Below are 115,343 nucleotides of genomic sequence, written 5' to 3' on the forward strand. Positions count from 1 at the left end.
CCGCCCGAAAGGGCCATGACCCGGTGAAGATGAAGCAGGCCGCAGCCGGCGGAATGGATGAATAGCGGAATGATCATCGGTTTTGTGCAGACAAAAGGGGGCACCGGCAAAAGTACGCTGGCTGTGAACACGGCATTTTCCCGGACCATGCACCGGGTGTTTGAAAGTATCGCCCTGGTGGAGCTCGATTCCCAGGGAACGCTTAAAAACTGGTGGGATGAGCGCCAGGAGTCGGGGTATAATTCCGGGCATGTATCCTTTCACCATATTTCGAGCAGCCAGAAGGAGGTGTTCCAGCAGGGGATTAAGGCGATTTCCGCCCACAATGACCTGATGATCATGGATATTCCGGGCGAGGGCACGGGCAAACTCCATACCCGGTTTGCCTGCGCATTCTGTGACCTGGTGATTATTCCGCTCCGGACCTCGACCAACGATGAGACCGCATTTATGAATAATCTGTATCCGATTGTTCAGCAGATTATCAAGGCGGTGCCCGAGAAGCGGGCGCATTTTTATGTGCTGCCGGTATTTGTGCATCCCCGGGTAAGCCCCCAAAAATGTTTTGAGTATTTTGATGAGATCCTGCCCATGTACATATCCTGCCTGGATGCGGTGTATCCCAGCCGGGCGGTGTATGAGAATTTTAACCGGCAGGGCCTGAATTTACACGAATATTCAAAACTTGTGGAAAACAACAAAAAAAACCGCCAGCAGGTGGAAAACGCCATCGCGGATATTGAAAATATCGCTCAGACAATTGTTAAAACAGGGAGAAAGATACATGGGTGACGCCAGCCAGAATGAAGAAAAGGTGGATCGCGCATTTGAGGTGGTTGAAGGCATGGAAAACAAGGGCGGGGAAGAAAATCCCGGCAACGGCAAGGCAAAATCCGCAAAATCCGGCCCTTCGCCTCAAAAAGGGCCGCGCCGATCCGGGGTTCGGGTGCATTTTTCCATGGATGCCCTGGTGTCTGAATCCGATACCCAGGCCAGCAGCGACAGCAAGCTGCGGCCCGGGGCGGCCAAACTTTTAAATATTGATTTTACGCTGCCCTATATCTGGCGGATTCCCGTTTTCGGCAAAACCGCCTTAAAGATGGTCCGGCGCCTCCAGCGGGATGAGTACCCGGATTCGATAAAAGATATCCTGCGGTCGCTGCGGAAGTGAATTAAGGGTTCACGGTTCGTAAAGGGGGATTTAGGGGGATTTTTTATCACTCTTTTTTGAACTTAAACACGATCTCATCCTCGCCGACCAGGGACAATTCCTGGCGGATGATGTATTCCAGGTAGGCGGGGTCGTTTTTCAGGCGGTTGACGCGGCGGTAAAGGGCGCGGTTCTCTTTTTCAATAACCCGGTTTTCCGCCTGAATCTTTTCCAGCCGTGCTTTTTTCCGGTTGAGCGCAATCAGGCCGTTATCCCCGAACAGGATCGCCCCCAGATACGCCGCGAGAATTAGAATTGCGGCGGCCAGTCCGATCTTTAGCTGCCATGGCTTAAATGTCATGCCAGGGGCTCCTTTTTTATCATTCGGGTGATATCTTTTAGTTCCGGGCATCGCAGGGCATATGCGCAAATCCCGTAAATGCTTATGCCCAGGATGACGCCCAGGGCTGTCCCCCCGAGCAGTTGATATAGGGATGCGCCCGGGGGCAGGGGGAACAGATAGAGTAAATAGCCCAATGCCCCGCCCATCACTAACGCACATATCACGGATTTTGCGACGGATTCAATTATTGTTTTCCCGTTTAGTTCCCCCAGCCGGCGGCGAAGCACCCATACCAGCAGACAGAAGTTTAGCATGGAGGCAAGAGACGTGGCCAGGGCCAGCCCCCCGTGGCTTAACGGCCCCATTAACAAGAGGCTCAGCAGGATATTGGCGATAATCGAGATGGAGGCCATTTTGACGGGTGTTACCGTATCCTGCAGCGAATAAAAGGTGGATACCACAACCCGCACGGCAGAAAACGCCCAGAGCCCGGCGCTGTAAAAGATCAGCGCATAGGCGGTGAGCCGGGTGCTGTCCGCGCCGAACTCCCCGCGCTGGAAAAGAAGCGCCACAATCGGCTCGCGCAAAACAATCAAGCCGATCATGGCCGGCAGGGTGATGAAAAAGATCAGGCGGATCGCATAGCTGAAAGTGTCGGCAAGGGCGGTAAAATCATTTGCCGCGGCCTGGCGTGAGAGGCTCGGCAGCACGGCCACGGACATGGAAATGGCAAAGATCCCCAGGGGAAACTGCACCAGCCGGTCCGCATAGTAGAGGTAGGAGACGCTGCCTTCGGGCAGGAGCGAGGCGAGCAGCGTGCCGATCAGGATGTTGATCTGATAGACTGCGGCGCCGAAGACCGCCGGCCCCATGAGTCTGCCGATACGCTTGACTCCGGGGTGATAGATCGGGGCCTTCTGCCAGAACCGGAAGCCTTTTTTGATTAAAAACGGGACCTGCAAAAGTATCTGCAAAAAACCGCCGATCAATACGCCGATCGCAAGGCCCGCAACCGGGGTCTCCATGTGCGGGGCGATAAACAGGACCGAGCCGATGATAGCCACATTCAAAAATACCGGGGCAAGGGCCGGGGCGGCAAAATGGCCGAGCGCATTTAGAATGCCCATGGAAAGGGCCACCAGGCAGATAAAAAAGATATAGGGAAACATGATCCGCGTAAGGTTTACGGTGAGACTGAATTTGTCGCCGCTAAATCCCGGGGCCACCCCCCGGACGATCCAGGGGGCGGCCAGGATGCCGGCAATGGTCAGCAGCACCAGCAGGATGGAGAGGACCCGAAGGGTGGACCGGGCCATTTTAAAGGCCTCCGCCCGGCCGTCCCGGTTCAGGTATTCGGTGAAGACCGGGACGAAGGCAATGGAGAGCGAGCCTTCCGCTAACAGCCGCCGCAGGAGGTTTGGAATCCGGAAGGCCACAAAAAATGCGTCAGATAAAAGACCGGCCCCGAAAAACCAGGCTATGACCATGTCCCGGATAAACCCCATGATCCGGCTCAAGAGCGTGGCAATGCCGATCACGCCTGCGGCTTTGGTGAGTTTTTTCTTTTCGGAGCTCATAGAAGATTCAGATCAAGAATGCCGTAGGTTAATGTTCCAATGAATCCGGTTTGGGCTGACAGGCGCTGCACCATGGTCAATTTGTTCTATCTGTTTTTCAGGCGGGCACGGTGGCCCCGCTCTATTTTTAAGGCGGGCACGGTGGCCCCGCCCTACGAATTGCTCTGTTTTTCAGGCGGGCACGGTGGCCCCGCCTACTACGAATTGTGTAGGGTCGGCCACCGTGCCGACCTTACATGCGATGAACCCCATAGTTATGGGGTTTATCGCCAGAACAAATTTACCGTGGGCGCTACACAATTTTTACAATTTTTATTGACATGATCCATGGAATCGGGTATCTGTCCAATTTATCTCTATCGAAAAAAATCAAAAAGGAGTGATACTATTGGCACATCATAAGTCAGCGATCAAGCGGATTCGGCAGAATGAAAACCGTCGGCTGCAGAACCGGGCGGTCAAAACCCGGATGAAAACCGCTACCAAAAAACTCGCGAGCGCGGAAAAAAGCGGGGACATCGAGGCCCTGGCCAATGAATTGAACCGCACGAAATCCGTGATTGATAAGGCCGCGAAAAAAGGGGTCATTCATAAGAAAACCGCCGCCCGCAGAAAATCCCGGCTGGCCCGGCGCATTAATCAGCTCTCCGCCGCTTAAAACCGATCCGTTAACCGGTAATAAATCCGCTCTGCCACACGTTCGGAAAGAACGGCAATAGCGGATTTTTTATTTTGTTCGGTCCGCCATTTCTCGGGGGCGACTTCATAGGCGTCGCTGGCGGAAATATCGTTGGCGGACCAGATTTTTTTGCCCCCGGGATCCCGCAGCTCCACATCCAGAAACAGCGTGATGCGCCGCTCCGCCGCCTGCGTGGGGCTTTTATGGGCAATGGTGCGGATTCTGGCATTTTTGATGGTGCCGGTTAAAAGCGCTTCCGCCTCGCTTCTGTCAACAATCCGGATATTTTTAAACCGGGTGAACTGGTTGACCAGGTCATTGGTCAACAGGGTTTCAATGCCCGTCTCCCCGCTTCTGTTCTCGAATATACCGATGCTTACCGTCTTTATGCCTTCCGGCAGATCCCCCCCGCCGGAAAAGTGATAGCCGCAGGCGGCTGTCAGCAGTAAAGCTGAAGAAAGGGCAATAAGTATTATTCGGGGCAGCATAAATGTTATAAGCTTATTTTATTCGGGTTGTTTTGGTAACCAGTTTAATAGTTTTTGCTCTATATCTGATCATCGCGTTGATTTCATCTTTCCGCTATGTCATTCGAGGCGCGGCACAAGTTTTCCGCTATGTCATTCCGAGGCGCGTGAGCGCCGAGGAATCTTGAAAAAAAGATTTCTCGCTGTCGCTCGAAATGACAGAGCGTTTAGTTATTGGCGGAGATAAAAAGTGATAAACGGCCGGCAATAATGATTCCCCGTAATTCATTGCCGTAGTATAGGGCATTGTGTATTGCCATTCCATAAGCCGTCAGGCTGCCGCTTTGTAATTTCCTATGCCTCAATCTTTCCGCCCTGTCATTCCAAGGCGTGGCATAAGTTTTCCCTATGTCATTATCGAGGCGTGGCACAAGTTTCCCGCTATGTCATTCCAAGACGTGGCATAAGTTTTCCCTATGTCATTCCGAGGCGCGGCACAAGTTTTCCGCTATGTCATTCCGAGGCGCGTGAGCGCCGAGGAATCTTCTATAATTCAAAGCTCAAATCCTTCCATTCCGGATTCGTTTGGCTCACCAGTTGATCCTTTTTGCTTCTTCGCCACCCCTTTATTTCCTTTTCCCTGGCAATCGCAGATCTTACCTCTTTTACCGTTTCAAAATAGACCAGTTTGAAAACATTATATTTTTGGGTAAAGCCATCGGCTGATTTGTTTTGGTGCTGATAAATGCGTTTTTTCAAATCGCTGGTTATGCCTGTGTACATGACCCTATTGTTCCAGTTGGTGAGTATGTAAACATAAAACTGTTTTTCGTTCAAAAGATTTCTCGCTGTCGCTCGAAATGACAGAGCGTTTAGTTATTGGCGGAGATAAAAAGTGATAAACAGCCGGCGATAATCATATCCGAGTACGAGTACGATTACGAGTACGAATCAGGGCGTTATGTCATGAAAAAGTGCCGCTGCGGCGGTCATACCACCACATTCACCAGCTTATCCTTAACCACGATAATCTTTTTGATGTCTTTGCCTTCGGTGAAGCGCCGGACGTTTTCATCGGCCAGGGCGTGCTCCTTGATAGCCTCCTCATCGGCATCCGCGGCGATTTCAAACCGGCCCCGGAGCTTGCCGTTTACCTGAACCACCATCTGCTTGGTGTCTGATACCAGGGCATCCTCGCGAAACTCCGGCCACCAGGCGGCAGACAGGGTGCCGGGCGCATAACCCATGGCCGCCCAGAGCTCTTCCGTGATATGCGGCACCACAGGCGCCAGCAAAAGCACCACCGTTTCCACCGCATGCCGCATGACGCCGGCGGCCTGTTCCTTCTTCAGATCCAGGTCAGCCGTGTACATGGCGTTTACCAGCTCCATCACCGCACTGATCGCGGTGTTGAAGTGAAACCGCTCCTCGATGTCCGTGGTGACCTTTTGAATGGTCTGGTGGGTTTTGGCGAAAAGTTTTTTGGATGCCTGATCCAAATCCGCCAAATCGCCGTCAAACGGCTTGACTGTTTCAATATCGGCCTGAAGATCCTTAATCAGCCGCCAGACCCGGTTTAAAAACCGGAATCCGCCTTCAACCCCCTGCTCGCTCCACTCAAGGCTCCGCTCCGGCGGGGCGGCAAACAGGCAGAAGAGCCGCACCGTGTCCGCGCCGTATTCTTCCAGCAGCACATTGGGGTCGATCACGTTTTTTTTGGATTTGGACATCTTCTCCACCCGGCCCACTTCGGCCAGGCTCCCGCACATCCGGCAATAGGGCTGATCATTCCGGAAATCGGTCTCCTCCGGATAGAGAAACCCGTGCTCCGGGCATTTTACGGTCTCCTTGCAGACCATGCCCTGGGTCAGAAGCCGGGTGAAGGGCTCCTTGAAATCCACCAGCCTCATGTCTTTTAACACCCGGGTAAAATAGCGGGAGTAGAGCAGGTGCATCACCGCATGCTCCACCCCGCCGATGTACTGATCCACCGGCATCCAGTAGCCCACCGCTTCAGGGTCGAACATGCCTGCGTCATGATGCGGGCTGCAGTAGCGCTCAAAATACCAGGAGGACTCCACAAACGTATCCATGGTATCGGTCTCGCGCCGGGCCGGCGCCCCGCACCTGGGGCAGGTGGTGTTGACAAAGGAATCCGTGGTGGCAAGGGGCGATCCGCCGCCTTCAAGCAGATCCACGTCTTCGGGAAGGACCACCGGCAGATCCGCCTCTGATACCGGCACCGCGCCACAGGCGTCGCAGTGGATGATCGGAATGGGCGCGCCCCAGTATCGCTGCCGGGAGATGCCCCAGTCCCGTATCCGATAGGAGATCGCTTTTTTTCCGATGCTATGCTTTTCAAAGTAGTCGGTAATGGCATCCTTGGCTGCACCGCTCTCCATACCGGTAAAGTCGCCGGAGTTGACCAGCAGGCCTTCGTCCGCATAGGCTTCGGTCTGCGCCACCTGTTCAACCGGCGTATCCCTGGGGCAGATAACCGGCACGATCTCTAAGTCGTATTTTTGGGCAAAATCAAAATCGCGCTGGTCATGGGCGGGAACAGACATAACCGCCCCTGTGCCGTATTCCATTAAGGCAAAGTTGGCGATATAGACGGGCATGCGCCGGCCGGTCATGGGGTTTTTGCACCAGGCGCCGATAAACAAGCCCTCCTTTTCATAGTTTTCAAGCAGCCGGTCAGAGCGGCTTTGAAGCGCCATGCGCTCGACAAACGAATCCACCTCTTCTTCTCGGCCGGTTCCCCGGGACAGGGGTTTGACCAGCGGATGCTCCGGGGCCAGGCACATGAACGTAGCACCGAAAATCGTGTCCGGCCGGGTGGTAAACACATCGATTGATTCATCTGAATCTTCGACCGCAAACCGGATTTCCGCACCGACACTTTTGCCGATCCAGTTTCTCTGCATGGTGGTCACTTTTTCCGGCCAGCCGGGCAGCTTGTCGCAGTATTGCAGCAGATCCTCGGCATAGTCGGTGATTTTAAAAAACCACTGGGTGAGCTTCTTCTGCCGCACGGGCTTGCCGCAGCGCCAGCATTCGCCGGCTTCCACCTGCTCATTGGCAAGTACGGTCTGGCAGGTTTCGCACCAGTTGACATGGGATTCGCCCTGATAGGCCATCCCATTTTCAAACATTTTGAGAAACAGCCACTGCTCCCATTTGTAATATTGCGGCGCACAGGTGGCGATCTCCCGGTCCCAGTCATAGCTGTATCCCAGGCGCTTTAACTGCTCGCGCATGGCGTCGATGTTGGCATAGGTCCATTTCGCCGGGTGGGTGTTGTTGGCGATGGCCGCGTTTTCCGCCGGCATGCCGAAGGCATCCCAGCCCATGGGGTGGAGCACGTTAAACCCGCGCATGCGCTTGTACCGGGCGATGACATCGCCGATGGTGTAGTTTCGGACGTGGCCCATATGGATTTTGCCGGAGGGGTAGGGAAACATCTCCAGCAGATAATATTTTTCCCGGGACGGGTCTTCGCGGGCCTTGAACTGTTTGTTATCATCCCAGACAGACTGCCATTTCGGCTCTATTTGTTTCGGATCGTATCGTGTTTCCATGGGTTGACTCTTGGTTAAAGGTTTAGGGTTTAGGGTTCAGGGTTTAAGGTTGACGGTTCAGTATCCCGATATTGCCGGCCTTGTCAAATTGCCTCAGCCCCCCTTTGAAAAAGGCGCCTGCCTCAGCCCCCCTTTGAAAAAGGGGGGATTGGGGGGATTTAAATTTGAAAAAGGTTGAAACTTCTTTTAAATCCCCCTAAATCCCCCTTTCAAAAGGGGGACTTAAAGGAATGGGCCATTTTTATATACATCAGCCAAGTCAGTTTTTATAAGGATTGGCCGTGTCAACTCTCTTAAAAGAATGCAAAAATTTTAAAAATTTGGAACACTCAATTTAGGTGCCATTTGGTTTCATGCCATAAAGCAATTGAAATATCAAGACGGATGGCTTTGCAGTCCATGGCTAATTTGTTCTAACCGCAAAGTCCATAACCACGGTCCTGTTAACGGACAGACAGTCGGCACGGTGGCCGACTCTACGACGCATGTCGCCGTAGGGCAGGCCACCGTGCCTGCCTAAAAAAAGACAGAACAAATTTACCGTGCTTTGCAGTCCAAAACAAGCCTGCAACCTGCTTAAATTAGAAATTATTTGACTTGTTTGGCCTTATTTCATATGAAGGTAAGCATTCAAACACAGGAGGTCATTATTTTATCCAATGAGTGCTAAAATACTTGTCAATGCGGTGGATCCGGAAGAATGCCGGATCGCCAAAGTAAAAAGTAACCGGCTGGAGGAGTTTCATATTGAAACCACCGCCCGCGAAATCACCCAGGGCAATATCTATAAGGGGGTGGTGGCCCGGGTGGAGCCGAGCCTGCAGGCCGTATTCGTGGATTACGGCGCAGAAAAGCACGGCTTCCTGCAGAAGCAGGAGATCCATCCGGACTATTATAAGGATGATCCATCCGGGAATCAGTCCCTTAAAAATATTGTCCAAAGCGGCCAGGAGATGCTGGTGCAGGTCACCAATGATCCGTTCATGCATAAAGGGGCCATGCTCACCACCTTTATTTCTCTGCCCGGCCGGCATACGGTTTTAATGCCGGGCACCAAAAACCGCGGGGTTTCAAGAAAAATCAGCGACGAGGCGGAGCGCAAGCGCTTAAAGGAAATAGTGGCCAAGCTGAAGATCCCGGACGAGTACGGCATTATTATCCGCACCGCCGGCCAGAACTGCACCAAGACGGCGATTGATAATGATTGCCGCTATCTCATGCGCCTTTGGAAAAACATCAACAAGCAGGCGGTGAATGCCGATCCGCCGGCGCTTCTCTACAAGGACCGGACCCTGGTACAGCGGGCCATCCGGGATTATTTTACCTCGGAAGTCACGGAAATTCTGGTGGATGATGAAACCGTATATAATGAAATCCGGGACTTCATCAACATGGTCTCACCGCAGCACAAGAAAATCGTCAAGCGCTACACCGCGGATAAGCCGATTTTTACCAAGCATCAGCTGGAAGACCAGATCACCTCGATTTTTGAAAACCGGGTCCGCTTAAAATCCGGCGGCACCATCGTGATTGAGCAGACCGAGGCCCTGGTCTCCATTGATGTCAATTCCGGCAAAGCCACCCAGAAGCGCTCCATTGAGGAGACCGCCCTGGCTACCAACATGGAGGCTGCGGAAGAGATCGCCCGGCAGCTGCGGCTTCGGGATTTTGGCGGTTTGATTGTTATTGACTTTATTGACATGCGGGAGCAGAAGAATAAGCAAAAAGTCGAGCAGCAGATGAAGGCCCAGCTTAAGGAGGACAAGGCGCGCAACAAGGTGGGCCGGATCACCCGCTTCGGCCTGATGGAGATGTCCCGGCAGCGAATCCGGCCCTCCATCCGGTTTATTAATTTTGAGCGCTGTCCGCATTGTCAGGGACGCGGCGTGATTCAGTCCGTGGAATCCCTGGGGCTCAGTTTTCTGCGCCGCCTTCGGCTGGAGACGCTTAAGACAGAGATCACCAATGCCAAAGGATATGTTCCCCCGGAAGTGGCCAACTACCTGCTCAACCGGAAAAAGAAAGAGATTCTGGACCTTGAAATGCGGCGGGATATTAACATCACCATAGGGGCGGATAAAACCATGGTCCCCGGCGACAGCCGGATTGAGTGGGAGTGATTGGGTGTTAATTGGGTGTTAGGTATTGGGTATTAGGTATTAGGAAAAACAGCAGGAAGGCTGAAGCCTTCCCCTACATTGATTTCGGGTTTGCATAAAACTTATTCGAGATTCTTTTGATGTTCTTTTAAAGAGCGGTTTATTGCGCCGAGACAGAGTTTCTGCAGAAAGCAACTAAAAAAGGTGCTCAAAATCTATCCATACTGTCATTTCGAGCGTTAGCGAGAAATCTTTAAATAAGATTCCTCGGCACTATCGTTCCTCGGAATGACAATGGCGAAATGATCGGGAATAACGAAATATATTATTGAGTTCCTTGGAATCTAAGGAGGAGAAATGTTTGATTTTGATTTCATAGGCCTGGCCCATGCCATGGGGCAGGGCGGTGCAGGTGCCGAAGGCGCTCAGGGCGGCGGTTTTGCCGCGCTGGTGCCGATCATCCTGATGTTCGTGATTTTTTATTTTCTTTTGATCCGGCCCCAGCAGAAAAAGGCCAAGGCGCATCAGGAAATGGTTAATAACCTGAAAAAGGGCGACCGGATAATTACCAGCGGCGGCGTCTACGGCCGGATCACCAACATTGATGATCAAAACGCAACGGTGGAGATCGCGGAGAAGGTCCGCATCAAGATCACCCGCGGCAGCGTGGCCTCGCTCGCCCAGGAAGCCCCACAGGCCAAAAAAGAGGAATAAGCAAGGCAAAAATTTGTTCCATATGATTTTTCGGCAGGCACAGTGGCCTGCCCTACGGCAATTATGCCGGAATTTTGTAGGGTCGGCCACCGGGCCGACCAACTGAACTTGATTTGTAAAATTTAACCTGCTAAAAGGCATTGAGATCTGAGGCACTGAGCATTGAGATAATATAATAAGGATTTATTTTTTGGACTCTTACATCTCAATATCATTAATATCAACTTGGCGCCCTGTCATTCCGAGGAGCGACAGCGACGAGGAATCTTGAAAGAAAGATTTCTCGCTGGCGCTCGAAATGACCAACAGGCCGATCTCTCGGGTTAATGGCATTGCCTTATAGTTGAAGCCTAATACCTAAAAACCTAACACCTAAAACCTTATTTTAATATTACAAGAGGAATCCGGTTTGAAAAATGTTTCCTGGCGATTGCTGATTGTTTTCGGGGTTCTGATAATCGCCGCCGTATTGGTGGCCCCCACATTCAAACCCGGCTGGTGGCCGCATAGACAGATTAACCTGGGCCTTGACCTAAAGGGCGGCATGCACCTGGTGCTTGAGGTTGAGACGGAAAAGGCGGTGGAAAGCACCGTGGACCGCATCCGTGAGGAGCTGCGCTCTTTGCTGCGCAAGGAGCGGATTCGGCACCAGGGCATCAAGCCGGCGGGCGAGACCGGGCTTTCGGTGACCATCATGGACCGGGATGAAATTGAGGGTATTCGCAAGATTTTAAGCAACGAGTATGCGGATGTTGAAGTAAAATCCACCTCTCCGGTGGAAGCCGGTCTTGAGGTTAAAATCGGGCTGACAGACGAATGGGTGCAGGAGATCAAGAAGCAGGCCACGGAGCAGGCCCTTGAAACCATCCGAAACCGCATTGACGAGTTCGGCGTCAGTGAGCCGGATATCCGAATCCAGGGCCAGCGCCGGATTCTGGTTCAGCTGCCGGGTATCAAGGATACCGCGCGGGCCAAGGAGTTGATCGGCAAGACCGCGCAGCTTGAGTTTAAGCTCCTGGATGAGGAACATGACCTGGGGGCCGCCTTAAACGGCAACGTGCCGCCGGGAAGCGAGATCCTCTACCAGGCGGAGACAGCCAGCCAGAGCCCAGTCGACGCCAAGCCGCAGCCGTATCTTGTAAAAGAACAGACCCTTTTGACCGGCGCCCATTTGACCGATGCCCGGGTTCAGATCGATCAGCAGTTCAACGAGCCCTTTGTCTCCATTGAATTCGATCGCAAGGGCGCCCGGACTTTTGAGCGTATCACCGGGGAGAACGTCAAGCGGCGGCTGGCCATTGTGCTCGATGATAAGGTCTATTCCGCACCGGTCATCCAGGAGCGGATACCGGGCGGCACGGCCCGGATCACCGGCAACTTTACCACCCAGGAGGCCCATGACCTGGCGATTGTGCTGCGGGCCGGCGCCCTTCCGGCGCCTGTAAAGATCATCGAGGAGCGCACCGTGGGGCCCAGCCTTGGGCATGACTCCATCCGCGCGGGCCTTCTCTCCATGATCGCGGGCGGCATCCTGGTTGTTCTTTTTATGGTGATCTATTACAAGGGAGCCGGCTTAATCGCCGATTTTGCCCTGATTTTAAATATCCTGCTGATTGCCGGCGGATTGGCCGCGTTCGGCGCCACCCTGACCCTTCCCGGTATCGCGGGGATTATTCTGACCATCGGTATGGCGGTGGATGCCAACGTGATCATATTCGAGCGCATCCGCGAGGAAATGCGGCTGGGCAAAACACCCGGCGCCTCCATTGCCGCCGGATTCGATCGGGCGGGCCTGACCGTGTTGGATGCTAATGTCACCACCCTGATTGCGGCACTCGTGCTCTTTCAGTTCGGCACCGGGCCGGTCAAGGGCTTTGCTGTTACCCTGAGCCTGGGGGTTTTGGCCAGCCTGTTTACCGCCCTGATTATTTCACGGCTGATTTTTGACTATATTTATACCACCAGGCGGGTTCGGAGCCTGAGTATTTAATTCGAAGGATTCATTCATGGAAATTATAAAGCCCGGCACAAAAATCGACTTCATCGGCAGGCGGCAGATGGCCTATGGGTTTTCCGCCATTCTGATTCTTTTAAGCCTTGTATCCTTGATTTATCATGGCGGCCCCAAGTACGGGATTGATTTTGCCGGCGGCACCATCGTACAGATTCAATGCACGGAGGAGACCCGGATATCGGATATCCGGGCCGGCCTGGATGCCGTGGGCATGGGCGATGCCACGGTGCAGCGATTCGGTGCGGAGGCCAAAGGCGAGTATCTGATCCGCACGGACCAGTCATTAATTACAGGCGAGGGGTTTTCCGAAGAAGTCCGCTCTGCTGTGGCTGATGCCACCGGCATGGATGTGGTGGTGGAACGGGTGGAAATGGTCGGCCCCCAGGTGGGCGCAGATCTTCGGGAAAAAGCCCTGCTGGCCTTATTTTATGCCCTGCTGTTTATCACCATTTATATATCCGGCCGATTTGAGCTTAAATGGGTGTTAAGCGGGGTGATGGCGGCGGCGCTTATCGGCGCGGTCTATTTGTTTTCCCTGTTCGGCGTAAGCATTCCGCTGTTGATTGTGGTGGCCCTGGCGGTGGCCTTAATCATGTTCTGGCAGCTGCGGCTTAAATTTGCCATGGGCGCGATTGTTGCGCTCATGCACGATGTGTTCATCACCATCGGGGTTTTTTCCGTGGCTGGCATTGAATTTTCGCTGCCCATCGTGGCGGCGTTGCTGACCATCATCGGCTATTCCTTGAATGACACCATTGTGGTCTTCGACCGCATCCGTGAAAATATCAATAAACACGCCAGAAAGCCCCTGGAGACCGTGATCAACCAGAGCATCAATGAGACCTTAAGCCGCACCATCATGACCTCTGTCACCACGCTGATCGTGCTGATCTGCCTGTTTCTGCTGGGCGGGGCGATTATCCATGATTTTGCCCTGGCCATGATCATCGGCGTGGTTGTGGGGACTTATTCCTCCATCTATGTCTCCAGTCCGACCCTGCTCGTGCTCCAGGAGGCACCGGGCAAAGGCGCGGCCGAGGCCATGGGGCAGGCATAAACCTTTCTCTTATGCAAAACCTCCGTCATTGGGTGGCATTAAAATATATCCCAGGTGTCGGGGACTATTTGTATAAAAACCTGCTGGACCGGTTTGAAACGCCCGGCCGGGTGTTTCAGGCGTCCAAACAGGAGCTTATGGCGGTGGACGGCGTATCCGGCCGCCTGGCAGGCGATATCCTCTCCGGCCCGCCCGCGGCAGCGGTCAGCCGGGAGCTCTCCCTTATCCAGAAGTCCGGCTGCCGGGTTATTACCTTTTCAGATGAGGAATACCCGCCGCTTCTCAAAGAGACCCCGGATCCCCCGCCATATCTCTATGTTAAGGGCCAGATGGGCAGCTGCACGCAGTGCATCGCCATGGTGGGCTCGCGCAAGGCCACCCGGTACGGCATATCAATGGCCAGAAAACTGTCTGCGGAGCTGGCAGAGGCCGGTTTTACCGTGGTCAGCGGCATGGCCCGCGGCATTGACACGGCCGCCCATGAAGGGGCGCTTTCCATTCATGGGGAGACCATTGCGGTGCTGGGCAGCGGCTTATCAGTTATCTATCCCCGGGAGAACCGTCAGCTCGCCGCCCGGATCAGCGAATCCGGGGCCGTTATCTCCGAATTTCCCCTTGATGAAGCGCCCAATGCCTATAATTTTCCCAAAAGAAACCGGATTATCGCCGGCATGAGCCTGGGCACCGTGGTGGTTGAGGCGGCCAGCCGGAGCGGCTCGCTGATAACAGCGAGGCTTTCCGGCGAGCAAAGCCGGGAGGTATTCGCCGTACCGGGCAATATAAATTCCAAAACCAGCACGGGCGCGCATAATCTGTTAAAGCAGGGGGCCAAGCTCGTGGAGACGGCCCAGGACATTATTGAAGAATTTCCCTTTCTTTTCTTGAAATCTGATATGAATCGCGGTAATGACCACACCGTTAAGCCGGTACAGAATTTAACCGAAGCGGAAAGCCGGGTCTATGAGCTGCTGGAGCCTTATCCCGTACATATTGATGAGCTCTCCCGGCGGCTTGAGATGGATGCCGGCCGGCTCTCCGGCATTCTGATGGCCCTTGAAATAAAAGGCCTGGTCTCCCAGACGCCGGGTAAGTATTTTGCAACAGTTTAGCGAAGCTATAATAATGATTCATTCCTTTTTCCTTCCCCCTTTGAAAAAGGGGGATCGAGGGGGATTTTTAATGGAGTACACATCGTGAGCAAACCGCTGGTTATCGTTGAATCGCCGACCAAGGAGCGGACCCTTAAAAAATACCTTGGCAATCAGTACAAGGTGGCCTCCACCGTGGGGCATATAAAGGACCTGCCGCAGAAGGAGTTCGGCATTGAGGTGGAAAACCGCTTTCAGCCCAAGTACGTGACCGTGCCGGGCAAGCAGAAAGTGATCAAGGCCTTAAAGACCGCGGCCGAAAACTCGGACGAGGTCTATCTCGCCCCTGACCCGGACCGCGAAGGCGAGGCCATTGCCTGGCACACGGCCAATATCTTAAAGCGAAAAAACGGCCCCACATTTCACCGGGTGCTGTTTCACGAGCTCACCAAAAAAGGGGTGCAGGAAGCCCTTTCCAAAACCGAATCCTTAAACGAGAACAAGTACAAAGCCCAGCAGACCCGCCGGATCCTGGACCGGCTGGTGGGGTATGAAATTTCGCCCATCCTCTGGAAAAAGGTCAAATACGGGCTTTCCGCCGGCCGGGTGCAGTCCGTGGCCGTGCGCATGATCTGCGAGCGCGAGCGCGAGATCCAGGTCTTTGAGCCGGTGGAATACTGGTCCATCACCGCGCACCTGGAAGGGGACAACCCCCCGCCGTTTGCCGCCAAGCTGTCAAAGAAAAGCGGCAAAAAAATTACCATCTCCAATGAGCAGGAATCCAACGCGGTTTTAGATGAAATCAAGCAGGCGGATTTTATTGTTGATAAGATTGTCAAAAAAACCGTCAAGCGAAACCCCTATCCGCCGTTTATCACCAGCAAACTCCAGCAGGATGCCATCCGCAGGCTCCGGTTTACCGCCAAAAAAACCATGACCGTGGCCCAGCAGCTCTATGAGGGCGTGGACCTGGGCCAGGGCGAATACGTGGGCCTGATCACCTATATGCGGACCGACTCCACCCGGATTTCCGCTGAAGCCGCAAACGAGGCCCTGGATCATATCCGGCAGACATTCGGCAGTGACTATGCCCTGGACAAGCCCCGGTTTTTTAGAAATAAAAACAAGGCCCAGGATGCGCATGAGGCGATCCGGCCGACATCGGTATACAACACCCCGGAAAAGGTGGCCCCGTATCTGTCCAAGGATCAACTCGCCCTCTACAAGCTGATCTGGAAGCGGTTTGTGGCCTCCCAGATGGCCCAGGCACTGATCGATCAGCAGACCATCAATATCAATGCGGGCAGCTACCTGTTTACCGCCAGCGGCTCAACTATTAAGTTTCCGGGGTTCCTGGCGCTTTACCAGTCTGCCGAAGATGAATCGGACGCCAAAGGCAGAAACGGCGAGAAAAACGAGCTGCCCGAGCTTGCCGAGGGCATGAAGCTTGCGGTCAAGCAGATTGAGCCCAAACAGCATTTTACCACCCCGCCGCCCCGCTACTCCGAGGCGTCGCTGGTCAAGGCCCTTGAGGAAAACGGCATCGGCCGGCCCAGCACCTATGCGGCGATTTTATCAAATATCCAGGACAAGGGCTATGTGGCGCTTGAAAAAGGCTACTTTCATCCCAGCGAACTGGGCTGCATTGTGAGCGACCTGTTGGTGGAGAATTTTCCGGATATTTTTAACGTGGATTTTACCGCCCAGATGGAAAACGACCTGGACCGGGTGGAGGCTGCCGAGGTGGAGGCCTTTGATGTGTTAAACCGGTTTTACCAGGTGTTTGAAAGCCGGGTCACCAAGGCGGCCGAGCAGATGCAGAGCGTTAAGGGCGTTGGCGTGCCCACGGATTTGAACTGCCCGGTCTGCGGCAAGCGCCTTTACATCAAGGTGGGCAAAAACGGTCCGTTTCTGGCGTGCGAAGGATATCCGGACTGCACCTATTCCCGGAACTATACCCGGGATGAAAAGGGCCACATCCATCCCATCGAGCCCGACCATGAGGCGGCCGAAGGCGAGGTCTGCGACAAGTGCGGCCGCCAGATGGTGGTAAAACAGGGCAAATACGGCGATTTTCTGGCGTGCAGCGGATACCCGGATTGCAAAAACACCCGCTCCATCAACGGCAGCGCCAAAAACGCCCCCTCCACCGGGGTTAAATGCCCCCAGGAAGGCTGCGACGGCGAACTGGTGGAGCGAAAATCCAAGCGCGGCAAAGTATTTTACGGCTGCAGCCGCTTCCCGGACTGCACCTATGCCCTCTGGGACAAGCCCATCCCCAAACCATGCCCCCGATGCGGCGCCCTGTTCTTAGTTGAAAAAACCACCAAAAAGGCAGGGACCGTGCTCAAATGTATTAATGAGGCGTGCGGGTATAAGGAATAAGGTGTAAGGTTTAGGGTGTAGGGTGTAAGGTGTTAGTTTATGTAAGGGAAGGCTTACCCTCTGTAGGGTGGATAAGCGCCAGCGCATCCGCCAATATGAGGCTGTATAATATTCCAGACTCCTTGACAAAAACATAGGGGTAGGGCACCTATAAAAATATGAACCCCCCACTTTTAAACAAAGATAAAGAAAATATTATCGCTGCCGTTAAGCAGGAAATGGCTGAAAATGATAATGTGGCCGCCGCATATATTTTCGGCTCAATACTGGAGCCGGGCATTTTTAATGATATTGATATCCTGATCCTTCCCGAGAAAAACGCATTAAATGACATCTTCCTGATATATGAGATTTCCGCCAATTTAGCTGAAAAGATCCACATATCATCAGATGATATAGATATGGTACTGCTGGATCTTGAAAAAACCGATCCCCTTATTCTTGGCGAGGCTTTAAAAAAGGGTCAGCTGATAAAAAATCAGAACCCCGATTATTTATCGGACAAGCTGGAAGAAGTCTCTTCCTTTTTTTTAATAAATGAAGCAGTTTTATATAGAAGGCAGGAATTGCTTCGGGAGCAATTAGAAGAATAAACGGTTATGGCCATCGATAAAGATAAGCTTTTGAAATATCTTAATGATATTGAGCGGCAAACGGCTGTTATCGAAACGGCTTTAAACAGGTCCAACCAAGATTTGCTTGCAGATACTTTAAAATTGAACGGCTTGAAATATGCGATTTTGACAAATGCTGAGGCAATCGGCAGCTGCCTTCAACATATCCTCGCCAAAAAATATTTTATAGCGATTACCGGCTATTCCGAGATAATAAAAAAGGCCGGTGAAAAAGAAATCATATCGCCGGATTTACTGAATAGATTGGTGCCCTTTATTCATTTCAGGAATATGCTTGTCCATCATTATTGGCGGGTGGAGGATGAAACCTTTTTGGAAAATCTCCGGCAGGGGGTAGATGATTTTCCCAGGTTTTGCCAAGAAATTAAGGAAATTGTAAAAAGCCTTTGATAGGGCCGGCCATTTCTTGGGATGACAACAGCCCTGAACCTTACCCTTACACCCTTGGCGGATGCGCTGTCGCTTATCCGCCCTACACCGTTATATGAGGCCGGCACGGTGGCCGGCCCTACGAGGCGAGGCGGCGGCACAGGCGGCGTAGGGCAGGCCACCGCGCCTGCCTAAAAGGCTCATGTTCAAGATTCCTCGTCGCTGCCGCTCCTCGGAATGACAATAGCCCTGAATCTTACACCTTATACCTTACACCCTTGGCGGATGCGCTGTCGCTTATCCGCCCTACACCGTTATATGAGGCCGGCACGGTGGCCGGCCCTACGAGGTGAGGGGCGGTACGGGCGGCGTAGGGCAGGCCACCGCGCCTGCCTTAAAGGCTCATATTCAAGATTCCTCGTCGCTGCCGCTCCTCGGAATGACAATAGCCCTGAATCTTACACCTTATACCTTACACCCTTGGCGGATGCGCTGTCGCTTATCCGCCCTACACCGTTATATGAGGCCGGCACGGTGGCCGGCCCTACGAGGTGAGGGGCGGTACGGGCGGCGTAGGGCAGGCCACCGCGCCTGCCTTAAAGGCTATCCAGATACGCCAGATCCTTATTCTGGGTCTTTTTGGTGCCGATGGCCAGCACCTCCACGCGGTTCTGGCTGGTTTTGCGGAAGTAAAGCCGGCCCCGGTAGGCGAAGATCACCTCAAATACCGTGGCTTTGCCTTTTTTGCTGAACACTTTGCGCTTAATATTGACAAGCGACGGATCATCATTTAGCTGGTGGATCAGCTCCTCGGCTTTCAAGCCTATATCCTCATCCAAATCCGAAAGCCCGTCCAAAGCCCGATCCGTAATATCAATGTTTTTATAAAGCACTTTAATGCGCCGGCCAAGCTTGTCAGCCACCTTCTCCTTCTGATGGTTCTGGGCCTGGCGGTCTTTTTCCAGTTCCTCGATTTTTTCTTTTAACTGGTTGATCTCCTCTACCTGTTCATTTTGCCTGGCCAGGTTTTCCTGCAGCCTTTCCTCCAGATTTTCAATTTCTTCAAAAAACTCTTCTTCCTCTTTTTCCGCTTTTTGCTTGGTCGATTCCAGGGATTTCTGGATCTCCTGATATTCGGATAAAAGCGCTTCCCGCTCATCCGCCAGCGACTGGGCGCGCTCCTTGTGGGAGTGCTCAAGATCCGCAAGCCGCTTAAGCTCCTCGGCTCGTTCGGCCTCCTCCCGTCTGTCGGATTTAAGGGCCCGGCGGTAATACGTATACAGCGTGGCCAGAAAAATCAGTATGTAGAAAAGCAGCAGGCTGACGGAAATAAGCGAATAGGGCGGGATTGATGCCGTGACCTCAAGGTTTAGGCCGTTGTTTAAAATCTCAAAGTTCTGCCCAGCCAGTTTAACCGGATCGGTGGGGAGGTTGTCAATGGTGGCGCTCTGATAGGCCGGGGGGTAAAGAATATTTCCCTGGTTGGTTCTTACCGTGACCTCAAGCCGGCCGCCAAGATCCGGAAAAACGCTTTCCTTTTTGTACTGATCAATGGATTCCTGGACAGCATCGGAGATCGGGGTGATGCCGTTTAAGACATCGTTTATTTCCGAGAGGTAAACATTTTTGATATCCCGTTCATACCATTGGCTCAAATACCCCTGCAAAAAGTGGCTTGAGAGCAGATAGAGCACCGGCGGCATCAGAATGCAGAAAAGGAGTATTTTAAATGACAGATATTTCATTAAATCGCCTTAAACCGGGAATTTTGCTATAGCGTAGAAAGAATCCGGCGCGCCTGCTCAGCTTCACCGAAGTCCGGGTCCATTTTGATGGCCGTTTTCAAGGCGTTTTCAGCTTGTCGGGTGTCCCCCTTTTTGTGATAGGCGACGCCTAAATGATAGTAAATTGTCGGATTGTCCGGCAGTTTTTCAATGCTTTGGGTCAACTCGCGGATTGCATTGTCATAGAGGCCCATTTTGACGTAGACCCAGCCCAGGGTGTCCTGGATGCGCGGATCGTCGGGCAGCTTTTGTTTGGCTTTTTCCGCCAGCCGCATGGCCTCATTGAGATTTTTCTCATTTTCCGCCAAAAGATAGGCCAGGTTGTTGGCGGCCGGCACAAATTCCGGGTTTTTTTCAAGCGCCTTGCGGTAATGGCGCTCCGCCATGTCGGTTTTATCCTGGGCCGCAAAAATGATCCCCAGCATCATGTGCGGTATATCATCGCGGCCGCCTTTTTCAACGGCTTGCTGATACTGCCTGATGGCTTCCTCGGTCCGGTTTTCGGATAAATAGAGCCGGGCCAGGGAATAGTAGGCCGGCAGATAATTCGGGTATTCGATAATTGCCGCTTTAAAGGCTTTTTCCGCCGGCCTGGTATTGTTTTTGGCCAGCTGGAGCTTGCCCTTCAGGTTATATATCACCGCCCGGTCCCGGGGGCTGTTTTCCATTTTTTTTAGGCGCAGGTCGCATTTTTGAATGGCGGTTTCAATCTGATCCGTTTTAAGGAGAATGGAGATCAGGTGAATGAATACATCGATATTATCCGGGTCCTTGGCCAGGGCGGTTTCAAAATTGGCTTTGGCGGCATCAAGGTTTTTTTCCTGCTGATGGATAAGGCCCAGCCGGTAATATGCCTCGGGTTTGTCCGGCGCCATATTCACCAGGGAGGTAAAATAGGATTTGGCCTGCTGGATTTGGTTTTCCCGCAGATAGATCTCGCCCATCATCCGGAGGGCGGTGTAGTGGTTCGGGGAGACGGAGAGCACGGCGTTTACGGCCTCTTTGGCGGGTTTTACGCTGTTTTCCCGCAGATAGAGCCGGGCCAGCAGAAGCTTGGCCTCATCATACTGGACATCATTTCGGCTCACCTTGCCAAATGAGACTTTGGCTTTTTCCGTCTCCTCATTCTGCAGGTGGGCCAGGCCCTTGAGGTAATAAAGGTGCGAGACACCCGGATATTTTTCCATCAGCGATGTCAAATAGTCTTCTGCCCCATCCGCCTGGTTTTCGGCCAGAAGGAGGCGTGCTTTCAGGATTTTGGCATCAATAAAATCCGGGTGCTGGCTGATGATGCGGTTAATATATTCGCGGGCCTTGTCAAAATTGTTGTTATCCAGATGAAAGCGGGCGATCTGGAGCTGAATGCCCGCATTCTGCGGCTGGATTTCAAGGGCCTTGTGATACATGGCCAGGGCTTTGTTTCTCAGGTTCCGCGCGGAATAATAATTCGCGGATTCAATATAGGGCCTGGGGCTCTGCGGATTGGCCTGAACCGCCTGGAGAAAGGCATCCTCGGATTTCTCCCACTGGTTGGCCTGCGCATAGACCCGGCCAAGCAAAAGGTGGACCTCGGAGCTTTCCGGATTGTGCTGGATCGCCTGGTGCAGCATATCTTCGGCTTTTTTGAACTCCTGGTTATGCAGATAGAACCCGCACAAGGCGACAATAATTTTGATGGAATCCGGATGCTTTTCTGCCGCGGTTTTAAGATACTGTTCCGCCTGTTCCGGCTTGCCCTGCTTGATCAAAAGCCCGGCAAGCGAGAGATAGGCCTGGGCGGAGCGGGGGTTTTGCTCCAGCATCTGCTTGTAAATCTCCTCGGATTTCTGGAGATTGTTTTGCATCTGGTAGATCCGGGCCAGCATATACTTGGTTGAAAGATCGCCGTTTTTGTTTTTTAACGCGTTATTTAACAGGTGTTCCGCCCGTTCCACGTCCTTTTGCAGCATGGAAAGAAATGCAAGCTTTAGCTGCACCTGGGTGAGCTCCGGGGCGAGTTCCACGGCCTTTGAGAGCGCCTCAACCGCCTTTGACACCTCGCCGAGCTTTAAGTAAACCTCGCCCAGATTGGCGTATCCGCCGGCAAATTCGGGATCAATTTCAATGACTTTTTGCAGGGCTTCCTTGGCGGCCGTATAATTTTGTTCTTCATAGAGGGTTTTTGCCTGCTCATAGTATTTGAGCTTGTCCTCGGGCTGGGAGGAGCAGCCGATAAGCAAAACCAGGACGCAGCCGAAGGAGAGCAGGCTGAGCAGGTGTTTGGAATTTTTAAAAGGAAAAAGGGCACTCATTTAAAAAGGTCCTTAAAGAGTTTATTTATGCGGCATTTAACTTTTCAATAATCCATTGCCGTATTAAGTCGTATTTTTTCAGGCCTTTTTGGTGAGCCAATTTTTCTATGCATTCGAGTTCATTTTGATCCAGATGGATATGAATGTTTTGGCCTTGGATGAATACAAATTCGGTAACTTCTTCAAGCAAATCTTCAAAATCAGTTATGTCGTGTTTATCCCAAAAACGAGCCAGTTCACTTATGGAATCGGTTTTAGGTAATTCTTGCTTTTTCATTTGTTTCTCCATTTTTGGTCTCGAGGAGGCCGGGCGCATCCATACCCGGCTGTCATTCTGGGCGACAATTTGCCGCTGCTGTCATTCCGAGCGGCAGCGAGGAATCTTAAGATTCCTCGTCGCTGTCGCTCCTCGGAATGACAGTGGCAAAGGTTGTCGCTCCGCGGAATGACATGGCCGAAAGCGTTCGGGTTTCGGTCGGCGCGGTGGCCGACCCTACGATGGTTTGGCATCATGCACAGCCTGTGTAGGGCGGGCCACCGTGCCCGCCGTAAAAAGCTCCATGCACAGTCTGTGTAGGGCGGGCCACCGTGCCCGCCGTAAAAAGCTTGCAGGCCGGGTATCCATACCCGGCTGTCATCCTATAAAAAAGACCGCATCCTTTAAGTCCCCCTTTATTATTGCAAAGGGGGATTTAATTGACTTCCTCCCCATATTAAGATACAAATCCGCTTAAAACAAGGATAACTCTCAACAAACCAAAGGATCAAATCATGCCGTCAGCAGACCGTTACCGGATTATGGGCCATATCTATGACCTGCTGGCCAGCCTCTACAGCGGCTGGCAGATTCCCCGCTGCAAGGAGGCCATGCTGGACCGTCTGAAGCCTGAGGATGAGGTCCTGTTTGCCGGGGTGGGGCGCGGCCGCGAAGCCAGAAAGGCCGCGGAAAAAGGCGCCCGGGTGACCGTGGTGGACCTTTCCGAAACCATGATAGACAAATGCAAAAACACCCTTGACGCTTGCCGCTTCAGCCATCCGGTCCAATACCTCCATGATGATATATTCAATGTGTCGCCGGATCATAAACAATACGATTATGTATTTGCCAATTTTTTCCTCAATGTGTTCAAGCGGGAGCAGATGGATCAGGTGGTGGGGCATCTTTCAGGTCTGGCAAAGCCGGGCGGTTATGTGGTCGTTGGGGATTTCGCGTTTCCGGAGGGCAATGTGTTTGCCCGGGCATTTAAGCATTTGTACTGGTATATTGCGGTCACCCTGTTTTTTCTCATCACCCGAAACGCGTTTCATAACATCTACAATTATCCTGAATATCTCAAAAAGCATGGGCTGCAGATAGCTGAGATCAAGTATTTTAAGGTGCTGGGTTTGAAGCTTTACTGGTCGGTGCTGGCAAAGAAGCCGAGGTAAAGTTCACAGTTCACAGTTCACGGTTCACAGTCAATAGTTAAGAAATTTCAAATTTCAAATAATAAACAAATCTCAAATTCCAAGCACCAAATATCAAACAAATCTCAAATAACAAATTCCAAATATCAAACAAGACCCCCTCGGCCGCTGTCATTCCGAGCGGATAGCGAGGAATCTTGAGTGTTAGCGAGGGATTTTAAGATTCCTCGTCGCTGTCGCTCCTCGGAATGACAGTAGCAAAGGTTGTTGCTCCTCGGAATGACAGGGGCAAAACCCTGAAGGGTCGGCACGGTGGCCGACCTTCGGCCGCTGTCATTCCGAGCGGATAGCGAGGAATCTTAAGATTCCTCGTCGCTGTCGCTCCTCGGAATGACATTAGCAAAGGCTGTCGCTCCTCGGAATGGCAGGGGCAAAACCCTGAAGGGTCGGCACGGTGGCCGACCCTACGACTCTGAACTTTTTACCTTAGCCCGTTTATGAAACACCCGCTACTACTGCTGCTTCCGCTGCTCTGTCCGCCGTCGTCCTTTTTGTCCTCCAGTGCCGGGTTTAGGGCGATCAGGCCCGGCGGGCCGTCTGCCAGGAATAAAAACGCGGTGTCATCCACTGAATAGCCGCTGAAAATATCCGATGTATACCCGTTGGTGTCAAAACCCCATTCATCGATTTTAACTGGCTGGGCCGGATCGGATATATCCACTGTCGTCAGGCCCTTTTCCCCGCTTGCCACATAGGCCACGCTGGCGGTGATGGATATATTTTCCGCATACCCGCCGGTATTAAGCGTTGCGGCAATGTCCGGGGATCTCTTGTCGTCAATGTTGACCACAGTCAGCCCGGCCGGCCCGTCCGCCACATAGGCGAATTCATTTTTAATGCGCACGCCTTCGGCAGCCCCCGGCGTTTGTATAGCCCCTACCAGGCGCGGCGCCGCAGGCTCAGAAACATTGATGATCACCAGGCCGTTATCCCCGTCCGCCACATAGGCAAAATCACCGGATACAAACACACTGCCCGCATATCCGGCTGTATCAATAACGGCGATTTCTTGAGGTGCATCCGGATCACTCACGTCAATAATTGCCAGTCCTTCTTCGCCGGCTGCCACATAGACCCGGCCGCCATCTGCAAAAACCCCTTCAGCCCTGCCGGCTGTATCAATCTGTGCCCGAATTTCAGGCGCGGATTTATCAATGACAGATATCACCTGCACGCCGGAGTCCCCGTCCGCCACATAGGCGGTTTCCCCGAATACGGAAACATCCCGGGCCGACCCCGGGGTTTTAACAAATCCCGCCAGGCTAAATTGAATCACATTGTTGGTTACCGGCAGCTGAAATATCCGCAGGCCTTCGTTTTCCGGGGTGTCGCTCACCGTATCATCCACCACATACGCGTACTCCCCGGAAACATCCATGGCCGCGGCATCGGCCGGGGTGTCGTATGCAGCCAGCCGCGTCATATTTGCCGGGTCAGCCACGTCGATCTTCTGGAGCCCGATCTGATCATCGGTAATAAAGGCCGCATCCCCGTTGGCATTTAAAGCGATGCTTTTGGCGCCGGTGGCGGTATATTCCCATGCCGGCTCATGAACCGGCTCGCTAATATCACTGATATCCAGCACATGCAGACCCGCCTGATCAAAGCCCACATATGCGGTGTCTCCAAAAATCCGGGTTGCCCGGTTTGCCAGGCCCTGAACTTGATAGACGCTCTCTTCGGTCGGCTTGTTCGGATCCGATATGTTGACAATTTCAAGGCCCCCGGACTCCAGTGAAGCAAACAAAATATCACCCGTCACATAAACATCCCGGGCATTGGCCAGGGCCAGCAGTTTAAGGGGGTCCGGGTTTTCCGGATCAGACACATCGCTGATGTGCACCCCGTTAATCACATCCGCCACATAAAGCGAATCATTGAAAACAAATGTATCCACCGCATAGGTGAAGCCAAAGGCGCCGGGCAGGTCAATGCTGCTTAAAAATTTTGTATCCGCGGGATCTGAGACATCCACAATCGTGACCCCGGCAATGCCCGAGGCCATATAGGCAATTTTTTCGTCAACATGCACGCTGAACAGGTCAATGGTTCTTTCCGTATCCTTATAGGCGCCGGCTTTGAACGGGTTTTCCGGGTCAGTCACATCAATGATCCACAGGCCGTCAGATCGGCATGCCGCATAAATCAGATGGTCCGGTTTTGAATAAAAAAGGCCGCCGATCTGGCCGGTATCGGTTACTTTTAACCCGGTGATCCGGTTTAAATCTTCATCCAGCACCACCAGCTGTTCGCCCTCGCCAAGAAAGATCAGCCCCCGGTCATTGTCCACTGCCGTGGCCTTGGTGGAATGAAAGGGCCACTGCCCGGCCAGCTCAATGGTGCGGGTCTGATCCGGCGTTTCTTCCTCCTGGGCTGCTGCCGGCGACAAAATCAGAAAAGCGGCAAACAAGAGAATGAATATGGTATAAATTGAATTTTTCACAGGTCTTCCAAGTCCGACAAATCGGTTTCCAGTTTGACGTTTTCCGGGATTTCCACCTCGATCAACAGAAATTCCGGCCCGGGTTCGCGCATGCCGATGGTGTGAAACTTTCGGTCATCATCGAATACAATGGGTGTGTCTTTAAAAAACCCGCCGTATTGGGTGGGCAAAATATGTTCGTTGACAACCAGAAAGAATTCTTTTTTTTCGCCATGCGCTGCAATATAGGCGACATTATTGCTGTCCGGGCTGAAATACGGATCATCCATGATATTAAATTTTTCTTTTTTACAATACTCTTTTCCGTCCACCACCATGACATTCTGATCAAAATCAATCAGTGCATTATAGGCAAGGTGGTTTGAATCTTTGGAAAAATGGTATTTAGCGATTGCCGGATAAAAATTACCTTTTTTTTCCCCGTCAAATATGGTGGTCCAGCCTTTTATTTTCGGCGGCCGGGCCCGATACACAGTGTGTTTGGAGTCCGGGCTGAAATAAGGTTCCCCCACAGACAGAAAAGTTGGATGGGGCTCGCCGTCCACAACGATTTTCCCCCCGACTTCTTCCAGGGCCCCATAGGCATAACGGGAGGAGTCGAGACTGAACTTAAAGGCATCCACCCCTTTTTTATGGGCTTGTCCAAACTCGCCGTCAATAATGCAATGCCAATGGTCTTCTTTTTTTGCAATATAGGCGTACCGCGACGAATCCAGGCTGAAGTAAAATTTATAAATTTGCCGAAACGCCGGACTTTTATTTGAATTGACCACTATGTGAAAGTTTTTTCCGTCACGAAAGGCGTACGCCAGTTTTTTGGAATTTGGTGAAAACGTCGGCAAGCCATAAAATTCATGGGCGTCAAGCTCCTGGCCGTTTAACACCAGGACCATTTCTTCGTCTTCAGCCTTGACCGCCACATAGGCCAGGTGTTTGGAGTTGGGGCTGAATATCAGATCAAAAATATGATCATAGGCACGATGCTTTTTCCCGTTTACCACAACACTCCATTTTTCCCGCCCGCCTTTATTGCTAACCCTTCCTTTGTAGGCCAGGTTTTTGGAATTCGAACTGTAGGTGAGTTCCTTGATCCTTTGAAAACCATGCTCCTGGACCTTATTATCCCGTACCACCCGGCAGGCTTCGTCTTCAAAGGCCACATAGGCGATGTGCTGGGAGTTTGGGCTAAAAAGGATGTTGTCCTCGTCATTCATTGGGATGCCGGTAACCCATTTGTCCGGCTTGCCGTCAATAATCAGGGCTTGTTTCTCGCCCTCAGCCGCCCGGTAGGCATACCGTTTGCCATCCGGGCTGAACCGGAAGTTATCGGCATTGTCATACCGGCCGTCTGTTTCCCAGTCCACGACCACTGATGCCTTAGCATTTTTTCCTTTGTATGCGATATATGCGTGCCGCCCGCTGGCACTAAATCTGGGGAAACCCGGCCGAACAGCATGATAAACCGGGCTCGTTCGATTGTCCAGACGGATAATGTTATGGGTTTTCTGCTTGTAAGCCGCATATGTAATTTGCCTGAAATCCGTGCTGTATTTTACCGAATCTCCAATAATTGTAAAATCTTCAGGTACAGCCCCGAGGGAGGTAATGGTTTCCTTGAATTGGATGTCTTCTTCTTCAGCAAATGACTGGGCAGCGATAAGAAGGCTTAAACAAACGGCGAAGATGGTAGTAAGTTTTTTGGTTATCATAAATAATAGTTCACAGTTTAAGGTTCAGGGTTTAAGGTTCAGGGTTCACGGTTCACAGTTCACAGTTCACAGTTCACGGTTCACGGTTAAATTACAAATTTCAAACAATAACTAAATCTCAATGACCCAAATTTCAAGCGCATGTTCCCCATTGCCCTTGTTTGATATTTGGTGCTTGTAATTTGGTGCTTGGAATTTGAGATCTGTTTGTCATTTGGTGCTTGGAGTTTGGTGCTTGTTTGTCATTTGATGCTTGTAATTTGGGATTTGTTTGTTTTTTGGTGCTTGAAATTTGAGATTTAGCAATAACAAGGCTGTCATTTCGAGCGGCAGCGAGAAATCTTAAGATTCCTCGTCGCTGTCGCTCCTCGGAATGACAGGGGCAAAAAGCTATCGCACCCATCCCCCTTTTCCACTATTGCCAAATGGCACAATAATAAAAGAGGGACTTAAATGAGTTTGTCTGTTTCAAAGAGGGACTTAAAGGACTCTGTATTTATTAATTATTCCGTCTCTTCATGGTTTTCTTCATGATCATCTCCATGCTCCTCATGGCCCTCCTCATCATGGCCTGAAGAAAATGGATTCAACAACCCCACAATCTTGTGGATCACTTCATGCTGGTGATGCATCAGTTCCTTCTGCATTTCGATAAAATCGGCAAACGGCATGCGCATGGTGAGTGAGGCCATATATAACCCAAACTTCTGTTCCACGTCAAGCCCGGCATAGGGGTTATATACGGGCTTGAAAAAATCCGTGGAGTTTAAGTTATCCGAGGTATTGTTGGGGATTTTGTTTGACGGCTGATACAAAAACCCCAGCCCCACATCGATTTCATGCTTGTTCGGTAAAGTCAGCCCCACGCCGGCGCCGAAAAAATGAAGATCCGGGAACACATTGGCCATGACATCGCGCAGATGATCCTGCACTGATGTCGGCCGGTAGGAGTAGCCCCCGCGAAGCGCAAGCTTTTCAGTTAACTGGTATTCCATCCCGACACTTGCATGAATGCTATCCTCAAACTCGTTTCTGATCACCAGGTCCTGGTCGCCTTCGGTATAGCCGAGGAGCTTAACCGTTCGCAAAAGCTGTATGCGCTGGTCCATGTGGATGCGCTGCTCCTCCTGGACCGACCAGTCCGCCCAGTGAAGATCCAGCATTAAGCGCAGACGCTTGGTGGGTTTTAGCATAAATCCGGCCTGAAGGCGCTGGGGAAGGGTGAGGTCAACCGTGGCCGTACCGGTTTGAAAAGGCACTCCGGTTGTCGGCAGATCCAGCATCCCGGCAATCATCAGGGTCAAAGGGCTGGAGCCGTTCCAGGCCATAAATCGCTGCCAGATTTCGGAATAGTTAAATGTAAACCCGCCTGACATTTCGATTTCAATCGGGCTTTGATATGTTGCGCCAAAAGAAAACCATTCCTTTGGCTGCCACAGGAGCCCAAGGTTGTAGTTGGGTGAAAAATCATCCCGCACATTAAATTCAAACGAGGCAACCTGGTCATAAGGGCCGACCCCGCCGCCGAACCAGGGCGGGGGCAGGGTAAGATCAGATACAATGGGGATATAGAGTTTTTCCGTGGCATTGCCCAGCGTCCGGGTCAGCGCCACCAGTTCGTTCGGAGACCGCTGGGTCACCCGGGCGCCCATGGCGGTCTGCCCCATGCCCACGGTCATGCCGAGCGAAAGGGTCGGTGTGGCCTGAAAACTAACCGCCGGTGCGGCATAAATCAGGTGCTGCTGGTAAAGGGTCCGGCCGCCCCATCTGACCGGGCTGTCGCTTTTAAAGTTAAATCCGCCGCCAAACGGGACATAGTTGCCGATGGCAAAAGTCCACCTGGAACCCTCTGACCGCGAGGCCAGCCCGGCGGTTGGCCCCACAAGAAAATTGATGGTATCATCATATATGGGCAGGTACATAACCCCGCTGCTGTTGGTATCCTCCTCCCCGGCCACCGGGTCATGAATCTGGCCTTCCTGCGGCCCCCAGGTGTCAAAGAAACCCTCGAAATCCTCGTCCGCCTCGAATTTTATGGTATTTCGGATCCAGGGAATCACAAAGCCCTGCTCAAAGGTTTTGCCCTCAGGCAGTTCCGAGAGCCCGGCGGGGTTGTAGTGAACCGACATCAGGCCCGGGGGATAGGCGGTTACCGTATTGGCCAGGGAGATGGCCTTGGAGGTAATGGCGATCTGTTCGGTAAAAGTGGCATGGGAGGGTTTGGGCAGGCAGAGGAGGCATGATAAAACCGCTATAAATGCTATTATGCATAACCTTGAATATATATGGTGCCGCAAGCTGATTTCTCCCTGCATTATTCCTTTGCCTAAACTGACCCTGAACTCAATGTCATTAACTTTAGCCTTCCGCCACTGTCATTTCGAGGAACGACAGTGACGAGAAATCTTAAAAATGCATGCAATGAAAAGATTTCTCGCTGGCGCTCGAAATGACCAATGCGTTCATACGTAATTGGTTTGGAATTTTGGTCATTGAAATTTGGTGCTTGTTTGTAATTTGTAATTTGCGATTTGGTGCTTAATTGTGAACCGTCAACCGTGAACTGTGAACTGTGAACCGTGAACTCTGAACCCTACACCCACACCTTCCTACAATTCAAACTCGATGGGCGTGCTAAGAGAGAATGAAAAACTGCCGGTATTGGTAATAGGAATGCCGAAACTGAAATTCAGGTTCTGCGTGCGGCTCAGCCGGTAGCCCACGCCCAGGCTCATGCTGGCAGATGCGCTGGTACCCGATTCCGCAACAGCGGCATTTTTATATTTGTATTCGGTCTCAAAGCTGTAGGAATAGTTGATACTCATATTCAGGTTCAGCTTATAGGACAGGGCATAGCCCATGCCCGCGCCAATGCCAAAGCCCATGCCCGGATCCACCTCATCCAGAATTCCCTCGTTTCGTTTCTGGTTGATGTCTTCCACAGGAAACCTGTAAGTGGCGCTGAGGCTTGAGAACACCACCACCGGATCGGTTACCTGGCTGACTGAAACCCCGAGGTTGGAGGAGTACATCCCGCTGCTGGTGGAAAGCTCTACACCCGGATCAATTTCATAGGGGCTTCTGCCCACCGGCACATTAAACCCGCCGTTTACAATGATGGTGGGCAGGTCTCTGCTGCTTTTTACAGGCTGATATCGCCAGTTAATGGACAGATCTCCCAGGTCCGTTACCTCCTCTGAGTCCACTGTCCCCACCCGGTGATACCTGTAGACGAAGGGGATGCCGGTGCCTAAGGTAAAGTTGTCTTTCAGGCCGTATGAGACGTTAAAGGAGTTGCGTATGGTATGGTTGGCCACATCCTCTACGCGCACGGATTCTTTGATGGCATTATATTCGGAATAGGTATAGCCGAACCCGTATGAGAATCTGATATTTCCCTCTCCGGTCAGGGTGTATTCCCGGCCGGCGGCCTCAAGAATGTCTTCCTGTTCCTCCTTTGCCTCTTCCTCGGTCATCTGCAGGTCATCCCGGACTTTTTCGGCTTCTTTCAACTGATTTAATTCGGATTCGAGCCGGTCAATCCGCTCCAGCAGACCCTCCTCACCGCCGGCCGATCCATCGGTCCGGCCTTTCTTCCGCTCGGCTTCCAGTATTTTTTGCGTCTCTGATTTCTGCGCCATTTGAGCGGCTTCTTCTGCACGTTCTTTAGATTCGGCGATCTCCAGTGAATCATAGCGGGCAATCAGGCCGGGGGTGTCAACGGAATCTTTCAGTTCATCCAGTTTTTCCGCGGCGTTTTGGTAGGAACTGAACTCTCCGATGCGCACCGCATGGATGGTCTGGCCCTGGGCGTTTACCCCCTGGAAAATATAGGGGTCATATCCTTTGGTTTTAAGTTCAATGACCTGTTCATCTGCCGCGCCCTGGCTTTTAAACGTGCCGAACTGGATGGCAAACTGATTTTCCGGGGATACGTGGGCGGGTTGATCCGGCTGCTGGTCCTTTCCTTCTTCTTCAGAAGGTTCCTGCTGGTCTTTGGACTGGCTGTCCTCTGTCTCACTGTCTTCTATCGAGGAGCTTTTCAGTATATCTTCAATACTTTGACAAAACCCTGGGTTTATTGTCATGCCGGTAATGGAGCCAAAGCAGAACAGCATTATCACAAGCTTTCTCACAAGCCACTCCCCAATAGTTTCGGGTTTATCAAAAGTTTAGCCCATCAGCGGGAATAGTATTTCTGATATTCTTCAGGCAGGGTGAAGAAAAAATCCCGCTCATGCTGGGCCGGATAACCGATTTCCGGCCCGTAGTTCGTAATCAGGTCGTCAATCACGCTTTCATGGATGTATCTTAAATCATCATTGGTTAACTCAAGGGCGCTGTAGGTGTTCGCCCCTTCCGGATAGACCATGAAAACCACATTCTCATACCACATATCTTCAAACGCGGCAAGCGTGTAACTGGTATTGCCGCGGAAAGGGTCGGCCAGAAAAATGTGGCCCCCGTGAAACCCCTTGAAAACCGTAAAATGCCGGTATCCCATAAATTCTATTGGCACAATACAGGGGTGCTTCATCTCGGCGATATCATACATGTCCTCAATGGTGGCCTTGTAGCCCACACCCTTATACCCGAGTTTATTGACAAAGCGCTTCATATCCAGCAGGGAAAACGCCCGGCGCTTGGCTATTTTCTGGGCATCGCCGTACTCCATCAGCCCATAGATGACCTGGGCTTCGGTCAAGTTTTCCCCCAGAAAATGGTTTAACAGCGTGGCCAGGGCAGCGGAGCCGCAGCTGTAATCATACTCCTGCTTGACAAGGCTTTTGTTCTGGAGCTCCTCCAGCGGCCTGATTTGAAAATCGGCTGTTACCGGATACTGTCCACCCACATCTACGGTGAATTCATTTTTTGGGTTTTCCTTCATTGGATGAAACCCGGCGAACAGGCAAACGGAAATTATGAATGCGGCGACGATATGCATAAGAAAAGTTCAGAGTTCAGGGTTCAAAGTTCACAGTTCAGGGTTAATCCTTTAGTCTCCTTCTCCCCCTGGGAGAAGGTCGGGATGAGGGTAAAAACAGCTTAAATTCAACCAATCGCATCACCCTGAACATATGTTATTTCATGAAACAATATTTACTGTACTTATATGAAGTCAGGACTTTTGTCAAATTGAAATTTGATGGAAGGCGGGGCAGTCAATATTTTAAAATCAGGGGTTTACGTAAACGTCAATGACAGGCGGGCAGGATAAGGTAGCTGAAAGAGGCAAATTCCAAATAACAAGCATCAAATAACAAACAAGCACCAAATTATAAGCACCAAATGACAAACAAATCTCAAATTACAAATCCCAAATAACAAGCACCAAATAACAAACAAAACCCCTTCGGCCTTGGCTTGTCTTTGTTTGAGATTTTGGTCATTGTGATTTGGTTATTGTTTGAAATTTGTAATTTGGGATTTGGTGCTTGATCACTACGGAATCAAATACGCATCAAACCGATACGCCTTAATCCCGTCAATCGCGCCTGGGCCGAAATCCGTTCCGCCGAAGTGGGAATTTTCAAAACGGATGGAGCCTTCAAACGGAAGCCGCAGCCGGTAGGCGCCAAGCGGGTAGTCGCCGAAATCAAAATCGGCAAAATCAAAATCACTGACCCCGGCGTCGATTTGGGCGGGCCGGGAATGCTGGTCCTTGGGTTCCGAGCTGTCTATGTCGCCGAACATATCGCCGATCTGAAATTCGCCGATATCAGATGTCCAAGTCGTGGGGTCTGCCGGGTCATCGCCGGCTGTGCCAAAGCCGAAGCTCTGGCCGATGTGGATGTTTTCAAAAGCGACCCTCAACCAGTTATTGTTTGAATCCGTCCCATAGAAATAGGCTGCGGTGTCAATGTGCATTTCAAAATCATGCTCCATATCCACACCGCTTTCGCCATGGGGCGCCAAGAAGGTCTTCCATGAGGGCTGCCGGATTTGACCGATGCCCACGAAGCCCAGGTTGTAGGCGGTATTTCCGTCAGAAAAAAGCAATCCGTCAGACAGATAAGAAACTTCCTGGTCCCAGTTCGGCGCTGCCATGCCGATCATTCCCTTGTTGATAGAATCCGGCGTCGTCTTCTCATCCCAATCATCAAGCGAGGCCACGCTATTGACGCCGGTATCCAGGAAAATCAATCCGGTGGACATATCCGCGGTACCGAAGTTGTATTTCATGACGTCGGACTGCAGGTTGAGAAGCCCAAAGTAGCCGCTGTCTGATGCGTTATACCGGTATTGTTCGATGTTTTGAAATATCTGGACGTTCTTTACGGCGATCGTAATGCCTGCCTGCCCGGTTACATCCTCCATTTCCGCGTTGTTAAGCGGCTGGAGGGTAGCGGCGGCAGCCCAGGGGATTAGCAGGATGCAGGCAAGGGATGCTAGGAATATGGAGAAGTTTTTTGGCATAAATGGGTTCACGGTTCGAAGTTCACAGTTCACAGTTCAGGGTTCACGGTTCATGGTTCAAGGCTTAAAAAACTTTGTGCCTTAGGTGGTGAAAATTTCAAATTTCAAATTTCAAATCCCAAATAACAAACAAATCTCAAATTCCAAGCATCAAATATCAAACAAAACCATTTGTTGTTAAACTCTTTGGGCATTCCGAGGAGCGCAAGCGGCGTCCCCACCGTCATTCCGAGGAGCCAAGCGACGAGGAATCTTAAGATTTCTCGCTGTCGGCTCGAAATGACAGCAGCGGAAAAGAATCTCTTTTCCGCTGCTGTGTTATCTCAACAAAATCGAGATGTCATACGGTTAAGCGCAATTTTTCAGTGCGGTGCAATTTCGATCCAGCCGCTCAAGGTGGTAAAGGTGATGCCTGTCATTTCAATCGTACCAAAATCGGCACCGTTTTCCAACCCGATGATATCGTTGTTACCATCCTGATCATTTACTGCTTCGCCAGCCGCCAAGTTGTTACTGTTGTAGCCTTCAAGATTGTAAAAAGCCGGCGTGAGGTTCATCGAAGGAATGTATACTTCCATGGTCGGAATACCGATCAAAACACCGCCCATGTAAGCATCACCGCCATTCCCATTATTTTGAAGCTGTTCCGAAAGCACCGGAAGCTGGGAGGTGGCATCAATGGTCAGCGCGCTATACATATTATTAGTTGGCGCCGTGTAATTGTCCAGTCCTAATGTAGCCGTGGCCACGTTGCCTGAATAACTCCCGTCTATAGCGCAGGTATCAAGTGTGGAGGTCTGGCCGTAATCCCAGTTCAACTCCAGGTCACCGGTGGTAAGCGAACCAAAGTTCACATTATCGGTGCCGGAAGTGCCGTCCGGATTGGCCGAATTTGTAATCGCGTTGATTTCCAGAACGTCGAGCTGGAAGTTCTGAAGACCAACCGCGCCGCCGGGCCCCTCGGCAGTGCCGAAGCCTTCAAACGTACCAAAGCCATCACAATCGATCCAGGCAATGCGCTCGATGTTTAAGAATAGCTGGATGTCGTCGAACATGATGGACACACCGGCCTGACCGGTCATCTCGTCCATGCTGCCGTCGTTCATCAGGTCATACTGGATGCCGAATGCGGCGGCGGGTAATACCATTAACATGGCTAGAACTAATACAAGTTTTTTCATCCCTTACCTCCTTATTTCCGTTTGTGATTGTTTTCGGGGGGAATCCCCGGTTTACGCTTTTTAGGCTTTCAAAGTGAAAAGGGAGGGAGGATTTTAAACCCTTCCCTCCCTTTTTTTTAGAGTTTTAGCCCAATCGAGTCAAGCTAAATCAGCCCCTGTAATTATCAGTGGGGGGCAATTTCCACCCAGCCGCTCAGCACGCTGAAGGTAAGGCCCTGAATCTCCATGGTGCCAAAGTTGGCGCCGTCTAGCAGGTCTTCCGTAAGCGTTGTACCGTCAACATCGTTGATTGCTCCATTAGCGCCTGCATCAGCAAGGTTGTAGAATGCCGGAGTCATGGTCAGGCTGGGAATGTAGGCTTCCAGGGTCGGCAGGCCGATCATGACGCCGCCGATGTTAGAGTCACCCAGAGAAGACATGTTTGAGAAGGCTTCCGAGGCTGCGGGCAGCTGGGAAGTGGCATCAATGGTGATGGCCGAAAACTTAAAGCTTTCATTGGTGCCGTCAACGCCGGTGGCCGCAAGACTGTCATAATTGTCCAACCCCAGGGTTTGCGCACCGAAATTTCCATATGCCTGGTCAGCATCGCCGCCATCCCCATAAGCATCGGTGCTTGTGGTGGCAATTGAGGCGCCAGCGAATTGTGTGGTTTGACTGTAGTCCCAGTTCAGGTTCAGGTTGCCGTCCTCGGTGGAGCCGAGATTCAGGTTTACCGTAGTGTTATCTCCAATCCCTACGGTGGTGTTTGTAATGGCGTTAATCTCTAAGACATCGATCTGGAAGTTGCTGATGCCGACTGCACCGCCGCTACCTGAGGCCACGCCAAAGGGATTTCCAAGACCGGATTCGAAACCGTCGCTGTCGATCCATGCCATCCGCTCGATGTTCAGGAAGAGCTGGACGTCATCGGCGATGATTGACACACCGGCCTGACCGGTAACGTCATCCATGGCGCTGTCATTCATCATTTCCAGGCCGAAAGCCGCGCCCGGAATGATCATCAAAAAGGCTAATGCTAATGCTAGTTTTTTCATTTTTTCCTCCGTTAAAGAAGTTTGTGATTAATTGGTTTTAAGGTTTGCTTGAATAATTAAAATTAAGAGTTGCCTAACGGGTCCCAATCACCTCCTTTCGGATAAAAAAATTTTTCTGCATATACAGAAAAATATTCAAATTCAATTGGGTTTCAAATTCCTCAAGATCTTTTGCAGATCCTGATTTTAAGTTGGATGTGAGGTTGCTAAAGTGAACTCTGTTTATCCTTATGAATAAAACTTAGCATCAGAATATCCGATTAAAAATGATTGTCAAGGGAAAAATTTTGAAAAAATAAATCTCAAATCTCAAGCACCAAAAAACAAACAAATCACAAATTTCAAATCCCAAATATCAAACAAAACCCTTTCGGCCGAACTTGTCTTTGTTTTGGTCATTGTGATTTGGTTATTGTTTGTAATTTGAGTCTTGAGATTTGGTGCTTTTGCTAATATATGTTTGACATGACCAACATTATGACTTAGAATGTGGTTATGATAAACTTAAACATAAACGAAATAAAAACACATTTCTCGAGTTTCATTGCAAAAGTAAGCAGTGGAGAAACAGTGATAGTCTGTAAACGGAATGTGCCTATTGCTGAAATAAAACCGATTGCGGTCCTGCCAAATAAAAAAAGGCCAATTGGTCTGGCCGGAAAAGATTATCCTGACTTTAAGATTAGCGACGCTTTTTTTGAACCTCTCCCAGACGATATTGTCACTGCTTTTAACGGCGAGGACGCTTGAAGCTCTTACTCGATACCTGCACTTTTCTATGGTTGATAACTGGTAGTGAAAAACTGTCAACTATCGCAATTGATTCTTTTACCGAATCGAAAAATGAGGTCTATCTGAGTTCGGTCTCTGCGTGGGAAATCAATGTTAAATATCGTTTGGGCAAATTGTCTCTTCCGCTTTCACCTGATAAATTCATTCCTAAAGAGCGCAAAAGACACATGATCGCCCGCTTAGACTTATCGGAACAAGATACCTTTCACCTACTTAAGTTATCCTCTCCTCACAAAGATCCTTTTGACCGGATTCTTGTGTGTCAGGCTATCGAACATTCTCTAACAATTCTTACCCCCGACCCCCTTGTTACACAATACCCAATTCGTTCTCTCTGGTAACAAACAAATCACAAATTCCAAGCACCAAAAAACAAACAAAACCCTTTCGGCCGAACCTGTCTTTGTTTGGAATTTTGGCCATTGAGATTTGGTGCTTGTTTGTAATTTGTAATTTGTAATTTGGGATTTGGGATTTGGTGCTTAATCCCTTGGTGCTTGTTTGTAATTTGAGATTTGTGATTTGGAATTTAACCCTGAACTGTGAACCCTGAACCGTGAACCGTGAACCCTGATCCGACCTATTCCAAAGCCCGCAGTTTCTCCAAATTCTGCCTTGCACTCTTATACCCCGGCCGGAGCCGCAGGGCGGCCTTAAAATGGTTTTTCGCAGCCTGATAATCGCCTTTCTGGATCAATAAAACGCCTAAGTTGTTATGGGTTTCGGCAATATCCGGATGGATGGCAAGCGCCTTTTTAAAATGTTTGATGGCTTCATCAATGCGGTTCATGCGGGCAAGGGCAGCGCCGGCATTGACATGGGCCTCGGCATTGGGCCCGCGGGTGAGTACCTGATTTAAATGATCCAGGGCGGTTTCAAATTGGCCCTGCTGAATCAAAGCGCCGGCCAGGTTGATGCGGGCCTTGGTGTGCCGGGGGTTAATTTTAATCGCCCGGTTGTAATAGGTTATGGCCTGATTCATCCGGCCTTTGCGCTTAAAGGCGTTTCCCAGGTTGTTTAAGGTGTCCGCATGACCCGGCTTTAGGGCCAGGGCTTTTCTGTATTGATTGATGGCGTTATCAATTTGCCCGGCATCATAAAAGGCTGCGCCCAGATCATGGTGGGGCCGGAAATCATTGGGCGCTTTTTTGGCATTGTCCGCCCAGAAGGCAACGCGGCTCTGCCAGATCGTGTTCCGCTGATGCGCCCAAATGGAAAAGACCACGGTAATGATGCAGAGGCCGGCTAAAGCAGCTTTTGTCGGCCGGATACGGGTTAGCGCCAAGTGCACCCCGCCGGCGATCAAAAACATAAACGGCAGGTAGGTGCGGTGCTCATAGATGATTTCAATCCCGATGACCGAGGATTCGATCACCAGGTTGGCGAGAAACCACAACAGGCAGAAGGCGATCAGCCGGTGGCGCCGGGCCAGGTATAGGGTCAAACCGGCCAGGGTGATAAGCGCTACCAGGCAGATTAAGGTGGTCATCGGCTGGACCGGAGCGATGGACAGGGGGTAATCATGATCCAGGATCAGCCGGGTTGGATGGGGATAGAAAAAGAGCGTTATATAATAGATGACCACCCGCCACTCCGTCATCACCCGCTCGGCAAGGGTAAACTCGCGGCGGGTATAAGCCCTTAGGATCCGCTCCAGGGGATCTCCCCCCAAATAGAGCAGGGCAATGGCGATAAAAACCGCTGATACGCCGATAATCCAGTAAACCTGCTTTCTGGAAAGCGAGAGCCTTAAATCCTGAAAGAAAAACCATTCATAGGCCAGAATCATGACGGGAAGCATCCCGGCGTTCTGCTTGCTGATGACCGCGCAGATACCTGCCAGCCCGCAGCCAAAAAGGGCTGCCGCGGCTTTTGGCGTGAGCCTGCCGGTATCCTGCCACCGGCTTCTGCCCCAGGCGTATAAAAACAGGCTTAAGATATAAAAAAACACCATCAGGCTTGTCATGCGCTGCACAATATAGGTCACCGCCTGGGTGTTTACCGGCTGCACCAGCCAGATAAGGGCGGCAAAAAAGGCGATCGCCCCGGGCGCCGCCCAAGGGTTAGTGCCGATTGCCGGCGCGAACCGGGCAAGTGTCAGCCGGACCAGAAAAAACAGCACCAGCCCGCTGGCCAGGTGGATTATAATGTTGGTTAAATGATAGCTTAAAACATTATAGTGGCCCACATAGTAATTTATGGCAAAGCTGATATTGGGCAAAAGGCGGTTTTTGGGCCGGCCCTCCAGGGCAGCCTGCTTGATGTTTTCCCATGAAAGATCCGTCATGCGGATGGCCGGGTCTTCGGTGATATAGCCGGTATCGTCAAACACAAAGGGGGAGTTGAGGGTGTTTGAATAGATGAGGAAGACAACGGCAGTTAATATAAGGATGCCGGCGGCGGTGAGGAGATGGCGATGTGGAGAGGATTGGTTCATGCTCATGCTTTATGCTTTAAATCACAAATTCCAAGTACCAAATAACAAACAAATTTCAAATTTCAAGCATCAAATAACAAACAAATCACAAATTCCAAGCACCAAATATCAAACAAAACCCTTTCGGCCGAACTTGTTTGGAATTTGTGTCATTGATATTTGGTGCTTGTTTGTAATTTGAGATTTGTGATTTGGTGCTTAACTGTGAACTGTGAACCGTGAACTCAGAACTCAGCATTTTTTTCCATAAACGCCTTGACTTTCTTTATATTCTCCCTTGCGCTCTGATGCCCCGGCTCCATGGCCAGCGCCTTTTGATAATACTCAATCGCCTTTTTGAGGCGCCCCTTTCTGACCATGACATTTCCCAGGTTGGTATAGGTGTTTACAATAACGCGGCCGGTGGGGTTTAATTGAAGGGCCTTGTATAAGTGCTGAAGCGCCAGATCATATTTTCCCGAATGGGCCAGGTAAACGCCCATTTCCATGTTGGGCCGGGCTTTGTTGGGGGATTTAAGCAGGTGGTCCCGGGCAAAGCCGGCCCCGTCCTGCCAGGTGATATTGCGCTGATAGGTCCATACTGAAAAAATCAGGGCGATGATGCAGACTACGGCGGGGGCAAGAACTTTCGGCTGTATCAACCTGAATATCAGGCAGGCAAAAGCCAAAGGCAGCAGCATAAAGGGTAAATAGGTGCGGTGCTCGAATATGATTTCAAGGCTGATGACCGAAGATTCGATGATCAGATTCAGAATTAGCCATAGCAGGCAGAAGGCGATCAGCCGATGGCGCGGCGCCAGGTATATGGCCAGGATGACCAGCGCCGCAATCGCCCCCAGAGCCGGCAGGGTGGTTTGCGGCTGCATCAGCGAAACCGAGAGGGGGTAGTCATGATCCAGGTTGAGACGCCCGGGAAATGGATAGAAAAAAAGCGTTATATAATAGATGACCACCCGCCATTCCGTCATAACGCGTTCCGGCAATGTAAATTCGCGCCGCGTATAGCCGCTTAATATCCGTTCGAAAGGGTTGGCGCCCAGATACAGAAGCACTATGGCCGAAAAAACTGCCAGGCCGGCGATAATCCAGCCGAGCTGTTTTTTGGAAAGCGATATTGACAGATCCTGAAAGAAAAACCACTCATATAGGAGGATAAAAATCGGCAGCATCCCGGCGTTCTGCTTGCTGATGACCGCACAGATCCCGGCCAGAAGGCAGCCGGAAAATGCGATGCCGGAGTTTACGGTTATCCTGCCGTGCGCCCGCCAGCGGGCGCGCCCCCAGGCATACAGCAGAAGGGAGAGAATAAAAAAAAGCGCAGCCATGCTGGTCATGCGCTGTACAATATAGGTCACTGCCCGGGTGTTAACCGGGTTGACAATCCAGATAAGGGCGGCAGAAAAGGCCAGCACCTCAGGGCTTATCGTATATCCGGGCTTCTGCGGCAGCCCGTGGATCAGCAAGGTTTGCCGGACAAACAGAAACAAAAACAATCCAGCCATCAGATGCAGGCTGATGTTTACCATATGGTAGCCGGTCACATTCAGGCCGTGGAAATAATGATTCAGGGCAAAGCTGATATTAGGCAGGGGGCGGTATTCTGAATGCGCCTCCTGAACCGCTGTTTTGATATTTTCCCATGACAGTTCCGTCATATGCATGGCCGGAACCCGGGTAATATTTATCCTGTCGTCAAATACGAAGGGGACGGTGAAGGTGTTGGAATAAATAATACATACGATGACGGCCAAAAGGAGCAGTGATGCTGCAATCAAGCAGCGAGGGGATGTTTCGGCTGAATGGGAGATCGTCATGGGCTATGCTTTAAATTCCAAATTTCAAATTCCAAATAACAAACAAATTCCAAATTTCAAATCTCAAATATCAAACAAACCGAGCGGAGCGGGCGATTTGTTTTGATTGCCCTTACGTCCTGCTTAGCACCTTCGGAATTGGCGATTGTTGGTGACAACGTTTTAACAAAAAGTCGAACAGCTTTGGCAAATTGAAAAGTCCTTTCTTCAAAGTCATAAAGCGACTTATTGTTTGTAACCATCCCGCGCCTTAACCGGCTCATTTCGGCCACTCTGACAATGCGGAATCTGTCCAGTCCTGTGTTTCATCGTCTTCGTCATATACTTTTGTATATAAGTCCGCCGATTCAAGCAGGCGCTGCCGGGCCAGTTCTTCAGAAAAACGGTCAAGGGCGGCGCGCACGACCTCGCTATTATCCTTAAATCCATACTGCTTGCATTGTTTGATAAATTGAATGTGCGATTCTTTAAGACTGAATTTGGCCTGAATCATAAGACCTTCTTTTCCAGAGAAATTTTAAATACCAAAAAAACAAATTCCAAGCATTAAGCACCAAAAAACAAACAAGCACCAAATAACAAATCCCAAATATCAAACAAAACCGCCGGGCCGATTTATTGTGATTTGCTGAGTATGGCAGAGAATATTCTTATTAATTCATTGGCCTCAAGCATCAAATGCTGAGCCTCTTTATTTGTTCCTTCATGATTTGTTTCATAAATGAGCCTGAGCCAGTAGGCGCTTTCTTTTGCTTCTTTCCGGCTGATTTTTATCCTCATCAAAAAGTCTTTTTTACTCAATGATTCATTGGCTTCCCTGTAATTTGCTCCAACCGAGCCGGATGCCCTTACAACCTGTTTGGCGTCCTCGGAATTGGCAATTGTCTTCGGCAACGTTTTAACGAAAAGCCTGACAGCTTTGGCAAACTGAAAAGTCCTTTCTTCCAGGTCATACAGCGGTTTGTTGTTTGAAATTTTTGTCATTGAAATTTGGTTATTGTTTGTTATTTGTAATTTGAGATTTGGTGCTTAATTATTGGTGCTTAACAGATTAAATGGCAAACCGTTTTTAGTTCCGGTTTTGCCTGCTTTCCATGAACCTGATCACCTTCTCCATATTCTCCCTCGCCCCCTCATGCCCGGGATCAATGGCCAAAGCTTTTTTATAGTTTTTAATGGCTTCTTCGAGTTTGCCGGCGTGGGCCAGGGTGTTGGCCAGGTTGTTGTAGGCGCTGGCAGATTCCGGATTGTATTTTATGGCTTTTTGGAAGTTGTTGATAGCGGCATCCCGCTTCCCCTGCTGGGCCAGGATGTTGCCCAAACTGTTATAGGCTTTTGTATGATAAGGTTCTAACTCAAGGACCTTTTTAAAGTGCATACCGGCTTTCTTCAGATTATTTAGCTCAATATAGGTGTCGCCAAGGGTCATGTGGAGTTTTGCCTTATCCGGATGCTTTTTCAAATAACCTTTTAAATGATCGAGGGCGGCTTCGGCGCGATCCTGCTTTATAAGGGCCCTGGCGATATTAAGCACCGCATCCTCAAATCCAGGGCTGATTTTTAAAGCTTTTTTGTAATTTGCAATAGCTTCTTCCGGGTCATTTTGTCTCAGTAAAGCATCAGCCAGGGTGGTATAAGTCTTGGCCTTTTTTCCAACCGCCTGTGGTTTTTCCGGCTGGAGCCGGGTGGCTGTTTCCAGCTGAACAGCAGCCTCCTGGGCTTTACCCTGTTTCAGAAGCGCGCTTCCAAGATTGGCATGCGGGCGAAATTTATGCGGGGCCTTGACCGCGCCATCCTCCCAGAAAGTGACCAGGTTTTTCCAGTCCATATTACGCTGGTGGGTTTCAAGCCCAAGTAACAGAATGATGAGGGCCATGCCCCCGATATACAGCCATTGCCGTTTTTTAAGCAGCCGGCTCAAATAAACCGCGGCCAGCAGGCAGGGCATCATATAGGGGAGGTAGTTTCTATGTTCATAGATGATTTCAATGGGAATGAGGGTGGATTCAATCACCAGGTGGCCGAAAAACCAGATGATGGCGAAAGACAGGAGAATATGGCGTTTGGGCCGGTAAACAGCCAGGGCGATGCATGCCAGAATGGCGGCCAGGGCGAAAATGGTGGTGGCCGGCCCCGCCAATGACTGGGACAGGGGGTAGTCGTGGTCCAGGATCAGCCGGTCCGCATTTGGATAGAAAAACAGGCCGATATAGTAGATGACCACCCGGAATTCAGTCAACACCCGCTGGCCGGGGGTGAAATCCCTTCTGCCATAGCCGCTCAGGATCCGTTCCACCGGATCGCCGCCCAGGTAATACAGGCCGGCGGCCGCAAAAATGATAACGGCCAGAATCCCCAGGACTCGAAGCTGTTTTAAGTTAAAGGGTTTTAACTGCTGAAAGAAAACCCATTCGTATAGTAAAATAAAAATGGGCAGGGTGGCGGTGTTTTGCTTACTGAAAAGCGCACAGATGCCGGCGAGTGCGGCACCGAGAAAAAGGGCGGCGGTGCGGCCGGTGAATGCCCCGGCCGCCCGCTGAGACTTGCGGCCCTTTATATAAAGCATCAGGGAGAGTATATAAAACATCACCGCCAGACTGGTCATGCGCTGGACAATGTAGGTGACTGCCGAGGAGTTAACCGGGTGCGCCAGCCAGATAAGGGCGGCCAAAAACGCGATTAAAGCGGCAGGGGTGGTATGCTTATTGAAATTCACTCCGGGGCCGTCAGGTTCGCTTTTTCTAAAACCGGCATACAGCGCCAGCGTATCCCGGCAGAAGAAAAAAAGAAAAACGGCCGTCAGGATATGAATGCCGATATTGACCCAGTGGTAGCCCACCGGCGAGAGGCGGCCGAAATAGAAGTTTAGGGCAAAACTGATATTGGGAAGCGGCCGGTTCTTGGGCCGGCCCTCAAACGCCGCCTTTTTAATGGATTCCAGGTCAAAATCGACCATATACATGGCGGAATCCTCCACGATGTAGCCGTCATCGTCATATACAAAGGGAGCGTTGAGAGTGTTGGCGTATATCAGGACCGCGGCAGCGAGGAGGGCGAGGGCGGCTAATAGGCTGTAGAGGCTATTTTTGTTTGATAGTCCGGCTGTATGCATGCATTAATTTCCGAATAAATTCCAAATTTCAAATCCCAAATAACAAACAAATCACAAATTACAAATTTCAAATCTCAAATCTCAAATATCAAACAAATCTCAAATTCCAAGCACCAAAAAACAAACAAGCACCAAATAACAAGCAAGCACCAAATAACAAATCTCAAATATCAAACAAATTCCAAATAAAAAATTGCAAATATCAAATGGGGGTTCAGGGTTCACAGTTCAGAGTTCAGGGTTCACGGTTCACGGTTCACAGTTCCGCACTTGTCATTCCGAAGGAGCGTGAGCGACGAGGAATCTTAAAGATTTCTCGCTGCCGCTCGAAATGACAGTGGCGGAAAGCTGCCGTTCGAAATGACAATGGTGGAAAGCTGCCACACGATAAATGACAAGTTCTTTTATAAGGAGACTGTATGGAATTTTGGTCATTGATATTTGGTGCTTGTTTGTAATTTATAATTTGGTATTTGGTGCTTGTTTTTAGTGTTTGTTTGTCATTTGTTATTTGAAATTTGGGATTTTTTAGTTGCTATCAGTTCCTGATAATACTTACTTTGCCTCAAATTCGCCAGATCCGGATCGGTTTTAATTTTCTTCCAGCTATCATAGCCCTTTGCCAATGCTTTTTTAAGCCATTCAGCGCTCTTGGAAGGGTGGCCGTTTAAGGAATGCATGCAGGCAATATTATAGTATATGTTTGGATTGTTTGGCAGATAATTAAGCATCTCTCTAAATATTTGTATAGCTTTTTCATATTCTTTTTGGGCGGAGCAGGCAACTGCCAGGTTGAAGCGGGCAGAGGCATTCCGGGGATTTAGCCTTAAAGCCTTCTTATAGTATTTTACAGCTTCAGAGAGATTTTTTTTAGCGGCATATGTATTGCCAAGGTTGATAAGCAGTGCCTCATTTGCAGGCGCTATGGATAGTGCGGATTGGTAAAGGTCGATCGCCTTTTCCGGCTGCCCCGTTTTGACAAAACATCTTGCAAGCTTTGTCTTAATTTTAACGCTTTTGTCATCAATAGCATGGGCTTTTTGCAGATATCGGGCTGCCCTTTGAACCGTTCCCTGCTTTAAGTAAATATCGGCAAGCCCGGTTAAAGCCCTTATGGATTGCGGTTGGATCTCTAATGCTTTTTTATAATGGGTGATCGCTTTTTTATGTTGTTCAAGTTCCTCGTAGGCGGTGGCAAGGTTAACATGGCTGGGTGCAGATTCCGGATCGATTTTGATAGCGGTTTGTAATGTCTCGATCGCCCGGTCAAATTTTTTAATTTGAATGAGTGCGGCTCCCAGGTTTCTTAAAGGATCAAGCAGGGTGGTGCGTATGGTTTGGGCTGACGTTTTCAGTTGGATTGATTTTTGCAAATAAGGGATGGCCTGATCATAATGGCCGGCCTGCATAAGCGAAAAGCCCATATTGTTTAACACCCGGTGATCGTTAGGGGTTTTTTTGAGATTGTCCTCCCAGAAGGCAAGCGGCTCTTGCCAGGTGATGTTTCGCTGATATGTCCATGTGGCAGAGATCAGCAGAATGATGCTTAACAGGCATATGGCCAGCCAATGCGGCCGAGTCCGGCTGATGACAAGAAAACTTAAAAGCAATGCCGGCATCATCGAAGCAAGATACATTCGATGCTCATAAACAATCTCAATAGAAATTACAGAGGATTCAATTAAAAGAGTAACGAAAAACCATAAAATGCAGAAGGAGGCCAGCCGGGATTTTTTCCGGCCCAAATATACTGCGAGACTGATCAGGGCGACAATAGCGACAAGCGACAGGAGTGTGGTTGCAGGATGAAGGAGTCCGTTGGATAATGGATAATCATAATCGAGGGCCAGGCGGCCGGGATGGGTGAAGAAGAGCAGGGTGATATAATAAGGTATTACCCGCAATTGCGTCAAAATCCGCTGGGAAAAGGAATAATCCCGCAGGGCATAGCCCCGCAGAATACGCTCGACGGGGTTTTCCCCCAGGTAAATCAGCGCAAGGATGCCAAAAATCATCAATATTGAAAAAATCCAGAGGATTTGTTTTTTGGACCATTTAATTTTTAAATCCTGAAAAAAGAACCATTCGTATAAGAGGATGACAAACGGCAAAGTAGCCGCGTTTTGTTTGCTTGCAAGTGCCAATCCTCCTGAAATTATGCACCCGGCAAAGAATCCGCCGGCTTTTAGGCGGTGCTGGTTATTTTGCCAGCTCAGTCTGCCGAGTATATACAGGAGTAAAGAAAGAATATAGAACATGACGGCCATGCTGGTCATGCGCTGGACGATATAAGTGACCGCTTGCGTCTGCAAGGGGTGGACAAGCCAAAGGCAGCTTGCAAACAATGCGATACTGTTTACCGAATTTATAAACCCTTGTTCTGTATATATTTTTGAGCTTTTTTGGCGGATATCAATGCCAAGTGTTATCCGGATAAAGAAAAAAAGAAAGACACCGGTTAAAAAATGAAGAACAATATTTACCAAGTGGTAGCCAACGACATTATATCCACCAAAATAGTAGTTGACAGCAAAGCTCATGTTCGGCAGCAAACGGTGCCTTGGTTTGCCGTTTAAGGCCGCATGGCTTAGGTTTTCAGTGGTGAATTCGGCCATTCGAACGGCCGGGTCCTCAAGAATATATTGGTAATCATCAAAGATAAACCCGGCATTAAGCGTGTTGGAATAGAGGATAGCTGTCAGAAGCGCCATTAAAATCAGGGAAAAGACGGGATTGTTCAGGAGGGATTTTAAATATGAAAGTATGTTTTGGTATGCGGTCATAGCTGTTTAATATCGCATATTAAGAGAAACATAAAGTGTCTGGTGCTGTCATTTGGCTTAAGCAACCGTTTACCGCCTTCTCCCCGGGGGAGAAGGCTCAGTATCGTATATGACTTAATTTTGGCCAGTCTCTAATAACTGTTCAAAATACGGGGTCTGGCGAATATTCTCCAAATCTTTATCATTTTTAAGGTACTCCCAGTTGTTATACCCATGGTTAACAGCCTTTTTCAGCCAGGATACGGCTAGGTCCGGCTTGTTCTGGCGGGCATACATGCAGGCGATATTATAGTATATAACAGGATTGTCTGAATGGTATGCCAGCATTTGTTTAAAGACCTGCGCTGCCGTTTCATAGTCCTGCTGCACAATATGCGCCATGGCCAGGTTGAAGTGGGCCTCTTTTTTTGGGGCTCATATTTCAAAGCCCGGTGAAAATGATCTTTCGCCTTGTTATAATCGCTTTCTCTGGCATAAATATTGCCTAAATTGACGTGCGCATCGGTATAATCAGGCTCAATTTCAATTACCTTTTTATAGTGGTGCGCGGCTGATTCCATATTCCCTTTTTCAGTCAGAAGCTGTGCCAGGTTGAAATGGGCTTTGGCGTGCTTTGGGCCCAGGGCAATTGCCTTTCGATAATGGGATTCGGCCTTTTCCGGCTGCCCGGTTTTTGTATAGGCGGCGCCCAGATGGAAATGGGTTTTTGGCCCGTATCGGCGCTCCTGATTTTTGGTCCAGAGGCTTAACGCGGATTGGTAATAAGGAATCGCCTGCTTGTATTTATCCTGCTGCAGATATTCATGACCGGTATTGGCATAAAGCCTCCCGTCACGTGGCGATTTTTTTATACCATCCACCCAAAAGGCAATCGGTTCCTGCCATATGGTGTTGCGCTGGTAGGTCCAGACTGAAAATACCAGAATAACAATGCCCAGGACGGCTGCAGGAATTTTCGGGCGGCGGCTGATTTTGCCCGCTATAACCACGGCTGCCAGAGATAGCATCATAAACGGCAGGTAAGTGCGGTGCTCGTAGATGAGCTCAATGCCGATCACCGACGATTCAATGGCAAGGTTGATAAAAAACCAGAGCATGCAGAAGGCAATTATTCGGTGCCGGCGGGAGATAAAGACCGCAAGTATGATCAGGCTGATAATGGCAAAAAGAGACAGGCTGGTTACCAATGGATTGGCCAAATGATAGGAGAGAGGATAGTCGTAATCCAGGTTCAGCCGCCAGGGCACGGGCCAGAAGAACAGGCTGATATAGTATACAATAATCCGCCATTCCGTCATCACCCGCTCCGGAAGGGTGAATTCCCGGCGGTTGTAAGCAGAAAGAATGCGGTCTAGAGGGTTTTCCCCGAGATAGAACAAGGCGACCCCGGCAAAGAGGATCAGCCCGCCGGCAAGCCAAAGGGCCTTTCTGCGGCTGAGGCGGAGTTTCAGGTCCTGGAAAAAAAAGAATTCATAGAGTAGAATCAGAATCGGCAGGGTGGCGGTGTTCTGCTTTGTGGCAAAGGCGCACAGGCCGGCTATCAAACATCCGGTAAACAGGGTAATTGTGCGGCCGGAGAAACGATTGGCCTGAAACGAGAGCCGGGCCAGAACATAGAGCAGCATGCTCAGGATAAAAAACATCACCGCCAGGCTGGTCATGCGCTGGACGATATAGGTGACCGCGCCGGTGTTTATGGGAAAGGCAAGCCACAGGGCGGCGGTTAAAAAGGCAACTGCAGGAGCAGATAAACCGGGCGGCAGGGCGGCCCGGCCGGCGGGGGTGCGTGAGAGCGTGGTTTTAACAAACAAAAAAAGGAATATGCCGCAGCACAGGTGGATCAGGATATTGACCAGATGGTAGCCGAGGACCTCGTATTTACCAAAATAATAGTTGAAGGCAAAACTCAGGTTGGCCAGAAATCGTTTCTTGGGAACGCTCTCAAATGCAGCGGTCGAAATCTGCTCCCAGGACAGCTCCGTCATCCGGATGGCACTGTCATTTTGAATATAGCCGCCCGCGTCGAAAACAAACGGCGCGTCCAGGGTGTTTGAATAGATGGCGCCTGTCAGCAAGGCAAGTAAAAGGAGGGGCAGGACGATTTTAAGAAAGGCATTGCCAGACTTATCCGGCAGGCAGTTTGCTTTATCCATGAGTCAGACCAATTTGCTTTTTATTTGTGTCGATGCTCAATTACCATTTGCTGACAAATTCACGGTGGCCGATCAATTTGGTCGGCACGGTGGCCGACCCTACTGTTCTAAGGTCGGCACGGTGGCCGACCCTACAAAATGTCGGCATTGCCGCGTAGGGCGGGGCCACCGTGCCCGCCTGAAAAACAGATAGTAGGGCGGGGCCACCGTGCCCGCCTGAAAACAGATAGTACAAATTTACCGTGGCTGACAAATTGCTTTGCCTTGAATTAGCAAATCTTTGCTGCTAAAGTAAACACCTAAAATTCCAAACACCCAACTCAACCTCAGGCCCTGAACTCTGAACCCTGAACCATGAACCCCGAACTGTGAACCGTGAACTGTGAACCGTGAACTATGAAAACTGAATCCAAGAAAAATTTCCTCGTCATTTTAGTTCTTATTCTTCTCACAGCGGCGCTCTACAGCCAGGTGGCCACCTTTGATTTCGTCCGCTTTGATGATAATGAGTACATTGCCAAAAACAGCCAGGTCCAGAAGGGGTTGTCATGGGAAAACGTCAAGTGGGCGTTCGGCTTTTCCGAAGAGGCGCTCCTGTATTATTACCATCCTGTTACCTGGCTCTCCTTGATGCTGGATGCCCAGCTTTTCGGGGTGGATGCAGGTATGCATCATTTGGTTAATGTCGTTATTCATGCGGTGAACACGGTGCTCCTCTTTCTGGTGTTGCGGTTTATGACCGGTGCCCTGTGGCCGAGTGCATTTGTTGCCCTGCTGTTTGCCGTGCATCCCCTTAATGTGGAATCCGTTGCCTGGATAGCTGAGCGGAAAAATGTTTTAAGCACTTTTTTCTGGATGCTTTGCATGCTTTCCTATGTGGCGTATGCCGTGAAACCGGGGGTTAAGCGTTATCTCTTGATTTTCTTGCCATTTGCCCTTGGATTGTTGTCTAAGCCGATGCTGGTGACAATCCCCTGCGTCTTTTTGCTTTTGGACTTCTGGCCGCTCAGGCGCTTTAATTTAGAGGGAAATGTTGTCGAAAAAAACAGTTTTCACCAAACCCCAAAAATTTTTCAAGAGTATCCGTTAAAGCGGCTTGTCCTGGAAAAAATACCCCTGTTGGCGCTTTCCCTTATTTTTGTGGCTGTATCTATCTTTTCAGTACACCACACGGAACAGATCATTTCGGGCGAGGCCGCATCCATAGGGCTTCGCGTGGGTAACGCCATTGTTATTTATGTCAAATATATCATCAACCTGATTTGGCCGCATAATATGGCCTTTTTCTATCCTTTCCCGGAATCCATTCCCGCATGGCACGTTGCAGGGGCCGGCCTGGTTCTTGCCGCAATTACAGTCAGCGCGGTTCGTCTTTATAAAAAGGCCACATTTTTTATTGTCGGCTGGTTATGGTATCTCGGCACCATGTTTCCGGTTAGCGGCATTTCCCAGCATGGAAGGTGGCCGGAAATGGCCGACCGGTGGGTGTATGTGCCGGCAATCGGCCTGTTTATAATAGTTGCCTGGGGCGCACAGCGTATTATTAAAAATTTTCATTTGCCCCGCCCCGCAGTGGCCGGGGCGACTGCTGTGATGACGGCTGCCTTTATGTTGATATCATTTTTTCAGATCGCTACCTGGAAAAACAACGAGGCGCTTTTCGGTCACGCGATTAAAGCGACACCGGATAGTCCGATAGCGCATCTGAATTACGGCTGGGCCATTGAAGATACCAATAGAAAGGCGGCGATCAAACATTATAAAAAAGCCATCGCGCTCAGGCCGGATTATGCTAAGGCCCTGAATAATCTGGGCGCGGCCTATTTTGAAGAAGGCAGAATAAATGCCGCCATTGGGCAATACAAGAAGGCCCTGGCTATTGAGCCGTTTTATTTAAAGGCGCAGCAGAATTTGGCACTGGCTTATTATAAGGCGGGCAGAATGGATGCGGCCATTAAGCACTATAAAGAACTCCTTGAGATTAAGCCCCATTTTACCGATGCCATATGTACCCTGGGGAATGCCTATAAACGCAAGGGGCTGGTTGATAAAGCCGTTGAATGCTATTCCAGGGCTCTCGAGATAGATCCCGAACTTGTCGATATCCGAAACAACCTGGCCGCCGCCCTGATTGAACAGGAACGTTTTGATGAAGCCCTCGAGCACTTGGAAACGCTTTTAAAAATGAACCCCGGCGTGAACACCCATCTTAATGCCGGGGTCGTGCTTACAAGGCTCGATCGGGTTGATGAGGCTATTATGCATTATGAAAAGGCGTTATCCTTAAACCCCAACATTGCTGTCGCCCATAATCTTCTTGGCGAGCTTCAAATCCGGAAAAATAATTATCAAGCGGCAAAATCGCATTTCGAAACTGCCCTGGAGTTGCAGCCGGGGTATTACAGTGCAAAGCAAAATCTGAAAAATGTTCAGCAGCGGCTTGGTAAAATACAATAGCAGGTCGATGTCATTAACTTAGCGCCCCTCGCGCTTGTCATTTCGAGGAGCGCCAGCGACGAGAAATCTTTAAAACTCAAGCCATTAAAAGATTTCTCGCTATCGCTCGAAATGACACCCGATGCCATATGGAGCTTAAGTTAATGGGATTGATAAACAGTTTAGTCGAAATCGACGCTGCCTTTAGTCTGACCAGCCGTTTGTTTTTTGATGTATGAGAGGGCGTTTGCCGCTTTTTTATATTCAGGATTAATTTTAAGAGCTTTTTCTATCAGCTTAACAGCCTCGTCCACGCGATTCATTTGAAGCAAAACCACCCCTAAACTATAGTAAATTGTCTCATTATCGGGTGCAATTTGAAGTGCCGCCCGGTAATACCTTTCTGAACTTTCCAAGTCACCTTTTTGAAAAAAAATTTCAGCTGTTTTCAAATATGGCTGGAGATAATTCGAGTCATACTTTATTGCCGTTTTAAAATGGTTGAGCGCTTGACTTAATTTCCCCATCCGGGTTTTGGCAATGCCCAGGTTGTAGTGAAAGATCGGATTTTCCGGCTGGAGGTCTATCGCGGATTGATATTTTTTTGATGCCGCCGGGAGCCTGCCTTGCTCTAAAAGAAGGTTTCCCATTTCATTATGGGGTTTGGGGTTAAGAGGCGCCATCCGGATTGCCCGGGAATAATAATCCGCTGCTTTATCCCAGTTATTTAACTTCATGTGCAAATCCCCAAGCCCTCTGTAGGCTTTATTATCCTTTGGGTTGTGCATCAAAGCCTTATTAAAAAGACGCCGGGCTTTTTCATAATTGCCTTCCTTAGTCAGAAGAGTGGCATAATTTCTTATTGTTTCAAGGTGATGTTGGTTTATCTCAAGTGATTTTCTAAAGTGATAACTCGCTTTTTCCGGGTCTTCCTTAACCCTGTAATAATAAAGTCCCAGCCCATTATGAGCGATGTAATTGTTTTCCGTAACGCTTAAGGCGTGCTTGAAAACCGTGCCGTCATTTTTCCATTGCGTCAGTTGTGCTGCTGTTTGGTAGCTGAAAAAAAATAAAGGAATAAATGCGGCGGCTGTTAAAGCTATGGTTGGTTTTTTTAATTTTAATCGTTGAAATATTTCCGGCACCCCCCATGCGGCAATGATAAAAATGCCGACCAGCGGCACATAAGCCCATCGATCTGCAAGTGCGGGCCATAATCCATTTTGTACTAAGCCGGAAACCGGCACAAGGGTGCCAAGAAACCAAAGCCAGCCGGTCACAAGATATGGCGATTTTTTTGCCCGCCAGGCAATTGCTGCAGAAATCAGCAATAGAATAAATGCTGCAGAAACTGGCTTCCAAAGGGGAATGGTTTCCGGAAAGGGATAGAAAATGGCCAGGTCATTCGGCCATATGAGTTTTTTTAAGTAGACAAGACATGAAACAAGGGCATTGGAAATGCGCAATGGAAAGGGGGTTGAAGTCTCGTCGACCATTCTTTCCTGTATCTGGAGGGAAAAGACCGAAAAAGCAATCGCGGCAAGGGACAACGCCAGCAAAGGCAGTTTCTCGAGAATTAACCGGTGCACCGGGGCCTGTATAAATGGGACGGAATTAAAAGGCTTAGGATTACTATTTTGAAGCCGGCTGGATTGCAGGCCCGCCCACCTGAATCGTCTTAAAGGCCAGTAGTCCAGTAAAAGCAGAACACAGGGCAGCGTCACCAGCATCGATTTGGCCATTAAGCTGACGGCAAAAGGGATAACAATCAATGTGTAACGCAATAAAGACGGCCTTTTTGCATAACCCGCATAGCCGATCATGGCCATCAGGCCAAAGGCGGTTGATAGAAGATTTTTGCGCTCTGCAATCCAGGCCACCGAATCCACGTTAATCGGGTGCAGAGCGAATAATGCCGCTACAAAAAGGCTTTTCCACGGACTTTTTGTCATGTAATTAAGCAAAAAGAATAAGAGAAAGATATTTAACAGATGAAAACAGAGATTTGCCAGGTGATGCATATCCGCCCGGACGCCGAAAAGCTGGCAGTCCGCCATGTGGGAAAGCCAGGTGACCGGCTGCCAGTAACCGAACTCAGATGATTTTTCCGGGTGAAAAGCCCACTTCAGATTGTCCCAGGATAATCCTTGTTTTACATGGGGGTTTTCGGTCACATAGAGGTTGTCGTCAAAATTGATAAACCCGTGGTCTTTAACCGGCAGGTAGACGGCGGTGGTGGTGCAGATTAAGATAAGCAGGGTAAGGTATTTAAGTTTCTGCATGGTTGAGTCTGGCAGTCAAATAATGATAAATCCCAAATTACAAATTCCAAATTACAAACAAATCTCAAGTTCCAAATATCAGGCAAAATCCTTTTTACCCCTTCTCCCACTGGGAGAAGGCCGGGATGAGGGTGAAATTTGGTATTCTCAGACTTCGGCTTGAATTACCACGGCGCGGCTGCTATTGTAAACAGCTATTTAAACCGTGAACATTTATTGATACAGGAATCTCATGGCCTTAACCGCATCTGCTTATCAAAGGGATAGAAGAAAACACTGGGACCGCGTTTCCGCCCAGAAACAAGCCCCGAACCGGCCCGGCGCCTTTTATCAGACGCTGCTGCATCAATATTTCCGTCATATGGTGCCGGAAGGGAGGCGGGTGCTGGAAATCGGCTGCGGGCATGGCGATCTGCTGGCGGCTATGGCACCGGCATTTGGCGCGGGGGTTGATTTTTCGGAGAAAATGCTTGAGACCGCCCGGCAAAAATATCCCGATCTTTGTTTCATTCAGGCGGATGCCTATGAGCTGCCAATAAAAACCGTATTTGATGTGATCATTCTGTCAGATCTGGTCAATGATCTGTGGGATGTCCAGGCAGTGCTCGAGAGCCTGCGGCCGTTGTGTCATGCCGGCACGCGGATTATCGTCAATTTTTATAACAATATGTGGCGCATCCCTCTGGCTGCAGTAAACAAGCTGGGCCTGGGCGCGGACCTATTGGAGCAGAACTGGTTTGCCCCGCATGATGTGGAAAACCTGCTGCATCTGGCCGGGTTTGAGGTCATCAACCGGCGCAATAAGATTCTTTTCCCGGCGGATATCTGGCTGGTCAAGACGGTTTTCAATCGGTACCTGGTCAACATGCTGCCGTTTAAGTGGTTTGCCTTGACCAACATTGTTATGGCCCGGCCGGCGCCAGAGCTTTTCCCGGCGCCTAAAGTCGAAGAACCGCCAAAGGTTTCGGTTGTGGTGGCGGCCCGAAACGAGGCCGGTCATATTGATGAGATATTTCAGCGGGTGCCGCAGTTGGGTAGCGGAACAGAGCTTATTTTCGTGGAAGGCCATTCCACGGATAATACCTATGAAACCGTCCAGGAAACCATGGGCCGCTATCCGAACGTTCAATGCCGCCTGTTTCAGCAGACCGGCAGGGGCAAAGGGGATGCGGTGCGTCTTGGCTTTGAAAAGGCCAGCGGCGACATCCTGATGATCCTGGATGCGGATCTCACCGTGCCGCCCGAAGATCTTTACCGTTTCTATGAAGCATTGGCAGCGGGCAAAGGCGAATTCATAAACGGCGTGCGCCTGGTGTATCCCATGGAAGATGAGGCCATGCGGTTTTTCAACATTGTCGGCAACAAGTTTTTTTCCCTGGCATTTACGTGGCTTTTGGAGCAGCCGATCAAGGATACTTTATGCGGCACCAAGGTGATGTGGAAAGCCGACTATAATGTGCTGGCCGCCAATCGATCCTATTTCGGCGATTTTGATCCGTTCGGCGATTTTGATCTGCTGTTCGGGGCGGCCAAACTCAACCTGAAAATCGTTGAGGTCCCGGTGCGCTACCGCGCCCGCCGATACGGGGAAACCAACATTGACCGCTGGCGCCACGGTTGGATGCTTTTGAAAATGGTGGCGTTTGCAGCGAAGAGAATGAAGTTCATATAGCAGTGGTGTCAAACCTTGAATTGTGAATTATTCGCATAATCCACAATTCAAGGTTTGATAATCATATAAAAGGCACCTCCTTTATACCGGAACGATTTTGGTATAAGTTGGGTTGGAAAAAGAGAAAACAAACAACCCTAACAAAAAGGAGGTGCACAATGACATTGTACACAGGTTTTGATCTTCATTCAAACAACAATTACCTGGGCATCATCGACAACTATGGCAAGCGCATTTTCAAAAAAAAACTTCACAATCAACCGGAACAGATTCTTAACACCTTGAATCCTTATCAACATGACATTGCCGGTATTGTGGTCGAATCAACCTATAACTGGTATTGGCTAGTGGATCTGCTTATGGAAAATGGATATAAAGTGCATCTGGCAAATCCTTCAGCCATAACCACCTACAAAGGACTCAAGCACTGCGATGACAATCATGATGCTTTCTGGTTGGCTGAAATGCTGCGGCTGGGTATTTTGCCGGAAGGCTATATATACCCCAAAGAGCAGCGGCCATTCCGGGATCTGCTTCGAAAAAGAGGGCATCTCGTGAAGACCCGCAGTTCGCTAATTATCAGTCTGCAAAACATTATCTCAAGAAATTGCGGGCATCGGATCAATGTAAATGATGTCAAACGACTTAAACAAGATATGGTTCAACCCTTGCTGCAGGATAACGAAGATATAGCCCTCAGCGGCAAAGCCAGCAAGGAAACGATCGATTTTTTAACTAGAAAAATACGAGACATTGAGTCAGCGATTGAAAAGAAAGCAATGCTTACCAGCAACTATAGACACCTGCTTTCAATGCCAGGCGTGGGAAAAATACTGGGTCTGACAATCCAGCTGGAAAGCGGCCCCATAGAGCGTTTTCCAAAAGCGGGCAATTATGTCTCATACTGCCGAAAGGTCAACAGCAAATGGACCAGCAATGGCAAGCAAAAGGGCAAGGGGAACAAAAAAAATGGAAACAAATATCTTTGCTGGGCCTTTTCTGAAGCCGCCGAGCTGGCAAGGCGCTATGATGAATCTGCCCGCAGTTATTTTAACCGAAAGATGCATAGAACAAACCGGATGGTGGCCCATGGGGCTTTGTCGCACAAGCTGGCAAAAGCGGCGTATTACATCATGAAAGACGGAGTGCCATTCGATTCGGCTAAACTATTTTCATAAGGTCTGACCGGGGCGGTGAACCAAGGCTGGGGTTGGATGAAAAATCCACGAGGTTTGATTGGCAGCCGCCCCGCTCAGCATAAATCAGCTGCTTGTTTTTTTGCTGCCCATGCCGTGAGTCACAATGGGTTGGTAACCAAGCCACGCGGTTTGCAAATTGAACACGGTATGGAACCGAAGATTTTCTGGTCCGCTAAATGCGGAAAGGGCCTTCCGAACAGAGGCTGTCTTGCAGCTCTCAAAACCGGAGCGGCCTAAATCCTGATGGGTGACTGGTGCAGCACAGCTGACATAATACACCCGAGAAATAACGGGTGCGGTGAGGAAGCGATCAGCTAGAAATGGCGATTCAAAAAAAATGACAATTTTTTTTGAATGGGGGAGTTTTTTCTCTTGACCCCGGCCTTTTAATGGGTGACACCATCACGGGAAGAAAGACGTAATGATTACAATAATAGTTTCGGTTTATAACGAGGAAGAGGTCTTAAATTTTTTTTGGGAGGACCTCGAGAGACATTTAACAATTGGTGATTTTGATTATGAAGTTATTTTTGTCAATGACGGCAGCACTGATGATAGCTACAATGTCTTATTAAAATTATCGGAACAAAATAATAATATTAAAATAATAAATTTTTCAAAAAATTTTGGGCATGAAGCAGCAATGATCGCCGGAATGGCATACAGTTGTGGCGATATTGTAATTTGTATGGATGCTGACCTCCAACATCCGCCCGCCCTTTTAAATGAGATGATTGAGAAGTATAACAATGGTTGCGAAATAGTTACGATGACGCGTAAAAATAATTTATCACAAAATTTTATGCAATCAATATGTTCAAGAATATTTTATGTGTTATTAAACCTAATATCGCCTTTTCACTTTGAAATACATGCCTCTGATTTCTTTCTTGTTTCACGTCGGGCGGCCAATGTTCTTGTAAATGATTTTCCTGAAAGAACCCGTTTTTTGAGGGGGTTTATTCAAATTATAGGATTTGAAAAAACAAATTTGGAATATGTGGCACCTGAAAGATCTGCTGGTAAAAGCAAGTATTCCTTTATAAAGTTGTTTTCGAATGCATTGATCGCAGTTATTGCTTTTTCAAACTTACCTCTTCGACTCAGCGTTGCGGTCGGCGTTTTGACTGGAGCGGGAAGTTTAATTTTGGGAATTTATTCTATTGTTCGCAAGCTGATGGGGCATGTCGTCCCCGGATATACAACAATTGTTGTGTTGATCACCTTTTTATTTGCATTGCAGTTCTTTCTAATCGGGATCATTGGAGAGTATTTAGGGGTTGTGCTTGATGAAAATAAAAAAAGACCCATTTACATCGTAAAAGATACGATCAATATAAAACACGATGATGCTTAACAGAAATATTACAAATCATTTTAACTGGATATTAGATAATTTAATCCCACCAGTAATGAGAGACAATAAATTATTAGTGAGGCTTTGTTTTTGGCTGTTGTTTGGAGATAAAGCTAAATATTTTATGGAATTTAAAAATAAAGCGCCTCATCTGAGTCAAGAAGAATACAAATTTTATTATAATTTATTATCTGATAAACATATTAAAAGAAAAACCGATTTAAATCAGCAATGTATTGATAGAATATTATCAAATATAATCGGTGAAAGCACCTTGGATGTCGGTTGCGGCAAAGGTTTTTTATCAATGGCAATGGCAAATAGAATGAATATGCGGGTTGTCGGCATAGATCTTCATATTCCTGAACACTTAACTCAGCATTCTAACCCTTTGTTTATAGAAGATAATATTGAAGAACTGCCTTTAAAAGACAGCTCGTTCGACAATGTTGTATGCACGCATACAATTGAACATTTGCTGAACCCTGAAAAAACTATTAAAGAAATACGAAGGGTGGCAAAGAAGAAAATAATTATAATTGTGCCGAGGCAAAGAGAATATCGGTATACTTTTGACCTGCATATTCATTTTTTCCCTTATATTTTCAGCCTCCAAAAATTAATGAAAAATGAGTATGCTACCTGCGAAATTATCGGAAATGATATTTATTATGAAGAATGGGTTTAAATTTTATCGCTGGAGTATAGCGTTATAAGTAGGAGAGTATATATGGCATTTAGCAATAAACACTACGATGTAATCCTTGTTAATCCCCCCGCGGAATATGTCATCGAAGAATATGACCATCCCGATTATCCGAATATAAGTATAGCATATATTGGAAACTACTTAGAAAAAAACGGGGGGATTACCCCCGCGCTGATAGATGCAAGATTGGCTCGTCTTTCATTTGTGGAAACTGTCGATCAAATCGTTTCGCTTAACCCTTCAATTGTTGGAATAACATCATTTACCCATTCAATCCCCATGGCAGCAAGGATTGCACAGGAGCTGAAGCAAAAACTTAATGATATTGTAGTTGTTTTAGGCGGTTTTCATACGACATTTTTGCCTGAACGAACACTTCATGAATATCCTGTGTTTGATTATCTCGTTGCAGGTGAGGGGGAAGTCGCTTTTTTAAAATTGATTGAATCCATTCTGGCTGGCAATCCTTGCGAAACAATGAATGGGGTTTGGTATAATAAATTCGGAAAAATTGTTAATAATAACCCAAAAGCCGATATCCTAAGAGATATTGACGAGATTGGTGAGCCAGGTTGGCATCTTTTCGATCAAGATGTAATAAAAAAATTTTGCAGATATTTACCTGTTATTACGCAACGTGGATGTCCTTTTCAATGTAATTTCTGCAGCAGGCCATATGGGAACAAAGTCAGAAAACGAAACAATCTTCTGGTCGTTGATGAAATAGAAAGAAATGTAAACCAATATAATGTTAAACACATTGATTTTTATGATGAAACTTTTTCAGCCAATAAAAAAGCGACCAAGCAATTGTGCTCAGAAATAATTAACCGCGGTATAAATGTCTCGTGGTGTTGCACAACTCATGTAAACACCCTAGATAATGAAATCGTTCATTTAATGAAAAAAGCAGGCTGCGTTGAAGTCAGATTTGGTGTTGAGTCGGGGAATACAGAAATTATTAATCAAATGAAGAAAGGAATTACAAAGAAAAAGATACTAGAAGCCCATGAATTGTTCAAGGAGGCTAAAATCACAACAACTGCTTTTTTTATTCTCGGGCATCCCAATGAATCACTAAAATCATTATGGGATACGGTCAAATTTGCAATTCGAATAAATGCGGACAAAACTGCCATTGGTATCATGGTGCCTTATCCTGGCAGTGAGATCTGGAATATGGTGAATGAGGGAAGGGGGGGTATAAAAATCTCTCGCCAAAATGGAGCGATTATAATAAGCAATTAGGGAATGCGGTTGAACTCGAACATCTTAGCCGAAGACAAATGGAATTTTTCCAAATTATGGCATATTTACTTATTTACACAATGAATTTTCGGCTTTTTGATTTATTCAATATGTTTATAAAAAATAATCGACTTGTAACAAAAATATTCTCAAAATTTTTTTTCAAACAGACTGTTTATTGAAGATTTAGATGATAATTGCTTTCATCTTTCGATGAGGATTTAAAGTTGTGACCCTATCAAAACCGGACAACATATTCTGGATAAATCTGCTGCGAGTCGTTTCTATATTTGCCGTTGTCATGCTTCATAGTTCAGCAGATATTGTTATAAACATCACTGATAAATCTTCGATATCCTGGTGGGTGGGGAATTTTTTCGATTCCGCCACCCGCTGGTCAGTCCCCGTCTTTGTCATGATCAGCGGTGTTCTACTTTTAGATCCTCAAAAAAAAGAATCTTTTAGGCAGTTTTACGAAAAACGCGCTAATAGGATACTGCTGCCATTATTATTCTGGACGTTAGCCTATCTCCTTATTTTAAAGTTTTTTTACAATATAGAGTTAGATTTTTTGAAGGTATTGATTTCAGTTCTAAAAGGTAATACTTATCCACATCTCTGGTTTATATACATGCTTATTGGCCTATATGCCTTTACGCCATATCTGAGGCGATTTATTCAATCATCTTCAAACAAAGACAGATTTTTTCTAATTATTTTTATTTTTTGTTTTGCCTGCCTTCACACTTTCATGGATTATTTCTTTTTTAATAATACGAGCAGAAAGTTACAAACCATATTCTCTTTATTCATTCCCTATATAGGTTATTTCATTTTAGGATATCAGTTAAGTTTAATAGATAAGTGCAAGTTACCTTATAAGATTATAATTTCTCTTATCTTATTGCCTTTTCTCATAGTCTTTGTCTGTGCTGGTTTAACAACTCACGAATTTGGGCTTGCAAAAGGTTTATACTTTTATGACTATCTAAATCCTGCCGTTATTATTTTGTCTGCTGGTATATTCTTATTTGTTAATAAATTATTGGATTCCCCGGATACGCCTAACAAGCTTTTCTCCTCCTTTATTGAAAAAATAGCACCGTATTCATTGGGAATTTATTTGATGCATCCGATGATTTCTGAAATTTTTAGATTTTATTTTGAGATAACGCCTCGAAGTTTTAACTTTTTGATTGGCATACCAGTGCATTCTATAGCTAATTTTATGATTTGCATATTTGCGATATCAATAATAATAAGGATTCCATATTTAAGGAGGGTGGTAAGCTGATCACAACTTTTGTTGATGTTGCTTGCCCTCCAAATGTCGAAATTACATTATCACTCCTCTGGCAGCCAAAATATCTCATAAGGATAAGGGCATTAAATTGTATCGGTTCTATCAATCTGCTGCGAAACAAACCAAACATGAACAAAAAAAACAAACCTGGATTCTTGATGCGTTTCCAAAAACAAGAGGGCCCCTTTGCCCCGCAGGAAACCTGCATTTTATCGATTCATCTGCTGTGAAAAGCCAGACAAAAAAAAAGCAAAAGATTATTTGCTTGCGACCGATATAAAAGGACCGCCAATAATCAATAGTGCCTCAAATTATAGTGCAAACTGACTAGCGAACATTAGTTTTCCGGGAAAAAGACCTCAAATTTTCAAAGCTCTATATGAATATGACAACCCAAAATCATAGGCTTCATAAAGATTTAATTTGGATTGCGCTAATAATAACCATATCTATAGTTATTTTTTTCAGTAAGCTAATTTTTAGTAAACATGACGGCTTTATTCACGGTGACAACCTAAGATATTTTTTTTGGAATGCACAATTTATAAAAGATACATTCCTTTCGGGCGAGATTCCGCTTTGGAATCCTCATTATTATAGTGGCCACCCTTTTCAGGCAAATCCTGCAACTTTTATATTCTACCCTTCAACATTGTTTTATATCCTCCTGCCATTAACTTGGGCTTTTACGATAGATATATTACTCCATATTTTTATCGCTGCATTCGGCATGTATTTCTTGGTAAAACTTATCACGAATTCCCGTTATGCGGCAGTGGCCTCGTTTATCGTATACTGCTTTAATGGGAGCTTCGTTTTAAGAGCCTTAGGGCAACTCACTCTGCTTCATGCATCTGCACTCATACCATGGGTGTTCTATTTTATTGAAAAGGCCTATAAAACAAAACAGAGAAAATATTACTATCTCACAGGGTTAATTGTCGGGCTGCAAATTTTGAGTGGTGATCCACAAACTAATCTATACACAGTCTTGTTTTTAAGTTTATTTTACCTTATCAGGGTGGTTATTGATATAAAGGAGCTTACGAGAGATTCTTTTTTTAAGATATCCGGATACTACCTTTTTATACCCCTGCTTGCATTTGGAGTAAGCGCTATTCAGTTATTCCCAAGCTTAGAATTTCAATCTCTCAGCTTGAGGGCAAACAATACTTATGAGTTTGCTACAAACGTCTCATTTTCCCCGCTTTCAATGCTGTTGTTTTATTTCGTTCCCCAACCAAGTAATTTTAATTATTGGGAATTCAGTTGTTATCTTGGAATATTGAGTGTTATTATAGTTTTAATAGGAGGGGTCTTATCAGATTATAAAAAATATTCTATAAGTTTTTTTATCATGTTGCTTGTCGCGGTCACCATTATGCTTGGAGACTCTACACCTGTTTACAGGTTCTATTATAAATTTATTCCCCTGATCTCAACTTTTCGAGGGCCGGCTAGATGCGCCATAATATTTAATTTTATTGCAGCCGTATTAGCTGGCTTTGGTGTCCATTATCTTTTAGCAAAAGGCCTGAGAATCAAGGCTTATATAGCTGCTATGATCGGGTTGGTTATAATTTTATCAAGTATAATTTATTTATCTGGTTTTTATTCTATTCAATTGACGTCAAGAGAAATGATACTTGCGATTTCTCTTACAATTACCAGTATGGTCCTTATAAGTCTGGTACTAATTATAAAAAACAAACACGTGCTTGCGTGGATGATACTAACTGCAATATTCGTGGACCTTTTCCTGGTATCCATGCCGATGATAAACCGCATGTGTGAATTAGATGACATGGAGAATTTTATAAATAAGAAACCTTATGAACATATCTTTGAACAAGACTCTGGTTTTTATCGTGTAAATATACCTGGGTATGGATTTTCACTTTATGGTGACCCTGCAAGGGGCATGGCATTTAACTATTATTGTGCAAATGGCAATACGCCAATTATATTAAAAGACTATTTTCATTTTATCTATTCAATGGCGGATTTGCCTGAACCCCAAAAATTCCGACATACATTTTCGCGAGAAATCTTCTACGATTATAAATCTGCATTCAGCTCAAGAATCTTACGTATTAAATACGCTCTAGTAAAAGAGAGAAACAAATACAGATTGATGCGGTCAAAGCATCTCCAGCCTGAAGCCAAGCTTCTAAATAAGATAATATTTACACCTAACTATGAGGATCATATTAAATACTTAAAAGAATCTTCTTTTAACCCTAAAAAAACGGTACTTATGTTAGAAGAGGATCGAAATTATGTCGTGTCAAATTTTATTAAAAATGGATCGCCTGAAAAGGATAGCGTTAATGTTTATGATCGCTCGCCTAATCATTTGAAACTAAGATCAAAATCGAGGGGGACGACTATACTTCTTCTCAGTGAATTATACTGCCCTGGCTGGAAAGCTTACGTTGATGGGAAGAGGGTTCCGATTCTAAGAGCCGACTACCTATTGAGGGCCATTAAGCTGGAGCCTGGAAAGCATAACATAACTTTTATTTATCGGCCTTCAAGTTTTTACATTGGGGCAATTATTACAATATCTACTTTATTGGTCCTTGTGCCTATATTTTTCAGAATGTTGAGGCCTCGTTTTGAGCATGGCCAGCATTTGCTGCCGCAACGGCCCAACAATAAAATAGTCAAACAATAATGACATCAAACCATACCGGCGCTGGAGGAAGGTTAATTTAATTCAATTCCCCCTAATTGTTTCTATTTGTTATTTGATTTTAAATTCCCAAAGCGCGGATCAACAAAACATCGCACGGCATGTTCATTCTCCCTTGAAATGTAAAATTGTTCTGCCAGCACCATATGATTTTTTATGTAAGTACTGATCGGATCCTTTGACCATTTGAAGATAAATTGTTTGGTTGGGGTTTCGAAAGTCCCCTTCTCCAATGAAACCGGCCATATCGCAGGCATGCGTTGAAAGACAAATGCAATGGCCGGATGCCTATTCTTCTCTTTCATCAACTCAACAGATCGTTCATAGACAGTATTTTCTCTTGACGAGAAATCAGTGAATGTATCGTTTAAAGCGGGTCTTCGTTTGGCGATCATATAAGTCATGGGCGAAATCACGTAAGAGATCATAAAGTCGTCTTTATCGCTGTATTTGTCTGCCGCTTTTTCGATCCATTGATAGATTTCATTATAAGTTTGGTTGGTTCGTATATCCTTGCCAAACCCTTTTTTAATGACAGCGTCCGCCTGCTGGGGAGTGACGTCAAAATATGTAAATTTCCAGTCCGCCCAGGCCGTGGTATAATAAAAAGGTGCCAATACCAAGAGAAGAACTGTAAGTTTGGTTAACAGTGATTTGTTTCTGTCATCCATGTTGTGCATCAGCAAAATTCCAAGAGCGGCTGTAGCTGGAATGGCGCTGTGCAAAACGGTCAACGCTTTTAAGCCCGAGAAAAAAACAGTGCATATGGATTTGATGGTGACGGTTATCAGCAATACAAAGGCAAATTCTTCAATTTCGGCATAGCGCTTTTTGCGGAATGCTTTTTGCGCCATATGACCCCAGAAAAAGAGCAGGAAAGCAATAATTAGCGCCGAGAACCACATGGGCCGGCCGAACCATCCATTGTAATAGGGGCTGATCAAACCAAAAAACGATGATTCAATAATAAAGTATGCTAAAATTGCTACCCCGCCAACTGCTACCACCCAAAATAGCCCTTTCAACTGTTTTGAAAAAAAATAATACAACAAAAAGATTATTGCACCGATTCCGATATAACCGGCAGTTCCGGCCAAAGACGATAAAAGGCTATCTTTTGAGTACCCCTTTGTGACCAGTACATAAGACACAGAATCAAAAATGGCAGGGATGAAAGACTGTTCAAAAATGCCAATATATAATAGCCAACAGGCAATAAACGGCATTAAAACAAGCAGTAAATCCTTAAATGGAAATGATAAAGAACGGATGGGCAGAATCCGGCAGGCGACATATAAAAGGATGGGAGAAAGAACAACAGGAGCCAGATAAAGCAAACTGAAGCTGATTGCCCACATGAAAAAACCTGACAAAATGAAACATATTTTTTTGCCCCAAGGCTGTTTGTAATATAGACCGAAGATAAAAAATGAAAGATAGAGGGTTAGAAAAAAATGGGGGTATGTATAATAATTTAAATTCGAAATCATTCCGGTTGGATCCAGCCCGGTAAACGCAAAAACAGAAAAGATATAGGGAAGATACCAATAGGTTTTGGTGGCGGCATACAGGCAGCAGCTGAAAATGACCAGAGAACAGAGCGCAAGCATATATTGTATTTTTCGAAAGTCCAGAAGTGTTATATCGAGATTCATTTTAAAAATAAAACTGTTTAGAAGCGTGTAGGGCATTAAGGGGCCAATTTCCTTATTATCCAGCACCTTGTCCCCTTGAGTCAAGCGCCAGCTCTCCGTCATGTGGTAGCCTTCATCAATAAAATTAAACCCATAATGAAGTTTGACCCATCCGAACCAGGCAATGAGGATGAAGATTATAATGCCGACGACAAACAAAACCTTTTGAAGATTATCTGAGTTCATAGAGACCTTATTAAAATTTTGACTTGTTTGCAAAAATTCTGAATTTGATGCCTCTCGGTAATCAGATATAGCTGCAGGGATGCCGAAAATTTGTAGTTGTCATTCTTTTATGTTTTTATGCAAGGGGTGACACGCAGAGGACATCATTTTATGAAGGCTGCTCGCGGGAAATCGAAAGCCCCTGCATGTTAAAAACCCAGTATTTTTGCGTCATGAAAAGTATTAGAGCGAGTACACAAATAGCAACAGCCTGCACAATCAGATGAGAATAGCCAAGATATTCATAAAAAAGCTTCAGAGCTCCGACGTTCAAAATATAACAGCCTAGATATGCAATGAGATATTTGACCACTGATTTTGAAATATCACCCTTGTGGCGAAAAGACCAATTCTTATTGAAATAAAATGCTAGTATGAGGAAAAAAGGGTAAAAAATACTAACCGTCAGTACAGGGCTAAGATTAAGCACGGTTGTAAAAAAAACAAAAATTAAGTAGCCGGAAACATTGGTGGTGGTGCCGACTATTCCATAACGGATCAATTCTTTAGGCAGCTTCATTTTGGATTTCCCTTTCAGCATTAGCAATTGAGCACCCCATAAAATTTGAATTCCCTTCTACAGATTGCTCTGTGCTAAGTGTAAGGCGGGGATGGTATTTAGTCTAATAATTGAATTTCTCAGGTCATCATTAAAGATTTGTTTGGATTCACTTGGTGTCATTGCCTGCTCCATTGAACAATCCCATTGAATTTATCAGAATTCATTAACAACTTTATTACAATTTTGATTTGTCCACAAAGCAGCGAACAATATTTTTGGAATAGGTAAATATTTGGACCAGCTTCATATGTTCTCTTATATAGTTTGCTAAAGGTTCATGCGAATTTTTTATATCATACCAAGGCCCAAAAAAACTATAGCTTTCGCCTTTTAAATCATGTTTAAAGGTATTAAATGGTCCTTTACGGCCTATATTTAAAGCCGGTGAGTTTTCAAATACAAAAATTATTGCCGGCTGACGATTTTTTTCAATCATTTTAAAAATCCATTGTCGATAATATTTTTGATTACAATCAGTAGGTGGCGAGAGAAAGGAGTCATCAAGGGAAGGTCTTCTTTTGGCGATCATGTGGACCATAGGGGTTAGAATATAGGATATTATAAAATCATTATCGGATGAATACTTATTTGTATTTATTTTTATCCAGTCATAGAGTTGTTTATAAACTTTATTCGTATGTATTCCTTTACAAAAGCCCTGGGAAATTTTTATATTTGCATCTTTCGGTTTGACGTCGCAGTAGGTAAAATTCCAGTCCGACCACGCTGTTGTCGAATAATACGGCAAGAGAATCATTGCTAAAATAATTGTTTTGGTAAGGTAAGTTCGTGATACGACGTTCTTGCTATAAATTATCATAATTGCGATGGCGGCAATTGACGGTATAGCGCAATGGAGGGCTCGAAGAGCCCCGAAACCCGAAAATAATGACATGGCAATTAGTAGGATAGTAGATGGCGTCATTATTATGAGTGTGATCTTATCTCTTTTTTGAATTTTTTGCTTAATAGTTAATAATTTCAAAAATATATAGGGCCAATAGATAAGATGGAATAAGATGATCATGGCAGCAAACCACATCTGTCGGCTATACCAATCATTCCAGTATGGTTGAATGAGATGCAAAAAAGATGTGTCAATTAAGTAAAAATTTAATATTGAAATTGCGGTAAAGGCTGGCACAAGTAATTTTAGTTTAAGAAATCGAAAATTAAGCAAAGCAGCGATTGCGACAAGCCAAAATGTACTGATAACAGCATATAATAATACTGACGTTCTAAATGAGACAAGATCTTTTGAGGAATATGCTGAAATCGATGAAATATAATCAAGTCCTCTCGTCACAGCTTTTATAAATGAAATATTATAATAAGCGAGAAATATGAACCAACAAAGAATAAATGGCGAAAGGATAAAGCCGATATCCTTTATCGATAATTCCAGTTCTTTTATTTGCGCCCAACGTAATAAAAAAAAGAGGATAAAAGGAGAAATTGCAATAATACTTAGATGTAGCATGCTGAAGCTGATTCCCCAAAGACACAGGCCGGCGATTATAAAGAGGCTTCTTCTAATATAAATGTCTTGTTGGTAAAGGCCTAACAGAAAAAAAGCGATGTGCAATGTAACAAAGAAATGAGGATAAGTATAATAATTAAGATTTGATGTTGCACCTATCGGGTCAAGTCCAGTAAAAGCAAATATTGAAAAAATGACCGGCAAGTACCAGTAATTTTTTTCAGCTTTATATATAGCAAAACTCATGAGACCAAGTGAGACGATTGTTAAAATAAATTGTACATGCCTGAAGCCTAGTAAAGTAATATCTGGAAAAACATGAAATATTAGCGAATTGATAACAAAATAAAGTTGTAATGCCCCATAAACAGTATTATCAAGGAAATGGTCGCCCGCTGCTACTCTCCAGCTTTGGGTCATATGGTAACCTTCATCCATGAATGTAAACCCATATTGGAGCTTTATCCATCCAAACACTGCAGCAATAATAAAAATTATCAAACCCAAGCTGAAAAAAAACAGCTGATTGTTAAATATTTTTTTTATTTCCACGGGTTAAAACTTTTAATGTCTTGATAAATATTTGTTAAATTTTAGTGTTCATTTTCGTTTTATTTCACTGAGCGGGCGGGCGGGGACCCCTCCGGCGACGGTATATGCAGGAACATCATCTGTCACCACAGACCCCGCGGCAATTACTGAATGCTCGCCCACGGAGACACCCCCCAAGACCGTAGAATTAGCGCCTATCCACACATTATCATTAATATATATGGGTTTGCCGTAATAGTTTTGCTCTGTAGTTGGCACATCCGTCCGCTTAAAATCATGATTGCCGGTGACAATAGCTGCATTGGGGCCGATCAGGACATTGTTGCCGATAAATATCCCCCCCTGGCCGGATGCGAGTACAGCGTTGATTCCAATCCAGCAATCCGAACCTGTTATAATACCTTCGCCGATTCTGGCGTTGGAAACGTATGAACATAAATAAGCGCCTTTCATGATCCTGTTGTTTTTACCCAACTCAATGCTGGCAGCGGATGCGTGAATTCTACAGAATTTATCAATATAAACACCTTTTTCATATTTAATTGCGTCCATATAAAAAAGGTCTGTTGATGACTCGAGAAAAGCCGTATTTGAGTGTCTTTGGAAAAACGGCTTATATGCAACAGCACGAAGCACAATTCCCAATGGCCCGGGAATTCTTGAAAAAATCAGATGGATGCCCCGCTCAAGGAAATAGCGGTGCAGACTCGAGGCGCGGGTATGAATGTATGTCCACCCCAGCCCCATAGAGGGGGCTTCCATGTAGTTTTTCAGACGGTCATTATCGATCATACTTTTACTAAAATTGCCAGGAGATATTCCAGGCAGTAATTGGTGAAAAGATATTTTTTATCCACATTAAAGCACTGTTTGAACAGCGACTCATACTCCCATGAATAGCGCACAAAATTGCCCTGGTCCAGTTTCCTGCCCAAGGCACCGAAAATATTATACCAGTGCTGCGGCCAAATCGCTTCTATGACAATAATTTTGCCATCGGCCGATAATACCCGGTTAAACTCTGCGAGAATATTATATGCCGTCTGATCATTTACATGATGAAAAAGCCCTGAAGCCAGTATCATATCAAAAGAATTCTCTTTAAAAGCCAGTTTTGCGGCATCGGAGGAGGTAAAATCAACTGTTTTATATTGATTTCTGGCTTCTATCACTCTTTTGGTGTCTATATCTATACCCACATACCAGGCAGGGCTGCAGCAGGGTTTTAAAATACCGGTGCCGCAGGCGGCATCAAGCAACCTATGGCCTTTCATCGGATTTATCGCTTGTTGAATACGGTTCAAAAATTTTTCATTATAAAAAATTTTTGCGACGAGGTCGAATGTTTGAGCGGAAAGCGGTTTCATGATGCCTGGCTTTCCCATTTGCGGCAGACGTCTATAATTTTTTCCACATGTGCATCTGACATGCCTGGCAAACATGGCAAACTGACCACCTGTTGGCAGGCATTTTCAGCAGCTGAAAATTGTTCGGCAATGCTGTGTTTTTTGATGTAACTGTGATTGGGCAGTGCGATCGGATAATGGACACCTGTTTGAATTTGATTATCCAGGAGAAATTTCCTGAAACTTTCCCTGTCAGAAGGCCTTACCACATAAAGGTGTGGTATTCGCCCATTTAGTGCAGGAACCGGATTTAAAAAAGGCAGGGCTTGGTCAAAGGTTTTCATTATTTTGACCCTTTGATTATTCTGCCTTTCAATAATCTTCAGCCTTTCGGATAAAAGGGCCGCCTGGATTTCATCCAAACGTGAATTAATGCCCTGCCGAACGCATTGCCCGCTTGCGTCCTGCCCGTAAAAACGCATTAATTTTAAATCTTCGAAAATGCTGGTGTCATTCGTCATAACAGCCCCGCCATCACCATATGCGCCGAGATTTTTGGTCGGGTAAAAACTGAATGCCGCAGCAATAGAATAACTGCCGCAATGGGCGCCGTTTATGGTTGTGCCAAATGACTGGGCACAGTCTTCTATTACAGCCAGATTATATTTTTCTGCAATTTCGGTAATCACGTCCATAGGGCATGGATTGCCATAAAGGTGAACGGGAATGATGGCTTTAGCCCCTTGTGTTGCGGCCTTTTCAATTTGTTCGGGAGAGATTGTCAGATAGGTTTCATCAACATCCACAAAAAAAGGTGTTGCGCCGGCGCGTAGAATTGCAACCGCGGTTGCGGGGGCTGAAAGCGATGTGGTAATAACACGGTCGCCGGGGTTGATCCCTGCTGCCCATAGCGCCAGCGTTAGGGCATCCGTGCCGTTGCCGACGCCGACGGCATGTTTCAAGCCGGTATAATTTGCCAGTTCGTTTTCAAATTTTGCAACGGCAGACCCTAAAATAATTTGGGGCCCCTCAATTACCCGCCCGGCGCTTTCCTTCAAGGATTGCGCCACCGGCGATGAAACCGTTTTGATGTCAAAAAATGGCACCATTTGATTCGATTCACGGGGGGCGCTATCAGTCGCGGGCAGGGAATTGCCATCTATTTTTTTATCAACAATGAAAAGTGGGCGGTTACGGCTTTGCTCCAGATTATTCCAGAAATACTCACCTAATATTCCAAACGCCAGAAATTGAAATGAGCCTAAAAAGAGGATAACAAGGATTAAAGAGGTCCAGCCGGAAACCGGAATCCGGCCGCTAAAATAATTGTATAACGTAATGATTATTCCTAAAAAGCATATGATAGATAAAAATATCCCTAAAAAACTAAACCATTTAAGGGGCAGCGAGGAAAAAGAGATGACGCTGTTTATCGCGTAGCGCACTTTTTTTCGGAAAGACCACATGCTTTTTCCATGCACTCTTTCCGCCCTGTCATAGGGAATGTATGCCCGTTCAAACCCGGACCAGATAATAAGCCCTACCAGGCTGGTATTTTTTTCAGCCGATTTTATTATTACATCGGCGACGCGTTGATCAATCAAGCAAAAATCAAAACCGCCGGCCGGCATGTCCGGCATGATAAATTTGCGGTAAAGACGATTAAAAAAGGTTGAAAAAATTTTTGTGCCAAAGGAATCTGAGCGATTGCGGCGGACACATAAAACAACAGGATAGCCCTCACGCCATTTTTTGATCATTTCGGGGATTACTTCAGGGGGGTCCTGCAAATCTGCAGCCAGCATGATAACCGCGTCATTGTCACGTGCGTAATTTAGGCCCGCATAAATGGCCACAAAAGAGCCGTGATTTTTAGAAAGTAAGACCACATTGACACGGGTATCCTGTGCGGCCAGATCTTCCAATACTTTTTGGCTATTGTCCGGGGATCTGTCGTTTACGAAATAAATCGTCAATACAACATCAGAATTACGGAGCGCATCATTTATTCTTTGATAGAGGGTTATTAAGCTTTTTTCATTGCCATAAACCGGGATAATAATTCCCAGTTTCATTTTTCCGTCTGACATTTACTACACCTCATCTCAGGGGAGGGGTCAGATCCTTTCCAGTCCCCCCATGAACATCGCAAACCTGTATCAGTTTTCTGCAATCGCGCGCCGCACCTACAAACTTTGTCCACGAAAACGGCCGGAGAGCCGGCGACCAGAGAAAATGGCCCGACGTCTTTGGAAACCAATGCCCCGGCAGCCACCATTGCATACATACCAATACAGATGCCCGGTAATATAATTGCGCCGGCGCCGATGGATGCACCTTTGTGAATGGTTGTTTGTGGATATGCCGGCAGGTGCCTTTTACTTCTGGGATATTTATCATTGGTGAAAACAACTCCAGGCCCGATAAAAACATCATCTCCGATATGGGTCCCGTCCCATATGGCCACAAAATTTTTAACCGTTACCCGGTCGCCGATGACTACCTCGTTTTCAATGAATGTATGGTCACAGATATTGGCATCACAGCCGATTTTGGCCCCGGGCAGGACGTGGGCAAAGGCCCAGATTTTTGTTCCCGCCCCAACAGTGTGGCTTTCACAGATTCCTTTATCGTGCACAAAATAGTTAGTGTAAGGTTGGCTCATTCCCAGTAATGATTTTTGTATTGTTGGTAGAATTCAAGTGTTTGGGAGATTCCTTCCTGTAATGAGGTGGCGGGCTCCCAGCCAGTCAAATCTTTAATTTTGGTTATATCCGAATAGAAATCCCCTGGTTCCTGGGCTTTTCGTTCTTCTGAGAACGGTGTTAATTGCCATTCCCCGTTTCCAAGAACTTTGATAATCGTTTTTGCCAGTTCAAGGAAAGAGGATGGCTTATCATGACCGACATTTAAAACCTGGCCATAGGCCTGGGGGCTGCACGCCGCCAAAAGAATCGCTTCGACACAGTCGTCCACATATAAAAAATCCCGAATAATTGAGCCGTCTCCATAGATGGGTATGACTTCACCATCAATGGCCAGCCGCACAAACCAGTTGGCAACACCATATCGGCTGTGCTTCATTTGTGACCGTGGCCCATAAATGTTGGTCAATCTTAAAAGCACCGGTTGGATGCCATAAATCCGGGCATATGCCTTGATGATGTATTCTGAAGAAAGCAGCGAGATCTCATACATACCCCGCGGTTCGGGTTTTAGCTCCTCAGCTGCCGGTAAGTTTAAGACGCTGCCGTATTGGCCCCTTGAACCCAATTTAACAACAACAGCTTTATTATTTGAGTTGCGCAATGCTTCCATGATGACGGTGGTTCCGCGGATATTGATGTCAACATCGGGAAACGGATTTGAAAGACTTTTGATATGATTAACCTGGGCGGCGCATAAAAAAATGTAATCCTGATCGCGCACGAGATAATTCATTGAATTTTCATCGCGAATATCGCAAAAATTGATCTTAACCCGATCTCTTATGGGATCTATATTAAATAAATTGCCGCCGTATTCATCAATCATGGCGTCTGCAATCAACACGTTTGCACCGATATCAACAAGTTTGATCGCCAGGTTGCTCCCCACAAACCCCATGCCGCCGGTAATTAATACGTTTTTATCTTTAAAATGGTCTGATAGTTGTGAAGATCTTTTCATTTGTTTTACCAGCTTGCAGCGACCTCAAGGTTAAAAAAGCTTTTAGCTTACTATATTTAGAGAATTTTAATGGCCGGGAAGTTATAAAATCATATAGACTGCTATGTTTAAGGGCAGGAATAATCACAAATTGTCACAAAGCCGCATTGAGCATTATCTTAATTTTTCATTTTCATTACATAGAAAAACAGGACGCATTCAATTCAGCGAATCAATATCTTATACATTTGCCGCGAAGTGATGTCAATCCGTTAAAAAAACCTTGATGCGATAACGGGACGCTGTTATTTAAAAAGCCGGTTTCTATGGTTTCTAAAAAAAATTAAATCTGAATAACCGCACAGGAGGAGAACTGGTGTTAAGGCAGCATTTAAGGTTAATTTTAATTATTTTGGTGGCAGCTTTTTTTGTGGCCGGCTGTAGTAAAGGCCCTGATGAAAAAATTGATGACCTTGTTAAGAAGGCGATTGGCCACTTGAAACAGGATGAGTTCGGGAAGGCCCAAAATGTCTTCAAAGAGGCGGTGGAAATGGCAGAGCAGGAATTCGGACCGGACCATCCGATGACTGTAAAGCCACTGCAGGGGTTGGGCGCTGTATATCATGCCCGGAAAGATTATTCTAAAGCCGTTCAAACTTATCAACGAATCCTTCGTATTGTTCAGGAAAAAGGTGGCGAAGAAAATATATTTGTCTCTCAAGTATTGAATAATCTCGGCGGGGTTTACTTTGATCAGAAAAATTATGAAAAAGCGCTTTCGACCTTTGAAAAATCGCTGGCGATTGCTGAGGCCAATTTTTCCGGGGATAACTTAAAGGTTCAAAAACTTCGGAAAAACATTGAAACCTGTAAAAATTTCATTTCCGGAAAGCAAAAGCCCGGTAAGATGGCTAAAAATGGGCCAGATACGAACAAAATGGGACAAATAGCATCAGCCGGCAGCCCTGCTCAAAGCGGGAGCGATAGTTCAGAAGTCCGGGATTACCTGCCTGAAAAAGTAAAAGACGCGGCCCTCAAGCAACTGGCAGAAAAGGATATTTACCTTTATAATTTGCAGCCTATGGAGCCAGTCAAAATAGGCAGCCAGGGAGCCGTATTGCCGTACCGCTGTGAGCAAAAGATGGAGAAGCAAGATGAAAAAGGCAGGGATGTCGTATTGCTTTTTGCCACGGTCAGCAATGAAGACAAGCCGGGTTCCTATACATTTAAGCGATGCCGGATGGTCACTTACGAGAGTTACATGGAAGAGCTGGAAAGCAATCCGGCGGAGCTTGTGAAATCGCTGAGAGAAGTGTTCTCAAGGGTATATTAGTTGGTGTCAAACCTTGAATTGTGAATTAAAGAGTTTAGGGTTCACGGTTCACGGTTCACAGTTCAGGGTTCAAAGTTCACAGTTCACGGTTCACGGTTCAGGGTTGGGTCGAGGCTCTAAAAATAAAAAGCACCAAATATCAAGTATCAAATTCCAAACAAGCAACAAAAAATAAAAAGGCCCAAATGTATACGGATCCTCAAGAACTTTTTCGGTCCGGCGTTTAATGGCTTTGCGGATGGAAGCATAACGGCGCAGATTGTGGACAAACAAGTCTTCATATGCCGCTTTGTAATCATTCACCCCAGACCTCATTATGCGAATGAAGTTTGATCCGACCGTCGCTTTTTTTTTGCCCCAATTCTTCCATGTCTTTGTAAAGCGGCATTTCGGGGTTAAGATAAAATAACCCGGGAACGTCTTTTAGAAGGTTGGTCAGCTCCTCACGGATGATGCGCCGGATTATTGGCTCCAGTTGCCTGGTGAGGTTCTCAATATTGATCAAATATTTAAAAATTTTCACATTCCCATAAGGTTTAGCAGCAGGCGGTTATGCCGCATTCGAGAGTTTCTGATTCACGTTGCGCCAAAATTTTGAAATTATAGTTTTTTCACCGTCAAAATAATCCTCAAAAAAACCGACTTCATTCAGTTCGGGGAAATACGAATAGCGCTCACCACCTTCCCCGTACCCGGTTATCCAATCCGCAGGCTCCCGTGAATCTACAACAGTGAAGAGGTCTGATGGGTAAAGGTAAGGTTTTCCATGATCATTTAAAATTCGATAATCATTCGCTTCAATACCTATTACAAAATAGGATTGATCCGGCGTAAGGTCAGGATAATTGGTGTTTTTTTCTTTTAATTTGACAATCATCGGGCAATTACTCTGGATTGAGCAATCATTTCTTTTGTTAATTCGAGAATTGTTGACTCCCGTTGGAAATCTATGCATTGGTTATCATACTATTAAATATATCAGTTTGTGCTTACTGGTTCAACGCAGATTTTTGGCAATGGTGTCACCTTGAATTGTGAATTAAAAAGGTCAGAGTTCACGGTTCACAGTTCAGGGTTCAGGGTTCAGGGTTGGGTCGAGGCTCTAAAAATAAAAAGCACCAAATATCAAGTATCAAATTCCAAACAAGCAGCAGAAAATAAAAAGGCCCAAATTGCAAATTCCAAAAAACAAAGGAACCTCAATGACCCAAAACCCAAAGCTCAAATAAATTTTCGCTTTTCCGCACCGATAGCGGGCTAATCCCAAGATCTTGCAATTGACTTTATTCCGATGGATTTCACCTTGATCCTTGCAATTCGGCAACAATATACACAAAAATCGATCGCTTTACCGGAAATTTATTTAAGTTTTTTATTTTATTGTATATATTTCAAATAACGAATTGATCCTTAGGTATAAGGTTGGGGGTGAGGGTGCTGTTGACAAAGGGCAGTCAATAGCATATTTTTAGTATATGCCCTTTTTAAGCTGGAGTCCTGAAAAAAACGAAATCTTAAAGCAGGAGCGCGGCATTTCTTTTGAAGAAATTGCCTACAAAATTGATATGGGGTGCATTATCGGCATTGAGCAGCATCCGGTACGGCCGAATCAAAAGATATACATTCTGGAAATTGATGATTATGCCGTAATTGTTCCTTTTGTTGAGACAAGTAATGGAATTTTTCTGAAAACGGCCTTTCCGAGCCGTAAATATACTAGGCGTTATGGTCTTAAAGGAGGGGAGTCATGAGACGGTTTAGCAGGAAATCGTTTGAGCCGATTGATCAGGAAGAAAATGAATTAATGGAATCCCTGGAAAACGAGGATTGGGAAACTGTTAATGATCTTGAACAGGAACAAGAGAAGGCTATGGCGGCTGCCCGGGGCACTTTGAGAAAAAACAAGCGCATCAACCTGCGGCTTACTGAAAAGGATTATCATCAAATCCAGGTGAAAGCCATTGAAGAGGGGATCCCCTATCAGACACTGATATCCAGCATTGTGCATAAATACTTAAAGAACAATGGGAACAATGGTGTCAAACCTTGAATTGTGAATTATTGGCGGCGGACAAGTTTTGGGGGAATGGTGGCAATTTAAGTTGATTTGGCCGCCGTTTTTGCCCTCATCCCGGCCTTCTCCCAGAGGGAGAAGGGGAACTTGAGGAGTTTTATCCTTATTCCGGCTTTCTCCCAGAGGGAGAAAGGGAGCTTGAGGAGTTTTTACCCTCATCCTGACCTTCTTCCAGAGGGAAAAGGAAATAGGGTGGAGGGGCGGCCACCGCCTGCCGTCAGGAAAACATGGATGAGAATGCCCTTCTACTATGAGGATAATGGCGCAATAATTGAGCGATTTTCAAGTTCATGCTGTTTTAGAAACTGTATCCTGGCCAGGGGCTGGCGCTCCTCTCAGCAATCCTTCCGTGCTAAGATCTTCGTCAATATCCGGCCAGTGAATACCGTATCCTGCACCGCAGATCCGCCAATTGCGGCGTTGTTCTGGTTTAGCGTGAAGGAGGCGGGGATACCACGCCAATGGAACTGTAATTGTTCGTCCATCAATTAAATCCACACTTAATGTGTCTTCATTGAAATATACGTTTTTAACCCGTTCACCGGGTTTAATATCAGTGGTGGGCATACCATGCCTCCAGTTATTAGGTGTCAAACCTTGAATTGTGAATTATCTCCTTAATTCACAATTCAAGGTTTGACACCCACTCCCTCCTTGACAATTATCCGCGCAGCAGGTAAAAATTAACGATATTTTTGTTTTTTGAATATTGTTCAATCCCGCCAACACAGGTTTAAAAAATGACCAATCGATTTGCAAATGAACCCATCATGAAGGAGACCAAAAGAATGAAGCCACTGGTTAAAAAGAGATCCAGTCAAGTAATCATGATTTTTTTCTTATGTATTTTAATTTTAACCGGCGCTACATTGGCTTTCGATTTTTCACCGGCGCATGCTCAGGATTCCGGACAGATTGAATCCTATTCCCTGAAGCAGATTTACAAAAAACTCGAATCCCTGGGCGAATACATAAAGTCAAAGGCCCCGGCGCCTAAAACCGGCCAGTCCGAATCCTCGGCCCGCGGCGATGACGGAGACCTGCAAAAAGGGGTGCCCTGGCCGGAACCGCGATTTGCAGATAACGGCAACGGCACGGTCACCGATAACCTCACCGGCCTGGTCTGGTTAAAGGATGCCAACCCCTGCGGCAAAAAAACCTGGTCTCAAGCGCTAACCTTCTGCAACAACCTGTCAAACGGTCGGGCCGGCCTTCGGGACGCATCCTCTCCCGGCGACTGGCGGCTGCCCAATATCCGCGAGCTTTACAGCCTGGTGGATTTTTCCCAGTTCAACCCGGCGATGCCGCCCGGCCATCCGTTTGACAATAAGCAATCCTCCCTTTATTGGTCTTCCACGGTGGATATCGGCAGTGCGGCCGGCGCCTGGCTGGTCAATTTCTACCGCGGCTATGTGGGTGTCTATTATCAGGCCGGCGAATATTATGTGCACCCGGTGCGCTCGGGGCCGTAAAAGAAGGGTGCAGAAGCGCATGGTGTCAAACCTTGAATTGTGAATTATCCCCTTAATTCACAATTCAAGGTTTGACACCATTTTTGTATTGCTTTAAAGAAAAAAATCCGTATAATTTTCTTTATGATAAAGAAAGAACAGCTAAAGCAAATTATTCGGGATTTTCATCTCCAGGACAAATTCAATGTATTGGCAAGGGATATCAGCGTCCCGCTAAATACCGGAAAGATCATTACCATTATGGGGGTCCGGCGCAGCGGAAAGACCTCTATTCTGTTTGATACGATAAACCAGCTCGCCGATCAAATTGACAAAACCCGAATCCTCTATCTTAATTTTGAAGACGAGCGGCTGGAGCTGTCCGCTGACGAGCTTGATCTGATCCTGGCCGCCTACCGTGAGCTTTACCCGGAGCAGGTGCTGAAAGACTGTTACCTGTTTTTTGACGAGATTCAGAATGCAGAAAAGTATGCAGAAAAATGGGAACGATTTATCCGCAGATGTTACGATACGGTCACCCGCAATATTTTTGTCACCGGCTCCAATTCCCGGCTGCTAAGCTCTGAGATCGCCACCAGTCTTCGCGGCCGCACATTGCCGCTGGAGGTTTTTCCGCTTTCATTTGCCGAATACCTCCGTTTCAAAAGAATTGAGGTGGATCTTTATTCCTCACGGCAACTGGCTTTCATCGCAAATGCCCAATACGCCTATCTGCGGCACGGCGGATTCCCGGAAACCCTTTTTGTGGACGAAAAACATCGAATTCCGATGCTTCAGGAATATTTTAACGTGCTGGTGTACCGGGACCTTGCGGAGCGCTATGGGATTCAAAATATAACCGCGCTGAAGTATTTTTTAAAGCGGCTGGTGGCTTCCACGACGGGTCAGATATCTGTTCACAAGATATACAATGAGCTTAAGTCAGCCGGCATAAAAGTGGGGAAAAACACCCTTTATGAGTTTTTGGAACACGCCGCCAGCGTGTATCTGAGCATTATCCTGTACCGGTATGATACATCCCTGATCGCCCGGGAGATGGGCGAAAAAAAAGTGTATGCCATTGATACCGGCCTTTGCGATGCCATTGAATACCGGTTTTCGGAAGATTTGGGCAAGTCCCTGGAAAACGCCGTATTTCTGGAATTAAGACGGAGCGGGCAGGCGCTTTTTTATTATCGAAGTGATGCCAGTGAATGCGATTTTCTGCTCTTGGACAGGGGGCGGGTAACCGGCGCTATCCAGGTTTGTTATGATCCCGGCCGCAAAGAAACAAAAAATCGGGAGCTCAAAGGATTGGCTGAGGCCTGCACCCGCTTCGGCCTTGACAAAGGCGTCGTTATTACAGCGGAAGATGAGGACCAGTTCGAATGGAACGGATTGCACGTAACCATGCTTCCTTTTCGAGCATGGTGTCAAACCTTGAATTGTGAATTATCCCCTTAATTCACAATTCAAGGTTTGACACCATACGTTTTCCTTGACTCTGTTTAAATATGAATTACAATGTAAGACATGAAAACGTCAAGCATTACCATCAGATTGGACCAGGACTTGGCCTGCCTGCTATCCAAGGTCAGCCAGCGATCAGGGAAAAGTAGAAGTACGATTGCGCGGGAGGCCATCAAGCGGCAGCTGCGTCTGGAAAGCTTTGAGGAAATCAGGAGAAGGGTCCTGCCGGAAGCAGAAGCCCGCGGCTATTTTACCGATGAGGATGTATTCTCAACAACCTCATGAAGGTATTTGTGGATACCAATGTCCTTGTAAGCGCTGTGGCCACCCGCGGTCTGTGTGCTGATGTGTTTAGATCAATCCTGGCCGCCCATCAGCTCGTTGTCTCTTTGCCCCTGCTCGATGAATTAAAGGATGTCCTTCAAAATAAAATCGGGATTTCCCCTCAGGTCACATCCGATTATATTTCTCTGGTTACCCAGGATGCGATGGTATCTGAAAATACTGCGTTGGCAGATATCAATATAAATGATAAAGACGATATCCTTATCCTTTCCACTGCCCTAAACGCAAAAGCAGAACTTTTTGTAACCGGTGACCGGGAATTGCTCAATTTGGAAAAAATTCAGTCCATGCGAATCATGTCTCCCAGAAAATTTTGGGAGGAAGTGATACGTCCATATGCTCGTAGATCAATAGAGTGATTAAGGCAGAGTGATTAAGGCATTTTTAAATCAATCTCAAGCCTCAAGCCTATCCAATATGCCAACAAAACCACCACCGCCGGCGTGCCATTCTATTTGGAATTTTGGGCATTGAGATTTGATGCTTCTCCCTGAACCGTGAACCATGAACCATTTGTAAAAATATTATGAATTATTTAGAAATACTCAAAAAGTTTGCTGCCAAAGTAAGAGCCGTATATCCCGAAGCCCGTATTATGGGTTTTGGGTCATATCCAAGGGGAACAGCGGGAAAAGAATCGGACCTTGATGTGTGTGTTGTCCTGAAAGCGTTTAAACCTGAAGATCGTTTTGTAATCAGCGATTTGGCTTGGGATGTAGGGTTTGATTGTGATATTTTAATTTCTACAATAGTGATCTCTGAGCATGAGTACGAAAATGGCGCGATATCAACCAGCCCCCTTATTAAATCAATAAGATCCGAAGGAGTGGCTGCACCGTCTTTTTGATCTGCGCCAGGATGCTGATTATGGCAATATGTTTGAGCCTACTCAAGAGCAGAGCGAAATAGCTGCAACACAAGCTAAGGAATTTGTTGAATGTGTCCAGAAACATTTACAAAAAACCTTGGAATGAATGGCTTTTTAATCCTGAACCCTGAACCCTGAACCCTGAACTGTGAACCGTGAACTGTGAACCGTAAACCCTGAACTTTTCGTTTTTAATTCACAATTCAAGGTTTGACACCAAATGCACCAAATGCCACAAATGCATTCTTAGGTGCAGCATATTGAGAAGATATCATGGAATCAGTTTATATTGAGACTACGATAATCAGCTATTTGGTTTCACGGCCAAGCCGTGATATTCTCATTGCCGCACACCAGCAAGTCACAAACGAATGGTGGGAGAATCGGCGTCAAGAATTTGAATGCTTCATTTCTCAAGTCGTCATTGATGAGATCCAGGCCGGTGATCCCCAAGTGGCGAAGAAAAGATTGCATGAAGTCATAAATTTCCGGGTTCTGGAAGCAACGGTTGAGGCTGAACATTTGACGCGCGAAATCATAGCTGCCGGAGTGATTCCGGAAAAAGCCGTCGGCGATGCCGCTCACATTGCGATTGCCGCTGTGAATGAAATGGATTATCTTCTTACATGGAATTGCAGACATTTAGCGAATGCCCAGCTTATTCGGAAGGTGTCGGTGATCTGCAATAAGAAAGGTTTCAATATGCCTGTAATATGCACACCGGAAGAATTGATGGGAGGATAAGCAAATGTATAACGACCCTATTGTAAATGAAGTAAGAGAGATCCGGGAACGGTTGTCGAGAAAGCATAATTTCGAAGTTGAAGCCATTTTTGACGATATTCGGAAACGACAAGCCTCGTTGGGGTCACGGCTGGTTTGCCATGAAAAAAGAAGGAGTGCCGAACAATTGGCTTCACCTGCTGACCCTGACCGTGGTTCCGCTCCGCTAAACCGCGGCAGGTGAGCTGGGTATGGTGTCAATGGGTATGGTGTCAAACCTTGAATTGTGAATTATCCCCTTAATTCACAATTCAAGGTTTGACATCATATGCTATGTTGAAGGTATAAGGAGTTGATAATATGTTACTTGAATATATTCAGGCGGCACTTCGCCATGCAAAATACGAAATATTGCCTGACGACAAGAGTTATTACGGGGAGATTCCGGAATGCAAGGGCGTCTATGCGAATGCATCAACACTAGAGGATTGCCGTGAGGAATTGCGCACAGTTCTTGAGGAATGGGTTTTATTCAGAGTTCATAGAAATCTTTCGCTTCCGGTAATAGACGGTATAGAGCTTACCATTCAGGAAGTCGCCTGATGCCTCCCTTTGGGCCAATCAAGAGAAAGGATTTCGTTCGATCCCTTAAGCGTTCGGGTTTGAAGGGCCGTATTCAGGCGATAAGCATCAATTCATGATCAAAGAAGATATCACGATACGTATCCTCAATCCGCATTCAGGAGACATTGGCAGGGATCTTCTTTCGCGGGTTTTACGCCAGGCGGGTATCAGCAAAGAAGAGTGGAAAAGGATATAATATGGAGTCATTTCTTATGCCAGGTGGACTCCCTTTATCATTTTTGGAAGCGCCCCTCCGCCCCTGTCATCCCGAGGAGCGCCAGCGCCACCCTGTCATCCCGAGGAGCGCCAGCGACGAGGGATCTTTCATGCAAAAGATTTCTCTCTCCCGCTCGAAAAGACAAGTGCGCTGATCTCAGGCCGCCGTTTGTTTGAAATTTTGGTCATTGCGATTTGGTGCTTTTTCTTTTTGGTGCTTCTTTCTGTTTGGCCCTTAACCGTGAACCGTGAACCCTTAACCGTGAACCGTGAACCGTGAACCGTGAACCCTGAACCCTGAACCCTGAACCCCTTAATTCACAATTCAAGGTTTGACACCATATGTGACACCATATGGGGGATTTATGAAATTGAAAGAGGAAACGATTAAAGAGCTCAATGAGCTGCCGCCCCATCATCTGTCAAAAGTGTATGATTTCATACAAATTATAAAAAAACAGAACCAAAATATGGCGGTACATGCGCGGCAAGCGCGTAAGCCTTATTTGCGATCCCGTAAAATTTTGGCGAAATGTCGCGGTTCTTTAACGGATGATGTTATCAAGGGCCGTGAGGAAAGATTGTGAAATATTTTCTGGACACTTCGGCTTTGGTAAAACTTTTTCATGAAGAAAGCGGAACCCATATTGTAGAATCAATTGTTACCGATTTCAAAGCCAGGGGCACTGAGTCTTTTAAAACGTGAACTCAGACCCCTTAATTCACAATTCAAGGTTTGACACCATATGCTAAAAATGAATTGGAAGCCGAATGAAAAGAAAGCATTGGAAGAACTTAGACAGATCCTAAAAAAAGGATCAGTAATGTTGATTTATGGATCTTTGGATCCAAAGCAAGGCAAAATTCATCTCCCGATTCAGATATTGATGTAATGATTATAGTTGACACCTATGATCAGGACATTCAAGCTTTTATTGATGATGTCACATTTGAGCTAAACCTTCAGCATAATTGCCTTATTTCAACAGTGGTGTTTAGTAGAGATGAGCTGGAAAAAGGGCCGATGTCAGAATCCCCCTTGTATAAAACTGCCGTAAATGAAGGCTTGAGGTTTTGACAGACATGAGAAAAGAGTATGATTTTTCAAAAGGAGAAAGAGGCAAGTTTCATCATCCGGATATGAAGGTGAACATCCCCATTTATCTTGATGATGAGGTTTCAGCCTTTGTCGACAAAATCGCTTCGAAGAAGGGTCTTGACCGATCCTCAGTAGTGAACGAACTTCTTAAAGGCGATATAAAGATTGCCGAGGCTATGGAATAAATCATTGAAATTTGATTAATGTTTGAAATTTGTAATTTGCGATTTGGTGCTTGTTTCTAATTTGTAATTTGAGATCTGGTGCTTAATCATTTTGGTGCTTTTTCTTTCGGGTGCGTAATTGTTTGGCCCTGAACCCTGAACCCTTAACCGTGAACCCTTAACCGTGAACCGTGAACTGTGAACCGTAAACTTTTCGTTTTTAATTCACAATTCAAGGTTTGACACCATATACACACCATATACAGGGGGATTTATGAAATTGAAAGAGGAAACGATTAAAGAGCTCAATGAGCTGCCGCCCCATCATCTGTCAAAAGTGTATGATTTCATACAAATTATAAAAAAACAGAACCAAAATATGGCGGTACATGCGCGGCAAGCGCGTAAGCCTTATTTGCGATCCCGTAAAATTTTGGCGAAATGTCGCGGTTCTTTAACGGATGATGTTATCAAGGGCCGTGAGGAAAGATTGTGAAATATTTTCTGGACACTTCGGCGTTGGTAAAACTTTTTCATGAAGAAAGCGGAACCCATATTGTAGAATCAATTGTTACCGACCAAGAAAATGAAATATGGATCCTGGAATTGGTAAGGGTTTAATTTTACAGTGCAATGTGCCGACGATACCGGCAAAAGGAAATTACTGAGGATAATTTCAACAACGTACTCAATGACTTTGAGGAGCAGATGAAGACCTTCAATACTGAAAGCATGAGTTCTGTTGTATTAAATGAGGCAGAGCGTTTAATGACTAAATATGGCCGGCATTATGGCCTAAGATCTTTAGATGCATTACATCTGGGCGCCTTTCAATTATTGTCTGATAAAGATTGGTTTTTTGTTTGTGCTGATGAAACATTATGCATGGTTGCCGAGAAATGCGGCATGCAAGTAAAAAATCCGCTTGCGGAATAGAATTTTTTTGCAAGCCTTTTTCAAAGCCAGGGGCACTGAGTCTTTTGGAACGTGAACCCTGAACCCCTTAATTCACAATTCAAGGTTTGACACCATATGCAGCTTAAATTTTCAATCCAGATTTGGAAAAAAGGCTCCTGGTTTTTGGCCAGCTGCCCGGAATTGGACTTTATTGCACAAGGGAAAACAAGGGCAGAAGCCCAAAAAAACCTTATGGAAGTAATTGAGATTCAGTTTGAGGAAATGTCGAAAATGGGGACATTAGAAGACTACCTTGAGGAGTGTGGTTATGAGTTCATTGAAGGCGCAGTCATATCGCAGCCGGAAATGATTGGTTTCGAAAAAATGGATGTTCAGGTTAACTGATGCCAAAACTATATCCAACGAACTGGCAGGTTCAGCTAAAAATATTTCAAAACTTCGGGTGTCTCTATAAGCGAAAAAAGGGATCGCACCACATTCTTACCTATCCAACGGCAAAAAGGGCAGTTGTAAGGCAGTTGTAATTCCGGAATATGATGAAATTGCTGTCGATATCATTAAAAACAATATGCGAACTGTGGGGATGAGCAGGGATCAATATTTTGAGTTATTGGAGACGGTTTAAATGGTTTTAAGTGCAAAACATCGGGGTTGGTCATTATTATTTGATTAATGTTTGAAATTTGAAATTTAATGCTTGTTTGTAATTTGTAATTTGCGATTTGGTGCTTGTTTTTTTGGTGCTTCTTTCTGTTTGGCCCTTAACTGTGAACCGTGAACCGTAAACCCTGAACTTTTCGTTTTTAATTCACAATTCAAGGTTTGACACCATAGATTTCCCTGACAGCCTGTTCAAAGGGCAACGAATCCTGAGGACCTGCTTTGGCCGCATCATAGGCGCGTATGTCTTCAAGCTCTTCAAGCTCGTCGACAACCTGCTCCCACTCCTCAATACTCAAAAGAACGCCTCTGGGATTTTTTTTATTGTCCACTACATATTGGGGATTTAAAATTACTGTCATAATGACCTCCAACTATAACTGTCTGTAAAGCCGGGCATAGAAACTCTATCATTCCACCCATACCCTCCTATATTTATTTACAATTTATTGCAGTCCACCTCAACCGTCAAGGGCTTTCCCGGCCTTCTCCCCGGCTTTCCCGGCCCACCACCTGTTAAATCACAAATCTCAAATCACAAATTACAAACAAGCACTAAATCTCAATGACAAAAATTCCAAACAAACCCTATACAAACGAAGCTGTCATTTATCGAGCGGCAGCTTTCCGCCCCTGCCATTTCGCAAAACTTCCGCCCCTGTCATTTCGCCAACCTTCCGCCTCTGTCATTTCGAGCGGCAGCGAGAAATCTTTAAGATTCCTCGTCGCTGGCGCCCCCCGGAATGACAATAGCGGAATGCCGCTGTCGCTCGGAATGGCCCAAAAAATCCGATACTAACTGGTTTTGTCTGATATTTGGGATTTATTATTTGAAATTTGTTTGTTTTCTGGTGCTTGAGACTTGAAATTTGTTTGGAGTTTGATGCTTGATATCCGGAATTTGACAAATTTGGGATAAATTTGGAATATTGACGGAAAACTAAAAATTTCTTATTATATGTTTAAAAATTTAATTGTAACAGGAGATACTATGAATACGATCATGAAAATAAGCCCTCAGGGTCAAATCCGAATCCCTAAAAAAATTTTGCAATCCCTTAAAATTATGCCCGGCGATTATATTGAAATTGATGTAGAAAATGGACAAGCGGTTCTGAAACCTCGAAAACTGATTGACCCCGGCCAGGCATGGTACTGGAGCAAGGAATGGCAGGCATTAGAAGCCGACGCGGATCAAGCGGTTCAAAATAACGAGACCTCGCCAACCCTCCACTCCGCGGAAAAAGGCATCGAATGGTTAAACGAGTAACCGCCTACCGCTTCAGCAAGCCTTTTAAAAAACAATACCAAGGGCTTCCAAAAGATATTCAGCAGACTTTTAATGAAAAATTGAGACTTTTTCTTGACGATACCTCTCATCCGTCGCTCCGGGCCAAAAAAATCCAGGGAACCAAGGACATATGGGAAGGCTCCGTCACCATGAAATACCGCTTTACATTCCATTTCGAGGGAAATACAGTTATTTTCCGCACTATTAGCACACATGACATTCTCTTGCGTGAATAAAATCCCAAATCCCAAAACTCAAATATCAAACAAAACCCAAATTCCAAGCACCAATTTTCAAAACAAAACCCCCTTCGGCCGCCTTTGCCCTTGTTTGAAATTTTGGTCATTGCGATTTGGTGCTTGTTTGTAATTTGAAATTTGTTATTTGGTGCTTGTTTTATTCGGTGCTTGTTTTTTTGGTGCTTCTTTCTGTTTGGCCCTTAACCGTGAACCCTGAACTCTGAACTCTGAACCGTGAACCCTGAACCGTGAACTCTGAACCGTGAACTGTGAACCGTGAACCCTAAACCCTGAACTTTTCATTCTTAATTCACAATTCAAGGTTTGACCCCCTTTCCGTGCCCGTCAACAAAATCCTGTTGATCTTAAATCTTGCAAATAATATATAATATGGTATAAAAACAATGTTTACATATATAATCAACCCAAGGAGATCATTTTCATGAAGACAATCCCCTTTACAGCCATTAATCAATTAAAATTTTTAAGCCGGATGCTGCTCTGCGTCCTGGTCATCTCCGGCATCACCGCCTGCGGTGGCGGCGGTGGCGGCGGTGGCGGCGGCGAAGGCGAATACAGCCTCACCGGCTACTCCGGGGTCGATCCCACCGATACAGAAAATCCCTATGATTTATACACCACGTTCCCCTGGTGGGTGAATTTTACATTTCAGGTCAAAAATCCGGATTGTGAAGGCGTGAGCGGCCTATCCGCCGGTGATTTCCGCGTCACAGAAGACGGCACCGAACTTACGCCCGCAAACACGGAAATGAACGTCCGACAGCGCCACAACCTCCCGTCCGACTATACCTATACCTTTGATACCGTCCTTCTACTGGACAACACCCCCAGTCAGACCGGCAACCTCGATCTCATCAAGGAAGCCGCCCAGGCGGTGATCGACAGCCTGGATGAAAAACGCCAGCAGCGCGTGGCTATTGTGGCCTTTGATGATAACGGCGATCCGTTCGTCAAGCAGGAATTCACCGATGACTTAAGTGAGCTGAACCAGTGCCTGATCACCGGCGAGGCGTCAGAGCAAAACCCGGATGCCCTTCAGCTCGCCACCGGCACCACGGATTTATACGGCGCGGTCATCCAGGGCCTCTCCTTATGGGATGACGACACCAGCCCCACAGGCAAAGATTTCCGCCAGGGCGCCCTGGTTGCGGTCACAGACGGCAAGGACACCTCCAATCTTAATACCTTAAAAGATGCCCTGCTCAAACGCGGCAGAAAACCGGTCTACACCGTGGCCGTGGACTCTGAGAACATCGCGGAAAACATCCTGGCGGATCTCGAGAAGCTGGGCAGCACCGGCGGATTTTTTCCCGTGGCAGAACCCGCCCGCGAAGCAGACGAAGGCTATGACAAAAAGGAAAACCTGAGCGAAACCCTCCAGGAAATCCAGAACCGCCTGCTCTGCTTTGCAGACGGCTTCTACTGGCTGCGATACAAAAGCCCCTCCACCAGCGAGGACGACAATCTAAACCACACGGTCAACGTCTCAATCATTGATAACAAAAATGAAGGCGAGGGCACCGAGCTCCACGGTAAATTCAGCAGCGCCGAGTTCTTTACCGGCCAGGAAGGTGTTTATTTGGATGCCTCAAGCTCGGATCCGGACGGCCTGGATGAAATCTCCATTACCGTGGAGCCCGGGCAGAAAGATGTCACAAAGGACCTTAAAGCGGTCACCATTGCAGAGGACAAGGAAAGCGCCTCCCAGTTTGAATGGACCTCTTCGGATGAATCCGTGTTTACCGTGGCCTCATCCGGCAGCAGCAATTCAACCGGCATTATCACGGCAAAAAGCGGCGGCCAGGCCACCCTTACGGTAAAAGATACCGCCACCAACCAACAGACAGACGTCACCGTCAAAATCGTTATCAATATGGAATCCTACGAGATCATCAAACGTTCCACGGATTCCACGGCCCCCTGGTTTGCGGACGCCGCCTTCCAGGTCCGGCTAAAGGAAGACGGCGATGCCATCAACAACCAGTGGACATGGGTCAGGGACCTGATCCGGGAAGACTTCTCGGTTTATGAAAACGGTCAGCTTGTTAACCCGGAAGACGCCGAGATCAACATCAGAAAGCGCGACGCCATGCCCACGGACTTTACCTATACCCTGAAAACCGTGCTCTTGATCGACAACACCCCGAGCGTGGGCAGCAGCAACCTGGCCTATATGAAGGATGCAGCCAAGGCCTATGTGGAAAACGCTTTTAAAATCGACCCCATGCTGGATGCGGATGACGAGCCCCAGCAGGAAATCGCCGTGTGGACCTTTACCGAAGCCGGCGACCCCACTGTCTGGCAGGAATTTTCCACCGATCCGCAGGAGTTAACCGACGCCATCGACCGCATCCGCACGGGCTCAGGGGTCACAAGCTTCTATGCGGCCATGAGCGATGCCTTAAACTCCTGGCAGAGCGATTACAACATCTGGCAGCCCGCCAACAATAACCTCCAGCAGGGCGTTCTGGTGGCCCTGACAGACGGCTATGATTCCCGGGCCCCGGGCCCCTCCAAGGATTTGGTCATCAGCGAACGGGGCCAAAAGCAGGTGATCACCATCGGCGTGGGCGATGATCTGATCTCCAGAGTAAACGTTGATGAATTAAAGGAAATCAGCAACGCCGGGTTTTATTCCGTGCCCGACCCCGGCGAGGAAACCGTTATCGGCAAAACCAAGGACGGCAAGAATATCACCCAAAACGCCTTAAATTTTACCCTGGCGATGGCCCACTTCCAGATTGTGGATTATGCCAACAGCTTTTACTGGCTGGAATACAAAAGCGGGGTCGATCCCGCGCTAGACTGCAGCGTTCGGGATACCATGAAAATCACCATCAAAAACAACGCCAACACAAGCGCCAGCGGATTTTTACAGGGCAAGTTCAAATCCTGTGAGTTTGTCCGCCTGATCCCTGGTAAAATCTACATCAACCCCACGGCCGCCAATCCCGAAGGCATTACCATTACCGATACCGTGGAGCTGCAGATTACGACCCTGTCCGGCACAGACGAGATCATCGGCGGGGATCCCAGCTACGACATCCAGGCCATCACCCATCAGCCGGCGGATACGCCAAACTACACCTGGGATGTGGTTGAGGGAAACAACATTGTGGTTGATGTGCATGAGAACCGGTATGCCAACTACCGCGCCACCGTGCGGGTGAACCCGGACGACCGCGCCGAAGGCCCGGCCCGGGTTGAAATCAATGATACCGCCAACAACAATCCCAATCCTACCCAGCTGAAGTTTTTCGTCAACAAGGTTGAAATAAGCCCGATTGCCTATTACCCGTTCAACGGCAATGCCGATGACAAGTCCGGCAACGCCTATCATGGCGAGGTACAAGGCGCCACCCTGACCGCGGATCGATTCGGCAATTCAAACAGCGCGTATCAATTTGACGGCAACGACGATTATATCGCGTTAAATATGTTCTATGGCCCGGATGACGGCACCAGTTCATGGGCAGGTGAAACGATTGATGAAACCACTGTTTGCGCATGGGTGAAGTCGTCCTCAAAAAATGAGCAATTTATTGCCTCGTTTGATCGGTCTGATTACTGGCGCCTGGCATTAAAAGATACGCCCGCTTATGGCCATAATTTGGGCTGGGATACAGCTATAAATCAAGGCGAATATGATCTCTTCGGCACTTCCGGTGATTATACTGATGGAAAATGGCATTATATATGTGCGACTTATAGTTCAGGCGTTGATGGCGACAACAAGAAAATTTACGTTGACGGAGAAGAAGTGGCTTCTACCAGAGCCAATGATGCGAAGCCGCTGGGATCCGGTGCGGTAAGATATGGTTTTATCGGCGTCGGCTCCGAGGCATCCAAATTCGACGGAGCCAAGATGGTGCCGGGCAGTCAATGGTGGAACACCTTATTTAAAGGCACCATAGATGATGTGATGATTTTTCATGAAGAATTGTCTTCAGAAGAAATTAGGAGTCTAAGTCAGATTTCACAATAAGTAGAGAATCCACATGTATTACCTCCCTCTCCTAATTCCAGGAGAGGGAGGTAAATTTCCTTTTGGCAATAAATTTTAATTTCATAAGGAATTTATTTTTCATTTCTAATTTCCTCCTTCGTGCGTCCTCGTTTAAGCATTTTTATTTTTAGCCCATTTTTTCATTGACGTCCCATTTTTTGTTTAATATGTATAGAAAAACTGCTCATAATAAAGACACAAATCATGTCAGATTTATTTACAGGACTCATCACTTCCAAAACACGCATTCGGCTGATTGTCAGATTATTTTTTAACACGCAAACGCGTTCGTATCTGCGAGAATTAGCACGAGAGCTTAATATATCATCAAATGCGGTTCGGGAAGAGTTAAACCAGTTAAGAGCTGCCCGGCTTTTAAACACATCCAAAAGTGGCCGGAATGTTTATTACAGGGCCAATCCTGACCATCCTCTATTCCCTGAGCTCAAATCGATGGTGAACAAAACCATCGGCATGGACCGGGTCATTGATGGGATTGTTGCCAGACTGGGAGACGTGGAGGCAGCTTATTTGATGGACGATTATGCAGAGGGAAAAGATACCGGTATTATCGACTTACTGCTTATAGGAAATATAAACAGAGTTCACCTTGATGATTTGAGCAGAAAAACAGAACGGTATATTAATCGCAAGATCCGGACCATGGCTATGACAAGGCAGGAATTTAAGAGCTTTGAAGGGAATTTTAAGCATCGCCCCAGCTTGTTGATTTGGAAGAGCGAGAAAAAAGGCTCCTCAGGCAAATCTGAATAAGTCATTATAATATTTTCGAATGTCACAACCGATAGCGATTAAAAGTTTTAAAAAATATTTTTTTAATACCGGCTGGCTGATGGCGGATAAGGTTTTACGGCTGTTTGTCGGCTTGTTTGTCGGTGTTTACGTCGCCCGCTACCTCGGGCCAGAACGTTTTGGACTTTTAAGCTTTGCCTTGAGTTTTGTGGCCCTTTTCGGCGCTTTTGCCAGGCTTGGCCTTGATAATATTGTTGTACGAAATGTGGTTATTAGGCCGGAAACCAGGGATGAGCTTTTGGGCACAGCCTTTGGTCTGCGGATGATTGGCGGCCTGATTCTTTTTGGATTTGTATTCTTTGTTATTCGTTTAACGGATAGCGACCCGCTGACCCGGCTCTTGGTCATGATTATCGCCCTTGGGCATATCCTGCAGGCTTTTCAGATCTTTGAATTTTATTTTAATTCCCAGGTAATGGCAAGGTTGGTATCTATTGCGGGCATCTCAGGGCTTCTCACATCTTCTGCCATCAAGTTGATTTTGATCTGGAGCGGGGCATCACTTGTGTGGTTTGCCTGGGTGTTCGTTATTGAGCATGGGATTAAAGGGATTGTGCTTTGTACACTATATGTAAAACGAAGAATCCCTCTGAAAAATTGGCGGTTTCGCCTCAGCCAGGCAAAATATTTGCTAAAAGATTCCTGGCCGCTGATTCTGTCAGGATTGGTGATCATGGTATACATGCGCATCGATCAGGTAATGATCAAGCAAATGCTGGACGCTGATGCTGTAGGGCATTATGCGGCTGCGGTCAGGTTATCCGAAGCCTGGTACTTTGTGCCCATGGCTATTACTCAATCGTTGTTTCCGGCGATATTAAGTGCGAAAAAGCAGAGCGAGGAACTATACTATACGCGTTTGCAGCAACTTTATGATTTAGTGGTGTGGCTTGCTATTGCTATAGCAATACCGGTTACTTTTTTAGGCGACTGGATAGTGACACTTTTATTCGGTGTAGCATATCAGCAGGCAGGTGCAGTATTGGCTATACATATTTGGGCTGGGTTGTTTGTTGCCATGGGTGTTGCAAGTGGCAGGTGGTTAATTACAGAAAATTTGCAAATGATATCAGCTAAAAATGCAGCGATTGGGTCGGTTGTAAATGTTATATTAAATATTTTTTTAATTAAATGTTATGGAATCATAGGCGCTGCATTATCTACTGTAATATCATATGGTTGTGCGGCTTATTTTGGGTTGATGTTGCATAAAGTAAGCAGAATTAATTTCTATTATTTGACTAACTCATTTAATTTTTTTAGAATTTTAAGAAAGTTGCAGAATTGAAAAAAATAATAAAAGAAAATTTATTGTTGAACGGAGTCCATAAAGCACGAAGTGCTATTATCAATTTTAACAATAATTATTTGGATGGATATAGTAAAAAATCATATTCGCATGAAGGAGAGGATATGATTTTGAGAAGTATGTTCGAAAAGCAGAAAAATGGTTTTTATATCGATGTAGGCGCTCACCATCCAAAAAGATTTTCCAACACCTATTATTTTTATAAAAAAGGCTGGAGGGGCATCAATATTGACGCCATGCCTGGCAGTATGAATTTATTCAAAAAAATCAGAAAAAGGGATATAAATCTTGAAATTCCTATTTCGGACAAGGAAGAAACAGTAAATTACTATATTTTCAATGAACTAGCGGCAAATACTTTTAGTGATGAGCTTGCAAAAGAAAAACTGAAAAACGAGGGCCGTTACATTAGGGCAGAAAAATACTTAAAGTGTAAAACCATGGCACAAGTTTTGGGTGAATACTTGCCTGTTAATCAATCTATCGACTTTTTGAGTGTTGACACAGAAGGCTATGACTTAAAGGTGCTTAAATCAAACAATTGGGAAAAATATGTCCCCGAATGTGTCTTAGTCGAGGTTATAGGATTAAGCATAGAGGATTTAATTAATAGCGAACTGACGCACTTTATGAAAGATAATGGATACGTTTTGTTTTCTAAAATATTGAATACTATAATCTATAAAAAGAGAATTTCAAGTCTATGACCAAAGTTTAAACCATTCTTGTAACAGGTGGTGCGGGTTTTCTTGCTTCTCACCTTTGTGCGCGTTTTTGGGAATAAGGGCCGAAGTTTTGTGTTTAAATAATTGTTATACAGGCAACAAAAAAAGAATTATTAGCCATTTAATTAAACCCACAACTCGAATTCATTCGGCATGATGTAACCTTTCTCCAAGCTATCCATGGCGCCTTTTACTGCTCGAATTATATCTGTGTGACCAAACAAGATGTGAGAAATTTTGGGCTATCAAAACTAACGCTTTATTGGAAGAGTAATGCAAAGAATTATTAACTTTAAAGAACTGTGTTTTTTTGAGGTTAAGAGCTTTCTTGGAAGAAAGCTAAAAATGGATAAGCCTAAATTAAATAGAGGGAACAACTATTTAAATTTGGGTTGCGGGGACACTATCGTATGTGCCTATGTCAATGCTGACTTTTTTTATAAATTTAAATTTTGGAAAACATATAGCCGAAATATTGAATGGCAGCTTGATTTAAGATACCCGTTAAACTGCAGGAATAGTATTTTTGAGGGTATTTTTACCGAGCACACTTTGGAGCATTTATATGCTTTTCAAGTTCAATGCTTGCTTGCTGAGCTGCACAGGGTTTTGAAGCCCGATTGCATTATACGGATCACGGTTCCGGATCTTGAAAAATACGTTTCTTTCTATACTAACAATCATGCTGATATCGATGTTGAAGCTTATTCTAAAAGGTTTAAGAGCGGATGTCAGGCAATACGGACTCTCGCCCAGGATAATTTCCATTGCTCCGTTTGGGATTTTCAAGAATTAAAAACTGTCATGGAAACAGTCGGTTTCAGAGATATTCAAAAAAAAGCTTATATGGCAGGTGAGGACCCAAAACTGCTGTTGGATAAAGACGGCAGAAGATGGGAAACCTTATACGTGGAGGCTAAAAAGTGAAAAAACAAATTCTTATAACGGGCGGTGCGGGTTTCCTGGGATCCCATTTATGTGAGCGACTTCTGGCCGAGGGCCATGAAGTATTGTGTCTGGACAACTGTTATACAGGCAATAAGGGCAATATTTACCACATGATGAACAATCCTCTTTTTGAGTTTATCCGTCATGATGTCACGTTTCCGCTTTATGTCGAAGTTGATGAAATCTATAATTTGGCCTGCCCCGCATCTCCAATCCATTATCAGCAGGATCCCGTGCAGACAACCAAGACATCAGTGCACGGGGCGATAAATATGCTTGGTCTGGCCAAGCGGGTAAAAGCGAAAATCCTGCAGGCTTCGACATCCGAGGTTTATGGGGACCCTGCAGTCCATCCCCAGCCTGAGTATTACTGGGGAAACGTCAACCCTATTGGACGAAGATCCTGTTACGATGAAGGCAAAAGATGCGCGGAAACCCTTTTTTTTGATTACCGCCGACAGCATAAAATGACAATCAAAGTTGTTCGAATCTTTAACACCTACGGCCCGCGAATGCATCCGGATGATGGGCGGGTGGTTTCCAATTTTATTCTCCAGGCCCTCAGAAATGAACCCATTACAATTTATGGGGATGGCACACAGACCCGATCCTTTTGCTATGTGGCGGATATGGTGGAGGGGTTAATTCGTTTTATGGCAACGTCCGATGATGTTACCGGCCCAATAAATCTGGGCAATCCATGTGAATTTACAATTCTGGGGTTGGCTGAAAGGGTGGTTGCGATTACGGGGTCACGCTCAAAAATTCAATTTCAGCCGCTGCCGGAAGACGACCCGAAACAGCGCAAACCCGATATTTCGATGGCAAAGGATCACTTGGGGTGGGAGCCAGCTGTTGCGTTAGATGAAGGGCTGGAAAAGACAATTGAATATTTTGATAGGTTATTAAAGGACATATGAAAATATGCCAAACGATGAAATATTTGTACCTCCATGCCCACTGCATACCCCGATCCTGTTTATGATATACAGAAGGCCGGATACCACGAGACAAGTTTTTGAGGCAATCCGAAAAGCCAAGCCGGCAAAATTATATGTTGCCGCGGATGGTCCTAAACTGCATTTATCTGGCGAGCGCGATAAAGTTCAACAAACCAGAGAAATTGTTTTAAAAGGTGTTGATTGGGAATGTGAAGTAAAAACCTTATTTCAAGAATCAAATTTAGGCTGTAAATACGGAGTTAGTACGGCTATTAATTGGTTTTTTGAAAATGAAGAAATGGGTATAATACTCGAAGATGACACTTTACCCCGTCAAAGTTTCTTCTGGTTTTGTCAGGAATTATTGAATGTATATAAGGATGAGGCAAGGCTGGGGATGGTAAGCGGTCACAACCGATTTGAAAATCCCAATAAAAGAAGTGATTTTTTCTTCTCCAAGCATGGTTTTATCTGGGGATGGGCAAGTTGGAGAAGAGCTTGGAAGAATATAGATATAGAAATGAATAGTTATAATAATAAAACTCGATCAGAAATTAAAGAGGCTATTAACAATAAATTAGTTTATAATTTCTGGATCAAAAAATTTGATCAGGTGGCCTATTCAAGTTTTGACACCTGGGATTTTCAATGGACTTTTACAAGATACTTAAATAACTATTTAACAGCAAGGCCAAAAGTTAATATGGTGAAAAATATAGGGTTTGATAAGGATGCGACCCATACCAAAGGAAATCCAGAACAGAAATTTCTTTTTTCGACCGATTTATATTTTCCATTAAAGTATCCAAAAGAAGTTAATCCTTCACGAGTTGAAGACATTAAAATAGAACTTGTATGGTTATTTAATTTCTTCAAAAGGAAATTAAAATTATATATGAAAAAACAATAAGATATTAATATGACAATAATTATAATAACAGGAATGCACCGATCAGGTACCTCCTTAATTTCTTCCTATTTGCAGTATTGCGGGCTCGACATAGGGGAGCAGCTTATTGGAGGGAATAAGGGTAATACGAAAGGGCATTTTGAAGACAAAGAATTTGTTGACTTACATAATCGAATATTAAATCGAAATAATATAAACTATTTAGTTCCTGCAGCTGTGACCATCCAACAAGAGGATATCGAGAAGGCCACTCAAATTCTTTATGATAGAAACCATATCCCTGTGTGGGGTTGGAAAGATCCAAGAACAGTTTTGTTTTTAGATTTTTGGCATAAGCTTTTGGGGCCAAATGTTTTTTATATTTTTATTTATAGAAAACCTCAACTAGTTGTAGATTCATTATTGAGGAGAAATACTGATAAAATTTTGCGCAGGAAACCATGGTTAGCTGCTGAGGCATGGATATATTATAATAGTCTAATTCTAAACTTTATAAAAAATAATTTAAAATCTAGTTTACTTTTTCAATTGGAAGAAATAATTTTTTCTGCTCCCGATTTCATAAGAAAACTTAATAATAAAGCTGGTTTAAGTTTAGAGCATAAAGAATTAAAGTTCATATTCGACAAGAATGCAATGGGGGAAAGGGTAGTTATGAAAAAAAGTAAATTAATAAATCGTATATTTAAATCTAAACATAAGAGAATGATGAATGATTTGGAGCAATATAAGACAAAGTTGATTTAACGCCATGAAAATATTGTATTTAAGCACCGTTGACATCAAGGGCGGCGCTGCGCTTGGGGCCTACAGACTTCATCGGGGCTTTTTAAAAAAAGGGATTGATTCTATACTTTTAGTAAATAAAAAATTAAGCGATGATCATACTGTCAAAGGACCTGCTAATAATTTTCAAAAAATGTTAAATGCTATCAAGCCTGAAATCCAAAAAGCTTTGTTAAAATGCCAAAAAACACCCAACACTTTTCTTCATTCAATTAATTTGTTTCCAAGCGGCATGGCCAGATATATCAACCAGTCTGATGTAGATTTTGTGATACTGCATTGGATCGGTCAGGAAATGTTGAGCATTGCCGAAATAGGAAAAATTCAAAAACCTGTTGTATGGCGCTTGGCGGATCAGTGGGCTTTTAGTGGATCAGAGCATTATGTGCTCCCGGAGGAAGAAATACGCTATATCGAGGGATATAGCAGAAATAATCGACCGAGTGATCATAAAGGGCTTGATGTTGACTGCTGGACTTGGCAACGCAAGAAAAAACACTGGCTGCATAAGCCATTGACGATTGTAACCGGCAGCCGCTGGCTGGCTGAATGTGCCCGGAAGAGTTATTTGTTTAAAGATAAAGTCATTAAGGCCATCCCCAGCGGTTTGGATATGGATATCTACAAGCCGGTGGATAAACGCACGGCAAGATCTATACTTAATTTGCCTCTTGATAAAAAGCTGATTCTTTTTGGCTCCATGTCTGCGGCCAGTGATAAACGAAAAGGGTTTCACCTGTTATTGCCCGCTTTACAGGCATTTGCTGAAAATAGTGGTGTGCATGCGGCAGCCATTATATTTGGTGCATCCAAGCCGAAAAATCCAGTCAATTTTAAAATGCCGGCCTACTATCTTTCGGTGCTGCAAGACGATTGGAGCCTGGTCCTGGCTTATTCAGCGGCGGATGTATTCATTTTGCCGACAATGCAGGATAACCTCCCATATACCGTAATGGAAGCAATGGCTTGTGGAACCCCGAGCATAAGCTTTAACATTGGCGGTTTGCCGGATATGATCGAGCACGAAATTAACGGGTATCTGGCTGAGCCATTTGATCCCAGCGATTTGGCCAATGGTTTGACTTACATATTAAACAATGATGCTTTAAGAAAAAAGATGTCTGAAAATTGCAGGCAAAAGGCACTGCGGGAATACAATGTTGATGTGCAGGTAGACAGGTATCTGGAATTATTTCAGTCAATAGAACAAAATGCCAAATAATGAATTACGGGGGAATATTATGGAAGGTCCAATTATTATTTTCGGCGGTGACGGGTTTTGCGGGTGGCCGACGAGCCTGCATTTATCAAAACAGGGCTATGATGTCATTATCGTGGACAATTTATCTCGCCGGAAAATCGATGTGGAGCTTGAGTGTGAATCCTTAACCCCGATCCAGCCTTTGCAGAAAAGAATTGATACTTGGGAGGCATTAACCGGCAAGCGAATTGGTTTTGAATATATAGATTTGGCTGAGCATTATCACCGGATTTTAACGCTGTTTAAAGAGGTCAAACCCCGGGCGGTTGTGCATTTTGCCGAGCAGCGGGCAGCCCCGTACTCAATGAAAGGGCCGTTTCATAAGAGATATACGGTTCATAATAACATTAATGTGACGCACAATATTTTATGCGCAATTGTGGAATCCGGCCTGGATATTCACATGGTTCATTTGGGGACCACCGGGGTTTATGGCTACAGTTCGGTGGGTATGGAGATTCCCGAGGGGTACCTCAATGTAAAGGTGGATGTTGATGGGGAAGAAAAGGAGATGGAAATCCCCTATCCGCCACAGCCCGGAAGCATTTACCATATGACCAAGACCATGGATGCCTTGATGTTTTCTTATTACAATAAAAATGATGACTTGCGTATTACGGATTTGCACCAGGGTATTGTCTGGGGCACTGAAACCGATGAGACCCGGCTTGATGAAGGCCTGATCAACCGGTTCGATTATGACGGCGATTACGGTACGGTTCTAAACCGCTTCGTTATGCAGGCAGCCGTCGGGCATCCGCTCACGGTTCACGGCACGGGGGGGCAGACACGGGCATTTATCCATATTCGGGACACCGTTCAATGCATCAGGATTGCCATCGAAAACCCGCCGGTTAAAGGGGAGCGGGTCAAGATATTCAACCAAACCACAGAACAGCATAATATTCATAAGCTGGCGGAAATCATATCGCAGATGAGCGGTGCTGAAATCCGCTATTTTGCGAATCCGAGAAAGGAAGATCCCCAAAACGCATTGCGGCTTTCCTGCCAAAGCTTTTTAGAGCTTGGATTAAATCCGACCACGCTTGAGCAGGGCCTGATGAGCGAAATATATGAGGTTGCCCAGAAATATGCGGATCGATGCGACAAATCAAAGATTGTTTGTACTTCGGTTTGGCGAAACGGGATGAAGGTGGATCGGGAGGGTTCTGAAAAGCCTGTCAAAAATGGAAATGGTTTTGAAAATTGACGGTGGGGAAAATGGGACAAAAAATTCTTGTGACTGGTGGGGCGGGGTTTATCGGCGCCAACTTGGTAAGGCGCCTTCGTGAAGGTGGTTTTGAAGAATGGGTGTTTGATGATTTGTCTCGCGGCAGGGTGGAATACCTGCCGGATGCAGAACGGTTGATTCAAGGTGACATCCGGGATCATGAGGCTTTATACAATGCCATGTCAGGGATTGAGACGGTTATACATCTGGCTGCGTTTGGTTCTGTTGTCGAATCCGTGGATGCCCCGCAGCCAAACTTTGACATTAACGTGAGCGGCACGTTTAGTGTATTGGAATGTGCAAGAAAGGCAGGAGTAAAACGGTTAATTTTCGCATCTACCGGCGGTGCATTAATCGGGGAAGCAACACCACCAGTTGATGAGTTGTCTCTTCCCAAGCCGATTTCCCCTTACGGGGCCAGCAAATTATGCGGCGAAGCGTATTGCCATGCATATGCCAAAGCATATGGCATCTGCACCATTGCTCTAAGGTTTGCCAATGTGTACGGACCATTCAGCGGGCATAAAAAAGGGGCGGCCACAAAATTTATGAAATGTTTGTTGCAGGATGAGCCTATGCCGATTTTTGGGGATGGTTCTGCCAGCAGGGATTTTTTGCATGTTGCGGACTTATGTGAAGGTATTGTGAAGGCCATAGAATTGGATGTCTCGCCGGGAGAAGTTTTCCATCTGGCCTCTGAGGAAGAAACAACTATTTTGGGGCTTGCCAAAGCGATATCAGAAATTGGGGGGCAGCCCGATTACCCGATTCAACATTTTTCAAGGCGAGCTGGAGAGGTTACACGGAATTTCGCCAAAAGTGACAAAGCTCACAAAGCGCTTGGCTTTAAACCTCAAAAAAATCTTATAAAAGGTTTAGAAGAAACCTGGAAGTGGTATTTAGCGCATCGGGATGATGTGCTTTCGCTCAAAGAGAGTGACTCTTGATAAGGCAGTTTTGGTTTTGGTTTTCATAAATTGTTCTATGAATTAAGTCGAATATATCTTCAAAAATTGGGATTTTTTAAAGATGACAGAGAAAACGACTATCGCACTTACAAGGTATGGCGAAGCTAATAGTTTGGTGGGCCAGGCATTGGAAAGTCTTGCGATTCAAAAGGGTGTTAAAGCGGATGTCTTCTTTTTAGATCAACAGGAAGCCCCTGAGTTGGAGAAACTATGTAAACAATTATCCAATAATAATATTGCTTTTCACTATATCCGTATTCCGTCAGTATGTGTATCTTACGCTAGAAATCAGGCTATCAAATTATGTGAAACCAATATCATTTTATTTATTGATGCGGATGCTATTGCCCATAAAAATTGGGCTTATTATTTATCAGATACTTTGATAAACCATGGAGCAGCCGTAGCCGGAGGCAAAATTATACCCAAGTTTCATAAAAAGCCATCTTTTTTGGTTAAATCAAATCTTGTTAGAGATCAGTATTCCCTTATGCATCTAGGCGAGGGTATCCATGATATATCTAAGGTTGTGGCGACGAGCATGGGTTTACATATTCAAAAAATGGGGCCTGAAGCCTATTTTAATGAAAACATGGGGCGTAGAGACGGTAATTTGGCTGGCGGTGCAGATATTGATGTTTGTGAGCGGGCGATCCGGAACAATCTTAGGGTGTTATACAACAGCAAAGCCGTTGTGACTCACCAGGTTTTGGAAGAAAGACTGACATTTAAATGGCTTTTTAAAAGATTTTATTGGGGTGGCAAGGCAAAAGCACAGAAAGTTGGCAGACTTCAACGAACGCCAACTAATCCTAAGAACGCTTGGGACTACATAGCAATGCCACTATTTTTAATTCCCTTCATGGCGGGCTTTTTCGAGTACAAGTTCAGCCGGAAAAAAGGCAAACTTTAAAATTTATTGTTATCATTTATGACTGAGGTTCAATCAGCTGGGCGCGGGTTTCTTTTTTTTGACACCTCACATGCCGGGGATGCTGTTCAGAATATAAAAGCACTCCTTCACAATGGTATTTGTACACCTAATCTCCACGCCGTTTTTGCCGTAAGTTATTGGGTCAAAGAAAGAATTATTAATGAAACCGAGCAGCAGATACCGGGAATCATAGAATTTATCGATTTGCCGGCGGCGGTATCAGAAAAGAAACGCAAGTTTAAAGACGTTTTTGGTGCATTGCGATGTATCAGGCTCTCCGAAAAGCTCGCTGATCGATATCATTGTGACCAAATATATTTTTTGCATCTTGATACATTTATGGCCGGTTTATTTATTAGGTTGTTTTTTCCATCCCGATTTTTTTTTTCCGGCCTTTTCTTCAGGCCCCTTGAACATTACCCGGAACGATTCGGTAACAATTTAACGCTTAAGGAAAAACTCCTTTCATTTTTTAAAGCTAAAATTTTTCGAAGGTTTCTGGCCTCTTCAAAAATTCGGACAATTCACTGTTATGATAAATATTTTGTTGAATACTGCCAGCCATTGAAGCATTCAGATAAGGTTCGGTATCTTCCGGATTTTTCTTTTCATCCCCCAGACATGGCCCCCCCCCGAATATCCATTGAAAACTGGATAAAAAGTAAAAACAAGTTCTTACTGTTTGGGCATTTAACTGAAAGAAAAGGTGTGCTGAAGCTACTGGAATCAATAAAGTTTCTAGATTCCGATCATTTAAATGCGAGCGCGTTTTTAATCTGTGGAAAGATAGATAGGCGCATTCAACAAGAGATAGATGCAGTTCTTGCCGAATTGCATGCTTTGGGCAAAGATAAGCAAGTTCATATAATAAATGATTTTTTAGACGATAAAAAGATTTGGTACCTGATTAATGCCTGCCATTTGGTTTTGCTGCCCTACCAGCGGCATCCAGGTTCCAGCGGAATTTTAAGCTGGGCGGCCTCGGCCGGCAAACCGGTTTTAGCCCAATCTTTCGGACTGCTCGGCCATGAAGTTGAAAAATGGGGTCTTGGGGTTACCGCTGATACGGGCGATTCAAAAGCCATTGCTTTGGCTCTGACATGTTTTGTTCAAAAAGGAGTTGAGGGCATTGTGGACGCAAATAAACAAGCAAAATATAAAAGTTTGCATTCGGAAAAGAATTTTGCAAGCTCCTTGTTAAATTCCTTAGGCCCAGAATAAACTGAAAATGAAGATCGCCCTAATCGGCCCGACTTATCCATTTCGAGGCGGGATATCCCATTATACGACCCTCTTGCATGAGCACTTAAAAGAAAGGCATGAGGTCCGGTTTTTTTCTTTTTCGCGCCAGTATCCGAAATGGCTTTTCCCGGGCAAAAGCGATGTCGATCCAAGTCAAATGCATATCCAGGTCCCTGGCGTGGAGCGGGTGATCGATTCTGTCAATCCTTTAACCTGGGTTCACACCGCGCGAATTCTTGCGCGAAATGGATTCGATGTGGTGATTATTCCTTGGTGGGTCTCCTTCTGGGCGCCCCAGTTTTTTACGATTTTAAAAATTTTAAAAAAATACTCGAACACCTTGATTCTTTTTATATGCCATAACGTGGTGGCGCATGAATCGAAAAGCTATGACAAACTGCTCACCAAGCTGGTGCTCAAGCAGGGTGATTATTACATTGTGCATTCCAGAGAAGATGAAAACAACCTACTGGATATTTTGCCGGATGCGAGGGTATGCCGGCATGTGCACCCAACATATGATGTTTTTCGGTTCGATGATTTTGAACCGCAGGAATGCCGCAGAATGCTCGGCGTTTCCGGGAACTTAATGCTTTTTTTCGGCTTTGTAAGGGATTATAAGGGATTGACATATCTGCTTAAGGCAATGCCTGAAATTCTGGCAGCGGTGCCTGTCAAACTTATGGTGGTTGGCGAGTTTTGGAAAGATAAGCACTATTATTTAAAATTAATTGAGCAGCTGGACGTTGGCGATCATGTCATCATTATTGATCAGTATGTACCAAACGAAGATGTTGGGCGTTATTTTTGTGCCGCGGATCTGGTTGTGCAGCCTTATGTGAGCGCTACCGGAAGTGGTGTGGTGCAGATCGCATTCGGATTTCATAAGCCGGTTTTGGCCACAGCCGTGGGCTGCCTGCCGGAAATTATCGACCACGGCAGAACCGGTTTTATCGTGCCTCCCAAATCACCGGAGGCCATTGCAGAGGCGGCTATCAACTTATTTACGAGCAAAAGCAAGGGTTTTTTTGAAGAAAATATCAAAAGGCAGCAATACCGTTTTTCCTGGGAGCGCTTGGCTGATAAGATTGAAATGCTGTTAGCAGATGGTATCCAATATCACTAATAATTAACATGTAAAAGGATTAAAATGCAATTAATGACCCGGAGCCGGCTATTGAGGTTTTTTTATAATACCCCGATCGAATCACTGGCTCGCAAAACCTACATGTTTTTTTTCCAAAGAGTAAACTTTTATACGGACCGGCAAACCCGTGCTGTTATGAAAAAAGTGCTTCGCTCGGATTCCAACTGCATCGATATTGGCTGCTACAGGGGAGAGATTCTTAAGGATATGATAAAATTTGTTCCAGACGGCCGTGTTTTTGCCTTTGAACCCGTACCCGCTAATTGCGAATATTTATCCAAAAAGTTTCCCCGGGTAGATTTGTTTCAGGTGGCATTGGGAGATGAAGCCGGTTTAGCAAATTTTTATTACGACAGTGAGCACCCGGCAAGAAGCGGCCTTGCAGGACAGAAGGACTTAACAGATGAGTTTCAGGTAGAAATGGAGACACTTGATCATATTATCCCCGGCGATATGAACATTGATCTTATCAAAATCGATGTTGAAGGCGCCGAATACAAGGTCATAAAGGGCGGGGAAAATCTTATCAAACGCTGCCGGCCGGTTATCATATTTGAGTGCAATAATGGGTCGGCCGAGCTTTATAATTGCCATCCAGGAGATTTGTTTGATTTAATTTCCAAGGAAATGGGGCTTAAGATTTCCTCTATGTCCGCTTGGTTGAAAGAAACTCCCCCGTTCAATAGAAACGCGTTTATTGAGTGTGTCCATGAAGAAAAGTTCAATAATTTTATTGCCTGTTGTCCATAGTTCTTTATGTCATAGGATGGGATATGATTTAATTTCTCTATGCTTTTTGCCACTAAGCTGTAGGATAAACACCCTCAAAAAAAAGGATAAAGACTGACATAATTTTCAGACAAACACTGATACCCTTCTCCATTCAACTATTTTAATATCAAAAACAATCAACATCTTTACAATTCAAGTTGGGGCCTTAATCCGGTTTATCTTCGCCTATTTTTCAGAAAAATAAGGCGTTAGATAAATCGTGCCTTTGTGGGCGATATTTATAAAAACTTTGGTTATCTTCATTAAATTTTAAACCTTGCCGGTTTTAAAATTTTGCCTTTGGTTAATAGTCAGTGAAAAGCAACCCGTTAATATGATTTTAAGACTAAATTGTTCTTATATTAGGCGTTTTACACAATATAGAAATAAGGGGGAAGATATGGATTATTCAGGGCAATTTAAAAAGTTAATTTTAATTTTAGGCGTTTTTTTACTCGTTTTTTCCCTGGCGCCGGCAGCGAGTTTTGCTGATTGGGAGGATCATTTCGACGGCACATCTGGGTACAGCTGGATTACTTTTGATACGTTTGTCGGAACTGGCGACATATCCAGCGCCCAGATGACAGGAGGGCAATATGAATTTGAAGCCACTAACGTCAGTGGATTGAATTCCACATCTGATCCGACGGATGATTATAAGTACCTGTTGGCTGGCAGGGAAGGAGAAGTGGAGGACAATGCCATTATTAAGGCAAAGATGTCCGCCCTTGAAGAGCAGGATTTACTGGCAGTGCTTGTTTTAAGGGGAAACCGGATCGCATCTGGCGGTACCTATACGCATGAAGGCTATGGCTGTGGTGTTTGCTCGTATGACAATGATGGATATATATATATTGGAAAAACAAAGCAGTTCCGGGATGGCACACAGTTAACTTTCGATGAGTTGAGCTTTGATCCGGCAGTCACAGATTGCTACATCAAGTTTGCCGCTATAACTGCAGAGAGCGGGCAAAAATTATTTGGTAAGGCCTGGCCGGTAGGCGGGGATGAACCGAAAGATTGGCAGATTGACTACACGGATGATTCCGCTGAACAATTTGCAAGCGGTTTGTGCGGCATGGGGGTAATGACATGGAGTCCTGATATCAATGGGACCGGCCCGCCCATCTTTGAATCGAAAGCCGCATTTGATGATATTTACCTGTTTAATACCAATCTTGCCGAAAAATTTTCATTTTTGTCAGAAACCTCGGATGGCGGTGAAGTCCCGGCTGGCGGGAGTGACAGCTTTTCCGCTGGAGACAGTGTGGTCGATATCAGCTCTTCCTCAAGCTTTTCGTCTTTGGTCAGTGTTGCGGAAGACGCTGAACCTGCGCCGACAAAGACTAAAAAACTCGGCACGGAAGACCTGATTGATAAAAGTGTAAATATCGATTGCACGCTCCTTGACGGAGAGCATCAGAGCATGGTCAAGATCAGCTATTCGGATGATGAAGTTGCGGGCCTCAATGAAGAAAACCTGAATCTTTATTATTACGATAATGCATCAGGCTCCTGGCGGTTGGCCGTGGCTGGCAATACCAACGTGGTGGATGGCAACTTGGCAGATGTGACCAACCGCATTGTCGGGAGCATTCCGGATATTACCAGCCTTGGGGATTACGGCGTTTATCCGGAAAACAATGTGGTTTGGGCGGTTGTGGATCATTTTACGGAATTCGGTGTCGGCGGCACCGGAGACAATGGCTGGGCGCTTCAGGACGGCAACCTCATGATCGAAGGGGATGACTCTCAGCCTGAGACTACGGTTACTATTAATGATGGGAATTCTTATGTATGGATTGCCGATTCGGCAGCTTCTTCGGAAACAACATATGAAAGCGAAAGTTGGGGCGGCCAGCTAAAATTTGATTCAGCGGTTGCAGACACCGACAGCTTCAGCGTTGAAGTGGGTTATTCAACTGATGGAAGCACATTTAGTGCGGGTGCGCCTGAGGCAACTTTAAACGGCGACTGGTCTGATACAATTGAAATCGACACCGGTGCCGACGGCCCATTGACCGTGGCCGCAGGGGAGTATCTCGCACTGCGCATTACCAACAATTCAGGTGATTCCGGTAGCGGCTACACGCTTCTTACTGGCGGACTCAGGAGCTGGCTGAATGCACCTGCCGGCGGGGGAAATAACCTTTACATTAAAAGTGACGCGGAGACGGATCCGATCGAGGACAGCACGGGGACGCATGACGTGACGTCAAACGGGCCGGTCACAGTAGAGGCGTTTGGCAAGGACGCGGCCATGGCCTTTGACGGATCCGGGGATTACCTGAGTGTCCCGGTCAGCGGTGACTGGGATTTTGGCGGGGGTGATTTTACGATTGACCTGTGGGTGAACGCTGATTCCTTGGCTGGGCTAGGCGGCTTGCTGAAGCGGATATGAATACCCGACCGAAAAGGCGTTTATGCTTTACGTAGATGGCGTGTTCAAGTTTTCCTACAAGGAAGCGGGGACGTGGAGCACCATTGAGAGCACCACCTCTCCGGATCCGTTGCTCTGGTACCACGTGGCGGTGGAGCGCGACGGAGAGACGGTTTCCCTGTACGTAAACGGGGTGCCCGAAGGTAGCGCCACATTCAGTGGCGAGGTCAATTCCTCAAGCGACGGCCTGGTGGTCGGCCGGCATGTGACCAATGTAAACAACTATTATTTCAGTGGCCACATGGACGAGATCCGGGTGGCCAAGGGCACGGCTCGATTTGGCGGTGATTTTTCGGATAATCTGCCGAACAAGCCGTACCTGGATATGGCCGCGTTTATCGACGGAGACAGCAACGGAAGCTACGATGACGGCGAGACGTATGCGGATACCATCCAGGCGGTGATTGACGAGGCTGATGCAAATGACGAGGTTTATGTCCTGCCGGGGACCTATGAAGAGGCCCTCAGCATTCCCGTTGGGATCACGCTGACCTCGACCGACGGCGCGGCCGCGACCACACTCGCCGGCAGCGGGGCCACGCCGGTAACAGTGGCTGCGGACGGGGTGACCATTGACGGGTTTACCCTGACCAACCCGGACGGCACGAACGTGATCCATTCGGCCGGCAACAGCAGCCTGACCATCCGGAATAACACGATTACGGATGTGGGGACGGCGGCCACCGGCAGCATCCACGCGATCGCCGTGGTGGGCACGGCAACAGCGTCAACCATTGCCATTGAGGACAACGAATTCAGCAACCTGGGGACAGAGGCCAACGATACGGGCGGCGCCAGCGCGATTGCGGTTGGCTGGTCGAACTACAGCAATGATGTTTCGGGCCTGCTGATTCAGAACAATACGATCACCCATGTCCGGGCTTGCACGGATCCGTGGGTGAGCGGCGGCCCCGGGGGCCAGGGGGCCTACGGCATCCTGATCAACCTGGGGGGGCAGACCATTGCGCCCCAGATCCTGAACAACACGATCAGCGACCTGGAGGGCTGGTGGTCGCACGCCATCGGTTTGGAAGGCGATACGCCTGACGCGCTGGTGCAGGGCAACATCATCAGCAACCTGGTGGACTACAAGACCGGCCTTGACCCAAGTGACCCGGATGCGGCCGGGGTGATGGTGGAGGACAACGCGTCTGCGGACACAGTGACGATAACAGGCAACAGCTTCAGCGACATGTCCGTGGGCGTTCGCAACAACATGGTGGCCACGGTGGATGCCCAGGGCAACTGGTGGGGAGACACGGAGCCGAGCGATGACGTGTACAACCCCGGAGGCGGCAGCGTCTCGTACGCGCCGTTCTGGAGCCAGGATTACGTGGCTGACGATCACAGCGGGGCGTGGACGTGGCACGTGGATGGTTCCGGCTACATCCAGGATGCGGTGGACAAGGCCGAGGTGCTCGACGGCGACACCATCTACGTGGATGCCGGCACCTATCCGGAGCAGGTGGAGGTCACCAAGGCCGTGACCCTGGCGGGCATGAACGATCCCGCCGGCGTTGATGCCGCAGTTGTGGAAGGCAAGGTGAATATCCGGGTGGACGGCGTGACGGTGAGCCTGCTCAAGATTACCAACACGGGCGGTGCCGGCGAGCAGGAAGGGATTTTCGTCGGTGCGCCGGCAGGCTATACGGATTACCCGGCCAAAACCATCGAGATCAGCAACAACCTGATTGACGGGGTGGATACTTCGGCCACTGATGTGGCTGCGGAAGGCATCCATGTCAAGTCTTACAACGAGGAGCAGATCGATGGAATTAATATTATTGATAATACGATTAAAAATGTTTCCCAGCCGGCTTATGGTGCCAATGGTATCAAGCTGCAGGCGGATTTGAACAACGTCAACGTTCTGCGCAATACCATAGAGAACATCCACGGCGCCTGGAGCTACGGGGTGGTGGCCACGCCGTCGGGATCCGAACTTGGTTTCCCGAAGAATGTGACGATCGAGGAGAACATCTTTTCCGGGGTCACGGCTGAGACGGCCGAGTACGCCTGCGCGGTGGGGCTGGATACAGCCGGCGGCGGCTTCGAAGAGGAGACCATCCCCGATGCGACGGAACTTGAAGTGCATTACAACGAGTTCGGCGACACGTATTGCGGGGTGGTGAACAAGGACCTGGACGAGGTGCTCGATGCTGAGTACAACGACTGGGGTGACCCGTCCGGGCCGTACCATGATACCGAGAACCCGGACGGTACCGGGGCAGCGGTTTCAGACAAGGTGGATTTTGATCCCTGGCTAGGTGGAGACAACCTCTACATCAAGACCGACGCGGAGACGGACCCGATCGAGGACAGCACGGGGACGCATGACGTGACGTCAAACGGGCCGGTCACAGTAGAGGCGTTTGGCAAGGACGCGGCCATGGCCTTTGACGGATCCGGGGATTACCTGAGTGTCCCGGCCAGCGCGGACTGGGATTTTGGTGCGGGTGATTTTACGATTGACCTGTGGGTGAATCCCGTTTCCGTATCCGGCTACAACGGCCTGTTGAGTGCCTTTGAATGGATTTCGGGCTCAACACATGACGCGTACAAGCTCTACATAGACGACGGCGTCTTCACGTTTGATGTCAGGGACGAAGGCACCTGGACGGTTCTCACGGGGGCCACTCCCGCCAGTGCGGGCGCGTGGTACCACGTGGCGGCGGAACGGGACGGGGATGAGTTGACGCTTTACGTGAACGGATTGGCCGAGGACAGCGCGACGTTTACCGGCTCGGTAAACTCCTCGAGCGACGGCCTGGTGGTCGGCCGGCATGTGACCAATGTAAACAACTATTATTTCAGTGGCCACATGGACGAGATCCGGGTGGCCAAGGGCACGGCTCGATTTGGCGGTGATTTTTCGGATAATCTGCCGAACAAGCCGTACCTGGATATGGCCGCGTTTATCGACGGAGACAGCAACGGAAGCTACGATGACGGCGAGACGTATGCGGATACCATCCAGGCGGTGATTGACGAGGCTGATGCAAATGACGAGGTTTATGTCCTGCCGGGGACCTATGAAGAGGCCCTCAGCATTCCCGTTGGGATCACGCTGACCTCGACCGACGGCGCGGCCGCGACCACACTCGCCGGCAGCGGGGCCACGCCGGTAACAGTGGCTGCGGACGGGGTGACCATTGACGGGTTTACCCTGACCAACCCGGACGGCACGAACGTGATCCATTCGGCCGGCAACAGCAGCCTGACCATCCGGAATAACACGATTACGGATGTGGGGACGGCGGCCACCGGCAGCATCCACGCGATCGCCGTGGTGGGCACGGCAACAGCGTCAACCATTGCCATTGAGGACAACGAATTCAGCAACCTGGGGACAGAGGCCAACGATACGGGCGGCGCCAGCGCGATTGCGGTTGGCTGGTCGAACTACAGCAATGATGTTTCGGGCCTGCTGATTCAGAACAATACGATCACCCATGTCCGGGCTTGCACGGATCCGTGGGTGAGCGGCGGCCCCGGGGGCCAGGGGGCCTACGGCATCCTGATCAACCTGGGGGGGCAGACCATTGCGCCCCAGATCCTGAACAACACGATCAGCGACCTGGAGGGCTGGTGGTCGCACGCCATCGGTTTGGAAGGCGATACGCCTGACGCGCTGGTGCAGGGCAACATCATCAGCAACCTGGTGGACTACAAGACCGGCCTTGACCCAAGTGACCCGGATGCGGCCGGGGTGATGGTGGAGGACAACGCGTCTGCGGACACAGTGACGATAACAGGCAACAGCTTCAGCGACATGTCCGTGGGCGTTCGCAACAACATGGTGGCCACGGTGGATGCCCAGGGCAACTGGTGGGGAGACACGGAGCCGAGCGATGACGTGTACAACCCCGGAGGCGGCAGCGTCTCGTACGCGCCGTTCTGGAGCCAGGATTACGTGGCTGACGATCACAGCGGGGCGTGGACGTGGCACGTGGATGGTTCCGGCTACATCCAGGATGCGGTGGACAAGGCCGAGGTGCTCGACGGCGACACCATCTACGTGGATGCCGGCACCTATCCGGAGCAGGTGGAGGTCACCAAGGCCGTGACCCTGGCGGGCATGAACGATCCCGCCGGCGTTGATGCCGCAGTTGTGGAAGGCAAGGTGAATATCCGGGTGGACGGCGTGACGGTGAGCCTGCTCAAGATTACCAACACGGGCGGTGCCGGCGAGCAGGAAGGGATTTTCGTCGGTGCGCCGGCAGGCTATACGGATTACCCGGCCAAAACCATCGAGATCAGCAACAACCTGATTGACGGGGTGGATACTTCGGCCACTGATGTGGCTGCGGAAGGCATCCATGTCAAGTCTTACAACGAGGAGCAGATCGATGGAATTAATATTATTGATAATACGATTAAAAATGTTTCCCAGCCGGCTTATGGTGCCAATGGTATCAAGCTGCAGGCGGATTTGAACAACGTCAACGTTCTGCGCAATACCATAGAGAACATCCACGGCGCCTGGAGCTACGGGGTGGTGGCCACGCCGTCGGGATCCGAACTTGGTTTCCCGAAGAATGTGACGATCGAGGAGAACATCTTTTCCGGGGTCACGGCTGAGACGGCCGAGTACGCCTGCGCGGTGGGGCTGGATACAGCCGGCGGCGGCTTCGAAGAGGAGACCATCCCCGATGCGACGGAACTTGAAGTGCATTACAACGAGTTCGGCGACACGTATTGCGGGGTGGTGAACAAGGACCTGGACGAGGTGCTCGATGCTGAGTACAACGACTGGGGTGACCCGTCCGGGCCGTACCATGATACCGAGAACCCGGACGGTACCGGGGCAGCGGTTTCAGACAAGGTGGATTTTGATCCCTGGCTAGGTGGAGACAACCTCTACATCAAGACCGACGCGGAGACGGACCCGATCGAGGACAGCACGGGGACGCATGACGTGACGTCAAACGGGCCGGTCACAGTAGAGGCGTTTGGCAAGGACGCGGCCATGGCCTTTGACGGATCCGGGGATTACCTGAGTGTCCCGGCCAGCGCGGACTGGGATTTTGGTGCGGGTGATTTTACGATTGACCTGTGGGTGAATCCCGTTTCCGTATCCGGCTACAACGGCCTGTTGAGTGCCTTTGAATGGATTTCGGGCTCAACACATGACGCGTACAAGCTCTACATAGACGACGGCGTCTTCACGTTTGATGTCAGGGACGAAGGCACCTGGACGGTTCTCACGGGGGCCACTCCCGCCAGTGCGGGCGCGTGGTACCACGTGGCGGCGGAACGGGACGGGGATGAGTTGACGCTTTACGTGAACGGATTGGCCGAGGACAGCGCGACGTTTACCGGCTCGGTAAACTCCTCGAGCGACGGCCTGGTGGTCGGCCGGCATGTGACCAATGTAAACAACTATTATTTCAGCGGCCACATGGACGAGATCCGGGTGGCCAAGGGCACGGCCCGGTTTGGCGGTGATTTTTCGGATAATCTGCCGAACAAGCCGTACCTGGATATGGCCGCGTTTATCGATGGAAACAGCAATGGAAGCTACGATGACGGCGAGACTTACGGGGACACCATCCAAACGGTGATTGACGAGGCTGCTGCAACTGACGAGGTTTATGTCCTGCCGGGGACCTATGAAGAGGCCTTCAGCATTCCCGTTGGGATCACGCTGACCTCGACCGACGGGGCGGCCGCGACCACACTCGCCGGCAGCGGCGCCACGCCGGTGACGGTGGCTGCGGATGGGGTGACCATTGACGGGTTTACCCTGACCAACCCGGACGGCACGAACGTGATCCAATCGGCCGGCAACAGCAGCCTGGCCATCCGGAACAACACGATTACGGATGTGGGCACCGTGGCCCCGGCCGGGGGATCGGCCCATGATATCCACGCGGTGGCGATTGTGGGCAACAACGCGGATGCCTCGACCATTACCATCGAGGACAACGAGTTCAGCAACATCGGCACGGTGGAAAACGACTGGGGCAGCGCCAGTGCCATCGGCGTGGGCTGGACGGGCCAGAGCTACAATGTGTCCGGGCTGGTGATCCAGGACAACACGATCTCCGGGGTCCGGGCGAGCACAGAGGAATGGACCGGTTCGGATCCGCAGGGCCAGGGGGCCTACGGCATTATCATCAATCTTGGGGCCCAGACCATTGCGCCCCAGATCCTGGATAACACCATCAGCGACCTGGAGGGTCTGTGGGCGCATGCCATCGGCCTGGAGGGCGACACGCCCGACGCGCTGGTGCAGGGCAACATCATCAGCAATCTGGTGGATTACAAGACGGCACTCGGGGATCCGGATGCGGCGGCCGTGATGGTGGAGTCCAACGCGTCGGCCGATACCGTGACGATCACCGAGAACAGCTTCACCGATCTTTCGGTGGGCGTGCGCAACCAGATGGTGGCGACGGTGGATGCCCGTGGCAACTGGTGGGGCGACACGGAGCCGAGCGATGACGTGTACAACCCCGAAGGCGGCAGCGTCTCCTACGTACCGTTCTGGAGCGAGGACTACGTGGACGATGATCACAGCAGTCCGTGGACGTGGCAGGTGGACAGTTCCGGCTACATCCAGGATGCCATTGACGCGGCTTCTGACGGCGACACCATTAATGTTGGTCCGGGAGATTACGCGCAAAATGTAGGGGTTACAAAGGAAGTCACGTTACAGTCAACGGACGGTGCCGGAACAACATTGATTACCGGAACGGGAACGGCTGAACGGGTCTCAATCGACGCGGATAATGTGACGATCGATGGGTTCACGATAACGAATCCCACCGGTAACAATGGCATTACAACCGCTGGATTCAGTTACCTGACTATAAAGAACAATATCCTTGCCGATATCGGGAGCAGCGCAACAAGCGGAAACAGCCATGGCGTGATAATAACAGGATCCGCCTATGCTACCGATATAGTCATTCAAGGCAACCAGTTCATTCAGATTCACGGAGGGGAATCGGGGGTCTGTGATGCGGCTGCCAAATCGACCAATGGAAGTGCCAAGGCAATCGGTGTTTGCTGCAAAGATTCTGCATTCAATGTTGATAATCTAACAATTCAAAACAACATTATTGCGGACGTAAATGCCTGCACCTGTGATTTTGACAATGGCGGAAAAGGAGCCTATGGCATACTCCTTGGTCTCGGTGCTAACGGCAACGGTGGTGAGGTCTTGAATGCCAAAGTGATTGATAATGACATTACTGATCTTGAAGGGCTTTGGGCAACAGGGATCGGCCTGGAAGGGCCGACGCCGGGCGCCGAGGTGACCGGTAATACGATTGACGACTTGACCGATCATAAATCCGGCGGCGGGACCCCTGAGCTTGATAATGATGCGGCAGCGGTTAAATATGAAGACAATGCTGACGCAGATTCAGTTCTGCTTGAGGATAACAGCTTCTCAAATTGTGAAGTCGGCGTAAGAAATTTAACC

At 47.2% G+C, this 115,343-nt stretch carries 92 protein-coding genes and 1 pseudogene (2 of these 93 only partly in view); 58 read left to right on the forward strand and 35 right to left on the reverse strand.

Going from position 1 to position 115,343, the window contains the following annotated elements; translation table 11 throughout:
• The 3 genes in view from U5L07_10635 to U5L07_10645 are tightly spaced (each overlapping or abutting the next) and all read left to right on the forward strand, a layout consistent with a single transcriptional unit that may run on beyond the window.
• Nucleotides 1-65: the 3' portion of a hypothetical protein gene (locus U5L07_10635; protein ID MDZ7832197.1), read on the forward strand. It extends 2,050 nt beyond the left edge of the window; the window shows 65 of its 2,115 coding nt (coding positions 2,051-2,115); its start codon lies beyond the left edge, outside the window; its stop codon occupies nucleotides 63-65.
• Nucleotides 58-792: a ParA family protein gene (locus U5L07_10640; GenBank protein ID MDZ7832198.1), complete on the forward strand. Its 735-nt coding sequence runs from the start codon at nucleotides 58-60 to the stop codon at nucleotides 790-792. The genes U5L07_10635 and U5L07_10640 overlap by 8 nt, the downstream gene beginning before the upstream one ends.
• Nucleotides 785-1,171 carry a hypothetical protein gene (locus tag U5L07_10645; GenBank protein ID MDZ7832199.1) on the forward strand — a complete coding sequence of 129 codons (387 nt, stop codon included), beginning with the start codon at nucleotides 785-787 and terminating at the stop codon, nucleotides 1,169-1,171. The genes U5L07_10640 and U5L07_10645 overlap by 8 nt, the downstream gene beginning before the upstream one ends.
• Nucleotides 1,172-1,217: 46 nt before the next feature.
• Here U5L07_10645 and U5L07_10650 read toward each other — a convergent pair whose 3' ends face one another.
• Together U5L07_10650 and murJ are read right to left on the reverse strand one after the other, a co-directional pair.
• Complete coding sequence (locus U5L07_10650) at nucleotides 1,218-1,511, reverse strand: septum formation initiator family protein (GenBank protein MDZ7832200.1); 294 nt, start codon at nucleotides 1,509-1,511, stop codon at nucleotides 1,218-1,220.
• A complete protein-coding gene (gene murJ / locus U5L07_10655; protein MDZ7832201.1) occupies nucleotides 1,508-3,070 on the reverse strand; it encodes a murein biosynthesis integral membrane protein MurJ in 1,563 nt (520 codons plus the stop codon). The genes U5L07_10650 and murJ overlap by 4 nt, the downstream gene beginning before the upstream one ends.
• Nucleotides 3,071-3,458: 388 nt before the next feature.
• Here murJ and rpsT point away from each other — a divergent pair, with 388 nt between their 5' ends.
• Entirely contained in the window at nucleotides 3,459-3,728 is a 270-nt protein-coding gene (rpsT, locus tag U5L07_10660) for a 30S ribosomal protein S20 (protein ID MDZ7832202.1), read from the forward strand.
• Here rpsT and U5L07_10665 read toward each other — a convergent pair.
• The 3 genes from U5L07_10665 to leuS all read right to left on the reverse strand — a co-directional run bounded on the left by U5L07_10665 (nucleotide 3,725) and on the right by leuS (nucleotide 7,797).
• A complete protein-coding gene (locus tag U5L07_10665; protein ID MDZ7832203.1) occupies nucleotides 3,725-4,237 on the reverse strand; it encodes an LptE family protein in 513 nt (170 codons plus the stop codon). The genes rpsT and U5L07_10665 overlap by 4 nt on opposite strands.
• 525 nt (nucleotides 4,238-4,762) lie before the next feature.
• Entirely contained in the window at nucleotides 4,763-5,053 is a 291-nt protein-coding gene (locus tag U5L07_10670) for a GIY-YIG nuclease family protein (GenBank protein MDZ7832204.1), read from the reverse strand.
• 152 nt (nucleotides 5,054-5,205) lie between these two features.
• Nucleotides 5,206-7,797, reverse strand: a complete 2,592-nt coding sequence (leuS, locus tag U5L07_10675) for a leucine--tRNA ligase (GenBank protein ID MDZ7832205.1) — start codon at nucleotides 7,795-7,797, stop codon at nucleotides 5,206-5,208.
• Between the two features lie 659 nt (nucleotides 7,798-8,456).
• Between leuS and U5L07_10680 the strand changes: the two genes are divergently transcribed.
• From U5L07_10680 to U5L07_10715, 8 genes are all read left to right on the forward strand, one after another.
• Nucleotides 8,457-9,917: an Rne/Rng family ribonuclease gene (locus U5L07_10680; protein MDZ7832206.1), complete on the forward strand. Its 1,461-nt coding sequence runs from the start codon at nucleotides 8,457-8,459 to the stop codon at nucleotides 9,915-9,917.
• Nucleotides 9,918-10,253: 336 nt separating this feature from the next.
• Complete coding sequence (gene yajC, locus U5L07_10685; GenBank protein MDZ7832207.1) at nucleotides 10,254-10,610, forward strand: preprotein translocase subunit YajC; 357 nt, start codon at nucleotides 10,254-10,256, stop codon at nucleotides 10,608-10,610.
• Nucleotides 10,611-11,019: 409 nt separating this feature from the next.
• A complete protein-coding gene (secD, locus tag U5L07_10690) occupies nucleotides 11,020-12,600 on the forward strand; it encodes a protein translocase subunit SecD (GenBank protein ID MDZ7832208.1) in 1,581 nt (526 codons plus the stop codon).
• Between the two features lie 16 nt (nucleotides 12,601-12,616).
• Nucleotides 12,617-13,681, forward strand: a complete 1,065-nt coding sequence (secF, locus tag U5L07_10695) for a protein translocase subunit SecF (protein ID MDZ7832209.1) — start codon at nucleotides 12,617-12,619, stop codon at nucleotides 13,679-13,681.
• A 68-nt stretch (nucleotides 13,682-13,749) separates the two neighbouring features.
• Complete coding sequence (gene dprA / locus U5L07_10700) at nucleotides 13,750-14,790, forward strand: DNA-processing protein DprA (GenBank protein ID MDZ7832210.1); 1,041 nt, start codon at nucleotides 13,750-13,752, stop codon at nucleotides 14,788-14,790.
• 84 nt (nucleotides 14,791-14,874) lie between these two features.
• On the forward strand, nucleotides 14,875-17,154 hold the full coding sequence (gene topA, locus U5L07_10705; protein MDZ7832211.1) for a type I DNA topoisomerase: 2,280 nt from the start codon (nucleotides 14,875-14,877) through the stop codon (nucleotides 17,152-17,154).
• A gap of 158 nt (nucleotides 17,155-17,312) precedes the next feature.
• Nucleotides 17,313-17,747, forward strand: a complete 435-nt coding sequence (locus U5L07_10710; GenBank protein MDZ7832212.1) for a nucleotidyltransferase domain-containing protein — start codon at nucleotides 17,313-17,315, stop codon at nucleotides 17,745-17,747.
• 6 nt (nucleotides 17,748-17,753) lie between these two features.
• The gene (locus U5L07_10715) at nucleotides 17,754-18,179 is read left to right on the forward strand and encodes a HepT-like ribonuclease domain-containing protein (GenBank protein MDZ7832213.1); all 426 of its coding nucleotides are present in this window, start codon (nucleotides 17,754-17,756) and stop codon (nucleotides 18,177-18,179) included.
• Between the two features lie 575 nt (nucleotides 18,180-18,754).
• Here the strand turns inward: U5L07_10715 and U5L07_10720 are convergent.
• From U5L07_10720 to U5L07_10730, 3 genes are read right to left on the reverse strand one after another with little or no spacing between them, the layout of a single operon-like run.
• A complete protein-coding gene (locus U5L07_10720) occupies nucleotides 18,755-19,903 on the reverse strand; it encodes a hypothetical protein (GenBank protein ID MDZ7832214.1) in 1,149 nt (382 codons plus the stop codon).
• A 26-nt stretch (nucleotides 19,904-19,929) separates the two neighbouring features.
• Complete coding sequence (locus U5L07_10725) at nucleotides 19,930-22,233, reverse strand: tetratricopeptide repeat protein (protein MDZ7832215.1); 2,304 nt, start codon at nucleotides 22,231-22,233, stop codon at nucleotides 19,930-19,932.
• A gap of 25 nt (nucleotides 22,234-22,258) precedes the next feature.
• Entirely contained in the window at nucleotides 22,259-22,510 is a 252-nt protein-coding gene (locus U5L07_10730; GenBank protein ID MDZ7832216.1) for a CopG family antitoxin, read from the reverse strand.
• 494 nt (nucleotides 22,511-23,004) lie between these two features.
• Here U5L07_10730 and U5L07_10735 point away from each other — a divergent pair, with 494 nt between their 5' ends.
• On the forward strand, nucleotides 23,005-23,661 hold the full coding sequence (locus tag U5L07_10735) for a class I SAM-dependent methyltransferase (GenBank protein ID MDZ7832217.1): 657 nt from the start codon (nucleotides 23,005-23,007) through the stop codon (nucleotides 23,659-23,661).
• 460 nt (nucleotides 23,662-24,121) lie between these two features.
• Here U5L07_10735 and U5L07_10740 read toward each other — a convergent pair whose 3' ends face one another.
• From U5L07_10740 to U5L07_10775, 8 genes are all read right to left on the reverse strand, one after another.
• Nucleotides 24,122-26,143, reverse strand: a complete 2,022-nt coding sequence (locus U5L07_10740) for a hypothetical protein (protein MDZ7832218.1) — start codon at nucleotides 26,141-26,143, stop codon at nucleotides 24,122-24,124.
• Nucleotides 26,140-27,852 (reverse strand): WD40 repeat domain-containing protein, encoded by a 1,713-nt coding sequence (locus U5L07_10745; protein MDZ7832219.1) that lies wholly within the window; start codon nucleotides 27,850-27,852, stop codon nucleotides 26,140-26,142. The genes U5L07_10740 and U5L07_10745 overlap by 4 nt, the downstream gene beginning before the upstream one ends.
• 503 nt (nucleotides 27,853-28,355) lie before the next feature.
• The gene (locus tag U5L07_10750) at nucleotides 28,356-30,149 is read right to left on the reverse strand and encodes an outer membrane protein transport protein (GenBank protein MDZ7832220.1); all 1,794 of its coding nucleotides are present in this window, start codon (nucleotides 30,147-30,149) and stop codon (nucleotides 28,356-28,358) included.
• A gap of 312 nt (nucleotides 30,150-30,461) precedes the next feature.
• Complete coding sequence (locus U5L07_10755) at nucleotides 30,462-31,988, reverse strand: SPOR domain-containing protein (protein ID MDZ7832221.1); 1,527 nt, start codon at nucleotides 31,986-31,988, stop codon at nucleotides 30,462-30,464.
• Between the two features lie 44 nt (nucleotides 31,989-32,032).
• Nucleotides 32,033-32,740, reverse strand: coding sequence for a C39 family peptidase (locus tag U5L07_10760; GenBank protein MDZ7832222.1), 708 nt, complete (start codon nucleotides 32,738-32,740; stop codon nucleotides 32,033-32,035).
• A 554-nt stretch (nucleotides 32,741-33,294) separates the two neighbouring features.
• Entirely contained in the window at nucleotides 33,295-34,269 is a 975-nt protein-coding gene (locus tag U5L07_10765; GenBank protein ID MDZ7832223.1) for a hypothetical protein, read from the reverse strand.
• A gap of 362 nt (nucleotides 34,270-34,631) precedes the next feature.
• On the reverse strand, nucleotides 34,632-35,450 hold the full coding sequence (locus U5L07_10770; GenBank protein MDZ7832224.1) for a hypothetical protein: 819 nt from the start codon (nucleotides 35,448-35,450) through the stop codon (nucleotides 34,632-34,634).
• A gap of 164 nt (nucleotides 35,451-35,614) precedes the next feature.
• Nucleotides 35,615-36,484, reverse strand: a complete 870-nt coding sequence (locus U5L07_10775) for a hypothetical protein (GenBank protein MDZ7832225.1) — start codon at nucleotides 36,482-36,484, stop codon at nucleotides 35,615-35,617.
• A gap of 495 nt (nucleotides 36,485-36,979) precedes the next feature.
• On the opposite strand from U5L07_10775, the gene U5L07_10780 reads away from it, so the two are divergent.
• On the forward strand, nucleotides 36,980-37,234 hold the full coding sequence (locus U5L07_10780) for a type II toxin-antitoxin system Phd/YefM family antitoxin (GenBank protein MDZ7832226.1): 255 nt from the start codon (nucleotides 36,980-36,982) through the stop codon (nucleotides 37,232-37,234).
• 622 nt (nucleotides 37,235-37,856) lie between these two features.
• Here U5L07_10780 and U5L07_10785 read toward each other — a convergent pair.
• The 6 genes from U5L07_10785 to U5L07_10810 form a co-directional block, all read right to left on the reverse strand.
• A complete protein-coding gene (locus tag U5L07_10785) occupies nucleotides 37,857-39,719 on the reverse strand; it encodes a tetratricopeptide repeat protein (GenBank protein MDZ7832227.1) in 1,863 nt (620 codons plus the stop codon).
• Nucleotides 39,720-39,937: 218 nt separating this feature from the next.
• Nucleotides 39,938-41,527: a tetratricopeptide repeat protein gene (locus U5L07_10790; GenBank protein MDZ7832228.1), complete on the reverse strand. Its 1,590-nt coding sequence runs from the start codon at nucleotides 41,525-41,527 to the stop codon at nucleotides 39,938-39,940.
• Between the two features lie 259 nt (nucleotides 41,528-41,786).
• Entirely contained in the window at nucleotides 41,787-42,020 is a 234-nt protein-coding gene (locus U5L07_10795; protein ID MDZ7832229.1) for a hypothetical protein, read from the reverse strand.
• A gap of 122 nt (nucleotides 42,021-42,142) precedes the next feature.
• Complete coding sequence (locus U5L07_10800) at nucleotides 42,143-42,511, reverse strand: four helix bundle protein (GenBank protein ID MDZ7832230.1); 369 nt, start codon at nucleotides 42,509-42,511, stop codon at nucleotides 42,143-42,145.
• Between the two features lie 85 nt (nucleotides 42,512-42,596).
• Complete coding sequence (locus tag U5L07_10805) at nucleotides 42,597-44,639, reverse strand: tetratricopeptide repeat protein (GenBank protein ID MDZ7832231.1); 2,043 nt, start codon at nucleotides 44,637-44,639, stop codon at nucleotides 42,597-42,599.
• 500 nt (nucleotides 44,640-45,139) lie between these two features.
• Entirely contained in the window at nucleotides 45,140-46,276 is a 1,137-nt protein-coding gene (locus U5L07_10810) for a tetratricopeptide repeat protein (GenBank protein MDZ7832232.1), read from the reverse strand.
• Nucleotides 46,277-46,498: 222 nt separating this feature from the next.
• Between U5L07_10810 and U5L07_10815 the strand changes: the two genes are divergently transcribed.
• A complete protein-coding gene (locus U5L07_10815) occupies nucleotides 46,499-46,663 on the forward strand; it encodes a hypothetical protein (protein MDZ7832233.1) in 165 nt (54 codons plus the stop codon).
• Between the two features lie 1,004 nt (nucleotides 46,664-47,667).
• Here U5L07_10815 and U5L07_10820 read toward each other — a convergent pair.
• Nucleotides 47,668-49,575 carry a tetratricopeptide repeat protein gene (locus U5L07_10820; protein ID MDZ7832234.1) on the reverse strand — a complete coding sequence of 636 codons (1,908 nt, stop codon included), beginning with the start codon at nucleotides 49,573-49,575 and terminating at the stop codon, nucleotides 47,668-47,670.
• Nucleotides 49,576-49,971: 396 nt separating this feature from the next.
• Between U5L07_10820 and U5L07_10825 the strand changes: the two genes are divergently transcribed.
• Nucleotides 49,972-52,032, forward strand: coding sequence for a tetratricopeptide repeat protein (locus U5L07_10825; protein ID MDZ7832235.1), 2,061 nt, complete (start codon nucleotides 49,972-49,974; stop codon nucleotides 52,030-52,032).
• Nucleotides 52,033-52,193: 161 nt separating this feature from the next.
• On the opposite strand, the gene U5L07_10830 is transcribed toward U5L07_10825, so the two are convergent.
• Nucleotides 52,194-54,185: a tetratricopeptide repeat protein gene (locus U5L07_10830; GenBank protein MDZ7832236.1), complete on the reverse strand. Its 1,992-nt coding sequence runs from the start codon at nucleotides 54,183-54,185 to the stop codon at nucleotides 52,194-52,196.
• Between the two features lie 340 nt (nucleotides 54,186-54,525).
• Here U5L07_10830 and U5L07_10835 point away from each other — a divergent pair, with 340 nt between their 5' ends.
• From U5L07_10835 to U5L07_10865, 7 genes are all read left to right on the forward strand, one after another.
• The gene (locus tag U5L07_10835) at nucleotides 54,526-55,965 is read left to right on the forward strand and encodes a glycosyltransferase (protein ID MDZ7832237.1); all 1,440 of its coding nucleotides are present in this window, start codon (nucleotides 54,526-54,528) and stop codon (nucleotides 55,963-55,965) included.
• A gap of 107 nt (nucleotides 55,966-56,072) precedes the next feature.
• On the forward strand, nucleotides 56,073-57,143 hold the full coding sequence (locus U5L07_10840; GenBank protein MDZ7832238.1) for an IS110 family transposase: 1,071 nt from the start codon (nucleotides 56,073-56,075) through the stop codon (nucleotides 57,141-57,143).
• Nucleotides 57,144-57,585: 442 nt separating this feature from the next.
• A complete protein-coding gene (locus tag U5L07_10845; GenBank protein ID MDZ7832239.1) occupies nucleotides 57,586-58,521 on the forward strand; it encodes a glycosyltransferase family 2 protein in 936 nt (311 codons plus the stop codon).
• On the forward strand, nucleotides 58,511-59,209 hold the full coding sequence (locus U5L07_10850) for a class I SAM-dependent methyltransferase (GenBank protein MDZ7832240.1): 699 nt from the start codon (nucleotides 58,511-58,513) through the stop codon (nucleotides 59,207-59,209). The genes U5L07_10845 and U5L07_10850 overlap by 11 nt, the downstream gene beginning before the upstream one ends.
• Nucleotides 59,210-59,251: 42 nt before the next feature.
• The gene (locus U5L07_10855) at nucleotides 59,252-60,478 is read left to right on the forward strand and encodes a radical SAM protein (GenBank protein MDZ7832241.1); all 1,227 of its coding nucleotides are present in this window, start codon (nucleotides 59,252-59,254) and stop codon (nucleotides 60,476-60,478) included.
• A gap of 229 nt (nucleotides 60,479-60,707) precedes the next feature.
• Complete coding sequence (locus U5L07_10860) at nucleotides 60,708-61,772, forward strand: acyltransferase family protein (protein ID MDZ7832242.1); 1,065 nt, start codon at nucleotides 60,708-60,710, stop codon at nucleotides 61,770-61,772.
• Between the two features lie 388 nt (nucleotides 61,773-62,160).
• Complete coding sequence (locus tag U5L07_10865; protein MDZ7832243.1) at nucleotides 62,161-64,458, forward strand: YfhO family protein; 2,298 nt, start codon at nucleotides 62,161-62,163, stop codon at nucleotides 64,456-64,458.
• Between the two features lie 62 nt (nucleotides 64,459-64,520).
• Here the strand turns inward: U5L07_10865 and U5L07_10870 are convergent, their stop codons facing one another.
• The 7 genes from U5L07_10870 to U5L07_10900 all read right to left on the reverse strand — a co-directional run bounded on the left by U5L07_10870 (nucleotide 64,521) and on the right by U5L07_10900 (nucleotide 74,004).
• Nucleotides 64,521-66,356 carry a hypothetical protein gene (locus tag U5L07_10870; protein MDZ7832244.1) on the reverse strand — a complete coding sequence of 612 codons (1,836 nt, stop codon included), beginning with the start codon at nucleotides 66,354-66,356 and terminating at the stop codon, nucleotides 64,521-64,523.
• Nucleotides 66,357-66,504: 148 nt separating this feature from the next.
• Nucleotides 66,505-66,915 (reverse strand): GtrA family protein, encoded by a 411-nt coding sequence (locus tag U5L07_10875; protein MDZ7832245.1) that lies wholly within the window; start codon nucleotides 66,913-66,915, stop codon nucleotides 66,505-66,507.
• 217 nt (nucleotides 66,916-67,132) lie between these two features.
• A complete protein-coding gene (locus U5L07_10880) occupies nucleotides 67,133-68,989 on the reverse strand; it encodes a hypothetical protein (protein MDZ7832246.1) in 1,857 nt (618 codons plus the stop codon).
• 48 nt (nucleotides 68,990-69,037) lie between these two features.
• Nucleotides 69,038-69,781, reverse strand: coding sequence for an acyltransferase (locus tag U5L07_10885; protein MDZ7832247.1), 744 nt, complete (start codon nucleotides 69,779-69,781; stop codon nucleotides 69,038-69,040).
• Nucleotides 69,778-70,356 carry a class I SAM-dependent methyltransferase gene (locus tag U5L07_10890; GenBank protein ID MDZ7832248.1) on the reverse strand — a complete coding sequence of 193 codons (579 nt, stop codon included), beginning with the start codon at nucleotides 70,354-70,356 and terminating at the stop codon, nucleotides 69,778-69,780. Before U5L07_10890 ends, U5L07_10885 begins: the two co-directional genes overlap by 4 nt.
• Complete coding sequence (locus U5L07_10895; protein MDZ7832249.1) at nucleotides 70,353-72,425, reverse strand: DegT/DnrJ/EryC1/StrS family aminotransferase; 2,073 nt, start codon at nucleotides 72,423-72,425, stop codon at nucleotides 70,353-70,355. Before U5L07_10895 ends, U5L07_10890 begins: the two co-directional genes overlap by 4 nt.
• Before the next feature lie 571 nt (nucleotides 72,426-72,996).
• Complete coding sequence (locus U5L07_10900) at nucleotides 72,997-74,004, reverse strand: GDP-mannose 4,6-dehydratase (protein MDZ7832250.1); 1,008 nt, start codon at nucleotides 74,002-74,004, stop codon at nucleotides 72,997-72,999.
• Between the two features lie 355 nt (nucleotides 74,005-74,359).
• On the opposite strand from U5L07_10900, the gene U5L07_10905 reads away from it, so the two are divergent.
• Nucleotides 74,360-75,316 (forward strand): tetratricopeptide repeat protein, encoded by a 957-nt coding sequence (locus tag U5L07_10905; GenBank protein ID MDZ7832251.1) that lies wholly within the window; start codon nucleotides 74,360-74,362, stop codon nucleotides 75,314-75,316.
• Between the two features lie 90 nt (nucleotides 75,317-75,406).
• Here the strand turns inward: U5L07_10905 and U5L07_10910 are convergent, their stop codons facing one another.
• Both U5L07_10910 and U5L07_10915 read right to left on the reverse strand, forming a co-directional pair.
• Nucleotides 75,407-75,619: a hypothetical protein gene (locus U5L07_10910; protein MDZ7832252.1), complete on the reverse strand. Its 213-nt coding sequence runs from the start codon at nucleotides 75,617-75,619 to the stop codon at nucleotides 75,407-75,409.
• Between the two features lie 247 nt (nucleotides 75,620-75,866).
• Nucleotides 75,867-76,193 (reverse strand): hypothetical protein, encoded by a 327-nt coding sequence (locus U5L07_10915; GenBank protein MDZ7832253.1) that lies wholly within the window; start codon nucleotides 76,191-76,193, stop codon nucleotides 75,867-75,869.
• Nucleotides 76,194-76,791: 598 nt separating this feature from the next.
• Between U5L07_10915 and U5L07_10920 the strand changes: the two genes are divergently transcribed.
• Together U5L07_10920 and U5L07_10925 are read left to right on the forward strand one after the other, a co-directional pair.
• Entirely contained in the window at nucleotides 76,792-77,067 is a 276-nt protein-coding gene (locus tag U5L07_10920; GenBank protein MDZ7832254.1) for a toxin, read from the forward strand.
• Nucleotides 77,064-77,366, forward strand: coding sequence for an antitoxin (locus U5L07_10925; protein MDZ7832255.1), 303 nt, complete (start codon nucleotides 77,064-77,066; stop codon nucleotides 77,364-77,366). The genes U5L07_10920 and U5L07_10925 overlap by 4 nt, the downstream gene beginning before the upstream one ends.
• Before the next feature lie 312 nt (nucleotides 77,367-77,678).
• On the opposite strand, the gene U5L07_10930 is transcribed toward U5L07_10925, so the two are convergent.
• Nucleotides 77,679-77,957 carry a DUF2442 domain-containing protein gene (locus tag U5L07_10930; GenBank protein MDZ7832256.1) on the reverse strand — a complete coding sequence of 93 codons (279 nt, stop codon included), beginning with the start codon at nucleotides 77,955-77,957 and terminating at the stop codon, nucleotides 77,679-77,681.
• Nucleotides 77,958-78,178: 221 nt separating this feature from the next.
• Here U5L07_10930 and U5L07_10935 point away from each other — a divergent pair, with 221 nt between their 5' ends.
• The 13 genes and pseudogenes from U5L07_10935 to U5L07_10995 all read left to right on the forward strand — a co-directional run bounded on the left by U5L07_10935 (nucleotide 78,179) and on the right by U5L07_10995 (nucleotide 85,652).
• Complete coding sequence (locus U5L07_10935) at nucleotides 78,179-78,862, forward strand: DUF1566 domain-containing protein (protein ID MDZ7832257.1); 684 nt, start codon at nucleotides 78,179-78,181, stop codon at nucleotides 78,860-78,862.
• Between the two features lie 123 nt (nucleotides 78,863-78,985).
• A complete protein-coding gene (locus U5L07_10940) occupies nucleotides 78,986-80,305 on the forward strand; it encodes an ATP-binding protein (protein ID MDZ7832258.1) in 1,320 nt (439 codons plus the stop codon).
• Between the two features lie 69 nt (nucleotides 80,306-80,374).
• Nucleotides 80,375-80,596, forward strand: coding sequence for a ribbon-helix-helix protein, CopG family (locus tag U5L07_10945; GenBank protein ID MDZ7832259.1), 222 nt, complete (start codon nucleotides 80,375-80,377; stop codon nucleotides 80,594-80,596).
• 8 nt (nucleotides 80,597-80,604) lie between these two features.
• The gene (locus U5L07_10950; GenBank protein MDZ7832260.1) at nucleotides 80,605-81,015 is read left to right on the forward strand and encodes a putative toxin-antitoxin system toxin component, PIN family; all 411 of its coding nucleotides are present in this window, start codon (nucleotides 80,605-80,607) and stop codon (nucleotides 81,013-81,015) included.
• A 167-nt stretch (nucleotides 81,016-81,182) separates the two neighbouring features.
• Nucleotides 81,183-81,503: a nucleotidyltransferase domain-containing protein gene (locus U5L07_10955; GenBank protein ID MDZ7832261.1), complete on the forward strand. Its 321-nt coding sequence runs from the start codon at nucleotides 81,183-81,185 to the stop codon at nucleotides 81,501-81,503.
• A gap of 294 nt (nucleotides 81,504-81,797) precedes the next feature.
• Nucleotides 81,798-82,268, forward strand: a complete 471-nt coding sequence (locus tag U5L07_10960; GenBank protein ID MDZ7832262.1) for a type II toxin-antitoxin system VapC family toxin — start codon at nucleotides 81,798-81,800, stop codon at nucleotides 82,266-82,268.
• Nucleotides 82,269-82,607: 339 nt separating this feature from the next.
• On the forward strand, nucleotides 82,608-82,850 hold the full coding sequence (locus U5L07_10965) for a hypothetical protein (GenBank protein ID MDZ7832263.1): 243 nt from the start codon (nucleotides 82,608-82,610) through the stop codon (nucleotides 82,848-82,850).
• A 64-nt stretch (nucleotides 82,851-82,914) separates the two neighbouring features.
• Nucleotides 82,915-83,067 (forward strand): annotated as a pseudogene (locus tag U5L07_10970) (hypothetical protein).
• 385 nt (nucleotides 83,068-83,452) lie between these two features.
• Nucleotides 83,453-83,674 (forward strand): hypothetical protein, encoded by a 222-nt coding sequence (locus U5L07_10975; protein MDZ7832264.1) that lies wholly within the window; start codon nucleotides 83,453-83,455, stop codon nucleotides 83,672-83,674.
• Between the two features lie 496 nt (nucleotides 83,675-84,170).
• On the forward strand, nucleotides 84,171-84,371 hold the full coding sequence (locus U5L07_10980) for a hypothetical protein (GenBank protein MDZ7832265.1): 201 nt from the start codon (nucleotides 84,171-84,173) through the stop codon (nucleotides 84,369-84,371).
• Between the two features lie 253 nt (nucleotides 84,372-84,624).
• Nucleotides 84,625-84,846, forward strand: coding sequence for a hypothetical protein (locus tag U5L07_10985; GenBank protein MDZ7832266.1), 222 nt, complete (start codon nucleotides 84,625-84,627; stop codon nucleotides 84,844-84,846).
• 212 nt (nucleotides 84,847-85,058) lie between these two features.
• Nucleotides 85,059-85,286: a hypothetical protein gene (locus U5L07_10990; GenBank protein ID MDZ7832267.1), complete on the forward strand. Its 228-nt coding sequence runs from the start codon at nucleotides 85,059-85,061 to the stop codon at nucleotides 85,284-85,286.
• 96 nt (nucleotides 85,287-85,382) lie between these two features.
• A complete protein-coding gene (locus U5L07_10995; protein MDZ7832268.1) occupies nucleotides 85,383-85,652 on the forward strand; it encodes a hypothetical protein in 270 nt (89 codons plus the stop codon).
• A gap of 431 nt (nucleotides 85,653-86,083) precedes the next feature.
• On the opposite strand, the gene U5L07_11000 is transcribed toward U5L07_10995, so the two are convergent.
• On the reverse strand, nucleotides 86,084-86,290 hold the full coding sequence (locus U5L07_11000; GenBank protein ID MDZ7832269.1) for a hypothetical protein: 207 nt from the start codon (nucleotides 86,288-86,290) through the stop codon (nucleotides 86,084-86,086).
• Nucleotides 86,291-86,886: 596 nt separating this feature from the next.
• Here U5L07_11000 and U5L07_11005 point away from each other — a divergent pair.
• The 19 genes from U5L07_11005 to U5L07_11095 form a co-directional block, all read left to right on the forward strand.
• On the forward strand, nucleotides 86,887-87,198 hold the full coding sequence (locus U5L07_11005; GenBank protein ID MDZ7832270.1) for an AbrB/MazE/SpoVT family DNA-binding domain-containing protein: 312 nt from the start codon (nucleotides 86,887-86,889) through the stop codon (nucleotides 87,196-87,198).
• Nucleotides 87,183-87,455, forward strand: a complete 273-nt coding sequence (locus U5L07_11010) for a hypothetical protein (GenBank protein MDZ7832271.1) — start codon at nucleotides 87,183-87,185, stop codon at nucleotides 87,453-87,455. The genes U5L07_11005 and U5L07_11010 overlap by 16 nt, the downstream gene beginning before the upstream one ends.
• Before the next feature lie 445 nt (nucleotides 87,456-87,900).
• A complete protein-coding gene (locus U5L07_11015; protein MDZ7832272.1) occupies nucleotides 87,901-91,464 on the forward strand; it encodes a VWA domain-containing protein in 3,564 nt (1,187 codons plus the stop codon).
• Between the two features lie 225 nt (nucleotides 91,465-91,689).
• The gene (locus U5L07_11020) at nucleotides 91,690-92,259 is read left to right on the forward strand and encodes a winged helix-turn-helix domain-containing protein (protein ID MDZ7832273.1); all 570 of its coding nucleotides are present in this window, start codon (nucleotides 91,690-91,692) and stop codon (nucleotides 92,257-92,259) included.
• Nucleotides 92,260-92,278: 19 nt separating this feature from the next.
• Nucleotides 92,279-93,586 carry a flippase gene (locus tag U5L07_11025; GenBank protein ID MDZ7832274.1) on the forward strand — a complete coding sequence of 436 codons (1,308 nt, stop codon included), beginning with the start codon at nucleotides 92,279-92,281 and terminating at the stop codon, nucleotides 93,584-93,586.
• A complete protein-coding gene (locus tag U5L07_11030; GenBank protein ID MDZ7832275.1) occupies nucleotides 93,583-94,314 on the forward strand; it encodes an FkbM family methyltransferase in 732 nt (243 codons plus the stop codon). The genes U5L07_11025 and U5L07_11030 overlap by 4 nt, the downstream gene beginning before the upstream one ends.
• 291 nt (nucleotides 94,315-94,605) lie before the next feature.
• Nucleotides 94,606-95,259: a methyltransferase domain-containing protein gene (locus tag U5L07_11035; GenBank protein MDZ7832276.1), complete on the forward strand. Its 654-nt coding sequence runs from the start codon at nucleotides 94,606-94,608 to the stop codon at nucleotides 95,257-95,259.
• Nucleotides 95,256-96,200, forward strand: coding sequence for a UDP-glucuronic acid decarboxylase family protein (locus tag U5L07_11040; GenBank protein MDZ7832277.1), 945 nt, complete (start codon nucleotides 95,256-95,258; stop codon nucleotides 96,198-96,200). The genes U5L07_11035 and U5L07_11040 overlap by 4 nt, the downstream gene beginning before the upstream one ends.
• Before the next feature lie 4 nt (nucleotides 96,201-96,204).
• A complete protein-coding gene (locus U5L07_11045; GenBank protein ID MDZ7832278.1) occupies nucleotides 96,205-97,131 on the forward strand; it encodes a hypothetical protein in 927 nt (308 codons plus the stop codon).
• 9 nt (nucleotides 97,132-97,140) lie between these two features.
• Entirely contained in the window at nucleotides 97,141-97,878 is a 738-nt protein-coding gene (locus tag U5L07_11050) for a hypothetical protein (protein MDZ7832279.1), read from the forward strand.
• Nucleotides 97,879-97,882: 4 nt separating this feature from the next.
• On the forward strand, nucleotides 97,883-99,139 hold the full coding sequence (locus tag U5L07_11055; GenBank protein MDZ7832280.1) for a glycosyltransferase: 1,257 nt from the start codon (nucleotides 97,883-97,885) through the stop codon (nucleotides 99,137-99,139).
• A gap of 19 nt (nucleotides 99,140-99,158) precedes the next feature.
• A complete protein-coding gene (locus U5L07_11060) occupies nucleotides 99,159-100,388 on the forward strand; it encodes an NAD-dependent epimerase/dehydratase family protein (GenBank protein ID MDZ7832281.1) in 1,230 nt (409 codons plus the stop codon).
• A gap of 11 nt (nucleotides 100,389-100,399) precedes the next feature.
• Nucleotides 100,400-101,356 carry an NAD-dependent epimerase/dehydratase family protein gene (locus tag U5L07_11065; protein MDZ7832282.1) on the forward strand — a complete coding sequence of 319 codons (957 nt, stop codon included), beginning with the start codon at nucleotides 100,400-100,402 and terminating at the stop codon, nucleotides 101,354-101,356.
• 82 nt (nucleotides 101,357-101,438) lie between these two features.
• On the forward strand, nucleotides 101,439-102,290 hold the full coding sequence (locus U5L07_11070; GenBank protein MDZ7832283.1) for a glycosyltransferase: 852 nt from the start codon (nucleotides 101,439-101,441) through the stop codon (nucleotides 102,288-102,290).
• 18 nt (nucleotides 102,291-102,308) lie between these two features.
• Nucleotides 102,309-103,532 (forward strand): glycosyltransferase, encoded by a 1,224-nt coding sequence (locus U5L07_11075; protein ID MDZ7832284.1) that lies wholly within the window; start codon nucleotides 102,309-102,311, stop codon nucleotides 103,530-103,532.
• A gap of 7 nt (nucleotides 103,533-103,539) precedes the next feature.
• A complete protein-coding gene (locus U5L07_11080; GenBank protein ID MDZ7832285.1) occupies nucleotides 103,540-104,679 on the forward strand; it encodes a glycosyltransferase in 1,140 nt (379 codons plus the stop codon).
• A gap of 156 nt (nucleotides 104,680-104,835) precedes the next feature.
• The gene (locus U5L07_11085; protein ID MDZ7832286.1) at nucleotides 104,836-105,450 is read left to right on the forward strand and encodes an FkbM family methyltransferase; all 615 of its coding nucleotides are present in this window, start codon (nucleotides 104,836-104,838) and stop codon (nucleotides 105,448-105,450) included.
• Between the two features lie 421 nt (nucleotides 105,451-105,871).
• Nucleotides 105,872-107,872: a hypothetical protein gene (locus U5L07_11090; protein MDZ7832287.1), complete on the forward strand. Its 2,001-nt coding sequence runs from the start codon at nucleotides 105,872-105,874 to the stop codon at nucleotides 107,870-107,872.
• A gap of 22 nt (nucleotides 107,873-107,894) precedes the next feature.
• Nucleotides 107,895-115,343 carry the 5' portion of a LamG-like jellyroll fold domain-containing protein gene (locus U5L07_11095; protein ID MDZ7832288.1) on the forward strand. The gene runs 774 nt beyond the window's last position, so only the first 7,449 of its 8,223 coding nucleotides appear in the window; it begins with the start codon at nucleotides 107,895-107,897; its stop codon lies off the right edge, out of view.

The sequence above is a fragment of the Desulfobacterales bacterium genome (genome assembly GCA_034520365.1).
Classification (GTDB): Bacteria; Desulfobacterota; Desulfobacteria; order Desulfobacterales; family Desulfosalsimonadaceae; genus M55B175.

Bases quoted from the DNA above. Each gene is read 5' to 3' on its own strand.
- U5L07_10805 (MDZ7832231.1), bottom strand. From the start codon at position 44,639: ATGCATACAGCCGGACTATCAAACAAAAATAGCCTCTACAGCCTATTA.
- U5L07_10985 (MDZ7832266.1), top strand. From the start codon at position 84,625: ATGAAATTGAAAGAGGAAACGATTAAAGAGCTCAATGAGCTGCCGCCC.
- murJ (MDZ7832201.1), bottom strand. From the start codon at position 3,070: ATGAGCTCCGAAAAGAAAAAACTCACCAAAGCCGCAGGCGTGATCGGC.
- U5L07_10955 (MDZ7832261.1), top strand. From the start codon at position 81,183: ATGAATTATTTAGAAATACTCAAAAAGTTTGCTGCCAAAGTAAGAGCC.
- U5L07_10995 (MDZ7832268.1), top strand. From the start codon at position 85,383: ATGCAGCTTAAATTTTCAATCCAGATTTGGAAAAAAGGCTCCTGGTTT.
- U5L07_10730 (MDZ7832216.1), bottom strand. From the start codon at position 22,510: ATGAAAAAGCAAGAATTACCTAAAACCGATTCCATAAGTGAACTGGCT.
- secF (MDZ7832209.1), top strand. From the start codon at position 12,617: ATGGAAATTATAAAGCCCGGCACAAAAATCGACTTCATCGGCAGGCGG.
- U5L07_10895 (MDZ7832249.1), bottom strand. From the start codon at position 72,425: ATGTCAGACGGAAAAATGAAACTGGGAATTATTATCCCGGTTTATGGC.
- U5L07_10890 (MDZ7832248.1), bottom strand. From the start codon at position 70,356: ATGAAACCGCTTTCCGCTCAAACATTCGACCTCGTCGCAAAAATTTTT.
- U5L07_10865 (MDZ7832243.1), top strand. From the start codon at position 62,161: ATGAATATGACAACCCAAAATCATAGGCTTCATAAAGATTTAATTTGG.
- U5L07_10855 (MDZ7832241.1), top strand. From the start codon at position 59,252: ATGGCATTTAGCAATAAACACTACGATGTAATCCTTGTTAATCCCCCC.
- U5L07_10845 (MDZ7832239.1), top strand. From the start codon at position 57,586: ATGATTACAATAATAGTTTCGGTTTATAACGAGGAAGAGGTCTTAAAT.
- U5L07_10780 (MDZ7832226.1), top strand. From the start codon at position 36,980: ATGATAAACTTAAACATAAACGAAATAAAAACACATTTCTCGAGTTTC.
- U5L07_11025 (MDZ7832274.1), top strand. From the start codon at position 92,279: ATGTCACAACCGATAGCGATTAAAAGTTTTAAAAAATATTTTTTTAAT.
- U5L07_10680 (MDZ7832206.1), top strand. From the start codon at position 8,457: ATGAGTGCTAAAATACTTGTCAATGCGGTGGATCCGGAAGAATGCCGG.
- U5L07_10775 (MDZ7832225.1), bottom strand. From the start codon at position 36,484: ATGAAAAAACTAGCATTAGCATTAGCCTTTTTGATGATCATTCCGGGC.
- U5L07_10875 (MDZ7832245.1), bottom strand. From the start codon at position 66,915: ATGAAGCTGCCTAAAGAATTGATCCGTTATGGAATAGTCGGCACCACC.
- U5L07_10800 (MDZ7832230.1), bottom strand. From the start codon at position 42,511: ATGACAAAAATTTCAAACAACAAACCGCTGTATGACCTGGAAGAAAGG.
- U5L07_10930 (MDZ7832256.1), bottom strand. From the start codon at position 77,957: ATGCCCACCACTGATATTAAACCCGGTGAACGGGTTAAAAACGTATAT.
- U5L07_10815 (MDZ7832233.1), top strand. From the start codon at position 46,499: ATGGGTGAAGAAGAGCAGGGTGATATAATAAGGTATTACCCGCAATTG.
- U5L07_11005 (MDZ7832270.1), top strand. From the start codon at position 86,887: ATGTTTAAAAATTTAATTGTAACAGGAGATACTATGAATACGATCATG.
- U5L07_10960 (MDZ7832262.1), top strand. From the start codon at position 81,798: ATGGAATCAGTTTATATTGAGACTACGATAATCAGCTATTTGGTTTCA.
- U5L07_10980 (MDZ7832265.1), top strand. From the start codon at position 84,171: ATGAGAAAAGAGTATGATTTTTCAAAAGGAGAAAGAGGCAAGTTTCAT.
- U5L07_10920 (MDZ7832254.1), top strand. From the start codon at position 76,792: ATGCCCTTTTTAAGCTGGAGTCCTGAAAAAAACGAAATCTTAAAGCAG.
- U5L07_10885 (MDZ7832247.1), bottom strand. From the start codon at position 69,781: ATGATCGATAATGACCGTCTGAAAAACTACATGGAAGCCCCCTCTATG.
- U5L07_11060 (MDZ7832281.1), top strand. From the start codon at position 99,159: ATGGAAGGTCCAATTATTATTTTCGGCGGTGACGGGTTTTGCGGGTGG.
- U5L07_10725 (MDZ7832215.1), bottom strand. From the start codon at position 22,233: ATGAGTGCCCTTTTTCCTTTTAAAAATTCCAAACACCTGCTCAGCCTG.
- U5L07_10715 (MDZ7832213.1), top strand. From the start codon at position 17,754: ATGGCCATCGATAAAGATAAGCTTTTGAAATATCTTAATGATATTGAG.
- U5L07_10990 (MDZ7832267.1), top strand. From the start codon at position 85,059: ATGAAGACCTTCAATACTGAAAGCATGAGTTCTGTTGTATTAAATGAG.
- U5L07_10720 (MDZ7832214.1), bottom strand. From the start codon at position 19,903: ATGAAATATCTGTCATTTAAAATACTCCTTTTCTGCATTCTGATGCCG.
- U5L07_10645 (MDZ7832199.1), top strand. From the start codon at position 785: ATGGGTGACGCCAGCCAGAATGAAGAAAAGGTGGATCGCGCATTTGAG.
- leuS (MDZ7832205.1), bottom strand. From the start codon at position 7,797: ATGGAAACACGATACGATCCGAAACAAATAGAGCCGAAATGGCAGTCT.
- U5L07_10735 (MDZ7832217.1), top strand. From the start codon at position 23,005: ATGCCGTCAGCAGACCGTTACCGGATTATGGGCCATATCTATGACCTG.
- U5L07_10810 (MDZ7832232.1), bottom strand. From the start codon at position 46,276: ATGTATCTTGCTTCGATGATGCCGGCATTGCTTTTAAGTTTTCTTGTC.
- U5L07_10915 (MDZ7832253.1), bottom strand. From the start codon at position 76,193: ATGATTGTCAAATTAAAAGAAAAAAACACCAATTATCCTGACCTTACG.
- U5L07_10785 (MDZ7832227.1), bottom strand. From the start codon at position 39,719: ATGAGCATGAACCAATCCTCTCCACATCGCCATCTCCTCACCGCCGCC.
- U5L07_11085 (MDZ7832286.1), top strand. From the start codon at position 104,836: ATGAAAAAAGTGCTTCGCTCGGATTCCAACTGCATCGATATTGGCTGC.
- U5L07_11075 (MDZ7832284.1), top strand. From the start codon at position 102,309: ATGACTGAGGTTCAATCAGCTGGGCGCGGGTTTCTTTTTTTTGACACC.
- U5L07_10770 (MDZ7832224.1), bottom strand. From the start codon at position 35,450: ATGAAAAAACTTGTATTAGTTCTAGCCATGTTAATGGTATTACCCGCC.
- U5L07_10940 (MDZ7832258.1), top strand. From the start codon at position 78,986: ATGATAAAGAAAGAACAGCTAAAGCAAATTATTCGGGATTTTCATCTC.
- U5L07_10965 (MDZ7832263.1), top strand. From the start codon at position 82,608: ATGTTACTTGAATATATTCAGGCGGCACTTCGCCATGCAAAATACGAA.
- U5L07_10825 (MDZ7832235.1), top strand. From the start codon at position 49,972: ATGAAAACTGAATCCAAGAAAAATTTCCTCGTCATTTTAGTTCTTATT.
- U5L07_10870 (MDZ7832244.1), bottom strand. From the start codon at position 66,356: ATGAACTCAGATAATCTTCAAAAGGTTTTGTTTGTCGTCGGCATTATA.
- U5L07_11090 (MDZ7832287.1), top strand. From the start codon at position 105,872: ATGGATTATTCAGGGCAATTTAAAAAGTTAATTTTAATTTTAGGCGTT.
- U5L07_11050 (MDZ7832279.1), top strand. From the start codon at position 97,141: ATGACAATAATTATAATAACAGGAATGCACCGATCAGGTACCTCCTTA.
- yajC (MDZ7832207.1), top strand. From the start codon at position 10,254: ATGTTTGATTTTGATTTCATAGGCCTGGCCCATGCCATGGGGCAGGGC.
- U5L07_10850 (MDZ7832240.1), top strand. From the start codon at position 58,511: ATGATGCTTAACAGAAATATTACAAATCATTTTAACTGGATATTAGAT.
- U5L07_10795 (MDZ7832229.1), bottom strand. From the start codon at position 42,020: ATGATTCAGGCCAAATTCAGTCTTAAAGAATCGCACATTCAATTTATC.
- U5L07_10760 (MDZ7832222.1), bottom strand. From the start codon at position 32,740: ATGAAGGAAAACCCAAAAAATGAATTCACCGTAGATGTGGGTGGACAG.
- U5L07_10665 (MDZ7832203.1), bottom strand. From the start codon at position 4,237: ATGCTGCCCCGAATAATACTTATTGCCCTTTCTTCAGCTTTACTGCTG.
- U5L07_11055 (MDZ7832280.1), top strand. From the start codon at position 97,883: ATGAAAATATTGTATTTAAGCACCGTTGACATCAAGGGCGGCGCTGCG.
- U5L07_11000 (MDZ7832269.1), bottom strand. From the start codon at position 86,290: ATGACAGTAATTTTAAATCCCCAATATGTAGTGGACAATAAAAAAAAT.
- U5L07_11080 (MDZ7832285.1), top strand. From the start codon at position 103,540: ATGAAGATCGCCCTAATCGGCCCGACTTATCCATTTCGAGGCGGGATA.
- U5L07_10900 (MDZ7832250.1), bottom strand. From the start codon at position 74,004: ATGAAAAGATCTTCACAACTATCAGACCATTTTAAAGATAAAAACGTA.
- U5L07_10650 (MDZ7832200.1), bottom strand. From the start codon at position 1,511: ATGACATTTAAGCCATGGCAGCTAAAGATCGGACTGGCCGCCGCAATT.
- U5L07_11020 (MDZ7832273.1), top strand. From the start codon at position 91,690: ATGTCAGATTTATTTACAGGACTCATCACTTCCAAAACACGCATTCGG.
- U5L07_10925 (MDZ7832255.1), top strand. From the start codon at position 77,064: ATGAGACGGTTTAGCAGGAAATCGTTTGAGCCGATTGATCAGGAAGAA.
- U5L07_11045 (MDZ7832278.1), top strand. From the start codon at position 96,205: ATGCCAAACGATGAAATATTTGTACCTCCATGCCCACTGCATACCCCG.
- U5L07_10945 (MDZ7832259.1), top strand. From the start codon at position 80,375: ATGAAAACGTCAAGCATTACCATCAGATTGGACCAGGACTTGGCCTGC.
- U5L07_10765 (MDZ7832223.1), bottom strand. From the start codon at position 34,269: ATGCCAAAAAACTTCTCCATATTCCTAGCATCCCTTGCCTGCATCCTG.
- U5L07_10790 (MDZ7832228.1), bottom strand. From the start codon at position 41,527: ATGACGATCTCCCATTCAGCCGAAACATCCCCTCGCTGCTTGATTGCA.
- U5L07_11010 (MDZ7832271.1), top strand. From the start codon at position 87,183: ATGGTTAAACGAGTAACCGCCTACCGCTTCAGCAAGCCTTTTAAAAAA.
- U5L07_10935 (MDZ7832257.1), top strand. From the start codon at position 78,179: ATGAAGCCACTGGTTAAAAAGAGATCCAGTCAAGTAATCATGATTTTT.
- U5L07_10820 (MDZ7832234.1), bottom strand. From the start codon at position 49,575: ATGGATAAAGCAAACTGCCTGCCGGATAAGTCTGGCAATGCCTTTCTT.
- U5L07_11065 (MDZ7832282.1), top strand. From the start codon at position 100,400: ATGGGACAAAAAATTCTTGTGACTGGTGGGGCGGGGTTTATCGGCGCC.
- U5L07_10835 (MDZ7832237.1), top strand. From the start codon at position 54,526: ATGGCCTTAACCGCATCTGCTTATCAAAGGGATAGAAGAAAACACTGG.
- U5L07_10745 (MDZ7832219.1), bottom strand. From the start codon at position 27,852: ATGATAACCAAAAAACTTACTACCATCTTCGCCGTTTGTTTAAGCCTT.
- U5L07_10640 (MDZ7832198.1), top strand. From the start codon at position 58: ATGAATAGCGGAATGATCATCGGTTTTGTGCAGACAAAAGGGGGCACC.
- U5L07_11070 (MDZ7832283.1), top strand. From the start codon at position 101,439: ATGACAGAGAAAACGACTATCGCACTTACAAGGTATGGCGAAGCTAAT.
- U5L07_10710 (MDZ7832212.1), top strand. From the start codon at position 17,313: ATGAACCCCCCACTTTTAAACAAAGATAAAGAAAATATTATCGCTGCC.
- U5L07_10975 (MDZ7832264.1), top strand. From the start codon at position 83,453: ATGAAATTGAAAGAGGAAACGATTAAAGAGCTCAATGAGCTGCCGCCC.
- U5L07_11015 (MDZ7832272.1), top strand. From the start codon at position 87,901: ATGAAGACAATCCCCTTTACAGCCATTAATCAATTAAAATTTTTAAGC.
- U5L07_11035 (MDZ7832276.1), top strand. From the start codon at position 94,606: ATGCAAAGAATTATTAACTTTAAAGAACTGTGTTTTTTTGAGGTTAAG.